General features: G+C 50.4%; 100 protein-coding genes and 1 pseudogene (2 of these 101 only partly in view). 31 read left to right on the forward strand and 70 right to left on the reverse strand.

What is annotated here, in order from left to right:
• The 8 genes from GUA98_RS15295 to GUA98_RS15330 all read right to left on the reverse strand — a co-directional run.
• Positions 1-614, reverse strand: partial view of an HAD family hydrolase gene (locus GUA98_RS15295; RefSeq protein WP_193723622.1) — the 5' portion only. 127 nt of this gene lie to the left of the window's left edge; only the first 614 of its 741 coding nucleotides appear in the window; its start codon is at positions 612-614; its stop codon lies beyond the left edge, outside the window.
• Between the two features lie 493 nt (positions 615-1,107).
• Positions 1,108-2,847 (reverse strand): adenine deaminase, encoded by a 1,740-nt coding sequence (locus GUA98_RS15300; protein WP_193723623.1) that lies wholly within the window; start codon positions 2,845-2,847, stop codon positions 1,108-1,110.
• A gap of 105 nt (positions 2,848-2,952) precedes the next feature.
• Entirely contained in the window at positions 2,953-4,011 is a 1,059-nt protein-coding gene (locus tag GUA98_RS15305; RefSeq protein WP_193723624.1) for an ABC transporter ATP-binding protein, read from the reverse strand.
• An 18-nt stretch (positions 4,012-4,029) separates the two neighbouring features.
• Entirely contained in the window at positions 4,030-4,821 is a 792-nt protein-coding gene (locus GUA98_RS15310) for an ABC transporter permease (protein WP_193723625.1), read from the reverse strand.
• 6 nt (positions 4,822-4,827) lie between these two features.
• Positions 4,828-5,649, reverse strand: a complete 822-nt coding sequence (locus tag GUA98_RS15315; RefSeq protein ID WP_095290986.1) for an ABC transporter permease — start codon at positions 5,647-5,649, stop codon at positions 4,828-4,830.
• 279 nt (positions 5,650-5,928) lie between these two features.
• Entirely contained in the window at positions 5,929-6,867 is a 939-nt protein-coding gene (locus GUA98_RS15320; protein ID WP_153980282.1) for a nucleoside hydrolase, read from the reverse strand.
• Between the two features lie 99 nt (positions 6,868-6,966).
• On the reverse strand, positions 6,967-8,037 hold the full coding sequence (locus tag GUA98_RS15325) for an ABC transporter substrate-binding protein (protein ID WP_153980883.1): 1,071 nt from the start codon (positions 8,035-8,037) through the stop codon (positions 6,967-6,969).
• 236 nt (positions 8,038-8,273) lie between these two features.
• Positions 8,274-8,618, reverse strand: a complete 345-nt coding sequence (locus tag GUA98_RS15330) for a Na-translocating system protein MpsC family protein (RefSeq protein WP_095290982.1) — start codon at positions 8,616-8,618, stop codon at positions 8,274-8,276.
• Between the two features lie 359 nt (positions 8,619-8,977).
• Here GUA98_RS15330 and GUA98_RS15335 point away from each other — a divergent pair, with 359 nt between their 5' ends.
• Positions 8,978-9,886 carry a hypothetical protein gene (locus GUA98_RS15335; protein WP_193723626.1) on the forward strand — a complete coding sequence of 303 codons (909 nt, stop codon included), beginning with the start codon at positions 8,978-8,980 and terminating at the stop codon, positions 9,884-9,886.
• Positions 9,887-10,146: 260 nt separating this feature from the next.
• Positions 10,147-10,890 (forward strand): DUF3105 domain-containing protein, encoded by a 744-nt coding sequence (locus GUA98_RS15340; protein ID WP_193723627.1) that lies wholly within the window; start codon positions 10,147-10,149, stop codon positions 10,888-10,890.
• Between the two features lie 186 nt (positions 10,891-11,076).
• Here the strand turns inward: GUA98_RS15340 and GUA98_RS15345 are convergent, their stop codons facing one another.
• Together GUA98_RS15345 and GUA98_RS15350 are read right to left on the reverse strand one after the other, a co-directional pair.
• Positions 11,077-12,030 (reverse strand): nucleoside hydrolase, encoded by a 954-nt coding sequence (locus GUA98_RS15345; protein ID WP_153980285.1) that lies wholly within the window; start codon positions 12,028-12,030, stop codon positions 11,077-11,079.
• A gap of 232 nt (positions 12,031-12,262) precedes the next feature.
• Positions 12,263-14,497, reverse strand: a complete 2,235-nt coding sequence (locus tag GUA98_RS15350; protein ID WP_193723628.1) for an MMPL family transporter — start codon at positions 14,495-14,497, stop codon at positions 12,263-12,265.
• A gap of 175 nt (positions 14,498-14,672) precedes the next feature.
• Between GUA98_RS15350 and GUA98_RS15355 the strand changes: the two genes are divergently transcribed.
• Complete coding sequence (locus tag GUA98_RS15355; RefSeq protein ID WP_193723629.1) at positions 14,673-15,296, forward strand: TetR/AcrR family transcriptional regulator; 624 nt, start codon at positions 14,673-14,675, stop codon at positions 15,294-15,296.
• A gap of 266 nt (positions 15,297-15,562) precedes the next feature.
• Here the strand turns inward: GUA98_RS15355 and GUA98_RS15360 are convergent, their stop codons facing one another.
• Both GUA98_RS15360 and GUA98_RS15365 read right to left on the reverse strand, forming a co-directional pair.
• Positions 15,563-16,459, reverse strand: coding sequence for a diacylglycerol/lipid kinase family protein (locus tag GUA98_RS15360; RefSeq protein WP_193723630.1), 897 nt, complete (start codon positions 16,457-16,459; stop codon positions 15,563-15,565).
• Positions 16,460-16,554: 95 nt separating this feature from the next.
• Positions 16,555-17,766 (reverse strand): serpin family protein, encoded by a 1,212-nt coding sequence (locus GUA98_RS15365; RefSeq protein WP_193723631.1) that lies wholly within the window; start codon positions 17,764-17,766, stop codon positions 16,555-16,557.
• Between the two features lie 278 nt (positions 17,767-18,044).
• Between GUA98_RS15365 and GUA98_RS15370 the strand changes: the two genes are divergently transcribed.
• Positions 18,045-18,638 (forward strand): hypothetical protein, encoded by a 594-nt coding sequence (locus GUA98_RS15370; RefSeq protein ID WP_193723632.1) that lies wholly within the window; start codon positions 18,045-18,047, stop codon positions 18,636-18,638.
• A gap of 102 nt (positions 18,639-18,740) precedes the next feature.
• Here the strand turns inward: GUA98_RS15370 and GUA98_RS15375 are convergent, their stop codons facing one another.
• The 4 genes from GUA98_RS15375 to uxaC all read right to left on the reverse strand — a co-directional run bounded on the left by GUA98_RS15375 (position 18,741) and on the right by uxaC (position 24,515).
• Complete coding sequence (locus GUA98_RS15375; protein WP_286455894.1) at positions 18,741-20,627, reverse strand: ABC transporter ATP-binding protein; 1,887 nt, start codon at positions 20,625-20,627, stop codon at positions 18,741-18,743.
• On the reverse strand, positions 20,624-22,351 hold the full coding sequence (locus GUA98_RS15380; protein ID WP_193723633.1) for an ABC transporter ATP-binding protein: 1,728 nt from the start codon (positions 22,349-22,351) through the stop codon (positions 20,624-20,626). The genes GUA98_RS15375 and GUA98_RS15380 overlap by 4 nt, the downstream gene beginning before the upstream one ends.
• A complete protein-coding gene (locus tag GUA98_RS15385; protein ID WP_127537375.1) occupies positions 22,348-22,890 on the reverse strand; it encodes a MarR family winged helix-turn-helix transcriptional regulator in 543 nt (180 codons plus the stop codon). The genes GUA98_RS15380 and GUA98_RS15385 overlap by 4 nt, the downstream gene beginning before the upstream one ends.
• Before the next feature lie 182 nt (positions 22,891-23,072).
• Positions 23,073-24,515, reverse strand: coding sequence for a glucuronate isomerase (gene uxaC, locus GUA98_RS15390; RefSeq protein WP_193723634.1), 1,443 nt, complete (start codon positions 24,513-24,515; stop codon positions 23,073-23,075).
• 203 nt (positions 24,516-24,718) lie between these two features.
• On the opposite strand from uxaC, the gene GUA98_RS15395 reads away from it, so the two are divergent.
• Complete coding sequence (locus GUA98_RS15395) at positions 24,719-25,468, forward strand: MBL fold metallo-hydrolase (protein WP_193723635.1); 750 nt, start codon at positions 24,719-24,721, stop codon at positions 25,466-25,468.
• Positions 25,469-25,675: 207 nt separating this feature from the next.
• Here the strand turns inward: GUA98_RS15395 and GUA98_RS15400 are convergent, their stop codons facing one another.
• A complete protein-coding gene (locus tag GUA98_RS15400) occupies positions 25,676-27,148 on the reverse strand; it encodes an alpha-amylase (protein WP_193723636.1) in 1,473 nt (490 codons plus the stop codon).
• A 107-nt stretch (positions 27,149-27,255) separates the two neighbouring features.
• Positions 27,256-29,601, reverse strand: coding sequence for a helicase C-terminal domain-containing protein (locus tag GUA98_RS15405; RefSeq protein ID WP_193723637.1), 2,346 nt, complete (start codon positions 29,599-29,601; stop codon positions 27,256-27,258).
• Positions 29,602-29,736: 135 nt separating this feature from the next.
• Between GUA98_RS15405 and GUA98_RS30165 the strand changes: the two genes are divergently transcribed.
• Complete coding sequence (locus GUA98_RS30165) at positions 29,737-30,234, forward strand: antibiotic biosynthesis monooxygenase family protein (protein WP_127537380.1); 498 nt, start codon at positions 29,737-29,739, stop codon at positions 30,232-30,234.
• Between the two features lie 131 nt (positions 30,235-30,365).
• Positions 30,366-32,381, forward strand: coding sequence for an LTA synthase family protein (locus GUA98_RS15415; protein WP_227779676.1), 2,016 nt, complete (start codon positions 30,366-30,368; stop codon positions 32,379-32,381).
• Between the two features lie 123 nt (positions 32,382-32,504).
• Here GUA98_RS15415 and GUA98_RS15420 read toward each other — a convergent pair whose 3' ends face one another.
• The 4 genes from GUA98_RS15420 to cidR are packed head-to-tail and all read right to left on the reverse strand — an operon-like array spanning position 32,505 to position 35,745.
• Positions 32,505-33,176 (reverse strand): GNAT family N-acetyltransferase, encoded by a 672-nt coding sequence (locus GUA98_RS15420; protein WP_193723638.1) that lies wholly within the window; start codon positions 33,174-33,176, stop codon positions 32,505-32,507.
• Between the two features lie 31 nt (positions 33,177-33,207).
• Positions 33,208-33,885, reverse strand: coding sequence for a GNAT family N-acetyltransferase (locus GUA98_RS15425; protein ID WP_193723639.1), 678 nt, complete (start codon positions 33,883-33,885; stop codon positions 33,208-33,210).
• A 51-nt stretch (positions 33,886-33,936) separates the two neighbouring features.
• On the reverse strand, positions 33,937-34,794 hold the full coding sequence (locus GUA98_RS15430; protein ID WP_153980302.1) for a carbon-nitrogen hydrolase family protein: 858 nt from the start codon (positions 34,792-34,794) through the stop codon (positions 33,937-33,939).
• 57 nt (positions 34,795-34,851) lie between these two features.
• Complete coding sequence (cidR, locus tag GUA98_RS15435) at positions 34,852-35,745, reverse strand: cidABC operon transcriptional activator CidR (protein ID WP_127537384.1); 894 nt, start codon at positions 35,743-35,745, stop codon at positions 34,852-34,854.
• Between the two features lie 163 nt (positions 35,746-35,908).
• On the opposite strand from cidR, the gene GUA98_RS15440 reads away from it, so the two are divergent.
• The 5 genes from GUA98_RS15440 (at position 35,909) to GUA98_RS15460 (ending at position 39,314) form a co-directional block, all read left to right on the forward strand.
• The gene (locus tag GUA98_RS15440; protein ID WP_153980303.1) at positions 35,909-36,280 is read left to right on the forward strand and encodes a CidA/LrgA family protein; all 372 of its coding nucleotides are present in this window, start codon (positions 35,909-35,911) and stop codon (positions 36,278-36,280) included.
• Positions 36,277-36,957 carry a CidB/LrgB family autolysis modulator gene (locus GUA98_RS15445; RefSeq protein WP_095290944.1) on the forward strand — a complete coding sequence of 227 codons (681 nt, stop codon included), beginning with the start codon at positions 36,277-36,279 and terminating at the stop codon, positions 36,955-36,957. Before GUA98_RS15440 ends, GUA98_RS15445 begins: the two co-directional genes overlap by 4 nt.
• Before the next feature lie 105 nt (positions 36,958-37,062).
• Positions 37,063-37,581: an AbrB/MazE/SpoVT family DNA-binding domain-containing protein gene (locus GUA98_RS15450; RefSeq protein ID WP_193723640.1), complete on the forward strand. Its 519-nt coding sequence runs from the start codon at positions 37,063-37,065 to the stop codon at positions 37,579-37,581.
• Positions 37,582-37,707: 126 nt separating this feature from the next.
• Positions 37,708-38,403, forward strand: coding sequence for a Crp/Fnr family transcriptional regulator (locus GUA98_RS15455; protein ID WP_193723641.1), 696 nt, complete (start codon positions 37,708-37,710; stop codon positions 38,401-38,403).
• 74 nt (positions 38,404-38,477) lie between these two features.
• The gene (locus tag GUA98_RS15460; protein WP_227779677.1) at positions 38,478-39,314 is read left to right on the forward strand and encodes a DNA alkylation repair protein; all 837 of its coding nucleotides are present in this window, start codon (positions 38,478-38,480) and stop codon (positions 39,312-39,314) included.
• A gap of 112 nt (positions 39,315-39,426) precedes the next feature.
• Here GUA98_RS15460 and GUA98_RS15465 read toward each other — a convergent pair whose 3' ends face one another.
• Positions 39,427-39,798, reverse strand: a complete 372-nt coding sequence (locus GUA98_RS15465) for a DoxX family protein (protein WP_193723642.1) — start codon at positions 39,796-39,798, stop codon at positions 39,427-39,429.
• Positions 39,799-40,280: 482 nt separating this feature from the next.
• Here GUA98_RS15465 and GUA98_RS15470 point away from each other — a divergent pair, with 482 nt between their 5' ends.
• Positions 40,281-40,553 carry a winged helix-turn-helix transcriptional regulator gene (locus GUA98_RS15470; RefSeq protein WP_227779706.1) on the forward strand — a complete coding sequence of 91 codons (273 nt, stop codon included), beginning with the start codon at positions 40,281-40,283 and terminating at the stop codon, positions 40,551-40,553.
• A 122-nt stretch (positions 40,554-40,675) separates the two neighbouring features.
• Here the strand turns inward: GUA98_RS15470 and GUA98_RS15475 are convergent, their stop codons facing one another.
• The 5 genes from GUA98_RS15475 to GUA98_RS15495 form a co-directional block, all read right to left on the reverse strand.
• Entirely contained in the window at positions 40,676-41,680 is a 1,005-nt protein-coding gene (locus GUA98_RS15475) for a Gfo/Idh/MocA family protein (protein WP_193723644.1), read from the reverse strand.
• Between the two features lie 68 nt (positions 41,681-41,748).
• The gene (locus tag GUA98_RS15480) at positions 41,749-43,407 is read right to left on the reverse strand and encodes a glycerol-3-phosphate dehydrogenase/oxidase (RefSeq protein WP_193723645.1); all 1,659 of its coding nucleotides are present in this window, start codon (positions 43,405-43,407) and stop codon (positions 41,749-41,751) included.
• A 402-nt stretch (positions 43,408-43,809) separates the two neighbouring features.
• Positions 43,810-45,297 (reverse strand): glycerol kinase GlpK, encoded by a 1,488-nt coding sequence (gene glpK / locus GUA98_RS15485; protein ID WP_193723646.1) that lies wholly within the window; start codon positions 45,295-45,297, stop codon positions 43,810-43,812.
• Between the two features lie 82 nt (positions 45,298-45,379).
• On the reverse strand, positions 45,380-45,958 hold the full coding sequence (locus tag GUA98_RS15490) for a glycerol-3-phosphate responsive antiterminator (RefSeq protein WP_312027081.1): 579 nt from the start codon (positions 45,956-45,958) through the stop codon (positions 45,380-45,382).
• A gap of 233 nt (positions 45,959-46,191) precedes the next feature.
• Entirely contained in the window at positions 46,192-46,959 is a 768-nt protein-coding gene (locus tag GUA98_RS15495; RefSeq protein ID WP_110758492.1) for a GTP cyclohydrolase II, read from the reverse strand.
• Between the two features lie 324 nt (positions 46,960-47,283).
• On the opposite strand from GUA98_RS15495, the gene GUA98_RS15505 reads away from it, so the two are divergent.
• The 4 genes from GUA98_RS15505 to gntK all read left to right on the forward strand — a co-directional run bounded on the left by GUA98_RS15505 (position 47,284) and on the right by gntK (position 52,040).
• Positions 47,284-48,558, forward strand: coding sequence for an ABC transporter substrate-binding protein (locus tag GUA98_RS15505; protein WP_193723647.1), 1,275 nt, complete (start codon positions 47,284-47,286; stop codon positions 48,556-48,558).
• A gap of 45 nt (positions 48,559-48,603) precedes the next feature.
• Positions 48,604-49,554 (forward strand): carbohydrate ABC transporter permease, encoded by a 951-nt coding sequence (locus GUA98_RS15510; protein ID WP_227779678.1) that lies wholly within the window; start codon positions 48,604-48,606, stop codon positions 49,552-49,554.
• A 20-nt stretch (positions 49,555-49,574) separates the two neighbouring features.
• Entirely contained in the window at positions 49,575-50,402 is an 828-nt protein-coding gene (locus tag GUA98_RS15515) for a carbohydrate ABC transporter permease (RefSeq protein WP_193723648.1), read from the forward strand.
• Between the two features lie 84 nt (positions 50,403-50,486).
• On the forward strand, positions 50,487-52,040 hold the full coding sequence (gntK, locus tag GUA98_RS15520; protein ID WP_193723649.1) for a gluconokinase: 1,554 nt from the start codon (positions 50,487-50,489) through the stop codon (positions 52,038-52,040).
• A gap of 57 nt (positions 52,041-52,097) precedes the next feature.
• Here the strand turns inward: gntK and GUA98_RS15525 are convergent, their stop codons facing one another.
• Positions 52,098-52,472 (reverse strand): nuclear transport factor 2 family protein, encoded by a 375-nt coding sequence (locus tag GUA98_RS15525; RefSeq protein WP_153980312.1) that lies wholly within the window; start codon positions 52,470-52,472, stop codon positions 52,098-52,100.
• Between the two features lie 159 nt (positions 52,473-52,631).
• Here GUA98_RS15525 and GUA98_RS15530 point away from each other — a divergent pair, with 159 nt between their 5' ends.
• The 3 genes from GUA98_RS15530 (at position 52,632) to GUA98_RS15540 (ending at position 54,843) form a co-directional block, all read left to right on the forward strand.
• Positions 52,632-52,940 carry an ArsR/SmtB family transcription factor gene (locus GUA98_RS15530; protein ID WP_227779679.1) on the forward strand — a complete coding sequence of 103 codons (309 nt, stop codon included), beginning with the start codon at positions 52,632-52,634 and terminating at the stop codon, positions 52,938-52,940.
• Between the two features lie 8 nt (positions 52,941-52,948).
• On the forward strand, positions 52,949-53,755 hold the full coding sequence (locus GUA98_RS15535) for a hypothetical protein (protein ID WP_193723731.1): 807 nt from the start codon (positions 52,949-52,951) through the stop codon (positions 53,753-53,755).
• Between the two features lie 128 nt (positions 53,756-53,883).
• Positions 53,884-54,843, forward strand: coding sequence for an MraY family glycosyltransferase (locus GUA98_RS15540; RefSeq protein WP_095360332.1), 960 nt, complete (start codon positions 53,884-53,886; stop codon positions 54,841-54,843).
• Positions 54,844-55,011: 168 nt separating this feature from the next.
• Here the strand turns inward: GUA98_RS15540 and cydC are convergent, their stop codons facing one another.
• The 4 genes from cydC to GUA98_RS15560 are packed head-to-tail and all read right to left on the reverse strand — an operon-like array spanning position 55,012 to position 61,200.
• Positions 55,012-56,913 carry a thiol reductant ABC exporter subunit CydC gene (gene cydC / locus GUA98_RS15545; RefSeq protein WP_193723650.1) on the reverse strand — a complete coding sequence of 634 codons (1,902 nt, stop codon included), beginning with the start codon at positions 56,911-56,913 and terminating at the stop codon, positions 55,012-55,014.
• A gap of 1 nt (position 56,914) precedes the next feature.
• The gene (gene cydD / locus GUA98_RS15550; protein WP_193723651.1) at positions 56,915-58,783 is read right to left on the reverse strand and encodes a thiol reductant ABC exporter subunit CydD; all 1,869 of its coding nucleotides are present in this window, start codon (positions 58,781-58,783) and stop codon (positions 56,915-56,917) included.
• A gap of 1 nt (position 58,784) precedes the next feature.
• Positions 58,785-59,840 carry a cytochrome d ubiquinol oxidase subunit II gene (gene cydB, locus GUA98_RS15555; RefSeq protein WP_227779680.1) on the reverse strand — a complete coding sequence of 352 codons (1,056 nt, stop codon included), beginning with the start codon at positions 59,838-59,840 and terminating at the stop codon, positions 58,785-58,787.
• Positions 59,785-61,200: a cytochrome ubiquinol oxidase subunit I gene (locus tag GUA98_RS15560; protein ID WP_193723652.1), complete on the reverse strand. Its 1,416-nt coding sequence runs from the start codon at positions 61,198-61,200 to the stop codon at positions 59,785-59,787. The genes cydB and GUA98_RS15560 overlap by 56 nt, the downstream gene beginning before the upstream one ends.
• Positions 61,201-61,586: 386 nt before the next feature.
• Between GUA98_RS15560 and GUA98_RS15565 the strand changes: the two genes are divergently transcribed.
• The 5 genes from GUA98_RS15565 to GUA98_RS15585 are packed head-to-tail and all read left to right on the forward strand — an operon-like array spanning position 61,587 to position 66,116.
• Positions 61,587-62,879, forward strand: a complete 1,293-nt coding sequence (locus GUA98_RS15565; protein WP_193723653.1) for a hypothetical protein — start codon at positions 61,587-61,589, stop codon at positions 62,877-62,879.
• Positions 62,879-63,769 carry a glycosyltransferase gene (locus GUA98_RS15570; protein ID WP_227779681.1) on the forward strand — a complete coding sequence of 297 codons (891 nt, stop codon included), beginning with the start codon at positions 62,879-62,881 and terminating at the stop codon, positions 63,767-63,769. Before GUA98_RS15565 ends, GUA98_RS15570 begins: the two co-directional genes overlap by 1 nt.
• A gap of 1 nt (position 63,770) precedes the next feature.
• On the forward strand, positions 63,771-65,108 hold the full coding sequence (locus GUA98_RS15575; protein ID WP_193723654.1) for a glycosyltransferase family 4 protein: 1,338 nt from the start codon (positions 63,771-63,773) through the stop codon (positions 65,106-65,108).
• Positions 65,105-65,776, forward strand: coding sequence for a class I SAM-dependent methyltransferase (locus tag GUA98_RS15580; protein WP_193723655.1), 672 nt, complete (start codon positions 65,105-65,107; stop codon positions 65,774-65,776). Before GUA98_RS15575 ends, GUA98_RS15580 begins: the two co-directional genes overlap by 4 nt.
• Positions 65,777-65,807: 31 nt before the next feature.
• Entirely contained in the window at positions 65,808-66,116 is a 309-nt protein-coding gene (locus tag GUA98_RS15585) for a hypothetical protein (RefSeq protein WP_193723656.1), read from the forward strand.
• A gap of 47 nt (positions 66,117-66,163) precedes the next feature.
• Here GUA98_RS15585 and GUA98_RS15590 read toward each other — a convergent pair whose 3' ends face one another.
• The 5 genes from GUA98_RS15590 to GUA98_RS15610 form a co-directional block, all read right to left on the reverse strand.
• Positions 66,164-67,906: a glycosyltransferase gene (locus GUA98_RS15590; protein WP_227779682.1), complete on the reverse strand. Its 1,743-nt coding sequence runs from the start codon at positions 67,904-67,906 to the stop codon at positions 66,164-66,166.
• A 100-nt stretch (positions 67,907-68,006) separates the two neighbouring features.
• The gene (locus tag GUA98_RS15595; protein WP_193723658.1) at positions 68,007-69,908 is read right to left on the reverse strand and encodes a glycosyltransferase; all 1,902 of its coding nucleotides are present in this window, start codon (positions 69,906-69,908) and stop codon (positions 68,007-68,009) included.
• Positions 69,871-72,027 (reverse strand): glycosyltransferase, encoded by a 2,157-nt coding sequence (locus tag GUA98_RS15600; RefSeq protein WP_193723659.1) that lies wholly within the window; start codon positions 72,025-72,027, stop codon positions 69,871-69,873. The genes GUA98_RS15595 and GUA98_RS15600 overlap by 38 nt, the downstream gene beginning before the upstream one ends.
• An 80-nt stretch (positions 72,028-72,107) precedes the next feature.
• On the reverse strand, positions 72,108-73,679 hold the full coding sequence (locus GUA98_RS29590) for a DUF6385 domain-containing protein (RefSeq protein WP_227779683.1): 1,572 nt from the start codon (positions 73,677-73,679) through the stop codon (positions 72,108-72,110).
• A 43-nt stretch (positions 73,680-73,722) separates the two neighbouring features.
• Complete coding sequence (locus tag GUA98_RS15610) at positions 73,723-74,217, reverse strand: DUF6385 domain-containing protein (RefSeq protein ID WP_193723660.1); 495 nt, start codon at positions 74,215-74,217, stop codon at positions 73,723-73,725.
• A gap of 194 nt (positions 74,218-74,411) precedes the next feature.
• On the opposite strand from GUA98_RS15610, the gene GUA98_RS15615 reads away from it, so the two are divergent.
• Positions 74,412-74,960: a hypothetical protein gene (locus GUA98_RS15615; protein ID WP_227779684.1), complete on the forward strand. Its 549-nt coding sequence runs from the start codon at positions 74,412-74,414 to the stop codon at positions 74,958-74,960.
• Between the two features lie 33 nt (positions 74,961-74,993).
• Entirely contained in the window at positions 74,994-75,575 is a 582-nt protein-coding gene (locus GUA98_RS15620; protein ID WP_153980325.1) for a hypothetical protein, read from the forward strand.
• 90 nt (positions 75,576-75,665) lie between these two features.
• Here GUA98_RS15620 and GUA98_RS15625 read toward each other — a convergent pair whose 3' ends face one another.
• The 9 genes from GUA98_RS15625 to GUA98_RS15665 all read right to left on the reverse strand — a co-directional run bounded on the left by GUA98_RS15625 (position 75,666) and on the right by GUA98_RS15665 (position 84,829).
• Complete coding sequence (locus GUA98_RS15625; protein ID WP_193723661.1) at positions 75,666-76,985, reverse strand: MFS transporter; 1,320 nt, start codon at positions 76,983-76,985, stop codon at positions 75,666-75,668.
• Positions 76,986-77,064: 79 nt separating this feature from the next.
• Entirely contained in the window at positions 77,065-78,243 is a 1,179-nt protein-coding gene (locus GUA98_RS15630) for a winged helix-turn-helix domain-containing protein (RefSeq protein ID WP_153980327.1), read from the reverse strand.
• A 164-nt stretch (positions 78,244-78,407) separates the two neighbouring features.
• On the reverse strand, positions 78,408-79,202 hold the full coding sequence (locus tag GUA98_RS15635) for an ABC transporter ATP-binding protein (protein ID WP_095290912.1): 795 nt from the start codon (positions 79,200-79,202) through the stop codon (positions 78,408-78,410).
• 2 nt (positions 79,203-79,204) lie between these two features.
• Positions 79,205-80,065 carry an ABC transporter permease gene (locus GUA98_RS15640; protein WP_415753033.1) on the reverse strand — a complete coding sequence of 287 codons (861 nt, stop codon included), beginning with the start codon at positions 80,063-80,065 and terminating at the stop codon, positions 79,205-79,207.
• Positions 80,066-80,214: 149 nt separating this feature from the next.
• Positions 80,215-81,270, reverse strand: coding sequence for an ABC transporter substrate-binding protein (locus GUA98_RS15645; protein ID WP_193723663.1), 1,056 nt, complete (start codon positions 81,268-81,270; stop codon positions 80,215-80,217).
• 326 nt (positions 81,271-81,596) lie between these two features.
• On the reverse strand, positions 81,597-82,403 hold the full coding sequence (locus tag GUA98_RS15650) for an aminoglycoside phosphotransferase family protein (RefSeq protein ID WP_321573883.1): 807 nt from the start codon (positions 82,401-82,403) through the stop codon (positions 81,597-81,599).
• A 70-nt stretch (positions 82,404-82,473) separates the two neighbouring features.
• Positions 82,474-83,046, reverse strand: a complete 573-nt coding sequence (locus tag GUA98_RS15655) for a TetR/AcrR family transcriptional regulator (RefSeq protein ID WP_153980329.1) — start codon at positions 83,044-83,046, stop codon at positions 82,474-82,476.
• A 235-nt stretch (positions 83,047-83,281) separates the two neighbouring features.
• Positions 83,282-83,920, reverse strand: a complete 639-nt coding sequence (locus tag GUA98_RS15660) for a helix-turn-helix transcriptional regulator (protein WP_095291272.1) — start codon at positions 83,918-83,920, stop codon at positions 83,282-83,284.
• Between the two features lie 21 nt (positions 83,921-83,941).
• The gene (locus GUA98_RS15665) at positions 83,942-84,829 is read right to left on the reverse strand and encodes a rhodanese-related sulfurtransferase (protein ID WP_153980330.1); all 888 of its coding nucleotides are present in this window, start codon (positions 84,827-84,829) and stop codon (positions 83,942-83,944) included.
• 431 nt (positions 84,830-85,260) lie between these two features.
• Here GUA98_RS15665 and GUA98_RS15670 point away from each other — a divergent pair, with 431 nt between their 5' ends.
• Both GUA98_RS15670 and GUA98_RS15675 read left to right on the forward strand, forming a co-directional pair.
• Complete coding sequence (locus GUA98_RS15670; RefSeq protein ID WP_227779685.1) at positions 85,261-86,202, forward strand: tail fiber protein; 942 nt, start codon at positions 85,261-85,263, stop codon at positions 86,200-86,202.
• Between the two features lie 11 nt (positions 86,203-86,213).
• Positions 86,214-88,658: an InlB B-repeat-containing protein gene (locus tag GUA98_RS15675; protein ID WP_265333594.1), complete on the forward strand. Its 2,445-nt coding sequence runs from the start codon at positions 86,214-86,216 to the stop codon at positions 88,656-88,658.
• Positions 88,659-88,754: 96 nt separating this feature from the next.
• Here the strand turns inward: GUA98_RS15675 and GUA98_RS15680 are convergent, their stop codons facing one another.
• The 3 genes from GUA98_RS15680 to GUA98_RS15690 all read right to left on the reverse strand — a co-directional run bounded on the left by GUA98_RS15680 (position 88,755) and on the right by GUA98_RS15690 (position 92,661).
• Positions 88,755-90,179, reverse strand: a complete 1,425-nt coding sequence (locus GUA98_RS15680; RefSeq protein ID WP_227779686.1) for a YfcC family protein — start codon at positions 90,177-90,179, stop codon at positions 88,755-88,757.
• Between the two features lie 4 nt (positions 90,180-90,183).
• Positions 90,184-91,377 (reverse strand): M20 family metallopeptidase, encoded by a 1,194-nt coding sequence (locus GUA98_RS15685; protein ID WP_193723668.1) that lies wholly within the window; start codon positions 91,375-91,377, stop codon positions 90,184-90,186.
• Positions 91,378-91,746: 369 nt separating this feature from the next.
• On the reverse strand, positions 91,747-92,661 hold the full coding sequence (locus tag GUA98_RS15690; RefSeq protein WP_193723669.1) for a LysR family transcriptional regulator: 915 nt from the start codon (positions 92,659-92,661) through the stop codon (positions 91,747-91,749).
• 119 nt (positions 92,662-92,780) lie between these two features.
• On the opposite strand from GUA98_RS15690, the pseudogene GUA98_RS15695 reads away from it, so the two are divergent.
• A pseudogene (locus GUA98_RS15695) lies at positions 92,781-92,958 on the forward strand (DUF5360 family protein); the annotation flags it as partial.
• Between the two features lie 44 nt (positions 92,959-93,002).
• Here GUA98_RS15695 and GUA98_RS15700 read toward each other — a convergent pair.
• The 14 genes from GUA98_RS15700 to lspA all read right to left on the reverse strand — a co-directional run bounded on the left by GUA98_RS15700 (position 93,003) and on the right by lspA (position 109,185).
• Positions 93,003-94,109, reverse strand: coding sequence for a DUF5050 domain-containing protein (locus GUA98_RS15700; RefSeq protein WP_193723670.1), 1,107 nt, complete (start codon positions 94,107-94,109; stop codon positions 93,003-93,005).
• A 59-nt stretch (positions 94,110-94,168) separates the two neighbouring features.
• Complete coding sequence (locus tag GUA98_RS15705; RefSeq protein WP_153980332.1) at positions 94,169-95,674, reverse strand: sensor histidine kinase; 1,506 nt, start codon at positions 95,672-95,674, stop codon at positions 94,169-94,171.
• On the reverse strand, positions 95,671-96,381 hold the full coding sequence (locus tag GUA98_RS15710) for a response regulator transcription factor (protein WP_193723671.1): 711 nt from the start codon (positions 96,379-96,381) through the stop codon (positions 95,671-95,673). Before GUA98_RS15710 ends, GUA98_RS15705 begins: the two co-directional genes overlap by 4 nt.
• Before the next feature lie 232 nt (positions 96,382-96,613).
• Positions 96,614-97,510 carry a helix-turn-helix transcriptional regulator gene (locus GUA98_RS15715; RefSeq protein WP_415753028.1) on the reverse strand — a complete coding sequence of 299 codons (897 nt, stop codon included), beginning with the start codon at positions 97,508-97,510 and terminating at the stop codon, positions 96,614-96,616.
• Between the two features lie 161 nt (positions 97,511-97,671).
• A complete protein-coding gene (locus tag GUA98_RS15720; protein WP_095290892.1) occupies positions 97,672-99,081 on the reverse strand; it encodes an MATE family efflux transporter in 1,410 nt (469 codons plus the stop codon).
• Positions 99,082-99,334: 253 nt separating this feature from the next.
• Complete coding sequence (locus tag GUA98_RS15725) at positions 99,335-100,198, reverse strand: carbohydrate ABC transporter permease (protein WP_110758790.1); 864 nt, start codon at positions 100,196-100,198, stop codon at positions 99,335-99,337.
• A 56-nt stretch (positions 100,199-100,254) separates the two neighbouring features.
• The gene (locus tag GUA98_RS15730; protein ID WP_153980334.1) at positions 100,255-101,136 is read right to left on the reverse strand and encodes a carbohydrate ABC transporter permease; all 882 of its coding nucleotides are present in this window, start codon (positions 101,134-101,136) and stop codon (positions 100,255-100,257) included.
• Between the two features lie 56 nt (positions 101,137-101,192).
• Positions 101,193-102,530 (reverse strand): extracellular solute-binding protein, encoded by a 1,338-nt coding sequence (locus GUA98_RS15735; protein ID WP_193723672.1) that lies wholly within the window; start codon positions 102,528-102,530, stop codon positions 101,193-101,195.
• A gap of 125 nt (positions 102,531-102,655) precedes the next feature.
• Positions 102,656-103,444, reverse strand: a complete 789-nt coding sequence (locus tag GUA98_RS15740) for a response regulator (protein WP_095360151.1) — start codon at positions 103,442-103,444, stop codon at positions 102,656-102,658.
• Positions 103,434-105,197 (reverse strand): sensor histidine kinase, encoded by a 1,764-nt coding sequence (locus GUA98_RS15745; RefSeq protein WP_227779687.1) that lies wholly within the window; start codon positions 105,195-105,197, stop codon positions 103,434-103,436. The genes GUA98_RS15740 and GUA98_RS15745 overlap by 11 nt, the downstream gene beginning before the upstream one ends.
• A 274-nt stretch (positions 105,198-105,471) precedes the next feature.
• A complete protein-coding gene (locus GUA98_RS15750) occupies positions 105,472-106,299 on the reverse strand; it encodes a carbohydrate ABC transporter permease (protein ID WP_095290886.1) in 828 nt (275 codons plus the stop codon).
• A complete protein-coding gene (locus GUA98_RS15755) occupies positions 106,299-107,165 on the reverse strand; it encodes a carbohydrate ABC transporter permease (protein WP_095290884.1) in 867 nt (288 codons plus the stop codon). Before GUA98_RS15755 ends, GUA98_RS15750 begins: the two co-directional genes overlap by 1 nt.
• A gap of 24 nt (positions 107,166-107,189) precedes the next feature.
• Positions 107,190-108,377 carry an ABC transporter substrate-binding protein gene (locus GUA98_RS15760; protein ID WP_415753034.1) on the reverse strand — a complete coding sequence of 396 codons (1,188 nt, stop codon included), beginning with the start codon at positions 108,375-108,377 and terminating at the stop codon, positions 107,190-107,192.
• A gap of 316 nt (positions 108,378-108,693) precedes the next feature.
• Entirely contained in the window at positions 108,694-109,185 is a 492-nt protein-coding gene (gene lspA / locus GUA98_RS15765; RefSeq protein WP_127537427.1) for a signal peptidase II, read from the reverse strand.
• A 243-nt stretch (positions 109,186-109,428) separates the two neighbouring features.
• On the opposite strand from lspA, the gene GUA98_RS15770 reads away from it, so the two are divergent.
• Positions 109,429-109,896 carry a heme-degrading domain-containing protein gene (locus GUA98_RS15770; protein ID WP_193723738.1) on the forward strand — a complete coding sequence of 156 codons (468 nt, stop codon included), beginning with the start codon at positions 109,429-109,431 and terminating at the stop codon, positions 109,894-109,896.
• A 75-nt stretch (positions 109,897-109,971) separates the two neighbouring features.
• Here GUA98_RS15770 and GUA98_RS15775 read toward each other — a convergent pair whose 3' ends face one another.
• The 6 genes from GUA98_RS15775 to abc-f all read right to left on the reverse strand — a co-directional run.
• Positions 109,972-110,919 (reverse strand): nucleoside hydrolase, encoded by a 948-nt coding sequence (locus tag GUA98_RS15775; protein WP_095360156.1) that lies wholly within the window; start codon positions 110,917-110,919, stop codon positions 109,972-109,974.
• A gap of 51 nt (positions 110,920-110,970) precedes the next feature.
• Positions 110,971-111,375, reverse strand: a complete 405-nt coding sequence (locus GUA98_RS15780; protein ID WP_193723674.1) for a DUF350 domain-containing protein — start codon at positions 111,373-111,375, stop codon at positions 110,971-110,973.
• A 15-nt stretch (positions 111,376-111,390) separates the two neighbouring features.
• Positions 111,391-112,707, reverse strand: coding sequence for a glutathionylspermidine synthase family protein (locus tag GUA98_RS15785; protein ID WP_193723675.1), 1,317 nt, complete (start codon positions 112,705-112,707; stop codon positions 111,391-111,393).
• 5 nt (positions 112,708-112,712) lie between these two features.
• Complete coding sequence (locus GUA98_RS15790) at positions 112,713-112,997, reverse strand: hypothetical protein (RefSeq protein ID WP_127537430.1); 285 nt, start codon at positions 112,995-112,997, stop codon at positions 112,713-112,715.
• On the reverse strand, positions 112,997-113,464 hold the full coding sequence (locus GUA98_RS15795; protein ID WP_193723739.1) for a hypothetical protein: 468 nt from the start codon (positions 113,462-113,464) through the stop codon (positions 112,997-112,999). The genes GUA98_RS15790 and GUA98_RS15795 overlap by 1 nt, the downstream gene beginning before the upstream one ends.
• Before the next feature lie 249 nt (positions 113,465-113,713).
• Positions 113,714-115,343, reverse strand: partial view of a ribosomal protection-like ABC-F family protein gene (abc-f, locus tag GUA98_RS15800; protein WP_193723676.1) — the 3' portion only. Its footprint extends 296 nt past the window's final position; 1,630 of the gene's 1,926 nt are visible here — the last part of the coding sequence; the start codon falls outside the window, past its right edge; its stop codon occupies positions 113,714-113,716.

The following is a 115,343-nucleotide window of genomic DNA, read 5'->3' on the forward strand; positions in this document are numbered from 1 at the left end:
GCGTTTACCGCACCTACTACATCATTACGCCATGAGTCCCCGACATAATAACTGGAGCGTGCATCCGTGCCTGTCTGTTTATTCACATGTTCAAACAATTGCCGATCCGGCTTGGCATACCCGAGGGTTCCCGAGATGAAGATTCGCTCCTCCGGGACGAGGTCAAACACATTCAGTGCTTCGAGCTTGCGTCTCTGATGTTCCCCCTCACCATTCGTAATAAGTCCTACAAGGTGTCCGTCTGCCATTAGGCTCCTCATCAGATCATAAGCACCATCAAATGGCTGAATCTGAAACTGTCTGCTCAGATACTGCGCTTGCAGTGTTTCAGCCTGTCCTTCAATTAAGGGTACCCCGAACTCCTTCATCGTGAGTTCAAATCTGCGTCTGCGCATCCGTTCCACGGCTTCGGCTTCCGGAACGGCAGAGAGACCCTCCTGATCGGACAACCAGTCGCTGTAGTAGCGGAATCGGTGATAAACCTCGGCATATGGAACATCATCGGCTAGACCAAGAACCTTCTGCAGTGCTCCTCTGAGCGGCTGCAAGTGGTCATACAATGTATCATCCACATCAAAAAATATCGCTTTCTGAGTTTGGTCTTTGGATAACATAATGGTCCTCCTTCTCTATCTTCAATGAGGTGAGTTATATTCCACTCATAAAATTAATAAAAGATTAGAATATTATGGGAACAAACTTTAATAAATGATACAATAACTTTTTAACAAATCGGCAAGGAGGCAGCCAAACTGCATGACATTCTCTACATACCCGAAGGAAAAGAAACAACAAAATATCTATAGCTTAGTCCTAAATCTCATTCTTTTCGTGGTTGCTGCATTGATACTAGTCTACGCCTATTATACCTACGATGCCAAACCCTCTTCCAGCTATCTGTTAATCGTAATCCCCATGACGGGGTGTGCAATAAGGTCAGTGTACCACGCAGTAATGCTCCTAAAAATGAAGAAGCGTAAAAATGAACATTGAACGTGGAAAAGAAAGATTAATATTTATCTCGCCTTAAACCAACAGCAAAAAAGGTAGATATACTGCACTCTTTCTACAGCATACCTACCTATTCATGTTCTTTGAATTAACGATTCACTCTACAACCAACGGTACAACCTTGCCTGCATTCACATCAATCAAACCGTGATCTGTAATTTTCAGCGCAGGGCTCACTGCAAGTGAATGGGTGCTGATCGACATGATCGGGTTATAGTGAACATAACCAAGGGAGAGCATCGCTGTCCGCAATTCCTTCACTTGATGAGACACAACCGCGAGCGGTTCTTCTGTCAAAATGCCGCCTACAGGCAGATCCAGATGAGACAGCACTTTGCCATCCTCTACCACACAGAATCCACCTTGGCTCGAAATGACCGTGTTAGCCGCCAGAATCATATCTTCACGATTGCGACCCACGACCAGAAGGTTGTGGTTATCATGTGAATATGTCGTTGCGATGGCTCCCCGTTTAATCGTATCTCCACCGATCAAGCCATGTGCCCGATTGCCGTTCACACCATATCGTTCAAAGGTAACAATCTGTCCGTATCCACTATCTTCCCACTGAAGTTCGCCACTCGCTGCCTGTACCTCTGCGATGTGTTCTTCCACAAAGGTCGAGCCGTCTTTCACCATCATTACACGGCAGTTGAATGAATCTTGTTCCGCCTGATTAGCAGCATCCCTGACTTTGGGATCGCTCAATGAAATGGTGAAGTCCTCTGCTGTCAGCTTGTCCAATTGTACACTGTTATAGAAATGGGGCGGGAACTGCCCCGTCATCCGTTCCTGCTTATACGGTTCGTAGTCGTCATAAGCTTTTCGGCCATTTTTGTACACTTGATCAATCGCCAATGTTTCCAGATTGGATACCAGAACGTAATCGGCCACCTTGCCTGGGGCGATGCTGCCTCGATCCGTCATTTTCATTCGGGATGCCGGAGTAGACGTTGCTGCGTAAATGGCATCTTCCGGACGCATGCCCATCTGAATGGCCTTACGCACAATATGATCCAGATGACCTCGTTCCACGAGGGAGTCCGGCATAACGTCATCCGTCACGAAGCAGAAATGCTGAGCCACATCATGCTGAATCAGGTAATCCATAACCTCAGGGGTCATCGATTTCTCCTGGATCTCAATGAACATGCCTGCTGAAATCCGCGCCTGCAGTCCTTCTATGCTCTGATGGGTATGATCCGAGTCCACACCTGCATAGATCAGTCGGTGCAGATCCAGCCCAAGCAACTTCGGTGTATGACCTTCGATCACGAGATCCGGATAATTTTGGCGAATGTGCTGGAGAATCTGGTTGGTCTTGCATTCCGGGTCACGGATGACATCCACGTAGTTCATGATTTCACCCAGACAGATGATCTCTCCGGTTGCGAGAAGTACATCCATATCTTCAATCTCAATAGATCCGCCCGTTGTTTCCATTGGGGTTGCCGGAACGGAGCTCGGGATGGCATAGAACATGTTGACCATGGTCTCACGACTTGCAGCCATCATCTCCTGCACACCTTCCAGTCCGAACACATTGGCCATCTCATGCGGTTCCGCTACAATGGACGTTACTCCGCAGCGAATCAGGCCATGGGAAAAGGTAGCCGGCGTCACCATGGTACTCTCAATATGCAGGTGAATATCGATCAGGCCAGGAATCATGTATCTTCCCCGCGCATCGATCACTTCGTCTGCCTGAATCAGCTCAGGACCGCCGGGTCCGACATACATGAATCTGCCGTCAAGTACGGCGACGTTATTCAATTCAAACCGTTTATAATAACTGTTATACACATTTACATTCACAATCAGTTGATCTGCACGCATGGGGCATAATCTCCTTCTATTGAGCATGCTGCATATCCAATCATGCAGCATGCTGCCTTTGCTGCTTCTGTTTCTGCTTCCTGCTGCTATTCACGAATATGGCTGCTATTCAACGAGGACAAGCTTGTCCTGCGGGAAAATCAGGCTGACACGCTGCCCGCTGAGGTACGGTGTCTCCATCTCCTGGTTTGCCGTAAAATCACCGAGTTCGGTCTCAATCACATATTGATAGCTGCGTCCAAGATACGTACTCACCTTCACGATACCTGGCAAAGCGTTGGCCAGATCCGCTGACGTATCCCCACTGACGATCAGATCATCTGGACGAATTGCGCCTTTGCGAGCGCCGGGACGTGCCGTTCCAGGATGGGCTGTCGCTGTAAACAGACGACCTCCTGCTTTCAACGAGATCTGATCTCCTGCATCACTGCGTTCAGCAAACTCAATAAAGTTATGGAATCCAATAAATTGGGCTACAAATTCGGTTGCCGGATATTTGAAAATGGTCTCCGGGCGATCAAGCTGCTCGACAACGCCCTTGTTCATGATGGCTACCTGATCCGAGATCGAGAAGCACTCTTCCTGGTCATGGGATACATACAGCGTTGTAATACCAAGCTCCTGTTGAATCCGGCGAATCTCCACCCGCATGTTCAGTCGCAGGTTGGCATCCAGGTTGCTGAGCGGTTCATCAAACAGCAGCAGATCCGGTTCGATTACGAGTGCACGTGCAATCGCCACCCGCTGCCGCTGTCCACCGGACAGTTCCTGCGGAAAACGCTTCTCGAAGCCGTTCAGGTTCACCACTTCCAGAATGCGCATAACGCGTGCAGAGATATCCTTGTCTTTTACCTTGCGCATCCGCAGGCCGAAGGCCACGTTGTCATAGACAGACAAATGCGGGAACAGCGCATAACTCTGAAATACAAATCCGAAGTTCCGCTTGTTTGCCGGAACCTTCGTATAGTCCTTGCCGCCGAACATAAACTTGCCCTGCGATGCTTCCAGGAATCCGGCGATGAGGCGCAGCGTAGTTGTTTTGCCGCAACCGCTCGGTCCGAGCAGGGAGAGCAGCTTACCTTTTTCCAGCTCCAATTGAAAATCCTTCAGGATCGTCTGGTTATCGTAAGCCACCGATACGCGATCCAATGTCAGCAATGCCATAGCGTTCTGCGCCTCCAATTAACGTTTAGTAAAGTATGAAAATCCGCCCATGATCCGTTCGATCACGAACATTAAAAGTCCAGTCAGTACCATCAGCAGCACGGAAATGGCTGCAATTGTTGGGTCAAAATAGTTCTCTACATACGTCAGCATCTGAATCGGCAGTGTACTTACCCCCGGCCCCGTCATGAACACGGAGATATCCACGTTGTTGAACGACTCCAGGAAGGCAATCAGCACGGCCGCCAGAATCCCCGAACGAATGTTGGGCAGCACGATCTGGAAGAACGTTCTTATCCGCCCTGCGCCGAGACTCAGTGCAGCTTCTTCCACGGCAAAGTCAAAGCTCGAAAGACTGGAAGCAATGACGCGAATGATAAATGGAAGCATGATAATCGTGTGACCGATCAACAGGCCCAGATACATCGGCAGATGATAAATGACGATCAAATATTTCATCAATGTAAAACCAAGCACGATTCCCGGAATGAGTACCGGGGACAGGAACAGTGCGTTCAGCACAGACTTGCCTTTGAAATCGTAACGACTGAGTGCATAGGCAGCCGGTACTCCGAGCAGCAGCGCCAGCAGATTCCCCAGCAGGGAAATGATGATGGACGTCTGGAACGTGCGGAGGAACCCGCCTGTGTTAAAAATATTTTCATACCAGCGGAAGGAGAAGCCTTCCGGCGGAAATTTCAGTACCGTTCCCGGTTCAAACGAAGTGACCGATATGATCAGAAGCGGGCCCAGCAGAAAGATAAAGACCAGCAGACTGAACAGGCCCAGCCCGATATGTTTCTCCCGCATATGTGTCTACCCCTTCGGATTTAAAGTTTTGGCCATTTTGTTCATGACACCGACCACGACAAACGTGATGACAATCATAATTGCGGCAACGACCGAGGCCAGATACCAGTCGTTAAGAGTCATGGCGTTTTGATACAGGAACGTGGCGATCACACGCTGCTTGCCTCCAAGAAGTGCAGGTGTCGTATACGCCGTAAGGCTACCGACAAATACAAGCACAGCTCCGATCACAAGCCCTGGCACAGCCAGCGGGAATACGACCCGGCGGAATGCCGTGATACGGGAAGCTCCCAGACTTTGTGCCGCTTTGAGCAGGTCATTGTCGATGTTCTCAAGCACACCGACCAGAGAGATAATCATGAGCGGCAGGAACAGGTGAGTCAGACCAATCATCATGGCTGCCGGCGTGTACAGAATATCCAGCGGTTTATCCACGATGCCCAGGCCAACCAGTGCATTGTTGATCAGACCTTTGCGTCCAAGAATGATCATCCAGCTGAACGAGCGTACCACCGGGCTTGTCAGCAATGGGAAAATGGCCAGTGCCAGCAGGATACCTTTGCGGCGCGGCGCTTTTTGCGAAATATAATAAGCTGTCGGGAATCCGAGCACCACACAGACAAGGGTGGTGACCACGCTGACCTGCAGCGTCGTAAGCAATATTTTCAAAAAGTAAGGGTCTCTGAAAAAGTGCATGTATCCTTCAAATGTGAAGGAGTTTTCCTGGAAAAACGTTGATCCGATCGTCAGGACAATCGGAATGATCATAAATGCCGCCAAAAACACGAACCCCGGCAGCAATAGCCAGTAGATTACTGATTTCTTCATCGCGGTACTCCTGACTTATAAAATGGTTTGTTTCGAAAGTTTAGATCATTTCAAAAACAAGTACTTACTATCTCTGCTTGGCAACCGTTCCGGTCCGAATCGTTCTTTCGATCGCTGTTATCCCCAGATTTCTTTGATCCTTTAGTAAAGGTTGAAATCCGGGGATAAAGGCGAACACTGCGTTTCTTCAGAATCGATTTCGTCCCTCCACTACAAGCGAATCATATTAAGAACTAATTTTAAGACTGAGCCTAACTTTACTCACTGAATGGAGTAGAACTACGCATTTAATGCGTTAATAAAAAGTTCAAGGAACGCTTCCGCGTCCACCGTTTCGCAGACTAGCGTGTTGGGCTGCTGGCCCAAACGGTTTTGAAAGTCACATACCATCTGGCCATCGCACAGGCGGCTGGCCGTTTCGACATCCACGTAATACGATTTGCGTCCTACCAGTTCGGGTGCAAGGGCAACGCCCACTGCCAGCGGATCATGCAGAGCGCAAGCCCGAATACCGTTCATTTGTTCGTAACGGTTGATGTAGATCTCTGTGCTCTGAGCCACGTACGCACGCAGCGCAGGATCTGTGAGACGTTCAATCGTAGCTTCATTCAGCAGCGTTTGACGCGTAACATCCAGCCCAACCTGCGTAAGCTTCTCAATGCCTGCATGCAGAACAATGCGTGCAGCTTCCGGATCAGCGTACGTATTGTACTCTGCCGTCGGTGTAATATTGCCATGTCCGCGAACAACGCCACCCATGAAGATCACTTCCTTCAATAATGAAGGCAGTTCTGGACACTTCAGCAAGGCAAGTGCCAGGTTGGTTAGTGGCGCAGTCATAATCAGCGTGAGTTCACCCGGATACAGCTTGGCTTGCTCAATAATATAGTCCGGCGCAAAACCCTCTTCCGCTTGCTTGGACACGGCCGGATCAGGCAGTGCTCCGCCTAATCCATCCTGTCCATGTACCCGATGTTCATAATGTGATTGGCGGGTGAGCGGACTGGCCGCTCCAGCCATCACAGGAATATCAGTCGCATCCGCCAGTTCAAGAATCTTGCATGTATTATCCGTTGCCTGCTGGAGCGACACGTTCCCGCAAACTGTGGTAATGCCGAGAATGTCCAGCTTCCGGCTCTTGACGGCCAGCAAAATGGCCAGCGCATCATCAATACCCGTATCTACATCCAGGATGATACGTTGTAACGCCTCACTCATACGTTCTCCACTCCTTACCATTGATCGTGCTTGCTGCAAAGGTTATTCATTTCGATAAGTCGCTATTTGTCGTTCTTATCTAGCTCTATCCCACGTTTCTTATTGTGCAATTTCGCGGTTCCAACGATCCGTCCAAGCTTTCGCTTGTTGGTTCACGAATTCCATATCCAGCTTGTTGAGCTTCTCAACTACGTCAGCGCCATACGTCACGCCTTCTGCTTCTTCTGCAGTCAATTCAACTTTGGTGTTTACCGGTGAATCCACTTTGGCTTTGGCGGACTTCGCTTGTACATCCTGGCTCAGCTGCCAGTTAATGAACTCTTCGGCGAGCTCTTTGTTTTTGCTGCCTTTCACCACGTTGATTGTATTCATAACTGCATATGCGCCTTCGCTAGGTGCAACAAACTTCGCATTAGGCACAGCTGCTTTCAGATCCTTGAAATACATTTCCATGATCGGTCCGCCTGCAATCTCTTCTTGCGAGAACATGTTCACGAACTCGGACGTTTGGCTGTAGAATTTAACCACATTGCCGCTCAATTCTTTCAGTTTCGTAAATGCCGCATCTTCATTAAATGTATCGTTTCCGGCTACGCGGGAAGCAGCATCCACGACCATTGGGCCTGCTGTTGCCGTAATATTCGGGATTGTCAGGTTATTTTCAAATGCCGGATCCCACAGATCACTCCATGAAGTCACTTCTTTGGAGACGAGGTCAGGATTGTAGGCAATCCCGAGCTGTCCAACGGTGTATGCTGGGCCATAATCTTCGCCAAGTGGTGCTTTGGCAATATCGTAAATATCATTTACATTCGGAATTTTGGAACGATCGATTTTCTCAAACAGACCTTCATCGATACCTTGCTGTGCATAGTAGTCGGAGAGGTAAATGACATCCACATTCGATGTACCTTGACGGATTTTGTTCAGACGCTCAGCGTTGTTACCGACTTCAAGCACGATGTCCACATTATGTTCTTTTTCGAATGGACCAAATACTTCTTCATTGAAGAAATCTTCAGAGAAGCCCCAAGTGGAGATCACCAGTTTGTTCGCTGCTGTTCCCTCACTGCCAGATCCACCTGCCGCATCATCCGTGCTGCTGCCGCAACCTGCAAGTAATACCGATGTCATTGCCACTGCTGCCAAACCGCTAACCCACTTTTTCATCATGATCTTGAATTCCTCCTGAAATGTGTGATGTGTTATAAAAAAACAAAAAGAAAAGCATTCTTGTAAGAACAAGAACACTTTTCTTCGTAAACAAAGGAAAGCGACACCCGCTGCCGGTACATCATTGGTTTCTGCTTCAGAATCAATCCGAAGACAAGACGCCATCATATGAAATTGTTGGGACGATATAATCGAAACGCGCGCATGACCCGAATCGAACCAGTCGATTCACGTTATGCCTGTTCCAGAATGATATTCGTGATGGCCCACTGTGTGGACGCATCGTAATCCCTTAATACAGCTTCAATTGGCAAACCCATGTGCTGCTCGAGCTTCTCCCGGAATTTCTTCTTATATAAGACAGACATGCGGAAGTCCACTTCCAGCTTCAAGCCGGGGGCCTCCCCTTCCAGGGCGTCAGAGCGTGGCGAACGTCGGTGCTTGGCAAAGAAGGTCACAATATTCTGATCCACGGTCACTCTCAGGAGAGTGGTTCCGAAGCCGAATAGTTCCTTCGAAATTTCGTTGTAGTACTGGCACATCTTTTTCTTACTTTCATTACTGTCCAGCAGTTCCATGAATTCACCTTCATCATTTACTACCGTACATTCGACGTGTTAACACGTTTGATTATACATAAATATGAGGTAGGAGGCAACCCAAAAGATATACTTAACATGCAAATAACACATAAAAGCGAACGATGACCAAAAAAACACCGAAATTCATATGCCAATTCCACTGTAAACGAAAACCTTCTACCTGATCACTTCCTATAATATTGTTGCTTGGAAAATCATTTTTGATACACCGTTTGTTTCTTTTGGGAAATTACGGTTATTGATTACGCTGTAAACATAGACAAACTTCGGCATCAAACGTTAAAATGAGACAAAATGTCTATATTACTTAATATATGAAATTGGAGGCCCATCTTATGAAATGCCCGGTATGTAATCATGAAAATGGAAATGCGCATTACTGCGAGAGGTGTGGTACAGATCTGACTCAGTCCCCATCTTCTTCTGCCACTCCCCGTGACCACGAATCAGCTGCTGCAGCAGAATCCGAATATACACGTTGGTCCAGTACGCAAGCAGCACCTTCTCAATCCGTTCCATCCCGTACACCTTCTGCTCCAACACCTCATGACCAGACGTATGACAATTCCGGCCCGAATAACCACGCGTCTGCAGGTGACACCAATCAGTGGAACAATGTCATGCAAAATGAGAAGGTGCAGCAAGCCAAAGAAGTCAGCAAACAGTACATATCCTATTTTGTTAGCGTCCTAGCCCGTCCTTACCAAACGATGAAAACCGTCGGTGATCAACATGCGCTGAATGGATTAATTACGATGGCTCTCATTGCAATCCTGTCCTCTACTTACTTTTTACTTACCTTCAGCCGGTTAGATATGGGTGGTTTATTCGTAGCTGGATTCATCCGCCCGCTGCTGTTTACCGCGATCATCCTGCTTGTGGCTGTAGTACTGATCTACGCTGTACTGAAAATCGAGAAAATCACGTTTCGTCCGAAAACGCTGGTAGCACAGTATGGTGCCCTACTTGTTCCGTCTGTTGCAGCACTTGTGCTCGCGAACTTGTTTATCTTTATTTCATATCCGATCGCGATCTTCCTGCTGGTTGTTTCGTATGTCATTGTTTTTGCAGGCATGAATGCGGTGCTGTTCCAACATCCGCTCAATCGTACGAAGTCAGCCATCGACAGCATGTATACTGTCCTTATTGCCAACGTTGTTTTGCTCTACATTTTGTACCGTTTGCTCGCAGGCTCCATTCTTGGAATTCTGGGCATGATGCTGTCACCATTCGGTCGTCTGTAGTCCGATTTTCATTTCAAAACTCCATCTACGAAGAGACTCCTCTGGTTCTAATCAGAAGAGTCTTTTTTCGTTTCCCGATCCAGGATTGCACTGGCATCTTCGATACACTATAATGTGTAGTGCAAACCTTATGTTTGAATTTACGTACCGGGAACTTCACAGTTTCCTTGAAGAAGGGTTCTCGGCGCAGTTAAACACTACATGATGTAGTGATATTAAAGGCAATTTCCATTTTAGAAAAGAAAGAAGAGGATCAATCGATGAATCACGATATGAATCACATGCAAATGAACCACGAGGCAGGAACATCCTATCTGTGGCTCATTGTAGGGGCAGTCCTGCTGCTGCTCTCCATCGCAGCTTATATTCTAGCTTCGCGTACACAGGGCAAAATACTAAGTCATATGAAGAAGGATGAACGAGCCACCATCAAAAAGAAAACCCGCTCCATCCGGCTGGCTGCACACGCATTGCTCGGTGTTTCCGTCATAATCCTTATTCTGTTCTTCACGCAAGGTGCTTTCGACAAATATGACGTGGCTGATCTTAACGCTAATGCCAACATTGAAGTAACAGATGATCCTTACTATGGTGCAGAGCATACGGAAGACCCTATTGATTACGACATGACCATTCCCACTTCGGGGCCTCATAACCCACATGATATCAAGTTTGGCTTTTACACCGATTTTCCGGGATATCCTTATCTTGTTCACAATCTGGAGCATGGCGATATCATCATCTATTATCGTGAGGACGCCAGCGAAGACCTGAAGGAGCACCTGAAATATCTGACCAAGTTCCGTAAGGCGGGCGCCGGCATACTGGCTGTACCAAACAAGGATATTCCAGAAGGCAGTGAAGTCGTCGTGACGGCCTGGACCAAAACGATGAAGCTGGATACCTTCGACGATGCCAAAGTCGGTACATTTATTAACCGGTACATTAACCAGGGACCAGAGAAAATTCCTCCTTCCGTTCGCCAAGGTGGCGGAACGATGTAATGTTGCTGCTCCATTATTCTTCGAATCCTGGATTCACGGAGTACGCTTGGACCTGCAGCAATGTTTGTGTGATTTAAAATAAAAAAAAGCCGCACGGCAGCACCCGGGAAAAATCCCGGCCACTCTGCCTGCGGCTTTTTATGATCTTCTAATAATAGTCAAAGGACAATGCTTTGGTTGTCTGGATTAGTAGCGCTGCGGAGCAGCCTTTTTACCCAGATCGGTCATATAAGTAAAGAATGCATCCGGATCGGTATCGTACACCAGCTGCACAGGACGTCCGTCCGCTTGCTCTACCGTACGGCCTTGGCTAGGACCATCTGGAATTACGATGCAGTTCACAGTTTTCTTTTTCACGATATCTTCGCGACCCACGGAAGCTGTTGTCAGCACGTCCCACAGATAATATGTGGAGTTGGTTTCACTGTACACCAGTGGCGGGCATCCTGCGTAACAGTTTCCAAGGAAGTCCACGCCTTCGTAGCGGCGCTCTGCTGCCCAGCGATTACGCACAGCAGGTGTAAGAGGGACTTTGTTTGTGCTCTCCAGTGCAACCAGGTCGATCTGGATGCCGCTTTCCCATACACGGTAAGCCGCTTCCGGATCCCAGAATACGTTCCATTCGGCTGTGCCATCATGCTCAGGCTCTTCCACGTTTCCTTTTTCGAACGTACCGCCCATCCACACCAGTTTGTCGATTTTCTCTTCAATGTCTGGTGCTTCGTCAAGTGCACGTGCGAGGTCCGTCAGTGGGCCTGTGAACAAAAGAAGTGTTTTGCCTTCTGTGTTACGAACCTTCTCAATCAGGTGCTGGTGAGCCGGAACAGCTGACAAAGGCGCTTCCATTTTGCCAGATTCATTAAGTATAGGCAGTGCATCTACATAGAAGGAGTGCAATCTCCACGCTGCAGGAAATGGATTTTTACCTCTGGAGTTGGATTTCGATACTTCGACGGAATACGTACCGAAGCGATCAATAATTTTACGACTGGCATCCGTCGCTGGCTCCAAATATCCGTCTGCCGGAATAACTGATACACCTGTAACTTTTACATTATCCATCTGCAGAAGCATGAACAGCGATACGAGGTCATCCACGCCGCCATCATGGTTAAAATACACATTAAGTTGGTTCGTCATTACTTACTTTCATCCTTCCCCTGGTTGTCCCATTGATGTACTTTCATCCGTCAGCCCCTGGACCAACGTTCCCTCTATTATGTCCCAAAACCCTGTTATACGTAAACCATCGCCTCAGAGTTGCCATAAAAAAACGGGCAGTGCTGTTGTTCACACTGCCCGCGTCTTCCAGATCCATGCGCTGCTCATCAAGCAGTAACATGAACCGAACTACCGGAATTCCGACTTCAAATTACATAGAGGAGGACGTTTGCTTCTCTCTTGCTTCCTCGGCAACAGGCTTGTATTTACCTGGCCAGAATGCCCATTTGCCCAACAAGGCTGTAATGGCAGGCACCATGAATGGACGGACAAGGAATGTATCGAGCAGCACGCCCGCTGCCGTAATAATTCCGAACTGCACCAGTACCTGAATAGGCAGTGTTGCCAGTACGGCAAACGTTCCTGCGAGAATCAGACCTGCGGAAGTAATAACAGAACCTGTCTCGCCTACCCCTTCCTTGATCGCTTGGCGTAAAGGCATCGTTTTGCGTTTCTGCCAGATACTTGAGATCATGAAGATGTTATAGTCCTCACCGAGCGCGACCAGGAATACGAATGAATACAGCGGAATCGCACCCTGAATGGCATCTGCACCCAAGCCATAATGGATGATAAGCCATCCGAGACCAAGGGCCGAGAAATAGGAGAGAACCACTGTGGCGATCAGATATGCCGTCGCTACTACGGAGCGCAGGTATAACAAAAGCAGCAATGTAATCATGCCGATGACCACAGGGATAATGATGCTCGCATCCCGCTCTCCGGTCACTTCGATGTCATACTGCTCTGCAGTTTGGCCATCAATCCAGACATGACTGTCCACACTGGTAATTCCTGCGTCAGTTAATGCCTGCTCAGCCGTCGCCCGCAAGTCCGGAATATGCTGCATGGCCTCCATGGAGTACGGATTCAGGTTAAACTCGACATCATAGGCGGTAATGTTGGCATTCTCAGCACCCTGCTGAGCTTCACCCACCTTGCTTACATAATCCAAAGCTTCAAGACGCTGCTTCAGATCGGTTTCCTTGCCCTCTGAATCTATAATGACCTTGGCTGGAGCCAATTCGCCTTGCGAAAACTGTTCCCCAATGACCGTAAATCCTTCACGTGAAGGTACGTCTTCCGGGAAGGAAGACAGCAGGTCATACGTAAATTTGATCTGGCTGGAGAAGGCTGCCAGACCACCGAGCAGTACCAGCGTAATGGCCAGTACAGTCCATGGTTTGGTGATGACTGCGCGACCAATCCAGCTTTCCTTGACTTTGCGCGGAGCCGGAGCTGGTTTGCCTTTTTTCTTGGCACGCTCCACTTCCATTTCGTGCGTACGCGGTACGAACGGGTAGAATGATCCCCGCCCGAAGATGGCAAGCAGTGCCGGAACCAGCGTCAAGCTGGCAATAAACATGATGAAAATGGACAAACTGAATGGAACTGCAAAACGGTGATAGGCACCGTACTCCGCCAGCAGCAGCACGAGCAGGGCTGCAACGACTGTGAATCCACTCATGGCGATCGCACCGGATGATCCGGTGATGGCCTGGAACAACGCCTTCTTTTTATCCGGTTCATGATAGAGAATCTGGCGGAATCTGGAGATCATGAACAGGCAGTAGTCCGTACCTGCTCCGAACAATAATACGGTCATGATGGAGATCGACTGGGCATCCACTGTAATCCAGCCCTGATCGGCCATAAATCCAAGTATCGGACTCGTGACCATGTAGGCGAAACCAACCGCAATAATGGGGATGATTGCCAGTACCGGTGAGCGGTAGATCAGCAGCAGAAGCACCAGGACGAGAATCACCGTTGCAATCAACAGGGATACGTCGGCCGATGAGAATAATCCGCTCGCATCAATGGATATTCCTACAGGTCCGGTGACCCGTGCACTTAGTGCATTGGCATCGTCTATAGCGACATCAAACGGATTGGAACCAAAAATGTCCTCCGTTTTCTGCTCAACCGCCTCAATGCCTTCCTTCAATTGTTCAGAGTCTGCGCCTTCATTGAAGAAAAGCGGCATAACCAACGTACTTCCGTCTTCCGACAGCTGGCCTTGAATAGCTTGTGGTGGCAATTGGTAGAACGGCACAACCGCTTGCTGCTGCTCTACCGGATCCTGATCCAGCCGCTCTGTCAGCGCCTGAATCTGTTCGATCTGCTGGTCCGTCAGCCCGCCGGCCTGATGCCATACAATTAATGCAGGGAGGCCTTCACCACCTGGAAACTCCTTTTGAGCAATGGCAGCTGCCTGGACGGACGGCTTGGAATCACTCAGGTCCTGTGCGTTATTCGTCTCGCGCTCGCCTACGGCTGGCCATACTACGCCGAGTACAACCGCAATAATAATCCATACGAACAGTGTAATCCATTTGGTCCGTTTACCCGCAACCCAGCGGCCGTAGCCCGATCCTTCTTGCATCGTTTCTTCATCTCCTGTTCTGTTTCTATGAAACCGTTTTGTATATGAATTGTAGAAATGAACCACGGGTCATAGTATAATCGAGTTAATTATATATACCGTAAGGTTAATTTTGCAATACTAATTTTTTGAACACTTTATGCCAAGATAATTTTTATGTAAAGAGGTATGCCGCATGACTAAAAAGACTACACCTTCCCGGTCACCCGGAAGACCCAAAGCAGGTACCGATCAGACATCAGTCCAGTCGAAGATACTCATGACTGCTTCGCAGTTATTTATGGAATATGGTTATGAACCCGTCTCTCTTCAGCAGATTGCCACACTATGCCATGTGACCAAGGCGTCCATCTATTATCATTTTTCCAGCAAACCGGAGCTCTTCACTGTCGCCATAACGCGTATGATGGCCATGGGCCAGCAGCAGACGGCTCTTCGTTTGGAAGAGCCCGGCTCCTTGCAGCAGCGACTGGAGAATGTTGCTGCAGCCAAAATGCAGCAGTCCCATGTGGACACGGAAACCATGATGCGTGAAGCCGAGACCTATCTCAATGCTGACCAGCTTGCGCAGATCCGTGAAGCCGAGACACAGATCTTCGATGTTCTCGCCACACATTTCAAACGGGAGATGGACAGCGGTTATTTGCGCTCTGCGAGCCCTATGCTGCTCGCCCAAGCATTCACATCCCTGCTCATGCTCGCGAACCGGGAGGATGTGCGCAGCATGCACGGAAGCATTGAAGACTTGGCTCATGAGCTGGTTTCCTTATTCCTGGACGGAGCCGTTCAGCGAAATTAACGTATACTTTATTGAGATATCAGAATTCAACAGTTTATACAGTGGCATTGATATGGATAGACCATTGCCCAAGCGTTATGACTTTCTAGGAGGTATCACGAATGTCCCAACCAACATCATCACCACGTGTTCCCCGTCAACCACCAATATCATGATGCTATTCTCATGAGTATGTTGGAGCATGAATTCCGTGAACGGCATGCCCCAGGTCAGATGACAGGCCCTGCGCGGCAAGGTAATTGATATATAATGAACCGGAGAAGTGCTTAGTACACATCTCCGGTCAAAAAAGTCAGATGGCCCGCCAGCACCGACAGCTCGGCGGGTGTCTTCATGTACAATTCGCCATCCGTATCAACGGGCATGGGCGCATCCGTCTCCAGCAGCAGGGTTGATGCCTTGAAGTAACTGATACTTTTATTCTGTGGCTGCCACTCTCCCTCCGGTTTGTGCGACAGGATCTCTCGCAGCAGCGGAATGCCCGTCTCATGAATAATGAGGATATCCAGTTCACCATCCTGCAGCGCATCTGGGGCAAATGGAAGTGAATTCGTTCCAAGAAACCGTCCGTTCGCCGCGTAGATCATGACGGCTTCCCCTTCCATCGTTTTGCCGTCAGCCTCCATCCGGTAATGAAAAGGCTCGGTGTTACTAATGGTTTGCAATGTGCTGATGAAGTAGCTCAGCTTACCCAGCGTACCCTTCAGGTTGGAGTTAATATTCTGCGATGTATCACTGATTAATCCAATGCCAAAAAAGTTCGTGAATACCCGATCATTGGCCTGCCCAATATCAATCGAAACAGCATGACCCTCAAGCAGCTGACGTGCCGCAACCTCCACATCCGGTGACAATCCGAGAGAACGTGCAAAATCATTACAGGTCCCTCCAGGCAAAATCCCAATCAGCGGCGGGTTCTGCAGACGGGCCAGTCCATTCACGCATTCATGCACCGTACCGTCCCCACCCAAAATAAAAACGACATCGAACTCTTCCCCGCGATCCCGGCACAAGGCTTCCCCCTCTCCGGGTTCGTCGGTACGTACAACAACAAGCTCACGAACAGCAGGCGCAAGTACTCCGGCTGCAGTACCTACAGCATCCGCACGATTCGCTTTTCCGGCATGATTGTGATGAATTAACAGTGCTTTGTTAAATGCCATCGCTCTCTTCCTCCATTCTAATGCTTGTTTACCCTTTAGCCGTCAAGGTTGAAGCAGTAGCGAAAGAGCCTATACTTCTACTTACAGCTCAGACGTCAGTCGGAAGCGACCTGTTCAGGCTGCTGGATGGCTCCGGCGAAAACCCATGCTCCAGTTGAATCATCCACCACAGCAACCATGAATGGACGATTAACCTCCATCTGGACACGATCCGTAGGTGGCGCACTCCCTGCTCTCATATCCAAGAGGGTAGAAGCGGCTGCTACGGTTCCTTGCTCACTCACTTCCATCACAGCTCGGTGGATGATTTGGCCAATATAGGCCTGCCAGTCCGGTCCACGCGGGATCATGTTTGTAAAATCAGCAGCATGTGGATCAAAAGCCTTCTCTATCCCAAGCTGCCGCATGGCTTCTTTTAAATGAACGCCATACTCGGCTCGAAAGCGGGGCAAAGACAAGTCTACCGACCTGAAGTCAGATGGTTCATTCAGCTTTTGGGGATGATCCTCCAGCTGCAGCTGGATTTCTTCCAACGTATGACCCTCCCGGGGCAATACAACCAGCATATACATTTGTTCATCCCCATAGGGAAGCCGAATAGCCTGCCAATCCTCATTCTCCGTGTAATGAAACTGCTTCGATTGATGCATCATCGGCACAGACTTCGTGCTTCCATTTGCGAGCCGGAAATCGCCATCTTTTGTATACTCAGGTTGAAATTCATTCGTCCAGTTGCCGTCAAAGGCTATGGCATTCACCAAAATCATGAGCGTTTCCGCTGCAGGTGATTCCTGCATCAATTGTGGGATCCTGCCACGAGTATGCTCTTCCACCCAACGATTAATTTCATCTTTGGCCTGTTCAGGTTGTGTATGTAATGGCCTGAATTCGGCTTCAAATGTTTGCTGTAATTTAGCCTTATACTCATCTTCTACTGTGACTCCGTTCTTAATCCACACCGCATTGGCAATTTCAATCTCTATTTCAGAGCCAGGATGCATCAATAATTGATACAGTGCTGCTTGCGTAGTGTTTAATTGCTCATCATCCCGTCCTGACCAACCCATCGCTTCTGCCATTTCCCGCCTTGTTTCTCCCTCACTGCCAAGGTACGCCATGCCCATCCCCACTGAGATACTATATGGAGAGATCAGCAGATTCTTCCCGCTCGATGCCTCCTGTGCTCCAAGCTCTCTGATCAGCTGCAGCCCCAATCGGTTCATCGCCTCAATCTGTTTCGGCTCGATTTTCTTCAGAAGTGCATTCCGTTCATCAGCGGATAATTCCTGATTGGTACTGGATTCCACCTTGTCCTTCCCCTCCTGTGCTGAACAGCTTGTAATGAACAGCCAACATACACAACATAATAACAGGTGTACATATAACCGTGTATGCATCGTAATCCCCTCACATCCGTAATAAATAGAAATCGTACATGGTTAATGAGTATTTTCCTTTTTTTACTAAACGCATGGTAGAGGGAAAAGGTTACTTCACACTCCATAATCACCCCCACGGGGGAAACGCCATTCAAAAGGAGCTAAATCGGTTATATCTATACCATATACGAATGGAGGGATTTCCTATGATTCCGGCAACGTTGGAACAATTGGAGCAAGTCCGCAAGGAATGCCGCACGATGGTCCGCAAGAGAGCAACCGCTTCTGCTGGTACTACACTTGTCCCGTTACCCGGTACAGACGTGCTGGCTGATGTGGGGATGCTTATGCAGCTATTGCCTGCCATTAACAATAAATTCGGACTGTCGCAAAAACAGCTCGACGGCATGGACCCCGAGACCAAATCCATGATTTACGGATTCGTCATGTCTATCGGAAGCAAAGTCATCGGACGCATGGTAACGAAGGAGCTTGTCGTTCAGGTACTGAAGCGGGTCGGCGTACGCGTAGCCACCAAATCCGTAGCCAAGTTCGTTCCACTTGCAGGCCAAGGTCTAGCCGCAGCTCTCAGCTTCACAGCCATGCGTTATGTGGGTAACAAACATGTCGATGACTGTTATGAGGTCGTGAAACGTATGCTTGAACAGCGTGAGCAAATTCCGGGCGAACCCGCCCCGTCAGCTCTTCAAGAAGCGAACACGGACGCAAAGCCTGAAGAGAAGGGCGATTCCAGTGATGACGCAGATCGTACAGCCGTGGTGGAATCCAAAGACAAGTAATTCATTTTCAACCAGGCGGCAAAAGGATACGACACAGCAAATAAGCCGGGCTCCCAACAGGGAGTCCGGCTTATTTCTATATCATTGTATGCATCCGTTCAATTAGATGGCCTGGGGCTGCTGCTCAGCAAACTGGCTGTTGTACAGATCCGCGTAGAATCCTTGCTGTGCCATCAATTCATCATGGTTGCCCTGTTCAATCACATTACCGTGATCCATGACAAGGATGAGATCCGCCCCGCGAATGGTAGACAAGCGGTGAGCAATGACGAAGCTCGTGCGATCCTTCATCAGATCATTCATTGCTTTCTGAATAAATACCTCAGTCCGGGTATCCACGCTGCTCGTTGCTTCATCCAGAATAAGAATGGACGGATTCGCCAAGATGGCTCTTGCAATCGTCAGCAGCTGTTTCTGTCCCTGAGAGATATTGGATGCTTCTTCGTTCAGCACGGTATCATAGCCATCCGGCAGCGTACGAATAAAGTGATCGGCATGGGCCGCATCTGCCGCCTTAACCACTTCTGCTTCGGTTGCACCCTCACGTCCATACGCGATGTTGTCCCGAATGGTTCCGTTAAACAGCCATGTATCCTGAAGCACCATTCCGAACAGACTGCGCAGCTTGCCGCGTTCCATGTCCCGGATATCGACACCGTCGATCGTGATTTTCCCATCCTGAATTTCGTAGAAACGCATCAACAGGTTGATCAGTGTTGTCTTACCCGCGCCGGTTGGTCCTACGATGGCCACGGTTTGACCCGGCTTAACATCGATGTTCATATTTTTAATAAGCAGTTCATCCGGTTTATATCCAAAATTAACGCCTTGGAACGCAACCGCTCCTTGAGGCTGCTGTAATTGTACTGGCTTGTTGGACTCTGGTACCTCTTCCTCTTCATCCAGCAGCTCGAACACCCGCTCTGCCGAAGCGATCGTGGACTGAATGATATTGGAGATGTTGGCAATCTGGTTAATCGGTTGTGTGAATTGACGAGAGTACTGCGTGAACGCCAGAATATCCCCGATCGAGATAGCGCCGCGTGTAACAAAGATCCCGCCGACCACACAGATCAGAACATAACCCAGGTTACCGACAAAACTCATAAGCGGCATGATGATCCCTGAGATAAATTGAGCCTTCCAGCCCGATTCATACAGCTCTTCATTGACTTTCTCGAATTGCTGTACCGATTGTTCTTCGCGTCCAAATGCTTTTACGACCTTGTGTCCAGTGTACATTTCCTCGACATGTCCGTTCAGCTCACCCAGTGATTTCTGCTGTCCCGCAAAATGCTTTTGTGAACGGGATGCCACCAGCATCACAACGATTACACTGAGTGGCAGCGTCAAAATGGTGATCAGTGTCATCCATGGACTAATCGTCAGCATCATGATAATTACGCCGACAATGGTTACGACAGAAGTAATAAACTGGGCCAAACTCTGCTGAAGCGTATTACTGATGTTATCCACATCATTGGTTGCCCGGCTGAGCGTCTCCCCGTGGGTACGGGAGTCAAAGTATTTCAGTGGCAGCCGGCCCACTTTGGCGCTGATCTGCTCACGCATGTCATAGACCACTCGCTGAGCAACACCAGCCATCAGGTATTGTTGAATATACATAAATGCTGCACTGAACAGGTACAACCCCAAGAGCAGGTACAACACTTTCATTAATGCAGGAAAATCAATACCTGCACCCTGTATGCCCTGCAGAATAGCAATGGCGCCTTGGCTCAGTATATCGGTTCCTTCAGCCATAACCTTTGGACTGATAATGCTGAACACGGTACTGAGGATTGCAGCTACCAATACACCGAGCAGACGATATCGGTGTGGCTGGAGATACTTGATCAGCCGCCGCAGGGTACCCTTGAAGTCCTTCGGCTTTTCGCCCGGAGGACGCATGCCCATACCGCCACCTGGGTGACCTGGTCCGCCAGAGGGGCGAGGTGCTCTGCTTTTATGTTCGGTACGCTCACTCATGCGATCTCCTCCTCTGTCAGCTGGGATGATACGATCTCGCGATACACTTCATTATTCGCAAGCAGTTCCTTATGGGTACCGGAGCCAACAATGCGTCCTTCATCCATAACCAGAATGCGATCTGCATCCATAACTGTACTTACTCGCTGTGCAACAATCAGCACCGCCGCTTCGGTCGTTTCGGATTTCAGCGCAGCACGAAGTTTGGCATCGGTTTTGAAATCCAAAGCGGAGAAGCTGTCGTCGAAAATATACACTTCCGGGCGACGAACAAGTGCGCGTGCAATGGACAAACGCTGTTTCTGTCCACCAGAAACGTTATTACCACCTTGAGCAATAAGGCTGTCATACCCGTCCTTCATCTCGGAGATGAAGTTCTCGGCCTGAGCGGTCCGGGCTGCATGAACGATTTCCTCCATCGTGGCATCTTCTTTCCCGTGGCGGATATTCTCCGCAATCGTTCCCGTGAAGAGGACGGCCTTTTGTGGCACAAAGCCAATTTTCGCGCGTAAATCTTCCTGACTGATTTCACGTACATCCGTACCGTTCACCCGCACACTGCCTTCTGTTACATCATAGAAACGGGGAATAAGGCTGAGCAGCGTGGATTTCCCTGATCCTGTACCACCAATAATGGCTGTGGTCTCTCCCGGACGGGCCGTAAACGAAATACCCGACAATGCCGCATTCTCTGCTCCCGGATAACGGAAGGTCACATTGTCGAATTCAATGGTGCCCTGCAGGGATTTCATGCCACGAGGCTGCTCTGGATCACTAAGGTCAGGCTGCATATCCAGCACTTCGTTGATCCGTTCTGCGGATGCAGAAGCTCTTGGAATCATGACAAAAATAATGGAAACCATAATCAGTGAGAACATGATCTGCATCGCGTACTGGATAAACGCAATCAGGGAACCAATGTCCATGTTTCCACTGTCTATGCGCTGTCCTCCGAAGTATAGAATGGCGATCATGGAGAAGTTCATGACAAGCATCATAACAGGCATCAATGTCGCCATCAGAACGTTAACTTTGATCGAAGCATCTCTCAGATCCGTATTCGCTCCGTTAAAACGAACGCGTTCATGTTCTCCGCGGTTGAAGGAACGAACGACACGAATACCTGTTAATTGCTCACGCAGAACCAAATTCAGCCGGTCCAGCTTTTTTTGGATTTGTTTAAATAGCGGAAGACCCTTGGCTCCAATCAGTGCAATCGCACCCGCCAGTACAGGCAGCACGACCAGGAAGATCGTGGACAATTTGGCGTCCTGGGATACCGCCATGAAGATACCACCGATACACATCATCGGAGCCATAATCATCATGCGCAGCATCATCGTTAATACGTTCTGAACCTGCGTAATGTCATTCGTCGTACGGGTGATCAGTGATGCGGTGCCTAGCTTATCAAATTCCTGCAGCGAGAAATTCTCCACGTGGCGGAAAACCCGGCTGCGCAGCTGCTTGGCAAATCCGCCCGCTGTACGGGAAGACAGGTAACTGGCCAATACGGAACAGGCCGTACCCCCAATCGCAATGACAAGCATCCAGCCGCCAATTTGCCAAATGTACGGAACATTACCCTTGACGATACCATCATTGACGATATCGGCCATCAAGGTTGGCAGGTACAGCTCGGCGAGTGATTGCAGCAGTACCAGACCCAAAATGAAGATAATGGGGATTTGATAAGGCTTGAGCATGCGAAACAGTTTCATCATGGCGTATCATCTCCTTCGGTTGAATGCTCCTTTTGCTGGGAAGCGAGCGAGTCAAAAAAGCTATATACTTTCGTCAGCAGCTCGGCTAACTGGGTACTGTCTTCCTCTCCCAGATGCTCAACCAATCTGTTGAATATCTGCATGCGCTCGTCATGAGCAGCCCGAATGATATCACGGCCTGCTTCCGTAATCGTAATACGCACGGCACGGCGATCATCAGGGTCCATGGTTCGCTTGACCAGTCCCTCATCCTCAAGCCCACGGATGACTGGGGTAATCGTCGGTGATTTTACTCGCAGCAATGCACTGATCTCCGATACTTTCAGTCCTGGATGATCTTCATTCAATTCGCTGTGAAAATCGGGGGGATTATCTCTCCAATCCAGACGCTCTCCCGGATGTGAACCGTGGAGCAAACAGGCCAATACCATAATTTCATTATGGTTGCGCCCGTGGGGCTTATGCTGTCTCCATTTGCCTTTATTAAACTGCATAATGGAATACAGCAGCTTTTGGGCCACTGGATCCAGACCTGTCATATGGCGTTCCTCCTTTTTGCATTCTCAATGAATTCTCAATTAACATAGGATCACTATTAAATAGTATATCAATTAATTAGGTATCCTAATTATATTTTCGTCAGCGGAGGAAGTCAAATAGGTAAATGACACCACAAAAAAACCGCGGCAAATTGCCACGGTTTCGAAAAGTTCAATGTTAATCAGGACTGCGAAGCAGATACGGTTTTGAGGGAAGGCGAGAAGGGGAAGTACTCCTTGGCATTGTTGTAGGCAATGCCTTGAACCATCTGTCCAAGCAATTCCATATCGTGCGGCGCCTCTCCTTGCTCCACCCATTCCCCGATCAGGTTGCAGACCAGACGGCGGAAATATTCGTGCCTTGTGTAGGAAAGGAAGCTGCGAGAGTCTGTCAGCATCCCCACAAAACGGCTCAGCAAACCAACGTTGGCCAGCGCTCTCATCTGAGCGAGCATGCCATCCTTGGTATCGTTGAACCACCATGCTGCACCCAGCTGAATTTTGCCTGGTATACCGCCGCCCTGGAAACTGCCGACAATGGCAGCCAGCACTTCATTATCCCGCGGATTCAAGGAATATAGAATGGTTTTGGGCAGTGCTTTCTCCTGCTCCAGTGCGTCCAGCAGACCGATCATCGCAGAAGAGAGCGGCGTATCATTCACCGCATCATATCCGGTATCCGGTCCAAGCTGAGCGAACATCCGGCTGTTATTATTACGGGCTGCATTCATATGGAACTGCATCACCCAGCCCCGCTCCGCATATAGCTTGCCCAGGAAGGTCAGTGTAACGGTCTTGTACTTGTCCTCTTCCTCACGGCTTACTTGATGACCTGCGAGTGCTTTGGCAAAAATGGCTGCCGCTTCTTCCCGTGTTGCCTTGCCATATGGCACATAGTCCAGTGCATGGTCGGAAACTCGGCCACCCACGGAATGGAAAAACTCCACCCGGGATTCCAGCGCAGAGAGGAATGAATCATAATCAGAGATTGCTGTACCCGAAGCCTGAGATAGCTTGCTTACCCATTCGATGAAGGTATCCCGGTTCAGTTCAAGCCCCTTATCCGGACGGAAAGAAGGCAGCACAGCTGTATCAAAGCCTTCGATTTCCTGAATTTTCAGATGATATTCCAGTGAATCACAAGGATCATCGGTCGTGCACACAACCGTGACATTGGATTTCGTGATCAGGTCACGTGCACCAAATCCTTCACTGTTCAGCTTGGCATTTACTTTTCCCCAGATTCCTGGAGCACTGCTCTCATTCAACACTTCATATACCCCGAAGTACCGCTGCAATTCCAGGTGGGACCAGGCATATAACGGGTTGCCGATCATCATGGGTACCGTTTTGGCATAAGCCAGGAAACGATCGTAATCGGTCACGCCCTCACCACCAGTGATGTACTGCTCTTCGATACCGTTTGCCCGCATTAACCGCCACTTGTAGTGATCCCCGTACAACCAGGCTTCCGTAATATTGCCAAAGGTCTTGTTCTCGTAGATCTCCTGTGGACTAAGATGGCAGTGGTAGTCAATAATCGGCATGTGCTTGGCGTAATCCTCATATAACTTGACGGCTGTCTCATTGTGCAGCAAAAATTGTTCATCCAAAAAAGACTTCATTCGCTTCGCACGCTCCCTTTGGGTGAGTTTACGTTCATATGGGTACACTTCCCATCTTAACGCTACACTGTTTCCTATCAAAGTTCAATAAAAAATGATAGCGTATTCAAAAAAGGTTGATTTAGGCATATGCCCCCGAACAAGATATACTGGTTTTAATGAACGATATGCTGATCTGAAGATCATACAAGGAGTTGAAATCGTTGAAGATTACATTTCTGGGCACAGGGGACATGTTCAGCGTAGAGCAGCATCACAATAGCATGCTCGCCGAATTTGGAGGCACGCATCTGGTCATTGATTTTCCGGAATCGAATGCCAAAGCGCTCAAAGAGGTTGGGTTCCCCATGACTGATATCCATAATGTATTTATCACACATTTGCATGAAGACCACATTAACGGTGTACAGATGCTCGGATACTATTCGCAAATTGTGGGTGACCGCAAACCGCGCCTGTTTATCCACGAACAGCTGGTCGAGCCGCTATGGAGCATCTTATCTCCAGGCATGCGCTACACCACTGATGGCGAGCGTACAATGAGCGATTATTATGATATCGTTCCACTGCCGGATGGAGGCACATTCGAGCTGGGCGGCGTGACGTTTGAGACATTCCGTACACAGCACGTTCCGGGCATGATCAGCAATGGTATTGCTGCGAAGCCCTACTTCTACTACAGTGCAGATAGTACACTGGATCAGGAACGGGTTGAACAGGCTGCCGCAGATGTGCAGCTGATCTTCCATGAATGCCATATGCATGATTTGGTAATCAAATCTCATACCTCGCTGAAGGACCTTGAACAACTGCCTGCGGAAGTAAGGCAAAAGACCGTCTTAATGCATTATCATGACGAATATGCAGATGCGAGTACCCGGGAACGGTTCAACCGCGAGCATGACCTGCGCATGGTCGGCACACTGGAATCGTTTGAGCTGGATGAGAAATAAGATATGTATGGGATGCTCCGAGTAGCTTCAGGAGCTGTAGCATCGTTTTACTAGAAGACGAGGTAGCCTTCGTCCACGTTCCCAAATGGGGCCGGATAGAGGCTGCCTTCATTAACACAATCATAAAAGCTGGACCCAGCAAAAAACCACCTGCAGGCATTCCATCGCCATTTCAGGTGGTTTCGTTGTCTATATTTATCCTCAAGCTTACGCAGTTGTACTCTCTTCATCAGGCAAAGCCCATACGGATAAACCTCCGCCACACACATGGAACGTAGCCCAACCGTCCTTCTCAATGGTGATGCTATCCTCGCAGCTGTGCGTCAGATCGATCCATACTTCACCGGCACGATGTTCGCCGACAAACATTCGTTTCTCGCCATCATCCCCGTTGGAGACCACCACCGCGCAACCGGAGCCCTCGATTTCTTCCATGCCGCGGCGTACCCATCCAATGGTATTGGGATGATCGAAATAATCCTCCTGCTCGCCATAAGCTTTGTTATAACGGGCAGACAGCAGGATATCCAGAATCTCCTTTTTGCCCTCCACCGGCTCAGGACCGCCAATACCGTAATAATCGCCGTAAAAGACAACCGGATACCCATCACGACGCAGCAGGGTCAATGCATACGCGCTGGGTTTAAACCAGTCGCCAATCCACGATTCCAGTGCTTCATGCGGCTGGGAATCATGATTATCGACAAACGTTACGGCATGCGTTGGGTGTGTCTGAACGAGCGTATCATCGAAAATTTTGGAAAGGTCGAAGTCTCTGCCTGCCAGGGATGCCTCATGCAGCTTGTAGTGAAGGGACACATCGAACAGGTCGATCTGATAATCCACCGTATCCAGGAATTGACGGCAGGCATCCAGATTGGAATTCCAGAACTCTCCTACGATGTAGAAGTCCTGCCCCCGCTTGCGAATCATCTCTGCTGCAAATTCCTTGATGAATTCATGGTTGATATGCTTGATCGCATCCAGGCGGAAACCACTGCATTGCAGCGTATCGATCAGCCATTTTCCCCATTGCAGCATCTCCTTGCGGACCTCCGGGTGATTGTAGTCGATATTGGCGAACATCAGATAATCATAGTTGCCGAACTCGTCATCGACATTTTCACTCCAGTTCTTATTCTCTCCTGCAATACGGAATATGCCGCTGCGCTCTGTCTTGGCATCAAAGTCCGTACCGTTAAAGTGCTCGGAGGTCCACTTGAAAGAGGAGTACTGGTCGCCACGACCCGGAAACGTAAATTTGGTCCAGCCTTCGATCTCAAACGGTTTGGATATCTCCTTCGTCCGGTCGTTAGGGTCCACTTCAATAACTTTAAAAAATTCCTTCTCGTCGGCACCAGCCTTGTGGTTCATCACCAGGTCGACATAGACGGCAACACCGTTTTTCTGACACTCGGCAATGGCATCCACCAATTCCTGTTTGGTACCGTACTTCGTCCGCACACTGCCCTTCTGGTCGAACTCCCCGAGATCGTACAGATCATAGACACCATATCCGGTATCCTCCGGGGTAATGGCTTTGGTCACAGGGGGCACCCATACCGAATCAATGCCTTTGGCTTTCAGCTCCGGAGCCATTTGGGCCAGTCGTTTCCAATGCTTACCGTCTGCAGCCAAATGCCATTCAAAAAACTGCATCATCGTATGATTTCTTTTCATCAAAAACCGACCTCCTTGATTGCTTTCGAAGCGGACGTTGGAACGGATATGTATTCGCCCTTGTTCGTTCGTTTGCTATCCAAGTAATACCCTTTTTGGCCTATGCTTCAATCACCCGCAGAGAAGTTTCCGGTTGAAGGGGAGATGCGCTTGTAGTCCAGCCACTCCTCGGGCAGAAGGGAACGATACGGCTCCTGGGTGAACCGATCATCCACCAATACGAGTACGCCCGTATCCTCTTCCGTCCGAATCAGCCTGCCGCCTGCCTGCAGCACCTTGTTCATCCCCGGAAAAACATAAGCATAATTGAAGCCATTGCGTCCTGAGCGGTCAAAATAGTCACGAAGCACGTTGTTTTCGAGTCCAATCTGGGGAAGCCCTGCACCGACCACAACGACCCCATTGAGACGATCTCCCGGCAGATCCACCCCTTCTGAAAATACGCCGCCCATCACGGCGAATACGAGCCTGGTTCGTTCCGGATGCGGCTGGAATGCATTCAGGAATGCCTCCCTTTCCAGCTCATTCATGCCCTGTTCCTGCATGACCGTATCGGCCTCACCAGGAAGCTGCATGTAGGTCTCGTAGACTTCACGCATATACGGATACGACGGGAAAAAGACAAGCAGGTTGCTCCGCGGCCACTCGGATACGAGCTGATGCAGCATGCTCGCAATCGGCTGCCTGGAACGCTGCCGATCCTTGTAGCGAATGGACAAGGGAAGCAGTCTTACATCCAATTGCTCCCGCTGAAAGGGTGAAGGGATACGCAGCGTGTAGTCCTCTTCCTCTGCACCCAGCATGTCCCGGTAATAACCCAGTGGTGACAAGGTTGCCGAGAAATGAATGATGGAACGGAACCCTTTCGCTGTCTGACGGAGCAGCACGGATGGATCAAGACAGAACAGCTTCACTCTCACTTCGCTTCGCACACATTCGGCATACGTGACGAATCGTTCATCATACAGCTTGGCGATACGCAGGAAGTTCTGGGCTGTGAAGTAGGCATCCAGCAGCAGTTGATCCGTCTCGGCATTTCCCGAACCACCTTCCACAAGATTCTGCTCCGCAACCATGACAAAGGGCTCCAGCAATTCAATCAGTTCCTCCGGAGCCTCCTGCTGCAGCAGCTTACCCTCTTCTCCTCCGTTTTTGCGCAGGGTGATCAGGTACTTATCGATGGCTCCCGCATGGTCTGTAATGGCCTTCGCAGCAGCGACACTGCTGCCCAGCGTCTTAAACTCCCTTTTGACATCCAGAAAAACAGCCTTCTCCAGCTCAGCGGAGAACATCATGCGGCCGCGATCGACCAGATTATGCGCCTCATCGACCAGCAGCACCGTCTTGCGTTTCTGCTCCTCCAGCATGCGTTTGAGGGAAATACGCGGGTCGAAAATGTAGTTATAGTCACAGATGACTGCATCGGCCGCATATGCCGCATCCAGTGAAAATTCGAACGGACACACCCGGTGCTTGCGCGCGTACTGTTCAATGACTGGGCGTGTCATCAATGTTTCATGCTCCAGCATATCCAGCACTGCCCCATTAATGCGATCATAATACCCTTCGCACATGCCGCACTGTCCGGTATCACAAGCTTCCTCATCCTTGAAGCAGATCTTGTCCTTGGCAGTCAGGCTGATCACATGCATATTCAGTCCTTCCGCCTGCATTCTGGCAAAAGCCTCTTCTGCCGCAACACGAGTCGTCGTTCTTGCCGTCAGGTAGAACAATCGACTGGCTTCGCCTTCACCAATGGCCTTCACTGCGGGAAATAAGACGGACATTGTTTTCCCAATTCCGGTTGGTGCCTTGGCCATCAGTCCCTTGCCTTCACGGATAGTCTGATATACTGCGCCTGCCAGCTTGCGCTGCCCTTCCCGATATTTGCGAAAGGGAAACGGCAGTTCTTTAACCGTGACATCGCGCTTCTCTTCATATGCAGCAATCATCTCGGCATAAGGAGCATATCCGGCAATGACCTCAGCAGCAAATTGCTCAAGCTCCTCACGTTCGAGCATGCGCCGATATCTTCTCTCCTGACTATTCACAGTCTGCACATAGGTAAGCTGTACCTGCATTCTTGGCTCATCATGCTGAACGGCATACATATATGCATACATGATGGCCTGCGCCCAGTGGACCGGAAGTCCGTCGCCCAGATCATCCAGGTTGCCGGCTGTTGATTTGATCTCATCCACAGTGAGCTGACCCTCCAGACGAATCAGACCATCACATCGCCCTTCAACTACATAGACCAGGTCTCCATGCCGGATTTCAGCTTCAAGCACAACTTCTTTCAGATCATCTTCCCTATAATCCTTCTGCACCCGCTGATGAATTCGGGTTCCTTCCTGCATGGATGCATTGGAACGGAATCCGGGACGAATACTGCCGCTGCGATATACATATTCAACCAAAGGCCTGACTGATATTCGAATGGTATTTGTCATACGATCACCCGTTCTGTTTTAGTCCTTTTACTTTATCATGAAAAGACCTGGCCAAACCAGCCATTCTGCAGATTGGACTCGTCCCTCCCCATATGCTATGTTGAAGAGGAACGTACATTTAAGGAGGCAGCTTCCATGTATATTTATTTGGTTCCTTCCCCGATTCCGGACGTGCTCGCTGCATATCCGCATCTGACCTTGCGGAGCGAAGAGCAGGTTCGTCTTGCCATCGAAACGTCTGAACGTCTGCTTCATATTGAGTCGGATGATAGCGTAGCCGCATATGAGGCATTTGATGCCGCAGGCTCCTGGACAGGCGGCAGCTTTGCGGTTTTGAATAATATCCCGGTGACGGAAGACGGCCGCGGTGACTTCGAGGATCGGTTCAAAAACCGTGCACGCAAAGTGGAGGACGAGCCAGGTTTTGTCGGTATCCGGGTGCTTCGTCCCCTGAAAGATGATACGTATGTTGTACTTACCCTGTGGGAGTCAGAGGATCACTTCAAAAGCTGGCAGCAGTCTCAGGCCTATAATCATGCCCACCGCAACCGCAGTACAAGTGAAGGGCTGACCGCCCAGAAACCAGCCATGTTTCCAAGAGCCTCTTATGTCACGACATATACAATAGAATAATGGGAACCTGATAGACTCAAGCGCCCATCGAGTTTTACTTAAGCAGCAGATCACAAAGGCCTCTTCCCGAATGGGAGGGGCTTTTTCTATTCCATACTTTTGACACGACATACCATGAGGTATCATAATACTTGTTAAATGAAACTTCGGAAGGGAAGGCGGTTATGTTGTCACGCAGTTCACTCACCCGGTTTCTAAGCGGACCGTTTATATTGTTTACCGTGATTATGATTATCAAAAGCTCCCTGGCCTGGATGGTCATTTTCGATGATATCCCCGTCTGGAAGCCATTGCTTACGGAGCTGCCGTTGATCTGGATCTGCTTTTGTCTGATTGAGTGGTTCGCCGCCAAAAGACGGATGTGGGCCTATCTTGCACTGAACCTGGTGCTGTCAGGCATTTTTTTCGCTGCCATCATGTATTACAAATATTATGGGGTCATCGTCAATTATCATGCGCTCGCGCAGGTGAATCAGGTGACGTCGGTGAAGAGCAGCATGTTCTCCCTGCTGGACCCGTATTACTTGTTTATTTTTGCCGATATTCTGATTATTGGCGGAATCTTGATCCGGCGCCGGATCAAGCTCGGCGTTACCGAACGTCCGGGAAAGATACCTCTGGACCGCAGAAGCACACGCAGAGTCGCCTCCGTTATTCTGATGATTTCCCTGGTAATCTGCATGCTGAACATATACCCGAACCGGGCAAGCATGAGCGAAATTACCCAAGCGGAACAAATGGGAATTCTCGGTTACGAGGCTTATACCATTCTGGCGGATCGGCCTGAAAAACCCGTTCCGATGAATGAGATTGATCAGGATCGCATTGATCAGATCAAACAAACGACAGCGCTGGAGTCTATCGTGGATTCCGGGGCAGCTAAAGGCCGGAATGTGATAATCCTCCAGCTGGAATCATTCCAGAATTTCCTGATTGGTCTGAAGGTGGATGGCCAGGAAGTCACACCACATCTCAACCAGCTTGCACAGGAAAGCCTGTATTTCCCGAACTTCTATCAGCAGGTAGGTCAGGGGAATACATCGGATGCCGAGTTTGTTGTAAACACATCATTCTATACACCGCCAAACGGAGCGGCATCGACGGTCTATGCCGATAAAGCCCTGCCAAGTCTCCCCAAATTATTGTCGTCAAACGGGTATCAGACGGCTACTTTCCATTCAAACGATGTTCGTTTCTGGAATCGGGATCAGCTCTACCAGGCGCTTGGTTTTGACCAATATTATGATATCGATTATTTTGGCACAGCGGACTCCATTGCTTTCTCGGCATCGGATGAGGTGCTGTATTCCAAAACGCTCGATAAATTGGAAGAAATGCAGGCAGAAGGCTCGCCCTTCTATGCACAGATCATCTCCATGTCTGCGCATCACCCGTACCATTTGCCAGAGAGAAAGGTTAGCCTGACGCTGCCGGAGCGGTACGCGGACACCCTGCCTGGCGATTATCTGGTATCCCAGCATTATGCCGATCAGGCGGTGGGACAATTCATCGATGGTTTGAAACAACGCGGACTATGGGAAAACAGCCTGCTGGTGGTATACGGAGACCACCTTGGCCTGCCCATCTATTCGCTGGACAAGGACGACAAAGAGTTAATGAAAGAAATCTATGGCCGGGAGTATACATCTGCGGACATGATTAATATTCCGCTCATCATGACGGCTCCAGGGGTCACGCCTGCAGAGCAGCTGGATCAGATCGGTGGACAGGTGGACATTCTGCCAACGATAGCCGGACTCACAGGCGCATCTCTCCAGGATCAACTGCACTTCGGGCAGGATCTGCTGCGGGAGTCAGGCAATCTGCTGCCGGAACGCTATTATCTGCCTACCGGTTCTGTGCTTAATGATGCCTCATTATTCATTCCGGAGACCGGTTATGGTGACGGAACCCATTACTCGCTAGCTAATGCCGGAAGGCAGGATACCAGTCAGGTGGAGAACCATTCGGAACCGAATAAGGAGTCATCCGAAGAGGCAGCTGTTCCGGCAACGGCCACAACGGATGACGACAACGTGTCCTCCTCAGGGTACATTACCAAGGACGAGTATGAGCGTGCTTTGGATCTTATGCATTTGTCCAACAGTTATTTGATTCAATTGCCTGACCGGAATACAAAAAAGTAGCCTCCGAAGCAATCATTCAATCTATTAAAAGAGCCCATGAAACAGGAATGGAATCCTGCTTCATGGGCTTTATGCATTTCCAGCCGTTCGCAGGCTGTGTCATGCTGTATATTCCATTCGTAATTACAAAGGCAGCAGCGGCACCGAAGTGCGAGCTTTCAGCTGATCCACCATGGCAAGCCATTCCTGCGGTTTATTCGGCAGGACAGCATAATAGCGATTCAGGAAATCGGCCACTAGGCTGGCTGGCAGCTCCCCTTGCTCCTCATTGCCCGGCATGAAGCAGAGGTCAAGTCCACCCACCGCTTCTCCGTCCCCTTGCCAGGAAGGATGAACGTATGGAAAATCCAGTCGTTGATATCCCAGATGGGACAGCACTTCGCGGCGTAAATAAGGATCCATGGGCTTAATGCCGCCAAATTCATGATCCTGGCTAAGATACGGGTTATAGATCTCGGCGAACATGCCGAACAGTTCCTTGCCGTTTGCCGCGGCAAGCTGCTGCAGGTCACGCTTCCGATGGTTGGCAAGGAAACTTCCGATGCTCAAACCTTCGCGGCCGATGATCGTAAAATCCGTCATGGCCACATTCCAGTCTTCGTAGTAGCGGTATTCAGTCGCTCCCACAACGTTTCCTTCATGCACAGCCACAAATACACGAATGCCGGGGTCTTCCAGTGGTTCCTGCCACAGCGGGAAGTCCAGCACTTCCTCAGGCGGGAAAATTTCCTGCATCAGCTTGTGCATTTGGGCAAACAAAGGATCATTTATTGAAGTAATTCGTGTAAATTCCATGGATTCATCTACCTCCAATGTTAAATGTGCATTATGTCTTGAACGGATTGCGCCATTCCATAAGGGCTGCATAGTTGCAGGACTCCTCATCATCCAGATAATCCGTCGCCACACCCACTGGCATACGTCCGCAGCGCAGCAGGAATGAGATCACCGGATCACGTTTCTCGCCGGATACCACCTGCTCCAGATACGATTCAGCCGTCATTTCATCAGCCACCAGATGGTACCCGGGCATTCTCCCGGCACCGAGCAGCCGGTCGAGCCCCTGTGCAATGACCAGGTGATACATGGCCTGCATCATGAGCTGTGCCAGTCCCCACTTGCGAAATTTCGGACGTACACACAGATCAACGATGTAGAGCGTGTTGCCATCCGGCTGATGATTGCGAATATACCCATCATCGGTCACTTCAGCCCACGTGTGGCTTGCCGGATGTGAAGGGTCCCATTGCATGCGCAGCGAGGTCATCGATCCCGCCAGCTCACCATCTACCTCAATGCAGATGGCCCCATCCGGGTAGTTGGCTACGTGACTGGCAAGCTGCTCATGGTTCCAGAGCAGCTCTTCCGGATAAGGCGGAGGAAAGCTCTCGGCCTGGATGCGAATCAGTTCATCGAAGTCAGCCTCCTGATACGCACGAACGATAGCTTTTACGGGCTTACCGTGCTTATCCGGACCGGTAATCAACATCTCTTTTTGATACATGCTGATAATCTCCTCCTCCCAACAGACAATACGGGTATTTCAAGCCTCGGACTACGCCCAGTCTGTATATAGATCGGTGCGGCGGTCACGCCAGGTCGTTACAGATCCGCGCTCACGTACTTCGTAGAGCAAATCCAGATCCAGATCTGCTGTTACGATCATATCATCGTTAATCTCACCTTCGGCCAGAATGCCGCGCGGCGGGAACGGGACATCATTCGGCGTAATGATGGCAGCCTGTCCGTAGTTGGCACGCATGAAGTCCACTGTCGGCAGATTGCCTACTGTTCCGGTCAGTACAACATAAACCTGATTCTCCACTGCGCGCGCATGACTTGTATAGCGCACCCGGTAGAATCCGTGCCGGTCATCCGTGCAGGAAGGACAGAAGATGACGTCAGCTCCTTTGGCTTTTGCCATACGCACAATTTCCGGGAACTCAATATCGTAACAGGTCAGCATTGCAATTCTGCCTTTATCCGTGTCGAATACTTCAAGGCCATCCCCCGGTGCCATATTCCATTCCTGTACTTCGGTCGGTGTAATATGGATCTTGGCCTGGCGTGCAATACGGCCATCCGGATAGAACATGTGGGCGGTATTATACAATTTCCCTTCACGCCGGATGACATGGGTTCCCCCGATCAGATGCATGTTGTACTTCGCTGCCAGGGATGTGAACAGCTGTTCATACTGCTCTGTAAAATCGGGCAAGTCCTCAATGGTCAGCGCGTTGCCCTTACCGTCACCAATGGACATGAGCTGAGTTGTAAAAAATTCAGGGAACAGCACAAATTCAGTTCCGAATTCGTCGGCTGTCCGTATATAATGCTCGGCTTGAGCAGCAAACTGCTCAAAGGAGCTGATGGTTTGCAATCGGTACTGTACCGCGGATACCCGCAATTTCATGTTTCTCCACCTCCATCATTATTCTGCTCTCATTGTAACAACGAAATGAAGTAATTTCTATTTCCTTTCTTCGCTCAACATCGCCTTGGTGAAACCGATCCATTCCCTTGTGGCAAAAGACAGATATCGGTCCTTACGCCAGATCATGCCGAGCTGCCAGGGGATCACGGGTTCCACAACCGGCATAATGCGTACACGCATATGATCCACTTCACGGCAGATGGTCTCGGGAAGTAATGCCACCCCCAGATTGGCCGCAACCATTGCACTGAGCAAATCCCACTGGGAGCTCTCATAGACCACCCTCGGCTGGAATCCTACATGCTGACAGGCAGCAATGATCCGATCATGCAGGGCAAAATCCTCCCTGAACAGCACAAAGGCATCATGCTCCAGTTCACGCAGGGCAACCGATTCTTTGCCCGCCAGCGGATGCGAAGGGTGAACAAGCAGATTCAGCTTTTCTTCCACGAACACAAAATGATCGAGCAGCTCATCCACCGTCGGCAGCACAGCCACACCAATATCCAGTGCACCACTGATGACATCGGCCTCTACCTTTTTGGCACCATCCTCAAACAGTTGAATGCTCACTTGTGGATAGGCCTTATGAAATTCACCAATGATCATGGGGAAAAAGCTCGAGCCCACCATGGGTGGCAATCCGATGCGCAGATGTCCTTTCTTCAGATTCATCAGATCGTCGAGTTCGGAGGACAAGCTGCGAAACGATTTTTCAATTTCCAGTGCCTGCCGGAAGAAAACATGCCCTGCATCGGTCAATTCGACTCTCTTGCCGTACCGATCCAGCAGCGTAACCCCCAGCTCATCCTCCAGACTTTTCACGGTTTTGCTGATGGTTGGCTGGGTGATATATAACACCTCGGCTGCCTTGGTAAAGCTCTGCTGCCTGGCGACCTCCAGAAAATATTGCAAATGGCGGATATCCATCGTTGATTCCAGCCTCTCATAGATAAATGGAATAGAAAACATTCTTAATATGCATTTTACTCATGAAAGAATGCGATGTAAAATTTGTAACAAGAAAGTGTGTTTCCATTCATTTTCATAAAAAAATAAATCAATCACGTTGATGATATAAGGAGGAATTGAAGTGAAGAAATGGGGACTTGGGATATTGCAGGTTGCTCTCCTCATGGTCTTTTCACTGCTCATGGACCAGTTGGCCCGTGCTCTCCATTTGCCTATACCGGGTTCGATACTCGGCATGGTTGTACTGTTTATTTTGCTACAGACTCGGGTCGTGAAGCTGCGCTGGATTGAAGTCGGAGCCGCATGGCTGCTCGGAGAACTGCTGCTTTTCTTCATCCCTTCAGCCGTTGGCATCATGAACTACATGCCCATGCTTGAACATGACGGACTACAGATTCTGTTCATCGTCCTGCTGAGTACATTTCTGGTTATGGTCTGCACCGGGCTGGTTGCCACACGAATCGCCAAACGAAAGGAGCGTCACACCGGATGATTGGATTTCTCTGCTTGTTGTTAACTGTCGGTATTTACTTGATTGCCAAACGCATGTATCGCCAATTGCCCAAGGTTTATCTGTCCCCACTGCTGATCACGCCCCTGCTTGTCGTTGGGGTGCTGCTTGCGACCGGAACGGATTATGCAGATTACAGCAGCGGCGGGAAATGGCTTAGTCTTCTGCTGCAGCCGGCTACGGTAGCCTTTGCTGTACCGCTGTATACCTTTTTCCATGTGCTCAAAAAGCATATATCCGAGATTGTCTTCAGTGTCATGACTGGATCGGTAGTTGCCGTACTCTCGTCTGCCCTGCTCGCCAAGTGGCTTCAGCTGGACTCCGGGCTGATTCACAGCCTGATTCCGCGTTCCATTACAACTCCGATTGCCATGAATGTCTCGGCTACTATTGGGGGTATCCCCGCTGTTACTGCGGTTTTTGTCATCATGACCGGTTTGCTTGGTGCAATTATGGGTCCTTCTATCGTTAAAATGCTCCGCATTGATGGAGAGATTGCCCGCGGAACCCTGCTCGGAACAGGTGCCCACGGCACAGGGACTTCCAAAGCGTTCGAGCTAAGTTCCCTGACAGGAACCATCTCCAGTATCTCCATGGTACTCGCTGCATTGTTCACTTTGGCGGTGGCTCCTATTCTTTCTAAACTTATTTTCCCATAATAGATAGAATTGTCCCTATTATTTGAAATATTATTGTTGTATTAAAGCCCTTTCTTCCTTACAATAAGGACATGTTTTATAAGCGAATATTGCGGGGGAGATGCGATGAAAAGAACCGGAATGAAGAGATCTCTGGACCGCCTTGGACGAATTGTCCTTCCCAAGGAAATGCGGGATACGATGGAAATCCATATCGGCGATCCGCTTGAGTTTTTCATTGAAGGGAAAGAGTTGATTTTGAGAAAGTACAAATCAACGTTGTGTGTGTTTTGCGGTGATATGGATACGGAAATGTATTTCAAAGAGCAATTCATCTGCCGGACGTGTGCTGTTCAATTAAAACACCCGGATGACACTCCCGAATGGTTCGTTCCTCAGAACAAACAGGCTCCTGCAGCCGTGGAGCGTCCTGCTTCCGATTCCGCCAAAGTCTTGTCCCCCACATGGGATGAGGGAACTGTAGCTGCCAGCACTGAGTATCCTGACCTGCGGCCCAAGACGGCACGCATGCTGCAACAGATGAAAGAAATTGTTGAACAGAATCCTGGTTTGGCTCAGCAGCAGATTGCGGAAAAGCTTGGTATTAGCCAAGGACGCGTCTCCCAATTAAAGAAATTGCTATAATACGATTTCATTTTATTATTTATAATCAGGAGATCTTCCCGATGAGGAAGTCCTACTGCAAGAGAACCCTGTGTATGTGTGGGTTCTTCTTTTTTTTATCCGTTTATTGATATGGAGGAGAGTCCCATGAATAACATGCTGTATTTATCCCGGTTTAATCTGATGTCCAGTCTGTCCGAAGCGGATCTTATCGAAATGGACAGCATGACATCCATCACCACCCTGCCCAAAAATACATTGATCCAGACCCCGGATAAATTTGCCGAAGGCTTTTATTTTGTGAAAAGGGGGGCCGTCCGTCTCTATACACTGAGTCCAGAAGGAAAGCAGTTTACACTCGATATTCTGAAAGAAGGCAACGTGTTTGGAGAAATGAATGGGTTCTCGTTTGGTACACGTGCATTGTATATCGAAACGATGGAGGAATCCGACATTTGCCTGATGAACCGCCAGCGTTTTGACCAGTTTCTGCTTGAACACCCCGCATTTATGATGAACCTGATGAAGGTGCTGAGCGAGCGGATCAAGAGCATGAGTGAGCTTACACAGAAGCTGGCCCTCGGGAATCTCCATGATAAAATTATGCATACTCTCTTCCGACTAGCCAGCCAGATGGGATCGACTGAGGAAAAGGATTACTTCCGAATCCATCACGCACTGACCCACCAGGAGATTGCCTGGATGGTTGGGGCAAGCCGGGAATCGGTTACTGTCGCACTGCAGGAGCTCTCAAAAGCCGGGAGAATCCGTACCGGTTTCAAGTCGGCATCCCTGCATCGGGATGAAATGACCTCCATGCACGACCTGTCTGCCCACATGTAAGATGGATTACATCTCCTGCCTGCTGCTCACTGTATCGTGTACGTATAGACACGTATACAAGGAGGAGCTTAGTCATGCAAGCAAAGGCACACGCAACGATCCCCAGTGATATTCTTCTACGAAAAGGTGCTCGCAAAGCGGCAGATATTCCGGAGCATGTCCGCAACCTTCTCCAATCCGGACAGATCGAAACCGTCAACCTGACGGAATGGCTCGCAGTCGATCACATCGTTCTATTCCATCAAGTCACCCATGATTGGGAAATGATCGAGGATACCCGTGAAATCATTCAGCAGTTACAGCAGTTGAATGAGCAGCGGATTATGAAGATCATCCCGGCTATAGCTCTTGCTTGGCTTGCTCTCATGGATCATAGGGATACTGAATATCGGACGGAACTTTTCTATTCCATTGCCCAGCATCATTCCGACAGCGTTCGCTGCTGGGCAGCTTACATGATTGGAATGGATTCGCAGCTGTCCTTAAATGAAAAGCTTGATCGTCTCCGCCCCTTCGCCGCAGACCCCCATTTCGGTGTGCGCGAGATTGCCTGGATGGCTGTACGTGAGCCGATCATAAACGAGTTACCCATTGCCCTGGAGCACCTTCTACCCTGGACAGCTGATCCTGATCCGCGAATCAGACGCTTCGCCATTGAATCCATTAGACCCCGCGGCGTTTGGGCTAAGCATATTCAGCTGCTTAAAGATAACCCGGCCTTAGCTCTTCCCCTGCTGGAATCGGTGAAATCCGATCCGGACAAATATGTACAGGATTCAGTTAGCAACTGGCTGAATGATGCCGGCAAATCGAATCCGGATTGGGCTCGCCAGGTCTGTAGCACCTGGCTGCAGATGTCAGATACGAAGGCTACAAGGCGGATCACCACCCGAGCGCAGAGAAGCCTGTGATCTTTTTTTACAATCTAAAGAAAAATGAATGAAATAAACGCATCATAAAAGAGGGCAACTGTTTTGGCAGCCGCCCTCTTTGGTTATTCAATCTATTCGTTGCTCAATTAAGTTACGCCTGAATGACTTCCAGAACCTCTTCTTCCTCCAGCTTGCGCATACCGATCGCCAGAACAACAATATTGGCAACAAGCAGGATTGCCGGAAGAGCAATAGCCCCGTATTGTCCGTAGATCAGATGACTTCCGAGTGCACCAATCAGAATAAATGTCAGTACACCTGCTGCTACCATGCGGGTACGAGGGATCAATAAGCCCACTGCACTAAGCAATTCTACCGCACCGAGCAGATACATCGTCCACTTAGGATACGAGAAGCTCTCGAAGGTCTGTACCATCATCTCAGCACCCATTACCTTGTTAAGCCCCGTCATTACAAATACACCTGCAAGCACGACCAGAAAAATATATCCAATAATTCTCATTATGTATGTTCCTCCTGTAACTGATCTAAAGGTTAGATGAAAAGAAAAGCGGGAGCATCTTGCCTGCTGCACATGCCAAATTCAATTCAAATCTGCAAGATGCTAAATCTATGTAAAAGCCGTCTTGCGACGACTCGGTTTTCAAGCCAACATGTCAACGATTAATGTGGTCTAAATCTATCTATTAGGTATTATTGGATACTGGCTTACTTTTATGAAGTGAGTATATAATAATAAGATTATTTATTCAAGTAATTTTTTGATAAATAGTGTATAATACATACAAAAGGGTTGTTGCATGGATTTTTGCCGTAACCTATAGGAATGAATGCTTCTTATTTTTCGTCAGAGTGGCGGTAAGCCAGGCACTTTTTTTATATACAAGACAATTAGACTATTCCAACATTGTTATGCGAATTGAGGTGAACACGTTGAAGCTGAGAAAAGCAAAATCACCAAGTCCCTGTTTGATCACACAAGCTATGGACATCATTGGTAAGAAGTGGGTTCTGCTGATCATGTATCAGCTGCTCTCCGGACCCAAGCGCTTCACAGAGCTGGAAGCGGAAATGGCCATTAGCGGCCGTCTGTTATCCGAGCGTTTGAAAGAAATGGAGATGGAAGGCATCGTAACCCGTCATATGTATCCTGAAATTCCGCCACGGGTTGAATACGAGCTGACTCCCAAAGGCAAGGCTATTGAGCCGGTGATCACCCAGATTTATGGCTGGTCCTCCGACTGGCTGAAACGATAGCAATGCAGATCGCTCTAATCTAAAACACCAAAAGCCTGAATAGGTGCTGATCTTCTCCAGATCAGCTTCCCATTCAGGCTTTTTTCTTGAACTGCTTGAACTGCAATTAAACTATAAAATAATTAATGTGAAAGGTTTCTAATAGGCTTCAGCTGCACCGGCAGACCGGAATCGGCAGATGCCAGCGCTGCTGTTGTAATCTCCTGTGTACGGCAGGCATCTGCGTAATCAGACAGAATCCGCGTACGGTCACCCGTCCGAAGAGCATGAATGAACGCCTCGTTCTCCCGCTCATACGGATTATGTCCTGCCGGAATCTCCTGACCTGCCATCGCGTGAGCAGCAGCACTCGGCAGCAGCAGACGGTCCGGTGTCCAGTCCCATACTCCGGCTTCCGTGTAGAATTGAAGTCCTGCACCGCCTTCTCCATCCGGCAGCAGGCATGTATTGGCAATGCTCGCAATGGCACCGCTCTCCAGCTTAAGCGTAACATTCGCTACATCTGCCACGGTAACATGATCGTGCTTCTCATGCATCACACGCTGGGCTGCCGCAGCATACACCTCAGTAACTTCTCCTGCACAGTACCGGAGCAAATCGACAATATGTGTTGTCTGCTCGACAAACTGTCCTCCGGATCCTTCCTGGCGGCGCCACCAGGCTACGCCCGGCATACCGCCCATCCAGCGTCCAAGTGCCATGCCGATCGTCTGATCCTGCATTGCCCCCCGAAGCACCTGAGCTGCTTCCTGATAGCGGAAGTGATAACCTACCGAAGTAAGCAAATCTGTATCCTTCACCTGATCTAAAATCTTGCGCGGAATATCCATTCCTGTACTTAGTGGTTTCTCTACAAGGAAAGGGATGCCCCGACGAATCAGTTCCGATTCAATTGAACCATGTGACATTGGCGGAACGCAGATGTAAACTGCATCCAGCTTCTCCCCATCCAGCATATGTTCAAGCTCGCTGTAGCCGGCTGCGTCATACACGGAAGCCATCGCCTCAGCTTTCTCCAAGGTGGTCCCGAGCACACTTGCCACACGGACGCCTTCCATTCGTGCCAAAATATCTGCATGGACTTTGCTGAACCAGCCTGTTCCAATGATGCCGATCTGTAACGTCATGGATGTAATCCCCTCTCTTTGTTACGCGCTTACATGTTCCATTCGACCCCATCATACAAAATCCTGCATTATATTTTTCCAGATGCCCCCAATATCAGCCGGTCCAGCTCTTGTTCATACCCTGTTCTCTGCTCATCCGTCCAGTACAGCCGATCATTCATGTATTGGATAACTGCCGACTTATACTGACGCACCTCGTCAATTCGGAAAAATAAATCGCCTGTTCGTCGTACCAGGAAGTCTGCCGGGGTTACGGCCATTTCTTCCTCAATTGCATAATTCAGCATGAGCAGCAGTTCCTGCGGCATGCCATGCCGTTCGGCCTTGACCCGTGGATCAGGCAGCCGGTCATACAGGGCATCCACATTGGATCCATAGGTACGAGCCAGCCGCTCTGCAGCTTGCCGATGGAGTCCAAGCGCTACCCCATCCTTAATCTTGCGCTCTACATAGACGGAGTATCCTGCTGAGCCACCAACGTGCCCACCGGAAATCGGCATCTTCTTCGTTATGCATGGCCCAATCGATTTCCCTGTTTCCTGCGTCAGCTCCCGGGCTGCCAGATCAACGACCATTTCAGCCATTTTGCGATACCCGGTCAGCTTGCCTCCCGCAATGGTGATCAGTCCGGAAGGGGAGACCCACACTTCATCCTTGCGTGAGATTTCGGAAGGACTCTTGCCCTCCTCATGGATTAATGGACGTATGCCAGCCCAGCCCGATTCCACATCTTCGGCACGAATCTGGATATCTGGAAACATGCCATTTATCGCATCGATTAGATAATCCCGATCTGCTTCAGAGATCAGAGGCTGCGCCGGGTCATCTCGGAAAACAGTATCCGTGGTACCCACATATGTTTTGCCATCGCGCGGAACTGCGAAAACCATTCGCCCATCGGGGGTGTCAAAATATACTGCTTGCCGTAGTGGAAACCTTGATCCGTCGAACACCAGATGAATGCCTTTGGTCATTTGCAGCGTCTTGCCCTGACGTGAACCATCTACCTCGCGGAGCTCATCCACCCATGGACCCGAAGCATTGATGACCTTGCTTGCCCTTAATTGAACACGCTGGCCTGTGATCTGGTCCGTAGCCTGGATGCCAATGATCTTTCCATTTTCCTTCACAAATCCGTCTGCCTTTACATAATTCACAGCTTGTGCTCCACGCTTTACCGCTTCTTTCATCACTTCGATGGTAAGCCGTGCGTCATCCGTCCGGTATTCCACATATAACCCGCCACCCAGCAGTCCCTCTCGGCGCAGCAAAGGTTCGCTGTCCGAGACAGCTCCAGCGTTCAGCATCGTACGGCGCTCGTTGCGCTTCACACCCGCGAGCCGGTCATACACCATCAAACCAATCGAGGTGCTGAAGCGCCCAAACGTACCTCCCGTATAGATGGGCAGGAGCATCGGCTCCGGTGTCGTCACATGAGGTCCATTTTCATAGACAATTGCCCGTTCGCGTCCTACCTCCGCTACCATTTTTACTTCAAACTGCTTCAGATATCGTAACCCTCCGTGGACCAGTTTGGTTGAACGGCTGGACGTGCCCGCTGCAAAATCCTGCATTTCAACCAGCGCGGTCTTCAGTCCGCGGGACACGGCATCAAGGGCAATGCCTGCCCCCGTGATCCCTCCGCCTATAACCAATATGTCAAAATGTGCATTCGCCATGGATTGAAGATACTCGCCGCGCATCGCTGCCGAGAAAGATGAAGTCATCGGTATGCCTCCCATTCATTGCCTTTATTTTCGCTAACCCATCTTCAAAAAAGAACAAAAAAAGACCACGTCATTCGCTTCAGCAATTGCTGAGCGGTACGTGGTCTCTCCCGATCTCCAGACATCATTTTTTAACTTGTGCCTTAATCCTATCACACATTTTGAGCGGCGTGAAGGCCTGAAATGACACATTATTCAAAAAAATTTCAAAAAATTGTTCTGTCCAAGGACGTAATTTCAAACTGATCCACTAACCTCTTTATTTTCCTAATCATGGATATATGCATTTCGTTCTCCAGGAAAATATCCCCTGTAATTTATGCATCATTTTCCACCAGTAATTATCATCTATTGAATTTGTTTAATGAAAAAGTACAAATAGCTAAATCTTCTTATTTCTACTTATTTGAAGGACATGGCAGCCTTCACTGCTCGCTGCCAACCGGCGTACAGATCATTTCTGGTATCCTCTTCCATCAGCGAATTGAATACGCGCTCCGTGTTCTCATGATTCTTCAGCTCATCCGCACTTTCCCAGTATCCGACAGCAAGACCTGCCAAATAAGCTGCCCCCAGAGCCGTTGTCTCGTTCACCGTTGGACGCTCAACCGGAATGCCCAGAATGTCGCTCTGGAATTGCATCAGAAAGTCATTGGCCGCTGCACCGCCATCGACGCGTAACGAATCGACAGCAATCCCCGAATCGGATTCCATAGCCGCCAGAACATCCTTGGTTTGATACGCCAGCGCTTCAAGCGTCGCTCGAATAAAATGTTCCTTCGTGGTGCCGCGTGTCAGACCGAATACGGCGCCCTTGACCTCGCTGTCCCAATATGGACTACCTAGCCCGACGAAGGCCGGTACCATATACACACCATCTGTGGAGGGTACCCGTGCAGCATAATCCTCACTATCCTTGGAGGAACGCAGCATCCTTAATCCGTCACGAAGCCACTGAATGGCAGAACCCGCCACAAAAATGCTGCCTTCAAGTGCATACTCTACCTTGCCATCAACACCCCAGGCGATCGTTGTGATCAATCCATGGTCCGACTTTACCGGATCTTTCCCTGTATTCATGAGCATGAAGCACCCGGTACCATATGTGTTTTTCATACTGCCCTTGTGATAGCATCCCTGACCGAACAGGGCTGCCTGCTGATCGCCTGCTGCGCCAGCAATGGGAACCCGGTGGCCGAAGAAATGATAATCCATCGTGTGCGCATACACTTCAGAGGAGCCTCGCACTTCTGGCAGCATTGCTTTTGGAATATCGAGAATACGGAGAAGTTCGTCATCCCATTGTAGATCATAGATGTTGTACATCAACGTACGGGAAGCATTGGATACGTCCGTTACATGGGTACCTCCGCTGAGCTTCCAGATCAGCCAGCTGTCGATTGTACCGAATAGCAGTTCTCCCTGCTCCGCGCGTTCACGCGCTCCTGGCACATGGTCCAGAACCCACTTGACTTTCGTACCGGAAAAATAGGGATCAATAAGCAGTCCCGTTTTCTCACGAAACAGGTTAGCCAAGCCCTTCGTCTTCAGCTCATCACAGATATCAGCAGTTTGTCTCGACTGCCAGACTACAGCATTATAGATAGGGCGACCTGTTTCCTTATCCCACACTACAACCGTCTCGCGCTGGTTCGTAATCCCGATTCCGGCAATCTGGGCAGGCTTAATGCCGCTCTCTGCCAAGCAAGAAGCCATAACCGCAAGAATGGAGCTCCAGATTTCATTCGCATTCTGCTCGACCCAGCCCGGCTTGGGGAAGTACTGCGGAAACTCCTGCTGGGCAATATGTACAATCTCCCCATTGTGGTTAAACAGAATAGCCCGTGAACTCGTGGTTCCCTGATCAAGAGCCATAATATACTTTTCCATATCGACAACCTCCTGTACGCATATTGCATCATTCGATATCCCTGGTGCCGGATTGACAGATGCAATAATGTTGAAATTCATGCTATTGTTTCGGTTCTGTAAGCGATTCCCCAAAATGTCGGATCAGGTCAAAATTGGACGTGGTCACCGCTGTTGCACCGGCCTGCAGCGCAAGCTCAACCTCTTGGGCAGACCGGATCAGTCCTCCGGCAATAATGGGAATCCCCGTCCGTTCCGCTACCTCGGTAATAATATGCGGAATAACACCAGGAAGCACTTCAATATAATCCGGTTGTGTCTTCGTCAGCAGTTGATAACTTTTCTCCAAAGCATTTGTATCCAGCAAAAACACCCGCTGAATCGCGGTGATCCCCTTTTGTTTCGCTTTTTGAATGACGGTTGCCCGTGTAGAGATCAAACCCGCAGGACGAATATGCTGACACAAATATTCTGCCGCGTACTCATCGTTCTTCAGCCCTTGGACCAGATCGGCATGCAGCAGGATTTTTTTGCTTCGCCGCCTTGCCTCGTCCAGCAAGCTGTTCAACTGGGCAATGTGGGTATCCAGCAAAACCCCATAGGTGTAAGGGCCATCAATAATCGCTTCGAACTGCTTCATGCTCTTGGCAGCCGGTAACATGCTCTGTCCATCAAATGGCACCATCGTTCCTCCTGCATCATTCAGATTGCCTATATTGTATAATCCGTATGGTAGATCGGCAAGCTGGACCAGGCAGCAGGAAGCATCCCCGTAGTGTTCTTGCTCTTTCGTAAACACCAAAAGGCCGTTGTCATACACCCTTTAAGGAGTGAACAACAACAGCCACTTTTGGTCGGTTGCACAGCAAGATACCTTCACTGGAATCAACGCTAATTTAACACTTAAGGTGAAATTTAAGCCTGCGCATGCGGAAGCAGTACATCAGCCCCGGCCCAGCCATCATTCTCTGCCAAGTGACCCGAACGACTTACTTTCGTTTGCAGGTATTTCTCATTAAACGCCGAACGATCTCCCCACAGCGGAACACGTCCGCCCACATTCAGTCCCGCTTCCTGCAGTGCAGCCAGCTTCCGCGGATTGTTGGTAATCAACGTAACCGGTGCAGAACGCAGTGCACGCAATACAGCGATGGCATCGTCGTAGTTACGAGCATCATCCGTAAAGCCAAGCTGCAGGTTCGCATCTACGGTATCCAGACCTTCCTCTTGCAGGATATACGCCATCGCTTTGCTGAACAGACCGATCCCGCGACCTTCATGGTTCGCCAGGTAGAACAAGGCACCAGCTCCATGGGCTGCGATCATTTTCATGGATTGCTCCAGCTGGAAGCCGCAATCGCAGCGCTTGCTGCCAAAAATATCGCCTGTATGACAGATGCTGTGCATCCGGATCAGCGCTTCCTGCGCTTCGGCAAAATCGCCGTATACGAGCACACTCGACTGCTGACGTTCTGCCAGTTCGGCAGTAGCCAGCGATTCAATCAACTCGCCGCTCTCCATGACCTTATCCGATTTCAGCCAGCTGTACCACTGGAATGTATGCGTCTCTCCATCCAGATTGACCGGGAGCTTAATCGGTCCAACCAGATATATAAATTCTTTTCCACTCGGAAAAGTCTGGATTTTGGGGGCAAGTAATTGAATAATATGTGAATTGATCATAATGTTTGTTTCCTCCTGTTAAGCCGTTTGATATACAGATTGATTCGTATCCAGACCGAAAAAAGATCACTGGACGTTTATAGTACGTATCTATATTATTGTCATCATCATTAGTTACTTTATGTAAGCAAGTTTAAAATAAAAATTATATTGTGTCAAGTAACTTTTGTTTTTAAAGTAACTAATAAAATCAGGATACGAAACCGACACAAATTTGTGTTTCATTTTCGGAATATTGGGTATGAGTTTATAAACTGCTCATAGAATGATGTTGTAGTCCAAAGTACTTCATGCCTCGAACTTAATGATGAGGGGGTTGTGCACATGATCCGCCGGAAAAAAACCTGCTGGACAGCCATCATGATGGTCTGCGTGCTGCTTATAAGCGGATGCTCCATCTGGCCAGGACAAGACGATTCTGCGAACAACAAAAAGGTAGCGCTTACACTATGGTACTGGAACCGTTCCATTGATGATAAGCTGATTGCCAAGGCCAGGGAACAGTTCCCCAATATTGAACTGACTGCCCAGAAGATCGGCGGTGACTTCAAGGCGAAGCTCAAGACAACGCTGGCCGCCAAATCAGGCGAGCCCGATATTGTTGCCCTAAACGACTGGATCATGGAACTGTTCCCCAGTGAAGACCGTTTCTATAACCTGTATGATCTCGGCGCTGGGGACGTCGAAGACCAGTATCTTGAATGGAAATGGAAGCAGGGCGTCACGCCCAGCGGACAGATGATCGGTTTCCCGATGGATACAGGACCGACAGCTCTCTTTTACCGGGCTGACCTCTTCAAGGAGGCTGGACTGCCATCTGAACCCGAGGAAGTAAGCCGTCAGCTGAATAGCTGGGAAGCATACGCCGCAGCAGGCGAACAGATCAAGGAGAAACTTGGAGGCAAGGTATTTCTAACCGATAACATTGGAAGCGTTTACAATCAAGTCCTGTCCCAAGGAGCTGAGCGCTACTTCCGCCCGGATGGTTCGTTTATCGGCATGGATTCTCCTCTGGTACGAACAAGCTGGGATACCGCCATTGATTTCAAGCAAAAGGGATTGCTGGCGAATGCAGACGGCTGGACTCCAGGCTGGAATGCAGCGATGAATAATGGGGAAATTGCCTCCTTCGTGGGTGCGGTCTGGATGAAGCAGGTGCTGCAGGAAGCCGCGCCAGATACATCGGGTAAATGGCGGGTGGCCCGTGCTCCTGGCGGAGATGGCAATAACGGCGGTTCGTTCCTGTCCATTCTGAAGTCCAGTGAGCATCCTCAGGAAGCCTACGAGCTGGTGCGCTGGCTGCAGAGTCCGGAAAATCAGCTGGAGCAATATCAGACGTTGAACCTCTTTCCTTCTGCGCCGGGTGTGTTCGACTCTCCCGCCATGAAAGAAGAGGAGCCCTTCTTCGGCGGACAGGCGACAGGGCCTGTATTTGCCGAATCGGCACAGCATGTTCCAGACGCTTTTTTTGGTGAACGTTACCCATCGGTACACAACATTATTACCCGGCGCCTGAATGATGTCGCGAAGCAAAATGCCGATCCCCAGCAGGTCTGGACCGATACCGTACACCGCGTTGAGCGGGAACTCCAGCGTTGACCTGAAGAACGTGTGTGTTCGATATCCGCATAAGGAGGAATTCATATGGCTGTAACCGAACCCCATCTCACTCCCGAACCCGGAGCCGTGCGTCCGGACCTGGATCGGAAGAAATCTCTCCTGTCCCAAATTTGGGAACATCGTGCCCTGTATGCAGCGATCTCGCCGTTTTATATTCTCTTTGCCGTGTTTGGACTGTTTCCCATCGGTTTCTCATTGTACCTGGCCTTCCATAAGTGGGACGGCATTGGCGTAATGACCTACAATGGGCTGAACAATTTTAAATACATGCTGACGGATGCCGAGTTCTGGCAGGCTGTGGGCAATACATTCATGATCTGGATATACTCAACCATTCCCATGCTGTTCTTCGCCCTGATTGTTGCCTTTTTGCTGCATGCGCCGTTCGTGAAGTTCCGTACACTGTTTCGTGTCGGTTACTTCCTGCCGAACGTCACCTCCATCGTAGCCGTGGCGATCATCTTTGGTGCACTGTTTGCCAACAACTATGGCTTTCTCAACTATCTCCTGCAGTCGGTCGGGCTTCCGGTCGTGGAATGGCTTAATGCGCCTTGGGGTATTAAAGTGGCGATCTCCTCCATGGTCGTCTGGCGCTGGACGGGGTACAATGCTGTCATTTATCTCGCCGGACTTCAGAGTATACCGCAGACCTTGTATGAAGCAGCCAAAATTGACGGCGCATCCGGTATACAGTCCTTCTTCCGAATTACCATTCCGATGTTGCGCCCTGTGATTCTCTTCACGGTGATTACATCAACGATTGGCGGCATGCAGCTGTTCACCGAACCTCAGATTCTTGTGGGCAACGACGGCGGTGCAGGCGCAGCCGGGATGACCATTGTCCTGTACCTTTACCGTGAGTCGTTCATCAACAATTACTTCGGATATGGTGCAGCGGTGGGTTGGGGCATGTTCCTCATTATCGCCCTGTTCTCCATCGTGAACTGGAAGCTTGTTCAAGGCAAGTCATCCTGATGTGACAAGGGGGAGCGCTCATGACGTCCAAATACCTCAAATCGCTCGTATTGTATACCGGTCTTATCGGGGGCATGCTCATTTCCATGTTCCCGTTCTATTGGCTGATTGTAATGTCCACACGGACAACGTCCGACATCTATACATTTCCGCCCCAGCTCTGGTTCGGGGGAGAACTGTGGAATAATATCAGCCGGGTGCTGCAGCAGATCGACTTCTGGGGTGCATTTGTCAATACACTGTTTGTATCCGGCATGGTGACCGTGCTCGTGCTGTTCTTCGATTCATTAGCGGGTTTTGCGTTTGCGAAGTTTGAGTTTCCGGGCAAAAAATGGCTCTTCGTCCTGCTGCTGGCCACCATGATGGTGCCTTCCCAGCTGTCGCTCGTTCCTTCCTTCGTGCTTATGGCGACGTTCGGTTGGGTCGGTTCCTTCAAGGCCCTGATTATCCCGGGCATGGTGAATGCCTTCGGCATCTTCTGGATTCGGCAGTATGCCACGGAGTCCATCCCGAATGACCTGCTCGATGCGGGCCGGATCGACGGCTGTAATTTCTTCCGTCTCTATTGGAATGTGGCGCTGCCCATCCTGCGACCTGCGTTTGCGTTTCTCGGCGCATTTACCTTTATCGGAGTATGGAACGACTACCTGTGGCCGCTCATTGTCCTGACAGATGAACGGAAATATACCCTGCAGATTGCTCTCTCACAGTTAAATGGACTGTACAATACGGATTACGCGATGGTTATCGCCGGTACTCTACTGGCAGTTATTCCGCTCATTATCATGTTCCTGTTCATCAGCCGCCAGTTCATTTCGGACATTGCCGCAGGAGCAGTGAAAGATTAAGACTCGGCATTTTGATCCATCCCTCAAGTCTGATATTCTTATCTAAAGATAAATACCAGATGCTTCAGAGAAAGGGATGACAAAATGGCTTCTTCACCCTATATGATTGGCGTAGATATCGGCACCACATCCACCAAGGCCGTATTGTTCGAACAAAACGGTTCCATTGTAGCTCAGGGTGGTGCCGATTATCCGCTGTATACCCCTACTCCTGCGATTGCTGAGCAGGATGCGGACGATATTTTCCAAGCTGTTGTAGAATCCGTCAAACAGGCGACATCCAAGGCGGGTGTCAAACCGGATGAGATTCTGTTTGTATCGTTCAGCTCGGCGATGCACAGCATCCTGCCTGTTGACGGACAAGGCAAACCGCTCATGCGTGCCATGACGTGGGCAGACAATCGCAGCGCGGAATGGACCGAAGCACTCAAAACTGAAATGAACGGTCACGAAATCTATCTGAGAACAGGAACGCCCATTCATCCGATGTCACCGCTGACCAAGATCATGTGGCTGACCCGGGAACAGCCGGAGCTGTTCAAGCAAACCCACAAATTCATCTCCATGAAAGAATACGTGTTCCTCAAGCTGTTCAATGAGTACGTGATTGATCACTCCATGGCGTCGGCCACCGGAATGATGAATCTGGAGAAGCTGGACTGGGATGAGGAAGCCCTGCATGTGGCAGGAATTACACCAGATCATTTATCCCGGCTTGTGCCGACCACGCATGTGCTCAAGCAAGGTCTGAACCCGGAGTATGCCAAGGAAATGGGCATTGCAGACACGACCCCATTTGTTATCGGGGCCAGTGACGGTGTGCTTTCCAATCTTGGCGTAAATGCAATTGATCCTGGCGTGGTGGCAGTGACCATCGGCACCAGCGGAGCCATTCGTACGGTCGTGGACAAACCGGTTACCGATCCGAAAGGACGTTTCTTTTGTTACGCGCTCACCGAGGATGCGTGGGTGATCGGTGGGCCCGTGAATAATGGCGGAGTCATTTTCCGCTGGATTCGGGACGAGTTTGCAGCTTCTGAGGTAGAGACAGCGAAGCGTCTGGGTATTGATCCTTATGAAGTGCTCACACGGGTTGCGGAAAATGTACCACCAGGATCGGAAGGTCTGCTCTTCCATCCGTATATGACAGGTGAGCGTGCCCCCCTCTGGAATCCGAATGCCCGCGGCTCGTTCTTCGGTCTGACGCTTCATCATAAAAAGGAGCACATGATCCGTGCCGCCCTGGAAGGTGTATTGTTCAATCTGTATACCGTCATGCTGGCTATTGAAGAGAAGATCGGCCGTCCTACCAAAATTCAGGCAACGGGCGGCTTCGCCCGCTCCGAATTATGGCGGCAGATGATGGCCGATATCTTCGACCAGGATGTGATTATTCCCGAAAGCATTGAGAGCTCCTGCCTTGGTGCAGCCGTGCTTGGCTTGTATGCACTTGGCCGAATTGATTCCCTGAGTGCGGTATCCGGCATGATTGGATCCACACATCGCCATCAGCCTGACCCGGATCATGTCCGCATCTACCGGGAATTGCTGCCGATCTTTATTCGGATCTCCCGCAAATTTGAGGAAGAGTATGCGGATATCGCTGCTTTTCAAAATAAAACGATGCATCAGAAATAGTTGCAGAAAAAACAGGTGTCCATTTAAGGGCACCTTTTTTTTACTACTTATAAAGCATTACTGATTATATTTACTGAATGCATCCTTGTCGTCCTGCACATTTTCCAGATACATAATCTGTCCCTCATCATTCACGCGGGCGATATCAATCCCTGTTTTGGCATATACCGTGCCATCAGCAGCTTGCCCACATACGGCCCAGTTCGTCTGATAGCTGCCGTCCGGCTGAAGCACCCACCCGTCCCACATATGTTTGACGTCCATGTTGTACTCGTAGAATGCTTTCATAAAACCTTCAAATCCCCTTCTGCTGGTACCGTTCAGCACAATCTCTGCATCCGCTGTGAACAGGGACAGTAAATCCTCCATTGCACGTGCGTCCGTACGGGAAGCGTCAAATAAGCGAAAATAGTTGTTTAACAAGGTAGTCATGATGTTCCTCCTGATGGTCTTAAACCAATGCGAATTTCAGTTCGAATAATTTCGAACTATTGAATAGCAATGTATCACACGATTCAGTCTCCTTACAACCCTCAGTTCGAAAAAAATCAAACATTGAAAGAGACGTTTCAATATGCTACCGTCATAGATATGAAAAAACCTACGATACCCATGGCTTCGGACATGGAGTTTACCACGGTCTGCAATGCACTCGGTGATCCGGTGCGCATGAAGATTGCTCACTGCCTGGCCAGCTCCGGCGAGAAAAACTGTTCCGCCTTCGAAGTAGACCATATTTCCAAATCCACATTGTCCCATCACATCAAAATTCTTCGTGAAGCGGGCCTGATCCAGCCACGCATTGAAGGCAAACAGCATTTTTACTCTTTGCGAAAGGATGATCTAAACAGTCGTTTCCCCGGTCTTGTAGAATTAATATTGAATACGACAGGAGGTTAATTGCATTGTTGGATAAAAAAGCGGCAAAAATACTGCTGAGCACATTCTGGGGAGGTGGCGGTTGGAAGACAGAACGTGCACCATTCTCCGGAGATGATTTTGAATATGCCAAGAGCAAGCATGTGATGTTCGATCCGCAGACCACCACCCACGATGAGGTTGTCCGGCGTCTGCAAGAAATTCATGAGGACATTACCTTGAAGGACAGGGTTGTATCGGCTTTTCTGCATAGCCTGTCTACCAAAAAAGTATATTTGCGCAGTGCGCTCTCCAGTTGGGCACTCACCTCACGTTTACCTCTGCATACCTATGGGGAACGGCCCGCGCTTCATGCCAACACCAGTGCATGCGGGGATTGCAATTACCTGCGGTTACAGTCGGACAAGCAGTATGTGAACGTCGATCTGAACGTCCTGAATTTTGAGCGGATCAAATGGGGCGGGGTCCGTCATGGATGGTTGCTCTACTGCCTGATGGATCTGGAGCTGCTGCTTCTTGATAACGATTCAAGCTACGAGGTAACCTCGGAAGACAAGGCCATCCTTGAACAGCTTCTCGCAGCCTGCCAGACTGGTGATCTTAAGGATAGTGCCCGCTCGCTTGAAAAGCTGTGGAAAGGTCTGCTCCCTTCGAGCAAACAGGAACGGGATGCGCTGATTGAGATCTGGGCTGCTGCTGGACTGCTGATTCCTGGCGATACGCCGAGAAGAGGCAAAGGTGGTTCCGGCGATTTTATCTTTGCCGCTACCTGGCAAGGAGATGACGGCTATCATGCGGAAACAGCAAACCACTTCTTTGGATCTTATTTTCAATAAATGATCTGAACTTTGGCTTTCTGCCAACATGTACGTTCAAGCAGGTTACAATAATGACATCGACAGATTTCCGCTCCAGCTCGTATAATAGGGGAAAAATGGTAGATGGGAGTGAATCAAGCAATTTTATGGTATACATAATGGCCTTTTTGCTGTCTTTTGTTGTCGTGCTTCTGCTCATTCCTCCGCTTAGCCGCCTGGCACACCGCCTTGATTTTGTGGACAAGCCACGGGAGGACGTAGAGCGCAAGCTGCACAGGCAGCCTATTCCACTGACGGCGAGTTACGCGATATTCACCGGATTCTTCCTGACATACATTGCTTTTACGAAGCAGTTGTCCATGGAGACAGCCGCACTGGTTGCAGGCGGTATGCTTCTGTTAACGATTGGCACCATTGATGACTGGTACAAAACAAAAGGCAAAGACTTTCCCGCCCTGCCCAAAATGATCATTCAGATCTCTGCGGCCGTGCTCGTATTTGCTTCCGGCATTGCATTCACCGGGTTTGTGAACCCGCTGACCTCGGAATACGTCATGCTTCCGTTCTGGCTGCAGTTCATTCTGACGATCCTGTGGATCTTCGGTGTAACCACGGTCATTAACTTCTCGGATGGCATGGACGGGCTTGCTGGCGGATTGTCAGCGATCTCGGCAGTCACGCTGTTTGTCGTTGCCCTGGCCAAAGGCCAAAGCGATTCGGCACTCATGTCCATCGTGCTTGTCGGTGTAACGCTTGGGTATCTGAAATACAACAAACCTCCGGCCAAGGTATTTATGGGTGATGCCGGTGCGACATTCCTCGGTTTCATTCTGGCTGTCATTGCCCTTGATGGGGCATTCAAGCAAGCCACCATGCTGTCCCTATTCATCCCGATTCTGGCCCTTGGTGTACCGATCTTCGACAATATCTTTGTCGTTATCAAACGTTTCATTCAAGGCAAAGCCATCTATCAGGCCGATGCAAGCCAGGCTCATTACCGCCTCCTGCGTGCAGGGCTGAACCATAAGCAGGTGGTTGGCGTTTTGTATCTCATCAGTACCTGCCTCTGTCTCTCTTCCATCATTCTCATGTTGGTCGAAATGTAGGGACGTACCCTATTGCTCCATATCAAGTAAAAAAAGACGAGCCCGTGAAACCACGGGCTCGTCTTTTGGCTGATATAACCCTTTCATCAGCTTTATACCTTGGAGTAAGTCTTCTCTTTTCATCCGATCAACATGATCTCAGCCCTCAACCCTCGAAACCAACCACACTTACCTGGAAGCTGCGGGCGGCAACGGAACCCCTGGCTTCTGCCAGTCTGCCCATCCTGGTCGGTCGAGCTCGACGAGGCGACGATAACGCTCTTCCCGAGCCAGCAGCTGTTCGTGAGAACCCTGCATGGCAATCTGTCCATTTTCCATAAAAATGACCTCATCCATCTGTTCAGCACCAATGAGATGATGAGTAACCCAGATCATCGTTTTGCCCTGCATGCTGTCCAGAATGGTGCGCATCAGTGCGCGTTCCGTCACAGGATCAAGTCCCACTGTAGGTTCATCGAAGATGACGACAGGTGTCTCTCGCAGCAGTACCCTGGCCAGGGCGATCCGCTGCCGTTCGCCGCCCGAAAAGCGCATGCCCGTCTCCAGCATCGGGGTATTGTACCCCTGCGGCAGAGATTCGATAAGGCCGGACAAACCGACCTGGTCAGCCACACGTCTGATCTCCTCATCCGTTGCATGTGGACGGCCAATCCTCAAATTGTTCGCGACCGTTGTATCGAAAAGATGGGGATTCTGATTCAGCACTGCAATGACATCAGGTACATTGTCTCCTAGCGTCTGCACAGGCTGATCATTGATCAGAACTTCCCCTGCTGAAGGGAGCAGAGCACCCTGAATCAGTTTGAGCAGTGTGGATTTGCCTCCGCCACTGCGCCCAAGGATAGCTAGCCGTTTCCCCTGGGGCAGATGAAGAGAGACACCCTGTATCGCATGGGCATTCTCGGAAGCATAGCGGTAACTTACATGATCGATTCGAATATCTGCTCTCAGCTTCGGAGGGATACGCAGACGGATGCGTTGATCCCATGAACGATTCGTCATCTCCGCTGATTCAGAAGGGGCTTCAGTCGCCTGCACCGTTTCACCTCTGCCTGACGTAGCATCTGGAGCGTGTCCCTTACCCTCCAGATGCTGCAATCGATCCAGCGATTCCCGGTACTCGGGGATACGCTCCACCGCATCGGACACAGGCAATAAGGCTTCCGTAAGTGGGAACAGAACTAATACAAATGCCGCGATCATAACAGTGGGCAGCTGTCCTGCTGCAGCCTGGCTTCCTGCCCACAATGTCACGGACACCACCATCAGTCCAATGACACATTGTGCAATCAGATCACGCCAGCGCGTCCATCTTCGCAGGCTGCGCCGAACGGAATCTGCCCGCTCCTCCCCTTCCTCCTGAAGACGAACAAACTCTGCTGCCCGACCACTGGCCAGCCAGTCTCCAAGGCCAAGTACACCGTCAGTAAGGCGCGCATATAGGTGGCTGTTCTCCTTTTTCAATCGTACTTTCTGTTTCCATGTAATCTTTAGCGTGATGGATGGCAGCAACCCAATAAGGAATAACAAGTACAGACCCATCCACAATGCAAAACCCAGATCCACGGTTCCAAAAGAGATAACTGCCGCACCGTACAGGATCAGTGCCGTGATGGCGGGGAAAACCGTACGCAGATAAATATCCTGCAGCCGCTCGACATCCTCTGCAAGTGCACCGAGCACATCCCCCGTTTGCATTCGTGAACGCAGGAACAGGGCTTGAGGCTCCAAAATCCGATACAGCTTCACCCGTTGATCGGCAAGCACACGCAGTACGGCATCATGACCGGCCAGCCGCTCGGCATATCGAAACACCGCACGGAAAATCCCGAACGCACGAACACCCACAATCGGCACATATACCATCAAAATGTTTTCAGGGCGGAGCGCAGACTTGGAGATCAGGAACCCCGAGGTAAAGAGCAGCAGGACGGCACAACATGCAGCACATGTCCCCAGTGCGATAACTCCGGCAAATCTCCAGCGGTACTGTACCACGTAAGTAGAAATCCAGCTGCTCTTCACACGCCCGTTTCGGGCCGTCTCTATCTGCTCATGTTCAGCTTCCATGTTATACCGCCTCCATCTGGGCCCGAATCATCTGGTAATAGACGCCCTGTCTTGCAAGCAACTCTTCATGTGTTCCTGTCTCGGCAACCGTCCCGCCGTCCATCACGATGATGCGATCCATATGCGCCATCCAGTGCAGGCGATGAGTAGCCAAAAATACCAGTTTGTCTTCAAAACACGGGAGCATCGTCTGTTTCAGCTCGTACTCTGTCTCTACATCCAGATGTGCGGTTGGCTCGTCCAGCAGCAGCACCGGCCGTGCACTTAGCAAGGCTCTGGCTAAGGCTATCCGCTGCTCCTGCCCACCGCTGAGCTGTCTACCCCCGGCTCCGATTCGCTCATGCAGTCCGTTTGGCAAGGAAGAGACCAGCTGGTTCAAACCTGCTGCATTAGCTGCCTCTTCGACCTCCGCATCCGATGCTTCCGGCATATAAAAGCGGACGTTATCAGCAAGGGTTCCACTGAATATATAGGGATGCTGCGGAATGGCAGCCGTTTGTGTTCTCCAGAATTCCATCATCTCCAGGGACACGGGCTGACCGTTCACCAATACTCGTCCTGATGTGGGCAGTTGAAAGCCGGCCAGCACGTCAATCAACGTTGATTTCCCTGCACCGCTTGCACCGATGATACCAACCTTGATCATACCGGAAATCTGAAAGGTGACATCCTCCAGCGAGTTGGCCCCGTCCTCTTCATGACGCACTTGGATGTCGGTAAGCGCCAGCCTGCTGCCCTTGTTCCAGATCAGCTTCGATGAAGCTGAAGACACTGGTCTGGCAGTGCGATCATCCTCCAACACAACACGTATGGTCGAGGCATGTTTACGGTCTGAAGAAGACTGCTGTACAGATCTCACTCCGTCCGTCCCTGCCTGTGTCTGAAGAACCGTAGTGGCATATGCTTCCCCCTGCCTCTGCTCGGCTGCCTTCCCCCGCTCAATCATCTGTACGATCGCTTCTCCAGCTTCCTTGCCATCCAATGTGGCATGGTAATCTGCACCCACCATACGCACAGGCAGGAAATACTCCGGTGCCAGAATAAGTACCGTCAGTGCCGGTCCGAGCAGCATCTGTCCTTCCGTTAGCCGCAAGCCAAGGCCAACCGCGACTGAGGCAACCGAGAGCATGGTGAAGAAGTTCAGCGCGAAGGAAGATAAAAAGGCCATGCGCAGCGTAGACATCGTTGCTTTTCGGTAGCGCTGGCTGACTCGAATAATCGTATCGGTATGCTTGCCGCTCTGGCCCAGCGTTTTTAGCGTTTCGAGTCCGCGAAGCGTATCGACAAAGTGATTGGCCAGTGCCTTGTATGACTTGAATTGCCCATCAATCTTACGCTGTGCAGCCAGACCGACCAGAATCAAGAACACAATCAATATGGGAAGGGTCACCGTCAAAATAACACCGGACATGATATCCAGCTTGAACACATACAAGAGTATAACGATTGGGGTAAATCCCATGCCCAGCATGCGGGGGATAAATAGCTCCAGATACGTCTTGTACTGGGCTGTTCCTTCGCGTGCCAACGTGACCAGATGCCCTGTTCCTTCCGTTTTGGCAAAACGCGGGCCAAGCCTGAACCACTGCTCCACCATTTGCCTGCGCAGGTCTGTTCCCGTTTTCTCTGCATATCGCATGGCCACCAGCTGCAACCAGAAGGAAATGGCATACCGGGCAGCAAAAGCAGCCAGGAACAGCAGCAGCACAGGGTACTGCTCTGCGATGGATGACCCTTCGAACAATGCCGTTATGGCCTCGGCAAGCCATTTGGCCTGCATAATGATCGTCATCGCCTGCAGCAGTACCAGCGCTGAAGCCAGCGCCAGTACAGGCCGGATCCCCGGCAGCTTCAGCAATCCCCGTCCCATGTCAGTACTCCAGGTGATGCTGCTCGTTCAGACGTTTGCGGAAAATGTAATAACTCCAGATCTGATATCCGAGGACAAAAGGCAGCAGCGTGCAGGCTACAATCGTCATCACTTTCAGTGAATACGCACCGGAAGCCGCATTATAGACGGTCAGATCGAACGCTGAGCCCAAGGAACTGACCATGACTCTTGGAAACAGGCCAATGAATACAGAGGCAAACGCGATGGCAATCACGGCTCCGGTCATACCAAAAGCCCAGCCCTCACGCTTATGCCGCACGAAGTACGCAGCGAGACCTAATGAAACGGCACCAAGGACCACCATGATCCAGAGTGCCCAGCCACGAACGGCGAACACATCTGTCATGAAATAGGTCATCACCGCATACACCGCCAGAATGGCGGCCAGCGGCAGCATTAATGTATTTGCCATATTCAACGCCCGTTCCCTGAGATCTCCAACGGTCCGCAAGGAAGCAAACAGCAGCCCATGAACGAGACATAACAAGGTTACACTTAGACCGCCAACAACCGTATACGGGTTGACGATGTCCAGGAATCCCGCACGCATCTGCATCTCCCCATCAATGGGCAGGCCCTTCATGAGCGTTGCAAAGACAACCCCGAACAGAAATGGCAGAAGGCTGCTTGAGACGACAATGATGATATCCCATGTTTTGCGCCAGCGCTGCTGCTTCATCTTGCTCCGGAATTCAAAAGCGTCTCCACGGCCGATCAATGCGAGTAACACAACTACAAGCGGCAGGTAAAAACCGCTGAACAAGGTGGCATACCAATGCGGAAAAGCAGCGAACATTGCGCCGCCTGCCGTGATTAGCCAGACCTCGTTTCCATCCCAGAACGGACCGATGGAGTTAATCAGGGTACGACGTTCACGATCTGATCTGGCAATCAGGCCTGTGGACATTCCCACACCAAAATCGAAGCCTTCCAAAAAGAAAAAACCGACAAACAATACAGCGATCAACAGAAACCAAAGCTCACTTAGTGACAACGGAATACCCCCCATCCATGCCGAACGGATCGGCTGATTCATCGTGTTCCTCCGGCTTATCTACGACGTGCGGACCTGCCTTGATCTCACGAACGAACAGATAGACCATGACAATGCCCAGAACCGTGTAAGCCGCCGTAAACGCAATGGTAGAGAACAGAATCTGGCCTGCGCTTACGTTAGGCGATACACTTGCTTCGGTCGTCATATATCCGAATACCGTCCAAGGCTGCCGTCCCACCTCCGTCATAATCCAGCCCGACGTATTGGCGATGAAAGGCAGGGAGATGGCAAAAACCATCAGACGCATAAACCAAGTTCCAGCTACCTCCAGCTTCTTGCGCATCGCCAGGAATGAACCGTACAGGGCGAGTACAATCATTAAACCACCCGCAGCAATCATGATACGGAAGCTCCAGAACGTCGTCCGCACTGGCGGGATGTAGTTCCCTGGCCCATATGTCTGCTGATACTCGGCATTGAGTTCCTTCATGCCTTGAACACTGCCGGAGAATTTGCTGTAGGATAGATAACTGAGCAATCCGGGAATCTTGATCTCACCGGAGTTCTCCTGTTTGTCCGGATCAATTGCTGCGATGACCGTCCACGGCGCAGGATCTTCCGTTGTTGTCCAGGTTCCTTCGCTGGCTGCCATTTTCATCGGCTGTGTCTCCACCAGATATTGCGCCTGGAAGTGTCCCGAGAATGCCACACCGAATGAGGAAACAAGACCAATGATGATGGCGATATTGAACGATTTGCGGAAAATCTCCACATCCTGCTTTTTCATCAATTTGTACGCACTGATGCCGGTTACCACGAAGGCCCCTGTCATTAATGCGCCAAAGATCGTATGCGGGAATTCAACCAGCAGCTGACCATTGGTAAGCAAGGCGAGGAAATCATTCATCTCGGCACGGCCGTTGTTAATCTCGAAACCGACCGGATGCTGCATGAATGAATTGGCTGCCAGAATCCACAGTGCGGACAAGAATGTGCCGACAAATACGAGCCAAATACAGGCCAGATGCACCTTTTTGGATAACCGGTCCCACCCGAAAATCCAGAGCCCGATAAATGTAGACTCCATAAAAAACGCCAGTAAGGCTTCAACCGCCAGTGGCGCCCCGAACACATCCCCGACAAAGCGTGAATACTCGGACCAGTTCATACCGAACTGGAACTCCTGCAGAATACCTGCCACGACCCCGACGGCAAAGTTAATCAGGAACAGCTTGCCCCAGAACTTGGCCATCGTTTTGTAAATCTCCTTGCCCTTGACTACGTACAACGTCTCCATAATGGCTACCAGCAGCACAAGACCGATGGACAGCGGTACAAAAAAGAAATGGAAGATCGTTGTGAGTGCATATTGGATACGCGATAACATAATCGGATCCATCGTTACCCCTTCTTTCTGTTTACATCGCAGTGATTTGCATTTGGCATGGAAGCTGCACCTTCGCTGTCTATCTGTCCGCCAAATACGTGATGAACGTATTGTGCCAGATTGCCTATTTTGTACATGTGACAATTATCACAATCTACGTCAGAATTGCGAAAAAAATGTGACGATGGTCACACATTGGATAAAATTCAGCCGAAATGCGGCTTATCTGCTTCGTCTATTCAGGGAAGTTGCTCATGTTTGGCACAACATGCCCATATGCTAGAGTCAGACATATCATGCGAAGTGCCTTAAGGGCTGTACATATGATGTGGAGAGATGGAACACCTCCGGAAGCGGGGGCCGAACGTTTGAATGCATTCAAAGTGAGGTGAAGACCTATGGATAAGCCCGAATGGGTACCGGAGATCAACGGGAAAACAGCGTCAACTGAGGATGACAGCAAATGTCCTCCCAATCGGTATATTCTTTTTCCCCGTAAAGGGGGATGGTCCACTTTTCCTTATCCGGACATCGCTGCCCTGCTCTCGGCCGAGGGAGAGGTCTTATATGTAAGCAGTCAGGAACGTTCTGAAGAGATGCCCCCGGCCATTTCAGTAATCACCCTGCCAGAAGCTGAGATTCTGCTCCAGCAAAATCACACCGCAGCTGTCATTGCACACCCCTACTGGCTTACAGCAGTTCAATCGATGCAACCGAAGATCAGCATTGTGCTTCTTCCCGAGCCGGCAGGCGATGAAGCAAGCTCTCCGCTGTGGGAGAGCTGCATATCCAGACTGGTTGGTACTGCCGATCTGATCGGCACGTCTTCGGAAACACGGTATATGAAACTTGCCTTTCAGGGCGTCCGCGCGGTCTGGCTGGGCGGTGAAGACAAGGCTCCGGCTGGCTCCATACACAAGGATGATCTCGAAATTCCGCTAAGAGATTATGAGCTTCTTTTTCTTCATGCCCTCAGACAAACCGTGACCGAGGCACCGGACACCATCACGCCGCTCCAGTGCAGCATGCGTGCAGACTATTACCGCCAGCTCCGTTCCAAAACGGGGCCGCATGAGACGATCTCCTTTTTGCTGGCAGCCTACGAATATTTGCTGGACGACTCCCGTGCAGCAGCATCCCTGAAGGAGGCCTTTACACATGCGATCATGAACGGGCGAAGTGACTGTGTACAATCACACTATCGGTTTCTATCGGCCATTCATGTCAAAGCAGGAGAGGTTGAATCTGCGCTGCAAGTCTATGGAATCAGTGCAGGCAGCGAACAGGAACGGCATCACTATGAACAGCTGTGCCGCTGGCTGGAGGCGGGAGAGCATCAGCTTGTGCAGGCAGAGCTGCTGCGGTTAAACGATGATTACGGTGCTGCGCTGGGGATATTGGATGCGCTTGGAGGAGAAACCGCCCGGCATTGGAAGTTCCGGATATATCAGGAGACCGAATGTGTGGAGGATGCTCTGGCTCTGGTCCATGCAGCAGATATTCAGGACCGTTCCAGCCGCAGGGATTATCAGGAGTTATCAGGGACTGCCATGGCCTTGCGGGGAGATCGTCACGGGGCAGTGCGACAGTTTCTCGAAGCTGCGATGGAGAATGAGGAAGCTCTCGCACGGATTGTGGAGATGGAACTGCTGGATCACGCTGTACAGCAGCTGCTCGGGGAGGTGCCGTGATGCTGGACCCGAAGAAGCGCACGCAGCATAATCGGGGGCTGGGCATGCAGTCTGACATTCGGACTGAAGTTCCCCCCTCCTCTTCCGAAACATTGGCAGACCATCAGATGGACTCGAAGAGCAATGAGGTGGAAAGCGAGCGTTCACGCCCCACACCTTCTTCCATCCGCCGTGTCCGCAAAAGTCACGGAAACAAACTGACTGCCATGCTGCAGGTCCGTAACGAACGTGGACGATACCTCGAGGAAGTACTCCATGATCTGAGTGAATTCGTGGATGAGATCGTTATCGTGGATGATGCGAGTACCGATGGAACACCAGACATATGCAGGTCCTATCCAAAAGTGATTCGGCTCGAGATCCTGGAGAAACCTCTATTTGCAGAGGAATGGCGGCTCCGCAATGCGTTATGGCAAGCGGCTGTAAGTACTTCACCGGACTGGCTGCTGTCCGTCGATGCGGATGAACTGTACAGTACGGAGGCCAAGGAAGCGATACGCGATCTGATCAACCAGGACCATGCAGACTGGGTGGCATTCCGATTCTACGATATGTGGGGTGGACGGACTCACTACCGGGATGACGAACTTTGGGGTCTGCACAGACGGCATACGGCATCACTTGTCCGCTATATGCCGGAGTATCCTTACTTTTACCCACAGCAGAACCATCATGTTCCCCGTCTCCCCTTGTCCAGTTCGGTATTGCCTGGCATTCGCACGGAATTAAAAGTACAGCATCTGGGGTGGGCAGGCAGCCTCGAAGACCGGGTTCGCAAGTATCTGCGTTACAAACGCATTGATCCCAGCGGCGAGTGGGGCAGTCTGGAACATTACGAATCCATCCTTGACCCGGAACCTCGACTGGTTCCCTGGAAGGAGGAGCATTGAGATGGGTGTGGTCAGCATTTTGACACACAGCTTCACGGATGGATACAACCGGGAGTTCGGACGGGTATTCGGAGGGGGGCTTGAACGTTATATTCTGGATCTGTGCAGTGTGATCCGCGAGCTGGGGCATAATCCTGAAGTGCATCAGTTGTCTTATTATGAAGCATTTCAGACCCGTACGGAGCAGATTGATGTATTCGGATACGCCTACGATATGGATGATGTGCCTGAAGCCTTTGCCCGGATGGCAGCTGCAGCTCGCGGCCCGGTCATCTATGCCAGCTGTCTCTGGCAGCCCATCAGCTACAAGCCTGGCAGTCTGGGCATCTGCCACGGCATTAACTGGGATCGTCCCGGACTGCCACTGGAGACCAAGCAGCAGGTGGCTGAGCACATCCAATTGGCACTGGATGGACTGGTACGCATCGTATCGGTGGACTCCCATTTTCAGACCTTTTGCCGGGCAGCATGCACGTTTGATGATCCCCAACAGGTTGTCCTTATTCCCAATGCTGTGGATACCTCCTATTTCACTCCTGCTCCCCCCAGACCGAGGTTCGGGCAGGAACAGGAAGCGGAATGGCTGTCTGCATGGAAGGAGGACCTCGCCAGCCAGGAAGAAGCCGGGGTAGCCATCTCCGGATGGAGTGCTAAGGAGCCTGTTCTGCTTGATAACGCTGACAATTCCGATCAGGCAAACGAGATCGCTGATTCTGCTGCCAGCATCCACAGTATGGCTTTGCCATCACAGCTTGCCCGTCCTCTGAGAATTCTGTATCCGCGTCGGATCAGTATGGAACGGGGCATCATCCCCATGATGCTTGCGGCAGATCGGCTGCTGGGTGCCTATCCGGATCTGGAGATTGAATTTGCCGGAGAACTGGTTGAAGGCAGCACGGTGGGCAGGGTGTTTCGGTATTGGCACCGCACTCATCCGCACCAGGATCGCATCTTGCAGCGTACGTACGACTTCAGGGATATCCGCGAGGCCTACCATCAGGCTGATATTGCCGTGATTCCCACGGTGTTCTCGGAGGGAACCTCCTATGCCTGCCTGGAAGCCATGAGCTGCGGCATTCCGGTGGTCGCTTCCAATGTGGGCGGGTTAAACGATCTCATACAGGACGGTTTTAACGGGCTGCTTGTGCCCCCTGGCGATGAAGCACTAACCGCCGCTCTGGTTCGCTTGCTGGAGGACAGGGCGGAGCGGGAGTGCCTCGGCATATACGCCAGGGAGACAGCTGTCGCTTACGATCTGTCCGGATGGCGGCGCAAGTGGCGTTCGGTATTGGAGACGTTCTTGGCAGATGCAGGATTGAGAGAGGGGATACGGGGATGATGGACACACCTAATCAGAATGAGGCACTAGTATCCAGATATGTTCGGCAAAGCGATCCCAAAACAGATACGCTGGTATTTCCACTGCATCCGGCATGGTGGAGCAGACCTTACGAATATGAATGGGCCCGCAAGTTTGCCCAACAAGACGACGTGGTACTGGATGCAGCCTGCGGCATTTCCCATCCATTCAAGTTTTGGCTGGCCGAACACTGCCGGGAAGCTCACGCCTGTGATTGGGATGAACGCATCTTGTCGGAGGAAGCAATTCGGCTGGATATTGCTTCCGACTTCGGCGAAGAGGCTGCGCGTCACTTACCGGAGCACTACTTGACCAGGCTGCATCGCGCTCAGGCGAACCTGGCGCAGCTGCCTTATGCCTCCGGCATGTTTGACCGTATATTCTGCATTTCGGTTCTGGAGCATCTGGATACAGGCACGATGCTGCGTGCCTTTCGCGAATTTGCCCGGGTCATGAAGCCGGATGGACAATTAATTGCAACCTTTGATGTGCCCGAGATGCGGCCCGATCTACTCGAGACCATCATGGCTGTTACCGGTCTCACCATTGATGGAAAGCTCGTGGTGGAAGAGCCTGATGATGCCATCTGGTCCGACATGTATGGAACGCCAATCCGCTGCTTCCGGGCAGTGATTCGGAAAGGGTAGCCATTTTCGTTGGCAAGAATGAAGCTGTCAAATGCCAGCAATGGGGTTAGCTGTTATGCGGGTGAAAGCCCGGTATGTCAGAGATGGACGAATAGCATCTTACAGCGGGATGCAAAACCTTCGGTTGCCGCTGCGCCGGGAGATGTCAGGCGCAGCAGCATGTGCAGCCCCGGCGAACATAGAGTCGTCGCCGGGCGGCCGGAGGCGGCAGGCTGAAGCGCAATATGCTGGGCCCTCACGGCCCATTCCTGCGCTTCGGTCTGCCGCCCGGCGAGCAGCGCGAGCGTGCCTGCCAGCAGTGCCTCTGTGGCACGAGCCGTGGCGGGCATTTCGTCTGTGAAGGGCTGCTGTATTTCCGGCGGCAAGCCGAATAGCTCCAGCAGCCCTTCACGGACGCTTGCGGGTGCGCGCAGCAGCCCGCAGCGTGCCGCAGGCGGAAGCGCCGCGAGCAGCGCCGAGGCTGCGCCTTGCGGCAGGGCCTGCAGCAGGCGCAGCCATGCGGCCCAGGCGCAGCCATGCGGCCCAGGCGCCCACGCGCGCGAGCGCCTGGGCTGCGGCGTGCACGGCCTGCAGCGGAACAGCTGCTGTGGCGCGTGGCGCAGGCGCTACGCAGTGCGGAGCTGTGCCTGGCGCTGCGTTGCCCGGCGCGGAGCCGCGCAGCAGCGCATCCGCAGCAAGTGCCGCTGCAGGCAGCTCGCATGCTGTGCGGCCCTGCAGCGGCTGGTGGGCGCCTGCGCGTGCAAGTGCGCGCCCAGCGCTGCGCTTGCAGCCGAGCGCCCACAGCGCCAGCGACGCCTCGGGCCCGAGCTGCGCATGCGCTGCCCAAGGCTGCAGCGATGCACGCGCTGCCGCATCTTCGCCCAGCTGGGCCAGCGCCAGCCCGGCGGCGAGCGGCTGCTGCCGCAGCACAGCCGCCAGCGGTCCCGCATGGCGCAGCAGCCATTCCGGCCGGTGGGCATCCAGCGCGGCCGGAACGAGCACCTGCCATGCAGCAGGCGGCAGCAGTGCACGCGTTGCCGCATCTGCAATGGCGTTCGGCCGCCCCGTGGCTGCGGCCAGCAGCAGCAGGCGCTGCCATGCAGCCATGTTTCCGGGCTGCGCAGCCAGTGCAGCAATGTAGGCTGCCTCAGCCTCTTCCCAGCGGCCCAGACGTTCAAGGGCAATGCCTTCCAGCGTTAGGCTTCGATACGTTCCGGCACCTGAAACGGAAGTGTACTGCCCCGTTGATTTCGCTGCGGATCGTGCCTTCTTCAACCAAGCCAGCGCTGCCTCTTCTCTGCCGAGGTCCAATTCCAGCACCGCGCCAAGCTCCAGCACATCCGCGAAGTCAGCATATACGGTAGTCCATGCCTGTACCACAGCCAGCGCCCGTTCCGGCCGCCCACTTTCCCTTAAGGCATATGCTGTTTTGAGTACCAGATCCGAATGATAGCCGCAGGATGGCCCAAGCCGGGCAAGCAGCGGTTCCAGCAGCCGCAGTGCCTCATCGTACACCCCTTGCTGAAACCATTCCGCCGCCAGCGCATACAGCAGCTCCGGCTGCTCATCGGCCCCCTCATTCAGAGCGGAACGAATCAGACGCATATTCCGCTCTGTTTTATTTTTGCGTACAATGACCTCTTCCAGATAGCCATAATGCAGGACTTCCAGCTCCGAATGCACCAAGCCTTCAGGAGCAAAAGCCAGGATGGAGGATGCGACCTCTTCGTGAATTCTACCCTTGAATGTGATCTGGCGATCGTTCCTGAACAAGCGGCACACCGCATCCGTCACCCGTTCTTCACCAGACGGTCCCAAGAGACTCGTTACCTTGATCCAGTAACCCCAGACATGATCAGGGCTCCAGGATAATAACTGCGTAAGCTCTGTCTTCATTTGCTCCGTCTGCCCCCATACTTCATCTGCATCCAATACCAGAATCCAGGGCTGGGTTGCAGCGGTAAGAGACTGATTGCGAGCAGCAGCAAAATCCCCGTTCCATTCTGCACGAATGATCTTGGCACCATAGAGGGCGGCAATTCGAAGCGTATCATCTGCCGAACCGGTATCGACTATGATGATCTCATCCGCGATTCCCCTGACAGATTCCAAGCAGCGCCTAAGACCATCCTCCTCGTCCTTTACAATCATGCACAGGCTGATTCCAGGCTCCAAGCTCAGCCCTCCATACTGTCAATGATTCAGATCTCAAAACCATCCGGTCCCGGCAATTCCAGCCGAAGCTGCTGTATCACTGGCCAGCAGCGGTGACGTTCACCATTCGGTTCACCGGCCAACTCCTGTAAATGGAATCTGCGGCACCTACAAGACTCTTCGCCAGCCAGCCCGCTCCTGCAGCGGTATTGAAAGCCCCGGCAAAAGGTTCCTGTGCATATTCCGGAGTTCGGTTCAGCGCTTGCCCATGATGGTGCTCTTCCGACGAGCGGACATCTGCTGCCAAAAATCGCTGGCAGATCTGAACGAGCCCAAGCAGCTCAGCCCATCTACCGGAGTGGATGCATCCCTCCATCAGCAGAGCCAAGGCCTGCCAGCCCTCATAAGCTGCTGCTTCAGTCTTTGCTTCAGCATCACCAGGCCTTCCATTGACTTTGGCATTGGCATTAGTACTGGCAGTGGTATGCAAGACGGCCTTCTCTTGTCCTGCAGACGGTTCTGGTCCCGATTGCACGCAGTGATTCAGCCACATCGTTAATGGATCCGATGCTGCTGTCTCCCGTCCTTCCAGCCAGTTTACACGCTCCAGCCAACTGGCTGCTTGCAGCGCATAATCACCTTTTTTACGCCGAACGGTATCCAGCTTCAGCCTCGCCTTGTTCCATCTCCCCTGTTCGATATGAAGCAGCGACTCAGCCAATGACAGCCGTTCTCTCATCTCCTTCGAAGGTTGCGCATCTGCGCCTGGCAGCATCTCCAGCGCGGCAACATAACAACGACTCTGCTCCAGAATGCCAATGATCTTGTGAGCAGCCTCTTCGGAAGACAGGGCGAAACGGTGGGTAATCAGTGCGGGTATAACCGATTGCTGCCCCGAAACCCGCATGATCCGGAATATTCGGTAGAGGGGTGGCAGTAAGCTGGATTTGGCACGAACGGCTTCCACGTAAGCATCGACTGCACCCTCAAGGTCTGCCCGCCCTTCCAGCAGCCGCCCGAGCGCGTACCAGGTCTGATAGGTGCCCATTCCTTCTTCCGTATGGTACACAGGAGGCGGCGGTCCCAACTGAATGGCTTCACGCAAGGAATGCTCTGCCTGCTCCGTGTGACCCAATGCTTCCTGACACACTCCGCGATTATGCAGCAGATCCGTATAATCCGGGAATAACACCAGTGCTTCCTCAATGTGATCCAATGCTTCCTGCCAGCGATTCAAGTGTTGAAGGCATCGTACCTCATACTTGAATAACAAGTGGGCATAACTGGTCACCAGAGGATCGATGCCTGCTTTGGCCACACGAAAGGTCTGAAGTGCCCGCTCCGCTTCCCCCACACGCAAGTACTCGACGCCCAGATTATAATGATGGAACGATTGCTCCGGCTCTTCCTTCACCGCCTGTTCCAGCAATTTCAGATTCCGATTAACCTTGTCCTTGCGCTCCACAACTGCAGTCTGATAACCATAATGATGGATCACCATGTCTGTCACATGAAAAGCAGCATCCGGATTCTTCCGGCAAATGGCCCCTGCAATCTGTTCATGGATCCGCCCTTCAAACCGATGCTCGGGAGCATTACGGAACAACCGCAGTACCGGATTCACTGTAGCTCCCTGCTGACCTGTACCTGTATAGTTATGAATGTTCAAAAACAATCCGTCGCATGTACTGGCTGCCGTCCAGCTCCGAAGCTGCTCCCGCGCTGCTGCATCCAGTGCTTCGTCCGCATCCAGAAACAGAATCCATTCCCCTGTTGCCTGCTCCAGACCTGCATTACGTGCAGCAGCAAAATCATCACACCACACATAGGGCACGATTCTAGCCCCGTACTGCCGCGCAATATCGTTGCTCCGATCCGAAGAGCCGGTGTCCACGACGATAATTTCATCTACAGCTCCCTGGACACTCTCCAGACATTGCGCGAGCCACTCCTCCTCATCCTTAACGATCATGCATAGCGAAATGCGGTTGCTCGGCAAACTGGTTCCTCCTCTCTTTGGCATGCCAATCTGTACGCCAAGGGATGCCTTGGGCTGTCCTTAACCTTTGAAGGAGGGCATCCTGCTCCGCTATAAGGCCCGGGTTGGAAGGAGAGCGACTCAGCTCCTTTTGAATAACGCCAAGAGCCAAATACAAATAACCTATGGCAGCTCCAGCTCGTGCCTGATACGATCCTGCATCTTGCTCCAGCGCCTGCTGAAATAGAGTCACAGCCTGATCGTAATGCCCTTTGACAAACAATGCTTCCCCGAGGTAAAAGGTACCCTCAGCATCCAGCTTCCCTTCCGTCATACAGCCAATTAGGAGATCAGCGGCTGATCGGGTATATCCTTCGCGATAAAGAATGCCTGCAATCCACCTGCTAAACTCCATGCATTGGTTCTTCTCCGTGCAACCATCCATCCACTTCTCAAACCACTGCTGGGCCACTGTCAGTTGCCCTGTTTGGACAGATCGCTGCACGATGTCCTGAATCAGGTTAAGCGCAGTCGATTGCAGTACTTCAGGCAGCCTTTCCCCACTCTGTCTCACGGTGTTCCACGCCTGCACCTGTTGTTCTCTGAACCACCGGTCCACCGTCCCCCAGACTTCACGATCTTCCTGCTCAGATGACTCCAAAAAAGCAGGAGGAAGGCCTGCTCCACTGGCCCAACAAGCAACTGCCCAATCCAGTCGCTGTTCGGGCAGGAGAGGTTCGACACTCACATCACGGTCACCCCACAGTTGTTCTGCAAATTGTATGGCTTCCGGGCATCGGCCCGCACATAACATCCAGTACAGCTGAACTGCAGGGTCAATCTGAACCTCCTGGGCCAGATCCTGGAGCAGGGACAATGCCTGCCCATAAGCTCCGCAGGATGCAAGCGCGTGAATAATATTCCTGATCTCATCTGCACCTTCTCCTGTATGGTCCTGCTCCCGCAAATTCAACCGTTTCTTCCAGCGAAGCAGTAATGCCTCAGCAATGACCTCATCGGATTCTCCAGATTGCTGCAATACATCTGCGAGCCCCTCCAGCGCAGGGGAATATGCAGACATGTAGTCCAAGGCCAGACCATACAGATGGGCCGACTCCTGCAGGAACCCTCTCTTCTGTGCCAGACGTGCCATGGCTGTGTAGGGTCTGTAGGTGTCTGTGCCTTTTTCATGTACATATTCAGTTTGCCTGCGGACTCCTTCGTATATATCCACTGCTCTTGCATAGGATTGATAAGCTCGTTCCTCGAGACCTTGTTGTTCAAGAAAGTCACCGTATAGAAAGTGAAGGTCAGCGTAGTCCGGGTAACGCTGCGTTTCCACTGCCAGAAGCACGCGGCCTTCATCATAACGTTCCAGGGCTCCAAGAACTTTCGCATAATCGCACACGAGTGTAGACCGATATGGTGCACCAAGCTCTGTCAGGCGCAGTGAATTGGCAAACGAATCAACTGCCTTCCCCATCTCTCCCAGCTGGCAATACGTCACTCCCAGATTGTAGAGATGAAAAGGCTGATTCGGGTGCTCCTTTAACTCCTGCTGCAAAAGCTTCAAATTCCGCAAAGGTTTGCGTCCCTGAGCGATTCGGGAAGCAAGGTACCCATCATGCACGAGCCGAAGCGGAGCCACGGGGTCGGACTCCTGCCGGATGTTCTCCGTATCATCACATACCAGCTGCTCATGAATACGACCTTCATAGCGGTATCCGTAACCCGATCGAAACAGGCGTACCGGCTGAAAGACAACCTGATCTTTCGTTTTTTCATCGATCCGATTCTCTATTGTCACTTTTAACTTCGATACACTCTTATGGACTGTAGGCAGATAATTCATTAACTCTTCCATACCATCTATAGCATACTCATCCGCGTCTACACACAGAATCCACTCGGTACCTGCCAGCGGCAGGCTAATATTGCGTGCCCGTGCAAAGTCATCTTCCCACTCGGCATGAAGTACGGTTGCCCCGAATTGTCTTGCAATCTCTGGCGTGCGGTCACCCGAGCCTGTATCTGTAATGAACCACTCCATACCGGGTTGATAAAAACTATTCAGACAGCGGGGCAAATGTTGTTCCTCATTTTGAACAATCATGTGAATTCCAAGCAGCCTGTTCTGCATATGCTGTCACCTCCAACGCAAAAAAAGTACATGAAGTCCATTAAATGGGACTCCATGTACCTATATGATTGATAACCTGGTTATGTGCCTTGTCCATTGAAGAACACATCGATTGTACTTGGTGCGCCGATGAGACTGGAACGATAAGAAAGGCGTGTATATTTGAGAAAACGCTGGGGAACCAGTACGTCCACGGAGCCTGCCAGAATTCCCGTGACTGTTGCCACATCCGTATACCAGTTCGAGCCGTTGGCGCTGATTTCCACCTGGGCATCCACACGATTGATCCCTGGCCCCCTGTTGTATACAAAGAAGGAATATGTGCCAAATACACTGGTTGTCACTGCTGGTAGAGGCGTGAACGTATTGGCAGTAGGTGTATTGATCAGCTGCGATTCCTGGAAGCTCTTTTGGGAAATCGACGTTACGCTGCTAAGTGTTCCGGCTGTGATGGTCGCGCCGAGTACACTGGTGATCGTTCCGTTCAGCAAATTCGTTAATGTTCCCGCAGTAATTGTGGCTCCAAGCACATTCGTGATTGTACCGTTAAGCAGGTTGGTTAATGTTCCGGCCGTGACCGTTGCTCCAAGTACGCTGGTGATGGTTCCGTTCAGCAAGTTTGTCAACGTGCCCGCCGTAATGGTTGCACCTAGCACACTCGTGAGGGTACCATTCAGCAGATTCGTCAAGGTTCCGGCTGTAAGCGTCGCTCCCAGAATGCCTGTGATTGTACCTGCAGTAATCGTCGCACCAAGCACACTGGTGATGGTTCCGGCTGTGATGGTCGCGCCGAGTACGTTCGTAATTGTACCGTTCAGCAGGTTCGTCAAGGTTCCTGCGGTTACCGTGGCCCCGAGTACACTCGTGATGGTTCCGGCTGTAATGGTTGCTCCAAGCACGCTGGTAATCGTACCATTCAGCAAGTTCGTTAGCGTTCCAGCAGTCACCGTAGCTCCGAGTACACTGGTGATGGTTCCCGCTGTAATGGTGGCTCCAAGCACATTCGAGATTGTACCATTTAACAAATTTGTCAGCGTGCCTGCTGTGATTGTGGCCCCAAGTACACTCGTAATCGTACCATTCAGCAGGTTCGTCAACGTTCCCGCTGTGACCGTAGCTCCAAGCACGCTCGTAATGGTTCCGGCTGTAATGGTTGCTCCGAGCACACTGGTGATCGTACCATTCAGCAAGTTCGTCAGTGTGCCTGCCGTAATGGTCGCGCCTAACACACTTGTGAGGGTACCGTTCAGCAGGTTCGTCAACGTTCCCGCTGTCACTGTAGCTCCAAGCACGCTCGTGATGGTTCCGGCTGTAATGGTTGCTCCGAGTACACTGGTGATCGTACCATTCAGCAAGTTCGTCAAGGTCCCTGCTGTTACCGTAGCTCCAAGCACACTGGTGATCGTACCTGCTGTAATGGTGGCCCCGAGCACACTCGTAAGGGTACCATTCAGCAGGTTGGTGATTGTGCCTGCATTAATGGTGACCGTCGTCAAACCCGAGATGTTACTGATCGTTCCGTCCAAAATGATCCCAACAACATTACCACTCGTATCCGTTCTGACGGGCTGGGCCGTACCGGTAGCATCCTGACCAAAGATCAGGGTCCGCAGATTGTCCGGATTCGTGTTAAACGTTGTGAAGTTAGGCATGAGCCCCGTCCTCCTCCCTGGAAATCAGTCATATTATTTCACCTTAGGGCATGCGCTGTGCCTGAAAGTAAACATCCAGCCTGGTCGGTTGATCCGGCTCCACCGATTGAATCGCAAGCCGGGTATATCGAAGGAACCGTTGCGGAACCAAAGCTTTGGTTTGGCCCCCCGCAATCACCTCCTGGCTGTCCACCGCATAATCCACTGCATTGGGACTAATCTGGATCTGTACAAGAGCCGGATTCTTGCCCCGGTTCACAATGCCATATGTGTACATGCTGAGCGATGATGTATCCTGAGCAGGAAGAGCACTGGTGGAACTGCTTGTTTCGGCCCCGACATACGTATGCTCTGTAAAACAGTGAGTAGCACCAGGGAGTATCGTGCGTGAGGGACGACCCTGCTTGACCCGGGGACGAGTAATCCGGGAACAAGGAGGTTTCAGCAGTTTAGCGCGGCAGGATCGGCGGGGTCGGCGGCGGCTCACATATTTAGCTGGTCTCAATCTCTTCTTGCTTCGCTTCGCTGTTCGGCTCATCTCGATTCCCCTTAAAAAATGTGCTTCCGCATCGTATGCCCGGACTTAAAATACGGGCACGGCATCTGCCGCTATTTTCGATTTTGCCGTTCTTGCCCCAAACGCTTCTCTCATGTCGTACATACACTGTAAGTACAAGGATGAGAGTATATATTTGCATGCCAAAAGGTCAGTTCAGTTTAATCAAATCGGAGGTGGGTAAGATAACGAACTATAACGTGTTCAACCAATCTAATGGTCCCCTGTTTACCCAGCTTACCAATACATTTTCCGCCCCCGGAATTGAGGCTTCGGCAGAGAGCGGGGCTGCTGCTGCTGGCAGTTTCTTTGCATTGACTACCAATAATGCCGGACTTCCTAACAACCAGAATCTTCTTCTGCAAATCATTAATGCCGCTGGCAGTGGCAGAACCTTAAGGATTTCAAGTGTATCTGGAGGAACAACCGCAGCAGCTACGCTGGTCGTATATTCTGGCGGAACTGTTTCTACATCGGGTGGAAGTACACCTGTCCCGGTCAATACACTGCTTGGGAGTACGAATGCCAGTGTGGTCACCACGAGGCAAAATACAGGAACGCTGGGCGGTGCGTTTACAAGCCTGCTAAGTCTTCCGCTGACCGCTGGCATGTTTCGGATGAACTTCAACGGTTCGATTATCGTGCCACCAGGACAGACGTTATCCGTTAGCGTGGGTGTTGGGAATCAGACGGCAGCCATTAATTTGTTCTGGTGGGAATTCTGACAGATAACCATGAAGGAAAAGGTGGTGAATACCTTGCCCAACCATAACGTGTTTAACCCGCAGACTCAGCCAGTGTATACTTCCAATACCAATACCTTTCGGTCTCCGGGCATTATTACCCCACCGGAAAGCGATGCAGGAAACGTGGGAAGACTATTCAATTCCGGTACAACCAACTCCACCACCCTGGGGTTATTGGGCGGCAGCGTTATCGCGACGGTTCAGTTGAGCAACCCTGTGGGAAGTGGGAGAACGCTGTACGTATCGAAGCTCTCCGGTGGAATTACAGTTGCACTCAATCTCCTGTCCTCCTTCAGCGGTTCCATGGTCCTGAGTGCCAATGGAACGCTGGCTTCGCCAAGTACGCTGCCATCCGTGAACAGCAATCTGTCCAGTACCAACACCAGTGTTGCAATCGTGCGATTTTCCAACGCTGCGCCTACCGGAGCAACTACGCTAATGACGATGCCTTTGCAAGCGGGGCCCTTTTCATCCAGCGTATTTGGGAGCTATGTCGTCCCGCCAGGTCAGGCCATTAATCTGACGGTCAGTGGTTCCCTTTCCGTTGGAGGCTTGCTGGCGTCTACAGCCTACTTTGCTTGGTGGGAGGTCTAATGAACACCTCTACCTTTCCAAATGGTCAAAGCCGCCTCCGGCGAACCGGAAGCGGCTTTAGCGTATTTCTTTTCACACCAGAAATAGATGTTATACGTGTTCATTCAGGACAGTGCCATGTGATTCCCGGATTCCCCACAATATACGCTGCAATACGACGCCTGCCACTCCAATAGCGAGCGTAGCAATGCCGATGAATTGAAAGGTAAGGCCGGGTCCCATCATATGAATTAGCGCACCACCTGCCAGCGGGGCAATGACAAGCACAACACTGGACATTGAATTTTGGATGCCGAAGACACGTCCTACATAAGCAGGAGGGGTTTCCTTTTGCAGCAAGTAATTCAGAGTCACCATAGAGAGGCCGTTTCCAAGACCAATGCACAGCCCCCAAACGATAATCCAAGCATCCGGGGTATGGGGGACTACCCAGCCTAGAGCAGCAATACCTGCGCCAATAAGGACAAAACCTCCACCGAGCCCCCATCCATAACTGACTCGCGGCAGCCGGTTCAGCAGCAGAATCATGATAACAGCACCTGCGCCTGCTGATGAGCCCAGCCACCCGATCAAGGTTTCATTCCCCGGCTTGACGTTTCGGAAAAGCGTTACGAACTGATAATCAATCATCAGAATGGCCATTAAGCCCAAACAGCCAAACAACAGCGTGCATAGTATGGCCCGGCTGTTTCGTATAAAGCTCCACCCTTTCGTCCACTGCGTCAGCACCGATTCCGTCTCCGCGTGGTTCTGATGATCTTGTGTCTCATGGTCTATAGAATGTTCCGGCTTCTCTGTTAACCGTCGCAATGGCCATAATACCAACCCGGATATTAGACGGGTGCAGGCATTGATCACAATGCAAATCTGCGGTGAGAATACCGCCAGGATGACGGCACCCAGAAGCGGTCCAGCCACCTTGGAGCACTGTCCGACAAAACCGTTCAGAGACGATGCCTGAAACAGATGCTCCTCGGCCACCACTTGACGCGTCAGCGCCTGCTGGGCCGGAATGTGGAATACGCCCATCATGGCTCGCAGGGCCAGAAGTGGAAGCAGCCATGCCGCGCTTGGCGCGAACAAAATGGCAACCGTAAGCACAACGGTAATTACATCACAGAGCAGCATGATCTTTACTTTGTGCAGACGATCTGCAAGTGTACCCGCGACCGAACCCAGCAGGATGCCCGGAACAGCCATACAGACGGGAATCAATGCGATGATCAGTGGATCGGCACCCCATCGATAGGCCACCAATATCTGAATGGCAAGGGCATCGAACCAATCCCCGAAGGTAGCGAGCGCATACGCGATAAACATGCGCATGAAGCGGAAGTTGGTCCACAAACTTGTGGATGGCCTTTGGGACGATTGTGATGGCTGATGAGATTCATGTGAAACAGTATTCATTCTGGGGGTTTCCTCCTACTCATCTGATTACAGCCTTGTTGTCAGGCTTACATGTTCCTTGGCTGTAATCATACGAGAGTTATATCAGAGGAAGATCAGACGCTGGAGAAAATGGGGATAAATACGCGCGGACTTCATTCGTAATACGCTGCCCATACATAGGAACACCGTATTCTTTGGCAATTTCAGCATAGACTTGACGATATTTATGAACCAGACGTCCCTCAATTCGGTGATGTGCCATGAATAACAAGATCTGATTCGCCGAATTGATGTATAGTGGTGCGTTCAATGTCATTTTGAGAACATCCAGCCCGTCATCCATTCTCGGCTCTGCTTCTCGGGCTCTCCCCTGCCTCAGCAGCCACAGCCCCTCCATAACCTGGAACCGCCCGATCTCACGCAAATATGGGGCATCCTTCAAACTCGAACGTAACATGCTCATCTGTTCTTCTACTCTTTCACCACTGCCGCCCCACAACTCAACGTACAACTCCGACAGGGATACAGGCAGCTTGAAGTTGACCAGATGGTCTGCCTCAATGACGCGATATGTCTCTAGTAGTTGTGCTTTGGCACGCCGATATTGACCAACCTCTGCATAGATCTCGACAATATTCAAGATACGGAGCTCCCGAAGCTGATCCGCAGACAGCGCGGGTGAATTCAATGCCCGCTCATACAGGTGCAAACTCTCCGCTGGTTCGATTAGCGCGTGTACAAAAATCAGCAGCCAGTATAAACGCTCCTCAAAAGGGAATTCCTCGGTGGTTATCAGCCATTCCAGATTCCCCTGGATAAAATGGATATACAGCTGATAGAACGAATCAACCTGGATACCCAAAGCATCCTGCTGATTGAACAAGGTTAACATCGATTTCCCCTGTCCAAACAAATGATATTTGCGGAACAATCCATGGATCACTTCCCGCATCTCCAGATCGTGTTCGGAAGGGTTGGCGGGCAGCGCTGCCATATTCGTCCTTATGGTTAGTCTGTAACCGTAGCCCCGCACCGTATCGAGCGAAACTTCTTCCCAATGCTTCAGCTTCTTGCGCAGCCGATACACATGGTCATCCACGGTTCGTTCAACCGGGTACTCCAGCGGCCATACGCTGTCCAGCAGCTGGCTGCGAGTAAATGCCTTTTCCTTGTTTTCATATAGAAAATGAAAAAGCGCGAATTCCTTCGCGAGCAGCTGGATGGAATCCGTGCGCCGGGTTACGGTATATGTACCTTCATCAAATTGCAATGACATGCCTGCTCCCCCTGTATATGCTTGCTTATCCCTTGTTTGGGTTCATCCATAATGTGATTACACTAAACCTGGTATTCGTTCATGTAGAAAACAACATACCACAAAAAACCTTTTGCGGGTACGCAAAAGGTTTTCTGTATAATACGCCCAGCGTATGGACTGGCTTAGCCAAGTACCACGCGGTCATCTGCCATCTTTTTGCCGCTGATGCGCTCGAATTCGCCCAGCAGCTCAGGTACGGTCAATGTGCGCTTGCGCTCTTCACTGACGTCCAGAATGATTCTGCCCTTATCCATCATGATCAGACGGTTACCGAGACGAATCGCCTGCTCCATATTATGAGTTACCATCAGGGTCGTTAGTTTCATCTCACGGACCAGCGTTTCGGTCAGCTCGGTAATCAATTCGGCACGTGAAGGGTCAAGTGCCGCCGTATGTTCATCAAGCAGCAGAATCTGCGGCTGGGTAAAGGTTGCCATCAGAAGGCTGAGTGCCTGGCGCTCCCCGCCAGAGAGAAGACCCACTTTGGCATTGGGACGCTTATCGAGTCCAATCCCCAGCTTCTGCAGCTGGGCGTTGAAAATCTCCCGTCTTGCCCGGGTAACCCCGAAGCCAAGGCCACGTCCTTTACCGCGTTTATACGCCATCGCCATGTTTTCTTCAATGGACATATGCGGGGCCGTTCCTGCCATCGGATCCTGGAACACCCGGCCGATCCAGCTGCTGCGCTTATGCTCAGGCAGGTTTTTAATGGACCGGTCATTAATCAGCACATCACCCATATCCGGCTTCATTACACCAGATATGATATTCATCAACGTCGATTTTCCTGCACCATTACTGCCGATGACCGTTACAAAATCCCCCGGATTCATCGTCAGATTCACGCCAACCAGTGCGGTCTTCTCGTCTGTCGTTCCCGGATTAAACAGCTTCGTCACATGTGAAATCTCCAGCATGATCACATGCCTCCCTTCGCTTGTTGGCCCGTGGATCGCATGAGCTCTTCCGTTCGTTTGCGAGCAAGGCTCTTCTGCTTCATCGAACGCTGCATGGTTGGGAAGACAAGAGCAATAATGACGATTACCGCGGTAATCAGCTTCAGATCAGAGGTATCGAACCATTCGACCTGAAGTGCAAGCGCAACGACAATCCGGTAAATAATCGAACCGACCACAGCAGCGAGCGTTGCCCAGAATACCGTTCTTGCACCCAGGATGGCTTCTCCGATAATAACGGAGGCCAATCCGATCACGATCATACCAATCCCCATCGTAATGTCTGCGAAGCCTGATTGCTGGGCAATAAATGCCCCGGACAAGGCCACCAGTCCGTTGGACAAGCTGACGCCGACGATGGTCGTTACATCGGTATTGGCACCAAAGCTACGGATCATGCGTTTGTTGTCGCCTGTGGCGCGCAATGCCAGTCCAATATCGGTTTTCATGAACAGGTCCAGCATGATTTTAAATACCAGTACAACAATGATGATCAGCACCATGACATGCTCGCCCGAGAATGGATTATCCATTCCCATAATGGATTTATTCGGCGCACCAAGAATGCGCATATTAATGGAATAGAGGGCGATCATCATCAGAATCCCGGATAACAATCCATTGATTTTGCCTTTGGTATGCAGCAGACCGGTACAGGCTCCAGCTATCATTCCTCCAGCCATTGCCGCCAAACAGGCGAGCCAAGGAGAAAAGTCATTGGAGATCATAACCGCCGCGATTGCGCCTCCTGTTGTAAAACTTCCGTCTACGGTAAGATCGGGAAAATCGAGAATCCGGAACGTAATAAATACACCAAGGGCCATGAGGGCATATAACAGACCGAGCTCGATTGCCCCTTCGATTGAATTCCAACTTATACTCACGCTACTTCCTCCCTGTCTATCGAAAAGAATGAGGCGAACCCACTGCACGTCCGCCTCGCATCCGTACTGCCGGTTGTTATCCGGTCAGATTATTGAATAATGTTGTTATCCTGGTCCTGCACTTCCGCCTTCATCTCGTCGGTAACGGTGATGCCTTGAGCTTCAGCTGCTTTAAGATTCAGGATCAGATCAAGCTTGTCCGGAACGGTTACTTTCATATCGCCAGGCTTCGAACCATTCTTCAGAATATCCGCGGCCATTTCGCCCACTTGATATCCATGGTCATAGTATTTAAAACCTACGGTAGCAAAAGCACCTTTTTCAACCGTATCCCGGTCACTGGAGAAGAACGGAATCTTGTTGCTGTTTGCTGTCTGGATGATCGTATCCACTGCACTGACAACCGAGTTGTCGAGTGTGATGTAGAAGGCATCCACTTTGCCTACCAGAGAGTCTGTTGCCTGTTTAACTTCAGATGTATTCGTAACTGGAGCTTTGACCAGCTTGATTCCGTGTGTTGCCAGCGCTTTTTCGGCATTGTCTGCCATGACAACGGCATTCGGTTCGCCTTCGTTAATGACCAAACCTACCGTTTTTACGTCCGTCATGTATTTCGCGATAAAATCAGCCAGCTGCACAATTGCCTCCGGATTCGTATCCGATGCACCAGTGACATTGCCGCCTGGCTTGTCCAGGTCACCAACCAGCTTGGCACCCAGCGGGTCCGTTACTGCTGCGAAGAGCAATGGCTTTTCTTTGACCTGCTGAGCCAGTGCCAGTGCAGATGGGGTAGCAATCCCGAGCACCAGGTCATTCTTTGAGTCGCCTGCGATTTTTTGGGCAATGGACAGGTTGTTGGTTGAATCGCCTTGTGCATTGTTGTAGTCAATGGTCAGGTTTTTGTTTTCTTCTATTCCCGCTTCCTTCAGTGCCGCAATAAATCCTTCACGTGTTGCATCCAGGGATGGATGTTCCACAATTTGCGAGATGGCAATGCGGTAGGATTTTTCTGCAGTACCTTCGCTTGCTGGAGTACCGGATCCTTCGGATTCCGTACCCGTACCTGTGCTGCTGTTATTTCCGCAACCTGCGGCTACAATCATTGAGGCAACCATCATCAGTGACATCCAGAATTTCTTTTTCATGTGAGAACCCCTCTCCATCTTCTAAATGTGTTGCCCATCTCTCATCCTAGTGACACGATAGGGCGGGACAAAGCGAACGCTTCAACGCATTGTTGCTTTTATCGACAAAAGCAGACAAACATAGACATTCCTCATGCGACTGAAGTCCATGACTCGTATTGGTCATTTTGTGTTTCTCTAATATTAAGGTGCGACTTCTTTCCCGTCAATGGTTGTACCGCTTCCAATTTGGTTTATTCCTTAATCGTGATAGAAAACATTACACAAAATAAAAAAACCATCCGCGATATTGCTGCCGATGGCGCCTTTATCATATTTAAATTTGCCTAACAAATGTGGAGCCTTCTTCTAATCTCGTTGATAAGCAAACGCTTTTCCTCTTCGGAGATACCATCCGCAACCAGCTTGCGTGCTGCCACAGGAAGGATCCAAGGTTCAACATCTGCATAACGGATGCCAGATAACCTCTCGTACTCTTCCATAAACAAGTTAATGCAGGTTTCCCTTGTAGCATCAAGAAGAACACCGGCTTCACTCGGCAAATGTGGGGGTAAGATCGCATATCGGATCATAATTACATATTCAGCCAAATCAGCTTCCGGATTTCCTGTAGAAGCATTGTTCCAGTCAATAATGACTGCGTCGTTATCCCTAACCAGTATATTACCTGGATTTGGGTCTCCGTGACATAGCTGCTGCTTGATGGGTAAGCCATCCAGCTCGGCGATAACGGCTGCCTTCTCCGCATCTGTTAGATATTGTGCTCTATTAATATCATTCTTTATATTTTCTTGCTGACTTGGCATTTTGGCCACTGCATGAGAGTGAATCTGATGAAACAGTTTTGCCGTGATCTTGGCTTCTATATAGTCCTTCATAATATCAATGGGTTGCTGTGTTCTGGATTGCTCTACTGCTCTTTCCACAAATCTCTTTATAATGGGATCGCCATAAATCCGTTCAAATACAATACCCGACCGTCCTTCAACGACCACCAAATCATAGGGGCGCGGAACGGGAAGCCCACAGGCCCAAGCAGTTTGACAGTGGTGCAGTTCAGCCTGTAAAGCAGCCGGAATGGTATTAGGCTTAGCCAATTTGATAATCTTGCTTCCATCTTCCCATTCAAACACTTCAGCGCATCCGCCTTCTCCAATTTTATTACCGATCCCCTGGACCACTTTGCACACTCCCTATTCGGATTTAATAAGTGAGACCTTCTTTATGCAGTAACATCTCATACATTTCCCGGATCATCTCTATGGCTTCATCCATGTCCAACTCTAGGGTGTGAGAGTTCAGTAACGTTCCAATGCCGATTAGATAAATTGTCAGTTTTAGAAAAATACGTTTGAGTTGCTCGTAGGAAATATCCTGCAATCGCTTGCTGTATCGCATATAAGATGTGGTTAGTTCTTCACCCAGAAACTGATCGGTATGTGGATTGTATTGCCGATAACCTGATAAATACAAAGCTCTAAACAGCTGTTTCTCGTTTTGAGCAAAATACAGAAAACCGATGGTTAGGTTCAGAGCAGGAGAATTATCACTATTCTTATAATCCATCATGCAATGGCGAGCAAATTCGGCAGCTTTGTTATACACGCTTGATTTCAGCTCTTCAATGTTGTTGTAGAGGCTATAGATTGGTTGGGTAGAGCATTGAAGCGTCTGAGCGACGTTTCTCGCAGTAACCGCCTCCAATCCTTGCTCCCGCACAAGCTGAAATGCGGCAGATAATACTTTTTCCTGCGTGATCTCGGATCTTGGTGGCATTATTTCTCCCTCCATAATAATAACAACTGTTATATAACGTATGTTATTATCGTGAGTTCGATGTGTCAAGCGTACATGTAGGTTAATATTTCTCCTAAATAAAATCAACTGATAAAACCTAACCGGATGTTAAGTGAATCATAAAGTGTATTCAGTCATCATAGTAACGTTTTTACGTCTTATCTAACAAAAAAGGAGACTGCTTCGAATGATCGAAACAATCTCCATACGTTCATCAATTTCCCGCGGCTTCGCGAATCTGGTATGTGCATTTTTTGCCGCCTTCAGCATAGCATTCCGTGCGCTCGACATCTGCCTGCAGCAAGGAACGGAAAAGATCCAATTCACAGCGGCAAGCCTGACGATATACGCTCGCTACCTGTACAATCGGACAGTTCAGCTCAGTCAGCACATAAGAACCGTCTTCTTCTCTCGACGCGTCGGCCATGTAGCCATTAGCATTCTGTATTCGTGCCAATTCCTCCACACGCCCGGCCAGATCCTGGCCCTCCATCTGTGGCAATTTGCTCCGAAGCAGCTTGTCGCGCCGACTCTCGAACAACGTGTCTACAATGCCTTCACCGGCAGACTCCGTCAGTTCTTCCAACAATTCAAGCGTAAGCGATGGATAGGATTTTGGAAAAAAACCATCTCCGCGTGCGGTCAAATGGTACACCGAAGATGGACGTCCAGCTGTGGCCCGAGCCTCCCGGACTTCAATGAGTCCATCCTGCTCCAGTGCCGTCAGGTGACGGCGAATCGCCATGCCGGTCAGTTCAAGTTCGGCCGTCATTTCTCTTGCGGTCATCGTGCCCTGCCGCTTCAGCATGAACAAAATCCGTTCACGCGTCGTCATTTCGTCTTCACGCTTCACGTGCAGCACCTGCTCTCCTGCTTATGCGTGTACCGGTGCTGCCTCCCGGCAGGCATCCGAGCAAAAGCGGTTATGCGTCTCTTCGCAATCCTCACAGCACACATGCTGCAGGTTGCAGGTTGGACAATTAATATATCGGTCATGTGTCGTTCCACAGTGATAACAGCTGGCAATAACGATATCCTCATCTGTCCGGTTAATCGGTACGGAGATCCGTTCGTCGAATACGTAGCACTTACCATCGAACAGACGACCTTGTACCTCAGGGTCCTTACCGTAGGTTACGATGCCACCTTCCAGCTGCGCCACGTCCTGGAATCCCTCTTTGATCATGAAACCGGTCAGCTTCTCGCAGCGAATGCCGCCAGTACAGTAGGTAATGATCTTTTTGTCCTTCATGTCGCCCAGGTTCTCCCGGATCCACTCCGGAAACTCGCGGAACGACTCAACGTCCGGACGAATGGCTCCGCGGAAATGACCAATTTCGTATTCGTAGTCATTGCGGCCATCGATGACGATAACGTCATCACGCTGCAAATGCTCGTGGAACTCTTTTGGCGAGAGACGTTTGCCGCTAGTCACGTTCGGGTCCAGATCTTCGTCCACACGGAAGGTTACGAGCTCCGCTTTGTGACGAACGAATATTTTTTTGAACGCATGCTCTTCCACGTCATCAATCTTGAACACCATATCGCTGAACAGCGGATTGGCATGCATGTCCTTCATGTATTGCTCCGTCTGCTCCGGCGTGCCGGATACCGTACCATTAATACCTTCCGATGCAATCAGAATACGGCCTTTTACACCCAGGTCCTTGCAGTATTGCAGATGTTCTTGAGTAAATGTCTCGGGGTCTTCAATCTTCACGAACTTATAATATAAAAGCACGCGGTACGCGCTGTTACACATGTGTATCACCTGTTCCTATTCCATGTTGATATTGGCCGGATCATCCGACAAGCCTACAACGTTGCAACCTTGCTCATTAAAAAGAAAATAAACAGCCGCCCGAAACATCGTCTCGAACTGCTGCCCAACATACGACTTTTATTCCTGCACTCTAGTTTATCGGAATCGGAAGGGCTTAGTCAATATAAATGTATAGAAAGGGATGAAAGTTATGGAACATTTCAACCATAATTGAGGTGTCTCTGGAAGATATCAAAATTTATTTCAAATTTGAATTAAAATCATATTCATTTTTGCCTTCGTATCCAGTACACTATGCTCATCATTATATGGCTTACCACTGTAAATCACGAAAGTGCAGTGGATGGGGATAAGCATAACGTGAACTTATTTATGAGGAAAATGGGGATGAGATTGTGAGTTTACCTTTATTGAAGAAAGTAAGTATCATCTGGTTGGTATTCCTGATTGGGCTGAGTGGTCTGTGGAATAACTCCGGTATTTTCGAACGGGCACAGGCAGCGGGAGCAGAGCCTTACCTTGGGGAGATCCGATTATTTCCCTACAGCGCAATACCTCGGGGCTGGATGCCAGCTAGAGGGCAATCAATGTCAGTCACTCAAAATACCGCTCTTTACTCTCTCCTCGGGCTTAATTTTGGCGGAGATGGAAGAACAACCTTTTCCTTACCCAATCTATCAGGCTCTGCACCTGACGGCATGGGCTATTACATAGCCATAAACGGGATATATCCTTCTCGTGATGAGAGCATCTATAGTGCGGTGCCATCCGTTCTCGGAGAGGTTCGCATTTTTCCATACAGGTTTACCCCACCAGGATTTCTAGCTACCAATGGTCAAGAGGTCTCCAATTCCACATACAGCGGTTTATATGAGATGATCGGCACGACGTATGGCGGAGATGGGAGTACCACATTTAAACTTCCTAACATGCCTAAAATGAACGATATCATTTTCTATGCCATTTCTACTGATCCCACGCTAAAGGCCGAGAATGGAACAGGTAACGAGTATATAGGCGAGATCATTCCCATGCTGGTTAGCCTCCCGACAAACCGCTGGATACCGGCAAACGGATTAACACTGCCCATCAACCAAAATCAGGTCTTATTTAGTCTACTCGGCACCAAATTCGGGGGGGATGGTCAGGTTAATTTTAATGTACCTAATCTCAACAGCAGCCAGTCTGCTTTGGTTTATTATGTTGCTAACACAGGTGTTTTCCCGACCTTAGAAGGCGGGGAGCTCCCGGAAGCCATTGAAGACAACTATATTACTAACCAAAACACCCCTTTGATTATTTCAGCACCAGCGTGTTATCCAACGATAGAGCAGCTTCTACCGCTATATTGAGAAGTGGGCCGATGCACGGATTAGTCGTCATGAATTCTAACGGCTCGTTTACGTATACTCCGATGACTGATTATGTTGGAACTGACAGTTTCACTTATAGTGCTTATAACGAATGGGGTGAAAGTATACCTGTGGCAGTTACCCTGACGATTGAGCAAACTACAGCTCCAGTTATTAGCAACGTAACTGAAGGCGGAATGTATAACCAAGCGGTCACACCTAGATTTAACAGTGGAACCGCGCTGCTAAATGGTGCTCCATTTACAAGTGGCACTACAGTCACGGCAGATGGAGATTACACTCTGGAAGTCACCAATAGCATTGGTACAACAACGATTCACTTTACGGTGGATACTCATCCTCCTATTGTTGCAGGCGTTACCCAAAACGGCGTCTATACCATTAGTCCAGTCATCACTTTTAATGAAGGTACAGCGACGTTGAGTGGCTTCCCATTTAATAGTGGAGATACCGTCCAGACCGAAGGAGAACATGTATTGATTGTCACGGATCGTGCAGACAATACAACAACCGTTCGTTTCAGCTTTCATGCGCCGCGGACCATTCATTTTGACAGTAATGGCGGTTCCGAGGTCCCTGAACAAAACGTGAATTACGGAGACAAAACGAATAAACCTGATGATCCAACCAAAGCAGGACACACCTTCGCTGGATGGTTCACCGATTCAGGTTTAAGTCAGGCTTTTGACTTTGACAACACCCCTGTAACTGGCGATCTTACCCTGTATGCAAAATGGTCGATTAACTCCTACACCGTTAACTTCAACTCTAACGGCGGTACGGCGGTCGATGACCAGTCTATTCCATATAATGAATTGGCGGCAGCTCCGGCTGATCCAACCAAAGTGGGACACACTTTTGCTGGATGGTTCACCGACTCAGGTTTGAGCCAGGCTTTTGATTTTGACAACACACCTGTAACCGGGGATATCACCCTATATGCAAAATGGTCGATTAATTCCTACACCGTTAACTTCGACTCTAACGGCGGTACGGCTGTTGATGACCAGTCTATTCCATATAATGAATTGGCGGGAGCTCCGGATGATCCAACCAAAGATGGGCACACTTTTGCTGGATGGTTCACCGATTCAGGTTTGAGTCAGGCTTTTGATTTTGACAACACACCTGTAACTACCGATCTTACCTTGTATGCAAAATGGACTGCTGACAAGTACACCATCTCCTTCGATACTCTTGGTGGATCTGCCGTAGATGATGTATCGGTTGAGCACGGGAGTAAGCTCACAGCTCCGGCTTCACCAAGCCGTTCAGGCTATACGTTTAGTGGATGGTACGTCGATGCTGAGTTGAAGACACCGTTCGACTTTGATCAAACGGAGATGACCGCCGAGCTTACTTTATATGCGAAATGGAACGTGATTCCTTCTCCACCATCAGGCGGCAATGGCAATAACAGCGGTGGTTCCGGCAGCCAGAACAGTAACGGATCGAGCAATAATTCCTCGTCATCCAGCTCGGCGAACTCATCAACAAACGGACGTTTAACGCTGGCACCGGGGCAGGCCGGTCAAGTAAGTTTGGGAAATGGCGTCACATTAACGATCCCTGCCGGGGCAATGAATCAGGAGCTGAAGATCACCATTGACCCGGTTGAAGGTACTTCCGATCTGCTGACCAACCAAACCCAACTGCTCAGCCCGGTATATGAACTACTCAAGAATGTGACTCAGAATTTCGACAAACCCGTAACCTTGAAGATGGCCTTCGACAGATCGAGCTTGCGTAGCAATCAGCGGGCTGAACTATTTTATTTTGATGAACAAGATAAGAAATGGCTTTCTGCTGGAGAATCCTCTATGGATGGGAATCTGATCCAAGTCGACGTAAATCATTTCACCAAATTTGCTGTATTCGCGGTGGATCAGCCTAACGCCCCAGTAGAAGTCACATTACACGATATAAACGGTCACTGGGCGGAAGAGCTCATTCAGCAGGCTGTTAGTGATGGCATCGTGAAGGGATATGTGGATGGATCGTTTAAACCAAATGCATCCGTTACTCGTGCCGAGTTCACAGTGATGCTGATGAATGCACTGCACACCGATTATGCAGAAGCACCTTTATCATTCACCGACCGCTCAAACATAGGCGCCTGGGCACAGTCTGCCGTAGCCCGTGCCGTGCAGGCCGGATTCATTCAGGGGGACTCGAGCGGTTCCTTCCGTCCGAATGATGCCGTAACCCGTGCAGAAATGGCCGTGATGGTAGCGAATGCCCTGCAATTGAAGGCAGAATCCGGAACCAGCTCAACCTTTGCCGATAACGAACAGATTCCTGTATGGGCGAGAGCAGCGGTTGCTGGAATACAGCAGTCCGGGCTGTTGAATGGTAAGGGATTGAACACCTTTGCGCCAAGAGACAACACGACGCGTGCCGAAGCAGTGAAGCTGCTGATGAGTATGCCAAATTAAAGTTCCATAAATAAAGCCTGTGTTCTGGCGGTAGCCCATCTGAACTGTATAAACAGTTGGAGAGGAGCTGCCTCAGAACACAGGCTCTTTATTTTATCAGGAATACTGAATGGCACTCGCGATTAGCATGAAGATGATCCCCAGTGCTATCCACATTACCATGAGAGGCCAGAAAAATTTAACCCACTTTTGATACGGAATACCCGATACGGCGAGGCTGCCCATTAACGCGGAGGATGTTGGCAGTATCATGTTGGTGAAACCATCACCGAACTGGAATGCCAACACGGCAGTCTGACGGGTAATGCCGAGCAGATCGGATAGCGGAACCATGATCGGCATCGTTGTCACCGCCATGCCTGTACCCGATGTAATGAAGACATTCATGATATTTTGGAAGAAGTACATGCCCAGTACTTGAACTGAGGACGGAAGTTCACTCACTGCAGTAGACATTCCGTACACAACCGAATCGATAACATTCCCCTGATCCAGAACAACCATAATACCTCTGGCCAGACCAATGATAAACGCTCCGTACGCAATACCACTTGCCCCTTTAACAAATTCACTCGCAATTCGGCTCGGTCCGAACCCGGAAACCAGTCCGGAAATGACGCCCATGCTCAGGAAAAGGGCCGCAAGCTCCTCCATCCACCAGCCTTCCGTCGATACGCCCCAGATCAACATGGCAAACCCGGCAACAATCGTAATGATCGTAAGGATATGTGTAATGCGAATGGTTGGCAGCTTGTTCAGATCCACGGCTGGTGCATCCGCTGCCTGCTCCATCTCAAGCTCGGGAACCAGCCCTCGAGTCGGGTCAGATTTCACCCGCGAAGCATAGCGCATGATATAGATACTCGTCATAGCAATCAAGCATACCAGGATGATCGCACGGAGCCACATGCCGGAGAAAATCGGAACTTCGGCAATGGCCTGGGCCAGGCCAACATTGAACGGATTCAGCAGTCCAGCGGTGAAACCACATGAGGCTCCCAGCGAGATCATCGCTGTACCGGTAAGTGCGTCATATCCCAGTGCCCGGGCAATAGCGATACCAATAGGTACGAAAACCATGACCTCTGTAGACATGCCCATTGTAAACCCACCAACAGAGAATAAGGTGATAAACACAGGAATGACCCACAATCCCTTGTTGGCAAACGAACGCGCTACCCGGCCTGTCAGCGCCTCAATCGTACCCGTGCTTGTAATGATCTGAAATGCCCCGCCAATAATGAAAATAAAGAATACGACGTCAGCGGAATCAACCAGCCCGCGAACGATAGATTTGGGAATATCCCACAGGCTCGTCGGATTGGCCTCCACATGATGATATGAACCCGGAACGAGCAGAGATTTGCCTGTGGCCTCATCCTTCACCCGGTCGAATTCCCCTGCGGGAATAATGTACGTCAGTACGGTAGCAACCAATACCAGAATAAACAAGATGACGAAGGTATGCGGCATCTTAAACCATTTGCGTGGTTGTTGTGGTGGTTTTGTTATATTTTCCAATTGATCATCCCTCGTCCTTCTGTTGTTTCCACTCTTCAAATTCATTCCGCACCTGCTGCAAAGCAGCTCTGTCCGCATACAGATCGTACGCTGTCAGTGCAAGCGCCTTGGCTGCAAGATTCAGCTCAATCATGCCTTCTTCCGCTCCGGCAAGCCGGGCAAACTCAGGGGTATGGGTCGTGGCATCTCCCAACCGGATGTATGGATGAATCGCTGCGGTTACCTGGCTCACATTGCCAATATCCGATGAACCCACTCCACCTGTCTGCGGCGGATCATGCACCTCAATGCCCATGTCCTCCAGATTCTGTTGAAACAGGCTTGCCAGCGCCTTGTTGTTATTGCGCTCGGCATAGATCAGCCCTTCCGAAATATCCACCGTGGCACCAACTCCCTCGGCAGCATGACGCACGACGCGGTACACTTTATCCATAACCGTCTTCAGTTCCTCAACTGTTTTGGCCCGGATAATGTACACCGCCTCTGCCAGCTCAGGCACAACGTTTGGTGCATCTCCACCCTTGGTGATAATCCCGTTTACCCGGACGTCATCCTTCAAATAGGGGCGAAGCGAGTTAATGCCCGCATAGGCATTTACCAGTGCATCCAGCGCACTGATTCCCTTTTCGGGAGAAGAAGCTGCATGGGCCTGTTTGCCATGAAACGTAAAGGTTGCGTCCACACAAGCCAGCGCTCCCCGAAGTACCATCGTTTTTTGCTGCGGATGGCACATCATGACAGCATCGATCCCGTCAAATACACCATCATTTGCCATGATAATCTTGCCGCCGCCCTCTTCCTCCGCTGGAGTACCAAGAACAATGATTCGCCCAGGCAGTTCAGGAAAAGCCTTCTTAAGAGCCATGGCGGCACCTACTGCCGAAGTGCCGATCAGATTATGTCCGCAGGCATGTCCAATACGAGGCAAAGCATCATATTCGGCCAGCAGAGCGATGGTAGGCCCATCTGCTTGGCCTTCCCATACAGCTCGAAACGAAGTCGGAAGTCCGGAAATCCCCTTTTCTACCTGAAATCCGGCCGCTTCAAGTGGTTCTGTTAACCACTGCTGTGCTTGAACTTCCCCGAAACTAAGCTCAGGATTGGCATGAATACGAAGGGACAGCTCCCGCAGCTGAGGGTCCAGCTGATCCACAATGTCCTTGATGTTCTGCTTCATATGAGCATGGTCATGATTCATGAATGCTTACCACCTTTCTCCGAACAACATATGATATATTCAATTCTACTGAATAAATATACAGTGTGATTTTCATATATTGTATGTGTGGCCATGCCATTAGTAAATTCAAAAAAATTAAGGAAAGACCCATAAAAAATTTTATGGGCCTGGATTATTTACATATGGATATCATGATGTGTAAGCGTAGACGGAATATTTCAACATCCATATGGAGCTGTTTGATGAGCAATCCAGCCGTATCCATATCCCTTTAAAACCAGAACTTACGTAATCCCCATATCATGCCAACCTGCAAGAGACGCCGTTCAACCCCACATCCACCCGAATAATTATGCATATATATATCATGCACTTTCCACCTGAGTTTTAAATATTATCTATACACGTATCAGCCTGAGTCCTATCCGATCTCATCAAACCGATAAAGCGCTCTGCTGTAGCTTGCTGCAGCACACTTTTTTTATAAACCAGCCATGTATTACGTCTCACGCCCTGACCGTCAAGACGAATGAGCTCCTGCTGGTGAAGCCCGTCCGCATCTGTAACGAAGATGCCCGGAATAATTGCATAACCAAGGCCATACCGCACCATTTCCTTGCAGGTCTCATAGCTGTCCACCCGCATCGCCACCGTAGGTGAGCGGTCATAACGTTCATACCACCAGGAGGCTACCGCCTCACGAAACGGAGTTGTAGCCGTTCCACCTGCTTTGGTTACAGGTTCCTGGAAGGCAATCTGCGGAAGCTCGGGGAGTTCATCCAGATGAATGGGATCCCGGGAGACAATACAGACCGCTTCATCGTGCAGCAAATGTTTGCAATCATACCAGGAATGATCTCCCCGGATCACGCCCACTTGAATTTCATCACGTGTCAGCAATTCAATAACCTCAACACTTAGTGCGCAGGTAACGGCAAACTTCACTTCTGGATACTGCTCCTGAAATTGTTTTAATAAAGGCGGGAGCTTATACAAGGAGTAATGATTGGCGATCCCCAGGCGCAGCGTTCCCTTGACTTCATTGCGAATATTCGAGAGCTGCTCTTTGACCAGGTGGAGGTCACGCAGCATTTTCCGGGCATAGATCGCTAGATGTTCACCTTCCGGTGTAAATTTGGCCCCCTTCAACGTCTTGTCGATGAGCGGTACGCCAAACTCTTTTTCCAGCTGCTGCAATCGGTAAGTCAAGGCCGGCTGAGTCATAAACATGCGCTCCGCAGCACGGGTCAGACTGCTCTCTTCAGATACGCTTAGCAGTAAACGGCAGTCCTTTTCATCCATGGCACACTTCCCCCTTCACTTCTCGTCTCTTCAGTATAACTTACCGCAGCATTAAAGAAGTCCTCTTCTTGACACAAAGAAAACCGGGCTCGCAGTACTTATGGGTATTTTTTATCTAATTAGTTTTGAGGTCATGTCGGGCTCCAAGCGATTGCGTTCTGGTCATTTCGTGGAGAGCTCGATTGGGGCTGGTGGGTTCCTAACCTCTACTTGTTGATCTATCCGTTATTTTATATACCGAGGCTTCTCCGTAAGGAACAGCCCACTTCCACCTTTTCAAAAAGTACAATTACATAAGAAAAAGCCTGAATCCCACTGGGGAACAGGCTCTTTGGGTTTAATTACTCCGAAATCGTAATAACCGAAGTGACAAAGTGATACGATTCATTCTGCAAAACTGCTTGAGACAGCAGAATCTTGTTGCCCTCCGGGCTCCAGTCGAGTGGATCGGAGATGTCGTCCATATCGGCCGAGATCTGGAATTGCTCTGCTGATTCCGTATTGGAGACGAACAGCCCCTTCTCATCATCACTCTCCGAGTTAATCGTGTACGCGATCTTGGAATCATCCCCGGACCAACTGGTCCCGAAGATCTGGGTGCCCCTGGCGAGCGTCGCCTTCTCGTTGCCTTCCAGATCGGTAAGCACCAGCGCCCGTTTCGTATCCGCTGTTTTTTTCACAATGGCCAGCCTGGTTCCATCATTGGATGGAATGACCCACTCCACGCTCTTCAATACCTGCTTCACGTCACCTGTAGTTGTATCATAGGCATTCAATTGTCCGTCTTCACCGGTAATATAGTAGATCATACTGCCCGAAACCCTGACGCTGCGCACGTTGAAGTTGCCGGTCTCCACCAACACCTTGGTTGTTCCATCAATACTGGCTGAGACGAGGTCTCCCTTCATATTCGGAAAGACAACATGCTCATTATCCAGCCATGCGCCTTCCTGAACGAAACCATCTTCCTCACCCGCATTCACCGACTCCCCGTTGTGCAAATTCAGAAAGAAACCTTTGCCTGTCGATTCCTCCGGCTCCCGGTAGAACAGGTACTGCCCATCTGGTGAGACAATCGGCGAGCTCAAGCTGACTTCGCTCTCCTTGAGCGGTGTATCAGTTCCTTTCGACAGATCGTACATATATAAGTTATGCGGATATCTCTCCTGGCCCTCAACCGTGACGGGTTTCATCGATGTGTTCTCTTTGTCCGATACGATCCAGTCATCACTTAGCCAGGCCACGCCGCGCATATTGGGCAATTTATCAATTTTCTCGAGTTTGAAGCTCTGATACACCGATGTATTGGTATTGTCTTTTACCGTGATATCCGTGCCCGTTTTCCCACTTTGTGTGTTGCCTCCCGGCTCCGTCGTCCCCCCGCAAGCTGCTGCAGACAACAGAGCTAACGCTCCCAATGTACTGAGTGCCGCCTGTTTCCAATTCATCATGGTCCCCCCTGCTTTCTATGCTATAGACCAAGCATACACATACCATACTTCCAAAGTTATTCAAACTTGTTTCCAACTTGTAAACTTGAATTGGCGAGCGGGAGAACAAGCTGGAACGTTGTTCCTTCCTCATTCTTCAGGTCACCCTGCAGCAGGGTGATCGTTCCGCCCTGTCTCTCTACAAATTGCTTCACGAGTGACAGACCTAGTCCGGTTCCACCCGTCCTTCTCGCCCGGTCCTTGTTGACTGTATAAAAAGGTTCAAATATCTTCTCTCTTGCCTCTTCCGGAATCGGCAGACCCGAGTTGAAAATGCGAATCACCGCTTCACGCGTCTGTGGCCGCTGCTCGCTCTGTACGCGAATGACACCGCCAGGCACATTATACTTGATTGCATTATCGAGCAGATTGATGAAGATATGCATAAGGCTTTCCCGATCGCTACGGATAACGGCAGGCTGAATGTCCAGCTCCATTTGAAGCGCAAACTTTTCAGCTTTGCCTCGCATGCGTCCGCATGCGTCCTCCAGCAGCGCACCAACCTCCACATCCTCCGCCTGGTTCTCAAAATCATATTTCTCCAATGCCGATAAATGCAGCACCTTCTCGACCATCTCATATAACCGTTCCGTTTCCTTGCCAATGTTGCTGGAGGCATCCTCCAGCAGCTGAGGGTCATCCCGATACATATCGAGCAGTTCCACATAGGCCTTGATAGAGGTTAGTGGCGTTTTGAATTCATGGCTGATGTTGCCGATGTATTGTTTCTGCTGCTGCTCCAGTGCCTGCAACTTCTCAATCGCCAGCTGGAGCTTCTGCTGCTCTGCATGCATGTCTGTAATATTTTGCTGAATGGACGTGCTCATGTAATAAATGCCTTGCCCCAGTTCGCCCAGTTCATCTTTGCGTTTAACAGGAGATTCGGTGATATACTCGCCTTCCCGAATGGAATCCGCTGATTTCTTCAGCTTGGTGATCGCAACCGCGAACCGATTATAGAACAGGTACCCGAGAATAAAGCTCAATACCACGACGGCAATTCCCGCCCATAGGAACAACTGTAAAATGCGTGCATAGAACTCATGGTAGCTCTGGACCGAGTACTGCATCCATATCGCACCCATCTGGCCATCCGGACCATCCAGCGGTGCCGCATAGAGCAGCGTGTCCCCCTGTTCACGGTAGGCGATTTTATTTTGCAGAGCATAGTTCAGCGTCTCCTGGATCTCCAGACTCTCACCCGGTGTAATGGACGAGCCTACCTGTGTCCCATTCATGTCATAGAGCGCAATGGGCAGACCTGTCGAGTTCGCCAGTTCCTGGGCCAGCCTGCGTCCATTTTGCTTCAAAAAGGCATCCGTCTCCAGCCGTATGGCTTCCGTATAGTAGGCCTGACGCACATTCAGATTGACCAGACGCGTCTGCTGCGACAGAATGCCCTCGATCTGTGACTGCTGGTTGCGTTCAATCCCTCGCAGGACGAGGGAACTGAGCACCACAACGGTCAAGATGAGCAATGCCGCCAGAAACACGCTGAATTTCAGCTTGATGCTGACCCTCATGCCGAACCGCCCGGTTCAGGAGCTGATGCCTTATAGCCAATACCGTACACCGTCTGCAGCTTTTGCTGATCCGTATCACCGATTTTTTTGCGCAGACGCTGAATATGTATATCCACTGTGCGTGTGCCTCCTGCGTATTCCATGCCCCACACCCGATCCAGCAGATCATCACGGGTGTACACCCGCTCCGGATTGGACATCAGGATCGTGAGCAGGTCGAACTCCTTGGGCGTCAGTTCCAGCTTTTCTTCCTTCACTGTCACCGTCCGGTGAGCCACATGAATGCGCAAGTCTCCATTAACGATGGCCTGATTCTTCTGCTCGTCTGGCGGTGGACTGCTCTTCTCCACCCGGCGCATAAGCGCCTTCACCCGGGCGAGCAGCTCGCGAATCTCGAACGGCTTGGTCATGTAATCATCGGCACCCATCTCCAGGCCAACGATTTTGTCCACGATGTCATTTTTCACGGTCAGCAAAATAATGCCGATATCCTCACGGTCCTCCAGTCTGCGGCATACGCCGTATCCATCGAGCCTTGGCATCATGACATCCAGAATCATGACTTGCGGATGGAATGACGCCACCTTGACCAGTGCCTCCTCGCCATCATTTGCTGTCTCTACTTCATATCCTTCGCGCCGGAGCGCATAAGCAATGGCACTGACGATGCTTGACTCGTCATCGACCACAAGCACTTTTTTAGTCATCGGATTCATCCTCTTTATAGATTCTTAAGTTCTTTATTCCTGGATCTATGTTAACAAGGTCTGGCCGGATAATCCATGGAGGACGATATGATTTATAAAACAAGCCGTATTCTCTAAGCTTGGACTTCGCTCCACTTTTTTTATACCCGTACAAGGCAAAAAGACCTCACCTGGAAACGGATCGGCCTTCGTCTTTTACCATGTTAAGTTTACAAGCATGCGAACGATCAAACTATTCTTCAAACGACAAGTTCATCGGCTCGTCCGACATCTCAACTTCTGTCTCCATATGGGTTAAGGGTGTATTCAGATCCACTTCCTCGAAGCGGAAGCTGTCCACCCAGACCTTGCCCTTACCGTTCAGGATCACGCCAAACGAGATGACTGCGCTCTCTGCGGGAACATCCAGCACAATGCTGTATTGATTCCAGGGCTGTGTTCCCGTAATCGGCCTGTCATGCATATTATCAAACTGCAGCACGTCCTGGACATGATTATCCACTCGCATCCATAATCCGCAGAATGCGTCCACACGATCGGTTTTGACAAAGCCGGACAGCTTCATTCGTTTCCCTACATACTTGTCTGCACGAAATTGCTGCATCATCGTGGCAAACTCATTCGGCTCCATGGGTGTTACAGCCTTCAGATACCCCGAGGCCTTCCCATGATGGACTTCGGCAGGATCAATGCCCATTTCATAATTTTGCGGGTGGCTTCCGGTTAACATCCAGCCTTTGATTGCAGTTGCAGAATTCATCTGTACTTCTCCTCCTCTGGTTTTTCCGGTAAATAGTTTCAGATCAAATACCTTGCGAAAACGACCGGGCGGCATGCCATACATTTTGCGAAAGGCCCGGGTGAATGCTTCCTGACTTTCAAAGCCGCAGGCAAGAGAAATATCCAAAATGCCTGCATCCGTGGAGCGCAGCGCGGTCGAAGCCAAGCTCATCCGGCGATGACGAATGTAATCGATAACGGTCATGCCCACCTCATCCCGGAATACCCGGTGATAGTGATACGGCGATAACAAAGCCTCTGACGCCACCTCTTCCAGTCCGATCTCCTCATGCAAATGTGCCTCAATATAGAACAAGCTGTGCTGAATCATCTCCTGATAACGGCTCAAGTGGAGATTAACCCCCTTCCATATCCTTACTATACGTGTTCGCCAAGCAGCCGTTTTGATCATTTTTGCGGAAAATATAAAAAGAAGAGCCGGATCAGGGACAACGATGTCCTTGACCGACTCTTTTCTTGAGAGCTGTATATCCAATAGTGGAAAACGAATCAGACTGCCGGGACTGGCTCTGCACCAACCTCGTCCTCATCATGCTCCACCAGTTCATGTTTCTCCCACGCCCGGCTCTTCCAGCGGAAGTACATAATGACCGCACGTGTCCATTCGTCTGCTGCAATGGCAAGCCATACACCTGCCAGACCCAGATCAAGCTGGAACACCAGCAGATATCCGAGAGGCAGGCTCATGCATACCATCGAGATCAGCCCCATATATACCGGGAACTTGGCATCCCCTGCCGCACGCAGGGAACCGATAATGACAATATTGCAGGTACGCCCGGTTTCAAGCAACAGACTAAGCAGGAGTACCTGCGCGCCCAGCTTAATAATCTCCGGGTTTTCCGTAAAGATGCTCATTAATGGTACGCGGAAGATAATAATGATCACGTCAATAATAACGGTGGCCAGAAGGGCCCATTTTACACTGTCGAATACCCGTTTGTATGCCTCATCTTTGCGGCGTGCCCCCACGAGACGACCGACAATGATGGATGTTCCCATGCCGATCGCCATGCTGAACAGATAAATATAGCTGGAGATATTGCCTGCATATTGCTTGGTTGCCATGGCTTCCGCACCAAGATAGGTCACGTACAACGTAAATATGAGTTGGCAGGAATGATACACCATGGATTCCATCGCAGACGGAATGCCGATACGCAGAATTTTGCCGATAAAATTCTTGGACAATTTAATGTAATAACCGAATTCGACCCGAACCTCACTCACACGGTACAACAGCCAGAAGAAGATCAGCAGGCAGATGAAACGGCTTCCCACCGTCGAGATCGCTGCCCCTTCCACACCCAGCTTGGGCAGGCCGAAATGTCCAAAGATCAGGGCATAGTTACCAATCACGTGGATGACGTTCATAAACACGGATACGTACATCGTTTCCTTGGTATACCCGTGTGTACGAATGGTTGCAGCCAGCGCATTGATGAGTGCCTGCAGGAAAATCCCGCCTCCGACAATGCTTATATACGAACGGGCGTAATCATAGATTTCGCCTTGAATATTCAGAAGTGTCAGTAAATGTCCACCAAACACCAGAAAAATAACACTCAGGATCAGCCCAACCATAAGGTTCAGCGTAATCGCATTCCCTGTAACCTGTGCTGCTTCACTCAGTTTTTTGGAACCTATATATTGGGCTACGACAATCGCAGCACCATGTCCGATGACTTCGAGTACAAGAATGGCAATCGAGATAATCTGGTTGGCTGCGCCCACCCCGGAGACTGCATTATCCGATACCGAACTAAGCATGAGCGTATCTACGCTCCCCATCAACATAAACAAGAAGAGTTCCAGGAAAATCGGCCAGGTCAGCCGAATCAGCTTCAGATCCTTGGCATCTGAACGGAGGGACTCTTTGGTCGAGGATATTGCTGTCATTTTCTCACCTTTCTAACGTGGGCTTGATTTCATAGGGTATGTTAGCACAGGTAATTTGAAAATGCAGTAGTTTTGCGAAAATAATTGAAAGAATTTTGAAATGTAAGAAATAGGCATTTATTTGTTTCATAAAACCTGTCTTGCAGTCACTGCCACATTGCTCTGTAGACATGCCGAGACATCACAAAACCCTTCTATTAAACGCAGACAATGCGTCTAATAGAAGGGCATTACTGGACCTATTACCGGACCATTATCCTTTGACCGAACCGGCTGCGATCCCTTCAACAATCCGTTCACTTAGCACCAGAAAAGCAATCAGGATCGGCAGGATGCTGATCATCAGCGTAGCCCCAATGGCACCCCAATCGGTGGTATACTGACCAATAAAGTTCTGTACACCAACCGTCAGCGTTTTATACGCATCCGAGCTAATGAAGGTATTGACGAAAATAAATTCGTTCCAGTCATAGATCATGTTAATGATGGCCGTTGTCGCAATTACGGAAGCGGTCATCGGCAGTACAATGCGGAAGAAGATCCGGTTGACGGAGCAACCGTCCATCACCGCGGCCTCCTCGACCTCTCTCGGAAGTGAATAATAGAATCCAAGCAGGATCATAATTGTGATCGGCATATTAAATGCAATGTAAGACAGAATGACCGATAACGGATGGTCTGTGAGATTCAGCTTCAGGAACAGGCTGAACAGTGGGATCAGTGTGGAGTGCACCGGGATCATCAGACCTACCATGAACAGCCCCAGCACCAGTGAACGTCCCTTCCAGCGCATCCGTGTGATGGCAAACGTGACGAGACTGGCAAACAGAACCGTGAACACCACAGAAACCACCGTAATCCATACACTGTTGAAAAAGTATAAGCTGATATTGCCTTCCGTCCATACCTTGACATAGTTCTCCCAACGCGGCGTAGCCGGGAGGGCAAAAGGAGCCATGTCGAATACTTCCTGATTATTCTTGAGCGAGAATAACAGCAGCCAGATCAAGGGCAATATCTGAAGCACAGCCACCAGAGACAAGAGCACATACAGCAGCACATATCCAAACCTTCTTAACCATGCTGAGCCTTGGCCTGTCTCCGGATGTACGGGCAGCCGAACAGCCGTATCCGTCTTCACCAGGATAGACCTCCTTTCATTTTACGTTCACGTCAGGAATACTCGATCGTATCTTTGGAAGCCGTCGCCTTGCGGAGCAGCCATGTGACCACCAGACAGATCAACAGCAGGAAAAACCCTACAGCACTGCCGTACCCAAAGTCGAAGCTTCGGAAAGCCTGACGATACATATAGGAGGCCATAACTTCACTGGAGCCATTAGGGCCCCCATCGGTCATCACATAGATGAGGTCAAAATACTTGAGCGAGCCCACCACGGCGAGCACCACGGTTACCTTGATGACTTCCGTGATGAGTGGCAGCTTGATCCGAAAGGCAATCTGCCACGGATTCGCACCATCAATTCGGGCAGCCTCGACCAGAGATTCCGGGATGTTTTTCAGCGCAGCATAATAGATCAAAATATAGAAGCCTGCATACTGCCACAGAATCGGCACGAACAGTGCATACAGCACGAGCGATGGCTCCGCCAGCCAGGCCGGCGGATTGCTGAATCCGATCGCTTCCAGGAAGGTGTTCAGCACACCGTTGCTGGGATGATAGATTTTCAGCCATAGCTGAGCGATCGCAACGGAAGACAGCAGCATCGGAATCAGATATATTTTGCGAAACAGATTCGCGCCTTTGATCTTGCCTGACAGCACCAGTGCAATCATCAGATAACCAATCAGGCTCAGCGCAGAGAACAAGGCGAGCAAAAACGTATGATTGGCGCTCTGCCAGAACGTACTGTCCTGAAGCAATCTGGTGTAGTTATCCAAACCAATAAACGTCATCGCCCCAATCCCATCCCATTGCATCAAACCGTAATATCCGGTGAGCACAATCGGGATATAGACCAGAACCAGCAGCAGAAGCAGCGCAGGCAGCACATACAGCGCAGCAACCAGACGGTTCGACATGACTTTGTCCAAGACGTGATCCTCCCTTCAAACGTTCTAACCTTCAAATGGTGTAGGTGAGGTGTACATCAGTTGCCTTTATCAATTGCAGCCTGATGATTTTTCACAAAGTCCTCAGGGGTGACCGCTTTGCCAAACAATGCCTGAATCATGTCCAGATGCACCTGAGCAGCAGCCGGTTTCATCTGTACATCTGCAAAGAGTGTCAGGCTGCTTGCCTGATTCAACTCGTTCAGCAGATCGATATAGAGCTGTGGCAGCTGTACTGCCGCCGTATCAACTTTGGTTGCCGGAATGACCCCGGCTTCGGTCACGGAGCTTTCACCCCATTTTTCCACGAAATACTGCACAAACTTCTGCGCTTCTTCCTTCACTTTGGAGTTCTGGGCCACAAACAAGCCTACGCCCGGTCCGCCTACCCAGCTGTTGATGTCTCCTTTGCCGCCGTCAATCGTCGGAAATTTGAAAAATCCAACCTTATCCTTGAATTCCTGCGGAATATCCGGGTTCGTAGTAAAGTTCGGCAGTTCCCACGTTCCCATCAGATACATCGCTGCTTTTTCATTCATGAATTCGGATTTGCCTTCGTCATTGGATAACCCGTTAAAGCCCTTGTTGAATGCGTTCATATCGACAAGCTTCTGCACTTCTGCCGCAGCCTGTGGCAGGGCAGGATCTTCAAACTTGCCTGATCCACTAATCGCTTTCTCCAGCGCATCCCCGCCTACACGATTCGCCAGATACATATACCAGAGTGAACCGGTCCAGCGGTCTTTATTCCCGAGTGCAATTGGCACTTCGCCGTTCTCGGTCAGCGTCTTCAGCACATTCAGGAATTCATCGTATGTGGCTGGCGGCTGCAAATTATATTTGGCAAAGATCGCTTTGTTGTAATAAATGGGGGATATATTCAGCTCAATCGGGAGCGCATAGGTTTTGCTGTCTACCGCGTAAGCCTCGGTCGTTCCGGCGATAAACTTCTCACCAAGGGATCCATTCAGCAGTTCATCGAGCGGCGCAAACAGATTGCCCTTTACATAAGGCTCCAGGAAGCCTGCGGCCCAAGTTACCCCAACATCGGGAAGTTCATTGGATGCGGACAGAATCTTCAGTTTGTTCTTGTATTGCTCATTCTCCAGCACTTCCTGCTTGATCGTCACATTTGGATTGTCCGTCTGATACTGCTGGATAATATCGTTGACCAGCTTGTTCTGCTGTGCAGAACTTCCGGCCGGCCAGAGATGCATAAATTTCAGTGTGACCTTTCCGTCTGTGGTACCGCTCTCTCCACTGCCATTACTGCCGGATTCGCTGCCTCCACCGGAACCCGTGCTGCTGCACCCCGACAAAATGACAGCGAGAACCAGCGTCCATGACAGAAGCATTGCCAGCGTTTTTTTGCTCATAATTCCAGCCCCCAATAGTGGTTTTTCGGTTAATGTAACCGCTTTAACGAAATTGTAGCACGGGCATCATCACACTATAAGGTCAGGACGATTTGGTAAAACTCCACTATTTTAAGGTGGACTTGTTAACTTTTTTCATTTACGGCATGACGGTATTTGCTTGGACTGAGCCCCTCCAGGCTTTTGAAGACTTTGATAAAATATTTATCGGTCTGATACCCAACGCTCTCCGCGATCTCCGAGATGGGCATCGTTGTTTGCACCAGCAATTCCTTGGCCCGCTGTACCCGCTTACGCATGAGGTACTCACTGAAATTCAACCCCACCTGCTCCTTGAACAGCACGCTGAAATAACTGGAGTTCAGATGCAGCGAATCGGCAAGCTCACGCATGGTCATCGGTTCACCCAGATGTGCCTCAATGTATGCCAAAGCCTCGCCAATCGGGGTATTGCCCTGCTGTTCTCTTCGCTCCTTGACCTCGAACAGCTTCGGATCAACCATCTCCTGTATCGTTTGGATGCGCCGCTGCTGTTCATGGACGTGCAGTGCCTTCTGTACCGTTTGCAGCAGCTGCTCTTTGTCAATCGGCTTGAGCAGATAATCGACCACACCGAGCTTGATCGCCTGGTGGACATAATCAAAGTCCGCATACCCCGACATAATCAGGACAGCTGGCTTACTCGGAAAATGCTGAATGGCCTCCACCAGCGACAAACCCGAGAACTCCGGCATGCGAACATCGGTGATCAGCAGATCTGCAGGCTGGCTGGCGAGCCAGTCCCTGGCTTCAACACCGCTTGCTGCAGTCTGAATCCGGTTTCGCCCAGTAGACCAGGCCTCAAGGGTTTTGCGTATGCCTTCTCTTGTACGCGGCTCGTCATCCACAATCAGAATGGTTTTCTCATGAATCATGTGCAGCCCCCGTTTCCCTCGGAATTTCAAAACATATGATGGTGCCTCTCCCTACTTCGCTCTCCACCACAAGTTGGGCTGCTTCGCCCAGTTGGCTGCCAAAGTAGACTTTCAGCCGGCGATGCACATTGATCAGCCCCACTCCCGTTCCCTTGCTGGACGCAGCAGGACCGCCGTCCAGAGCTTGAACAATGGATAGCAGACGTTCCTCATCCATGCCCGGCCCATTATCCTGGACCTTGACGCGTACACGACCTTCAACGGGGGAAGGTTCAACACGAATCTCCACCTTGCCCGGCTTTAACGTATTTTCAATCCCGTGCAGGATCGCGTTTTCCACCAATGGCTGGATTAGCAGCTTGGGGATAGGCACGCTGCGCACTTCCTCGCTCAGCCTGATCTCCCACTGCATTCTCTCGCCCAGCCGCATCTGCATAATGTTTAAATACCGCTCCGCATGCTCCAGTTCGTCCGAGATCGTGACCCATTCATCCTGATGAGGACCCGGGATGATGTAGCGAAATAACCGGGACATGGCAATAACCCTAAGCGCCAGCTCCTCTTCACCCTTTTCCTCCAAAGACCAATAGAATGCCTCCAGGGTGTTAAACAGAAAATGCGGATTAATCTGGGATTGCAGCGCCTTCAGCTCGGCCCGGGACTGCATGACTTCCTTCTCGTGCACCACACGTGTCAATTCGTTCTGCCTGTACACCATCTGGTTATACACCTCATTCAACTCGTTGATCTCCATGGTGGAGCTGACCATCAGATTCGGCCTCATCGCTCCGGGCTGTGCCCCGCGCATGGCCCGCATCAGCCGAATCAACGGACGTGTGATCATGGTGGACAGGAAAAAGGACATCACAAGAAACAGCCCCACACCAATGATTCCCGAAACGAGCAGTGCCGTTCTCAGGATCGATACCCCTTCGGTTGTTTCTCCTAGCGGTGTCAGCACAGCAAGTGTCCATCCCGTCAGCTCGGACTTATGGCGAACAACGATATAGGATTCCTCTCCATTCTGAACGACGGACCCGCTGTCCAAAATGGCCTTGGGATCAAGGTTAATCTGCAGATTGGATGTCACCACTTCACCATCACCGTCCAGCAGCAGGATGGAATCCTGCGAACCCTCTGCCTCATTCGAGTCATTCAGTTGAAAAAAACTGCGCTGCATCCGCACCACAACATAGCCCCCATGTTCAAAGGAATGCTCCAGCAGGTTGATTCGCCGAATGGCGAGAAGTACACCCGGGTCTTCAGGGTCAGAGCCTGCCCACACTAATCTGCCTTTGGCTTCATCCGCTTGGGTGATCCAGCTGCGCTCCACCCGGAGATCCAGGGATCGGTCATCCATCGGGAATATACGGTTGTATCCGGTTGTGTAAATCTCCATACTTTGCGCCCCGTTAATAAAAGATTGATAGCTGCCTGCAATCTGCAATAGTGCTTGACGTTGATTAAAGGTGGCCGGTTTACCATGCTTCTCGTCACTGAGCAGACGCTGCACATACGAATCATCCGCGACCTGGGCCGTCAGGGAGTTCACCTGTGCAATGAGCGCGTCCAACCGACCACTGGCCTGCACTGCGGTCTGATGGATATGTTTCTCGGCATTGCTCTTCAGCAATGCTGCCACCCGGTCATAGGCTGTTACACCTGCGAGCAGCAGAACAATGAGCATCACCATGACGAAACCGACGAAAATCTGATTGCGAAGCGAGTTATAGCGCCCTGATTTCCTCTGCAACTCCGTCCATTCTCCTTTCTGCATGTAAAAAAACCACCATCCTACTCCCTTGCTCTTGAGATTGAGTACACCGATGCTGGTTTCATTCACTTATTCAATTAAAGCGCTTGCAAGATACAACACTCGCTCTCTTTGTTTAACGATTAAACTAACGAATAAAAAATAGCACAGTTTCCCGGGTTAATCAATCCGTTTGAAACGTTCGGAGTGCGTCCTTGGAATAAAAAAAAAGAGAGGAGGACTCTTAGGTCCACCCCTCTATATTCACATCCCTTTATTTTACAGAACCTTGGGTTACCCCATTAATGATCCACTTCTGAGCAAACAGATAGATGATAATCATCGGCAGCAAGGCCAGCAGGTAGGATGCAAACGCCAGGTTGAAGTCGGTATTGAACTGACCCTGGAAGACGTATTGCACCAGCGGCAGTGTGTACTGTGCCGGATCACTGATAATGATGAGCGGCAGCAGGAAGTCATTGTAGGTGGACAGACATGTCAGAATACCAACCGTAGCACTGATTGGTGCCATGAGCGGGAAAATGATTTTCCAGAATGTGCCCCAGGTTGTTGCTCCATCCACAAAAGCGGCCTCCTCCAGTGCCACCGGAATGGACCGGATATATCCGACATACACGAAGACGTTAAAGGCGAGTCCATACACCGTATGTAATAAGGTCAAGCCAAGCAGGTTCGTCATCTCCAGTGAAGATGTCAGTTTGACAATCGGCAGCATGATGATTGGAAACGGAATGAACATCGCACTGACGAAGTAATAGTACAGCCCTTTGAAAAACTTGCGTTTCTCCATATTGCGCGCGATAGCGTATGCCACCATGGAGTTACTAAGGAGCGTCAAAATGACGGTAGATGCAGTAACGACAGCACTGTTACGGAACGATTGGAAGAAGTTCGTCATGTCGATGGCGCTTGCGAAGTTCTCCCAGTGCAATTGGGTCGGGAAGGCAAATACTGACTGAGCCATTTGCTCCGGATTTTTCAACGCGATCGTAACTGTCATATAGAGCGGAAATAGGATGAATAATGTGCCCAGAATAACGAGCAGCATAACGAGCCAGTTTGTACGTGTACGGCTTCTCATTACAGATCCATCTCCCTTCTTTGCAGGAACCGGATTTGCAGAATCGAAATCACCGCAATAACGATGAAGTAAATAACCGAGTTCGCAGATTGATATGCATATTCGCCGCCTTCAAATCCACCTGTATAGATCAGGTGAGAAATGGACTGTGTTGCTCGGCCGGGTCCACCGTTGGTCAAGGCAACGATCTGATCGAAGACCATCAGGGAATTTTTCATAGCCAGTACCATATTGATGGTGAAAAATGGGGCAATGAGCGGGAAGGTAATGCTCCAGAATTCACGCCATTTGCCTGCACCGTCGAGGTTGGATGCCTCGTACAGCGTTGTTGGTATTGTTTGCAGTCCGGCCAGATACAGAATCGTATTGAGTGCTACCGATTGCCATACGGCTACGATAACGATCCCGATCCATGCCAGGCTTTCGCTACCCAGAATGTTGGTCGACAGGGCGTTAATCCCCAGGTTTTGTCCCCAGATTGGAAAAACGTTGGAGAACAGGTAGTTAAATATGTAACCCACGATCAATACACTCAGGATGTTCGGAAGGAAGTAAATGCCGCGGAAAAAGTTGCGGAACTTGATCTTGGCATTCAGCCCGAGTGCGATGAGCAGGCTCAGAATATTGGTCAGAATAGTTACCACGATGGCAAACTTGAATGTAAACCAGTAAGCATTGCCTACATTGTCGTCCTGAAACAGGTTGAAATAGTTTTTGAAACCAACGAAATCATAGCTTTTCCCAAACCCGTTATAGTTCGTAAAGGAATAATAAATCCCCTGGAGAGCCGGCAGCGTCATAAACACGAAGAACAATACCACCGCCGGAACCGTCATCCAGTAATAGGGTGCCATACGTTTGTTCATACTCCATCCTCCTTCGGACAAGGCTTAACGCCGGTTCGCTACCTTGTCCCATTCTTTGTCGAGTGTATCCAGATAGTTGTCGATGTCTTTGTTCTGCAAAAAGGACTGTACGATAGAATTCAGCTGCACCGCAGCCGGAATGTAGTGATCGGCAAAATCAATAACCTTGCCCTGCTCGATATAAGGCGTCAGCTCCTGCACTGCAGGGTCGTCCTGCTCCACACCTTCGACGGCTGCAAATAACGTTTGCTCTTCAATGTATTTCCCGATGTTTTCGGATTCCAGCAGGAATGCGATAAACGTCTCAGCCTGTTCCCGGTTTGGCGTATCCGCCGCGATCGTAAACAGGGAGTCGATGCCGTTCACCAGTTTGATCTCACTTGGATCATTTCCGGTCGGGAACGGGAAGAAGCCGATATCCACATTCGGGTTGGCTTTGCGAATCTCGGAGATCGCCCAGGTTCCCTGGATATACATGAATGCTTCGCCGTTGGCAAAAGCCCGGTTACCGTCGGAATAGGCCTTACCGAAGTTATCGCCATGACCGTAATTCATCAGTTCAAGCTGCTTTTCCGCCACCTCGCGGTATTTCTCCTTGAAGGTCACCTTGTTCTCACGACGCTCGAGATAGAAATCAATACCGACCAGGTTGGGTCCAAGTGCATTGAACGGGAGATTGGTCTGCCAGTCATCCTTATAGGTGAAGTAAAACGGAATCTTGCCCGCATCCTTGATCTTTTTGGCGGTAGCAATCAGCTCGTCCCATGTCTTGGGAACTTCCAGTCCCATTTCCTTAAACAACGTTTTGTTGTACATGATGCCGTTTGCATTAGTTGCGTAAGGAATACCGGTCACTTCCTCCATACCCGTGACATCCTTCAGCATTTGTATGTAATTCGGATCAATCGTCTTGGTCAGCGAGCTGTCCGTCAGATCGGCAAAAATTTCACTTTGGGCCAGTATCGAATATGTATCGGTTGCACCCATGGCCATAATGTCAGGCACATCGTTCTTCACGACGCGGGTCTTCAACACGGTCTCCGCATCCGGCGGATTCACCTGAGTGACCTGTATATCGGAATGCTCCGCATTAAAAGTTTTGATCAGTTCGTCAAACGTTGCTTTGGCTTCGGGTTTGTTCTGGAAAAATTCGACCTGCACTTTGCCGTTTGCGCTCTCCCCACTTGTACAAGAGGATAAGAGCACAGCCATAATTCCACACAGCAGCATTGTCCCGAGTGCCTTGGTAAGCGATGTTCTCATGTTGTACCTCCCTCAGCGTTATATACGTAAAGCTTTACCCATTAAACTGGTGAAATAACCATATGGTTAATCCTTTCACCTGTTCCACCATACAGAATGGCGTTATTCAACCCTTTTCTATTTCTAAAACGGTTTCGGTTAAAATGAATCATGGGTGTATTTTCCAGAATGTATAGCTGTATAACAAAAAGAAGGACATCGGCAACTATCCAATGTCCTTCTTTTTTCCATTTGTGCGTGATTGCAACGCTTGATTATTAACGTATTACCAACGTTCAATTTTGGGCAAGGCATTGCGCGATCGCTTGGCCCGGTAGCTCTTAAATGCACGGATTAACATTCCGATCACCAAGAGGATCACCCCAATGTTAATCGCTACATCAGCCAGGTTGAGAATGCCCCGGCCCGATGGAAATACTAGAAAATCCGTTACTTTTGCAAATACAAAACGGTCGATCGCATTTCCCAAGGCTCCACCGACCATGAAGCCTGCTCCTGCCTGCATCCAGAAACCGCGAATTTCACCTTTTCTCCGATAATACAGAATGCCGGCAATGAACAGAATGGCGACAACGCCGAACAGACGCGCATTTCCCTGGAACATGCTTCCCGCCATCCCGCTATTCTCATAATGCTGCAGCTGCATGCCCGAGTCACCGAGTCTCATCATGTCGCCAACTTCCATATACATTCTCACGGCCAGCTTGGTACCCTGATCCACCAGTGTCACCAGCAGTGCTATAAAATAAAACAGCATATTGTCTCTCCTCCTGCCCAACTCGTTTTGCCCTATCCTATGTAAACCTGTGGAATGTCCAAAGTTACGTTCCCTTCACTTTACCACAGCCGAAGTCGTGTCTCCAAATGGACTGTTGTGGAAATGTAGGGCAGAAAGCCAAACGATAATCCAGCCTGCATCCGGAAGGGACCACCCTACCCTACGTCGAATGTAGACATAAACTACACATGTAAAGGGGCTGCCTGTAAATTGAACCTGACGATGACAGAGAGATTAAAGGAAATGCAGCAGGAAGAAAAGGACTTGGTATTTCGTACATTTGACTCTGAACTGGCCCTACAGCTTGGACTCCATCTGGTCGAGCAGGCAAAAAGCCGTTCACAGGCCGTAACCATCGACATTACCCTCCGTGGACACCGTCTTTTCCTGCATGCCATGGAAGGCACTCATCCGGACAATGAAGACTGGATCCGGCGTAAAAATAATGTGGTTAACCATTTCTCCTCCAGTTCATGGCATACGGCTCTGCGTCTGCGCAGTGAGGATAAAACGCTTGAGCAGGATTTCAGCCTGCCTTCCTCTGACTTTGTACTGGCTGGCGGTGCCTTTCCTTTGATTGTGGAGGGTCAGGGACAGATCGGAACAATTACGGTATCAGGTCTGCCGGATGAGGAAGACCACGACCTGGTCACCACCGGAATCCGTTCATTTTTGCTGCAGCAAGACTAATGAATTGTAACAAGAAAAGCCCACCTGGTCCTTGCGGACCCCGGTGGGCTTGCCGTGTTCAGATCATTCCTTGGTTCATTGAATAGCTGACAAAACATCCAGCAGCATGGATTTAAACTTCGGCCGATCGATGGCTTCACATACGCGCACGTTAGGTTCTTTGCCGAAACGTCCGTTGATATCCACTACGCTGTATCCACGCGTCAGTTCTCCTGCCGCTTCCACATCCACGTAATATTGACCGGACTTCGTCATCAGCGATTCGTCTGCTGCTACAGCCATCAGGAGTGTATCCGGGTGTGTGGTGCCATTCAGCTTATGTACTGACTTGTTGAACTGCATAACCACTTTGTTGATCGCTGTGAAGAAATCGGCCCCGGATGTTCCGAGCGCTGCAATTTCTGCATGGTCATCATCATCCATAACGGAATATTGGGTACACATCTCCCAGCCGACCATCGTGGTTGGAATACCGGCATGCAGTACAATTTTGGCAGCTTCAGGGTCAACGTAGAAGTTGTACTCCGCCGCTGGCGTAATATTGCCCAGTGCATTATTCGTACCGCCCATGATGTAGAGATGAGCAATCTCTGGAATAATCGTCGGGTCCTTTTGAATCGCCATCGCAATGTTGGTCAGGGGTGCAATCGCCAGAAGAGAGATCTCTCCCGGATTGGCATGCACTTTCTCAATGATAAAATCAACCGCGTGGCCGCTTTCGGGACGCTGATCTGCCTTGGGGAAATGCGCGCCGCCCATGCCGTCGTCGCCATGCACATCTTCCACTGTGCGGTGCTGCGCCTGCCCGTAGGCCATAAGCGGTCGTTCGCATCCTTTGTATACAGGCACCTTGCCGCCATGTCCAGCCACCTGCACGGTGTACAGGGCATTTTCAACCTCTTGGTCAAACTGGACGTTACCGCCCGTAATGGTGATGCCTTCCACTTGGAAGTGGTGCAGTGCTGTCAGGATCGCAATTGTATCGTCTCCTGCTGTATCTGTATCAATGATGACTTTTCTCATGATGCCGCGCTCCTTCTTCAGTTTGATATTCATGTATCGCTAGGGTACATTTTACATCAAAAACGTACCGATGACGATGGAAACGCCGATGATAATGGAACGCAGCAGCTGTGCTACCGCCAGATTGCCTCTTGCAATCTCATCGCATACACGCATTTTGGGAATCAGGAAATCAAATATAATATAGACCAGACACAGAATAATGATTCCAAGTGCAGACCATAACAGCATATCCAGCCATGAATGCGTGGAGAAGGACACCATACCAACAATGATGCACAGTCCTAGCAGCTTGCTGCCCATATACATGCCCGCCGCTTCGTTACCTTTGGCAATTTCCTCACTATCGTTATACCGGGTCAGTTTGCTAAAAGCGAAATACCCACATACCAATACCACCAGCAGAATGCCGACACCTACCGCCACATTCAGTAGGTTCATTCCCAAATTATCCATTCTTACTCCTCCTCATCATCCAATACGTTCATTGACCGCAGCCGCACAATAATAGGCCATATCTCCGGTCACTTTCTCCCCGATTCGGGGCAGCACACCGGCGAAACGCCCACCTATGACAAACACGCCTGTCAGCAGATACCCGCTATATTCCCCGTCTTCAGTCACGATGCTTGCCTGTTCCATTGGAACCAGCTGCTGATAAATCTTCGGTTGATTGTTATAGTACGCAGCGATGTCTTCATCTTCGTCCTGGCCTGCTTCTGACGTTTTACTCTCCGTTCCTTCACCCAGCAGCACCGTGCCTCGGCCCTCTCGGCCCCAATAGCTTTTCTCGACATAAGGCGTGGACTCCAGTTCGAAGGGTCCTGCTTCAAAATAAGTGGGCAACAGATACCGCGAAATGGACTCCAGCTCGGCATCCGTAAACAACCGAAAACCGCAGTACTCTGGTGTCTGTTCATTGCGCTCATAGAGTGACCAGATCGCAGCCATGAAGCCTTTGCTCTGCATCAGGACATGCTGTACGGGGTTCATCAGCCCAACCCGCCCTTCCTGTACCAGTGCAAGCAGCGCTGCACCGATGTCCACACCTGTTGTCTCATCCCGATCATCAACGAGATACTCCAGCGGATACAGACGATACAGCAGCTGAATCTCGTGTCCATCATGATACAGTGCCTCTCCGGGAACAATCTCCAGTTCCTCCAGAGGAGCATAACGCACCTCATATCCAGCCTCCTGGCAGCGTCTCATCAGATACTCCGTATTGGTCCGATCCTCCACATGCTCCCCAAATGAGGTAAATGTTACTGGTCCTCGCAGCCCTTGCTCGGCATAAGACTCCAGCCACCCGCGAAAGCATTCACGGATGCAAGCATCCATGTCTGCTGATGGCGCCCTGAAGTCATCACGTTCGGCCATGCCCACCAAAATGCGCTCCAGCACCGCAGCTTCGGGTATGCCCGTAGGCGTGTCGGTATTGTTTTCGATACACTTGAACCCCGCCTCGCCGATGATCCAGTCCTGACGTGTAATACCACCCGTCACCATTTCCATCCTTGCTGTCGCAATGAGCCCTGGATGAATACCCAGCTGCTGCTCCAGAAAGCTATCCGGCATGTACTGCTGGATAAATCGCATGACTTTGCCGTATATTCCATCAACCTGTGCAGCGGCATGCTGTAATTCCTTCATTTCCTGAGGTGTATACAGGGTTAGTGAGGGTACACAATATTGCTTGCCATACATTCGGTGATACGGCACATGCTGCCCCGCCTCGCCCGCAAACACCTCTTCGTGACTATATGGCAATGAGTGAATATGCCTCATATCCTTTAGCCTCCCGAACTGCGGAAGAAGCTGCCAAATCCGCTCGATTTGGACTTCGAGTTACTATAGGAGCTGCTCTTGCTACTACTGCTGCTGCCACCATATGAACCGCCATAATAATAATGCCCACTGCTGGAATCATACTCACATCCGGTGTCATAATCCGGGTCGCATTCGTCATTGCTGCCGCAGCCCGACAATACCGCAGGTACAGCCAGCATCAGGGAAAAGGCAACCAGCTTTGCCTTGGACCCGGGTTTCGATGAATGGTGCCGCTCTTCTTCTGTCATTACAGGTCTACCTCCTTCATAAAAAACAACACTTTCCGGCGATCCGCATCCAGCACCGAATACACGAATTCATACGTCGTTCCGTTACGAACCATATAATGGTCCAGCAGACGCTCGGCGAGTTCCATCGTGTACGAGGACGATTCTGCAAGTTCCAACTCCTCAAATGCCTTTCCATTCCACAGCATGTACTCTGCGCTGTACATGGAGGACATTTTGCACATGGCCAGTGCAGCGTCCGCAATCGCTGTACCGTAATCTGCAGGCATCTGGCTCTCATAGGCAGTCACATAGATCACATGATCCCGCAGATCCTCGCACTCGTTGGACAGATGGGCCCACAATTTGTTTTTCATCAGGGTTGCATCCACCAGTTTGCGCATAAACAGTTCATCCCGGGTAACAGATACGTGCTCCAGCTGCCCGGTCTCGGCCTGCCGATCGTCCGACCAGCTTCGATAAGTCAATGCGTAATAGATAACGATAACCTCCCTTTTGTGTAGCTCTAAGTTGAGCCGCTTCAAATCATACAAACGTATTTAACGCATGAGAAGGGAAAAAGTTACACTATTCCCTATGACATGTAAATAAGGACATTCCCAATGCACCTTTTGAAGCCTATTGCAGGGGAGAATGACTGTATTCAACATCCGGAAAATTAAAAGGCCGGAGACCATTCTCCGACCTTTCATGTTCGTCCTTGCTTTGACGAACGATCATAATTCAGCCCATTGGGCCAATAACTCATTGTATTCACCCGACAGCTGCTCACGCTCATTCCACAGCTGTTCCAGTTCGGCAGAGCTTGCCTGCAATTCAAGCTGGTGGTCAAGCTTCTGAATCTGTGCCTCCAGACGAGCCAGCTTCTGTTCCAGCTGCTCGGCTGACTGTCGTTTCCCCGCTCCATTCTCTCCTTGGCGAGAATTACGTTGTTCCTTAGATTCGGCACGATCACGAGGAAGGGCCGGAATCTGAACGGCATGCTGGGCCGCTTCACCTGCCCGCATTTGCAGTTCAAGCTTTTTCTCCCGATAGGCTTCATAATCCCCGAGATAGGTGGTCATCTCGCCATTCTCCAGCTCCCAGACACGTGAAGCCATACGGTTCACGAAGTAGCGATCGTGAGAGATGGCAAGCACCGTGCCTTCAAAGTCAACCAGGGATTCTTCCAGTGCTTCTCTTGAAGCAATGTCCAGGTGGTTCGTTGGTTCATCCAGCAGCAGTACGTTCGGCTTGCGATGCACCAGCAGGGATAACCGTAGACGGGTCCATTCCCCGCCAGATAACTGCCCAACCGAGCGGAATACATCTGCCCCATAGAACAGATACCTTGCCAGAATGCCACGTGCTTCGCCTTCTTCCACGCCTGCCTCCAGGCGGAAATGTTCAAGCACGCTCAGCTTCGGATTGGAAGGCTCCTCCTGCTGTGCCAGATAGCCAACGTCCACCCTTGCTCCCCATTCAAGCTGACCGGAAGTAGCCTGCTCTTCTCCCAGCAGCAGCTTGAACAATGTGGTCTTGCCTGAGCCATTACGTCCAATCAGGGCCACCTTGTCTCCGAACTCCAGCAGCGCTGAAACGCCGCGCAGGATCGGACGTTCTCCGTAAGCCTTCTCGACCTGATCGATCACCGCCACGCGGCGGCCCGTGCGGTCTGTAGGACGCACATCGAAATCTGCATTGCGCCGCTCCAGCACAGGCCGCTTCACCTGCTCCATCCGCTCCAGTGCCTTCCGCATCGAAGCGGCCCGCCGGAAGAACTTCTCGTTCCCGCCAATGCGTCCCCATTCCTCCAATTGACGGATCGTTTCCTTCATTTTCTTCATGACCTTCTGCTGCTCCTTGAACTCCTCAAATTGTTGCAGCAACCGTTGTTCCTTCACCTTCATGTATTCCGTATAGCCGCCTGTTGACGTTTGCGCTTCGCCATCCTCCAGCTCCAGTGTTCGGGTCACCACCCGGTCCAGAAAATAACGGTCATGGGAGATCAGCACAATCGTGCCTGTGTACTCCCGAAGATAGCTTTCCAGCCATTCCACCCGCTCCAGATCAAGGTGATTGGTCGGCTCATCCAGCAGCAGCAGATCGGGACGGACAATCAGCTGTGAAGCAAGCACGACGCGGGTCTGCTCTCCTCCGGAGAGGGAGCCGAACCTCCAGCCATAGTGTGCTTTGGCAATATCCAGTCCGTCCGCCACCTGATCAATCCGTGCGTCCATCTCATACCCGCCCTCACGTTCAAACTGTTCCTGCAGTGCGGCATATCGTTTCAACAGACGTTCCAATTGGTCTGGATCTGCTGCATAGTCCGGGTCAGACATCTGCTGCTCCATTTCCTTCATGCGG

Origin of the sequence: Paenibacillus sp. P13VS (genome assembly GCF_015143645.1) — a bacterium.
GTDB lineage: Bacteria > Bacillota > Bacilli > Paenibacillales > Paenibacillaceae > Paenibacillus > Paenibacillus xylanilyticus_A.

Coding starts and splice junctions, on each gene's coding strand:
- GUA98_RS15315 (WP_095290986.1), bottom strand. CDS start 5,649: ATGAAGAAATCAGTAATCTACTGGCTATTGCTGCCGGGGTTCGTGTTT.
- GUA98_RS15635 (WP_095290912.1), bottom strand. CDS start 79,202: ATGCTGGAGATTTCACATGTGACGAAGCTGTTTAATCCGGGAACGACA.
- GUA98_RS15325 (WP_153980883.1), bottom strand. CDS start 8,037: ATGAAAAAGTGGGTTAGCGGTTTGGCAGCAGTGGCAATGACATCGGTA.
- cydB (WP_227779680.1), bottom strand. CDS start 59,840: ATGAATCAGCCGATCCGTTCGGCATGGATGGGGGGTATTCCGTTGTCA.
- gntK (WP_193723649.1), top strand. CDS start 50,487: ATGGCTTCTTCACCCTATATGATTGGCGTAGATATCGGCACCACATCC.
- GUA98_RS15310 (WP_193723625.1), bottom strand. CDS start 4,821: ATGCGGGAGAAACATATCGGGCTGGGCCTGTTCAGTCTGCTGGTCTTT.
- GUA98_RS15385 (WP_127537375.1), bottom strand. CDS start 22,890: ATGACAGGTCTGGATCCAGTGGCCCAAAAGCTGCTGTATTCCATTATG.
- GUA98_RS15600 (WP_193723659.1), bottom strand. CDS start 72,027: ATGCAGAACAGGCTGCTTGGAATTCACATGATTGTTCAAAATGAGGAA.
- GUA98_RS15455 (WP_193723641.1), top strand. CDS start 37,708: ATGAATAACATGCTGTATTTATCCCGGTTTAATCTGATGTCCAGTCTG.
- GUA98_RS15460 (WP_227779677.1), top strand. CDS start 38,478: ATGCAAGCAAAGGCACACGCAACGATCCCCAGTGATATTCTTCTACGA.
- GUA98_RS15580 (WP_193723655.1), top strand. CDS start 65,105: ATGATGGACACACCTAATCAGAATGAGGCACTAGTATCCAGATATGTT.
- GUA98_RS15360 (WP_193723630.1), bottom strand. CDS start 16,459: ATGGCATTTAACAAAGCACTGTTAATTCATCACAATCATGCCGGAAAA.
- GUA98_RS15430 (WP_153980302.1), bottom strand. CDS start 34,794: ATGAAATTGCGGGTATCCGCGGTACAGTACCGATTGCAAACCATCAGC.
- GUA98_RS15645 (WP_193723663.1), bottom strand. CDS start 81,270: ATGAAAAAGAAATTCTGGATGTCACTGATGATGGTTGCCTCAATGATT.
- GUA98_RS15685 (WP_193723668.1), bottom strand. CDS start 91,377: ATGAATCATGACCATGCTCATATGAAGCAGAACATCAAGGACATTGTG.
- GUA98_RS15400 (WP_193723636.1), bottom strand. CDS start 27,148: ATGAAAAGAAATCATACGATGATGCAGTTTTTTGAATGGCATTTGGCT.
- GUA98_RS15775 (WP_095360156.1), bottom strand. CDS start 110,919: ATGAGAAAAGTCATCATTGATACAGATACAGCAGGAGACGATACAATT.
- GUA98_RS15750 (WP_095290886.1), bottom strand. CDS start 106,299: ATGAGAAGCCGTACACGTACAAACTGGCTCGTTATGCTGCTCGTTATT.
- GUA98_RS15780 (WP_193723674.1), bottom strand. CDS start 111,375: ATGGATAATTTGGGAATGAACCTACTGAATGTGGCGGTAGGTGTCGGC.
- GUA98_RS15735 (WP_193723672.1), bottom strand. CDS start 102,530: ATGAGCAAAAAAACGCTGGCAATGCTTCTGTCATGGACGCTGGTTCTC.
- GUA98_RS15320 (WP_153980282.1), bottom strand. CDS start 6,867: ATGAGTGAGGCGTTACAACGTATCATCCTGGATGTAGATACGGGTATT.
- GUA98_RS15530 (WP_227779679.1), top strand. CDS start 52,632: ATGAAAAAACCTACGATACCCATGGCTTCGGACATGGAGTTTACCACG.
- GUA98_RS15740 (WP_095360151.1), bottom strand. CDS start 103,444: ATGATTCATGAGAAAACCATTCTGATTGTGGATGACGAGCCGCGTACA.
- GUA98_RS15700 (WP_193723670.1), bottom strand. CDS start 94,109: ATGAATTGGAAACAGGCGGCACTCAGTACATTGGGAGCGTTAGCTCTG.
- GUA98_RS15760 (WP_415753034.1), bottom strand. CDS start 108,377: ATGGCTGTGCTCTTATCCTCTTGTACAAGTGGGGAGAGCGCAAACGGC.
- cydD (WP_193723651.1), bottom strand. CDS start 58,783: ATGGGACGGGGATTGCTGAAGCTGCCGGGGATCCGGCCTGTACTGGCG.
- GUA98_RS15420 (WP_193723638.1), bottom strand. CDS start 33,176: ATGGAATTTACACGAATTACTTCAATAAATGATCCTTTGTTTGCCCAA.
- GUA98_RS15505 (WP_193723647.1), top strand. CDS start 47,284: ATGATCCGCCGGAAAAAAACCTGCTGGACAGCCATCATGATGGTCTGC.
- GUA98_RS15565 (WP_193723653.1), top strand. CDS start 61,587: ATGGATAAGCCCGAATGGGTACCGGAGATCAACGGGAAAACAGCGTCA.
- GUA98_RS15345 (WP_153980285.1), bottom strand. CDS start 12,030: ATGACGAACCAACTTAATGTGTATTTTAACCATGATGGCGGCGTGGAT.
- GUA98_RS15560 (WP_193723652.1), bottom strand. CDS start 61,200: ATGGATCCGATTATGTTATCGCGTATCCAATATGCACTCACAACGATC.
- cydC (WP_193723650.1), bottom strand. CDS start 56,913: ATGGAAGCTGAACATGAGCAGATAGAGACGGCCCGAAACGGGCGTGTG.
- GUA98_RS15480 (WP_193723645.1), bottom strand. CDS start 43,407: ATGACTTCATCTTTCTCGGCAGCGATGCGCGGCGAGTATCTTCAATCC.
- GUA98_RS15470 (WP_227779706.1), top strand. CDS start 40,281: ATGGACATCATTGGTAAGAAGTGGGTTCTGCTGATCATGTATCAGCTG.
- GUA98_RS15630 (WP_153980327.1), bottom strand. CDS start 78,243: ATGTCATTGCAATTTGATGAAGGTACATATACCGTAACCCGGCGCACG.
- GUA98_RS15790 (WP_127537430.1), bottom strand. CDS start 112,997: ATGACAGAAGAAGAGCGGCACCATTCATCGAAACCCGGGTCCAAGGCA.
- GUA98_RS15590 (WP_227779682.1), bottom strand. CDS start 67,906: ATGATTGTAAAGGACGAGGAGGATGGTCTTAGGCGCTGCTTGGAATCT.
- GUA98_RS15300 (WP_193723623.1), bottom strand. CDS start 2,847: ATGCGTGCAGATCAACTGATTGTGAATGTAAATGTGTATAACAGTTAT.
- GUA98_RS15375 (WP_286455894.1), bottom strand. CDS start 20,627: ATGAGTGAGCGTACCGAACATAAAAGCAGAGCACCTCGCCCCTCTGGC.
- GUA98_RS15370 (WP_193723632.1), top strand. CDS start 18,045: ATGATTCCGGCAACGTTGGAACAATTGGAGCAAGTCCGCAAGGAATGC.
- GUA98_RS15355 (WP_193723629.1), top strand. CDS start 14,673: ATGACTAAAAAGACTACACCTTCCCGGTCACCCGGAAGACCCAAAGCA.
- GUA98_RS15525 (WP_153980312.1), bottom strand. CDS start 52,472: ATGACTACCTTGTTAAACAACTATTTTCGCTTATTTGACGCTTCCCGT.
- GUA98_RS15570 (WP_227779681.1), top strand. CDS start 62,879: ATGCTGGACCCGAAGAAGCGCACGCAGCATAATCGGGGGCTGGGCATG.
- GUA98_RS15785 (WP_193723675.1), bottom strand. CDS start 112,707: ATGAGGCATATTCACTCATTGCCATATAGTCACGAAGAGGTGTTTGCG.
- GUA98_RS15445 (WP_095290944.1), top strand. CDS start 36,277: ATGATTGGATTTCTCTGCTTGTTGTTAACTGTCGGTATTTACTTGATT.
- GUA98_RS15465 (WP_193723642.1), bottom strand. CDS start 39,798: ATGAGAATTATTGGATATATTTTTCTGGTCGTGCTTGCAGGTGTATTT.
- GUA98_RS15720 (WP_095290892.1), bottom strand. CDS start 99,081: ATGACAGCAATATCCTCGACCAAAGAGTCCCTCCGTTCAGATGCCAAG.
- GUA98_RS15640 (WP_415753033.1), bottom strand. CDS start 80,065: ATGGCCCTTGGTGTATTTATTACGTTCCGGATTCTCGATTTTCCCGAT.
- GUA98_RS15510 (WP_227779678.1), top strand. CDS start 48,604: ATGGCTGTAACCGAACCCCATCTCACTCCCGAACCCGGAGCCGTGCGT.
- GUA98_RS15450 (WP_193723640.1), top strand. CDS start 37,063: ATGAAAAGAACCGGAATGAAGAGATCTCTGGACCGCCTTGGACGAATT.
- GUA98_RS15405 (WP_193723637.1), bottom strand. CDS start 29,601: ATGACAAATACCATTCGAATATCAGTCAGGCCTTTGGTTGAATATGTA.
- GUA98_RS29590 (WP_227779683.1), bottom strand. CDS start 73,679: ATGCCTAACTTCACAACGTTTAACACGAATCCGGACAATCTGCGGACC.
- glpK (WP_193723646.1), bottom strand. CDS start 45,297: ATGGAAAAGTATATTATGGCTCTTGATCAGGGAACCACGAGTTCACGG.
- GUA98_RS15495 (WP_110758492.1), bottom strand. CDS start 46,959: ATGATCAATTCACATATTATTCAATTACTTGCCCCCAAAATCCAGACT.
- GUA98_RS15425 (WP_193723639.1), bottom strand. CDS start 33,885: ATGTATCAAAAAGAGATGTTGATTACCGGTCCGGATAAGCACGGTAAG.
- GUA98_RS15515 (WP_193723648.1), top strand. CDS start 49,575: ATGACGTCCAAATACCTCAAATCGCTCGTATTGTATACCGGTCTTATC.
- GUA98_RS15610 (WP_193723660.1), bottom strand. CDS start 74,217: ATGAGCCGAACAGCGAAGCGAAGCAAGAAGAGATTGAGACCAGCTAAA.
- GUA98_RS15710 (WP_193723671.1), bottom strand. CDS start 96,381: ATGACTAAAAAAGTGCTTGTGGTCGATGACGAGTCAAGCATCGTCAGT.
- lspA (WP_127537427.1), bottom strand. CDS start 109,185: ATGCTGTTTTATTTTATAGCACTGCTGGTGACACTGGTGGATCAGGGT.
- GUA98_RS15655 (WP_153980329.1), bottom strand. CDS start 83,046: ATGCCACCAAGATCCGAGATCACGCAGGAAAAAGTATTATCTGCCGCA.
- GUA98_RS15690 (WP_193723669.1), bottom strand. CDS start 92,661: ATGGATGAAAAGGACTGCCGTTTACTGCTAAGCGTATCTGAAGAGAGC.
- GUA98_RS15340 (WP_193723627.1), top strand. CDS start 10,147: ATGAATCACGATATGAATCACATGCAAATGAACCACGAGGCAGGAACA.
- GUA98_RS15705 (WP_153980332.1), bottom strand. CDS start 95,674: ATGAGGGTCAGCATCAAGCTGAAATTCAGCGTGTTTCTGGCGGCATTG.
- GUA98_RS15755 (WP_095290884.1), bottom strand. CDS start 107,165: ATGAACAAACGTATGGCACCCTATTACTGGATGACGGTTCCGGCGGTG.
- GUA98_RS15330 (WP_095290982.1), bottom strand. CDS start 8,618: ATGGAACTGCTGGACAGTAATGAAAGTAAGAAAAAGATGTGCCAGTAC.
- GUA98_RS15575 (WP_193723654.1), top strand. CDS start 63,771: ATGGGTGTGGTCAGCATTTTGACACACAGCTTCACGGATGGATACAAC.
- GUA98_RS15585 (WP_193723656.1), top strand. CDS start 65,808: ATGCCAGCAATGGGGTTAGCTGTTATGCGGGTGAAAGCCCGGTATGTC.
- GUA98_RS15335 (WP_193723626.1), top strand. CDS start 8,978: ATGAAATGCCCGGTATGTAATCATGAAAATGGAAATGCGCATTACTGC.
- GUA98_RS15305 (WP_193723624.1), bottom strand. CDS start 4,011: ATGGCATTGCTGACATTGGATCGCGTATCGGTGGCTTACGATAACCAG.
- uxaC (WP_193723634.1), bottom strand. CDS start 24,515: ATGAAGTCTTTTTTGGATGAACAATTTTTGCTGCACAATGAGACAGCC.
- cidR (WP_127537384.1), bottom strand. CDS start 35,745: ATGGATATCCGCCATTTGCAATATTTTCTGGAGGTCGCCAGGCAGCAG.
- GUA98_RS15540 (WP_095360332.1), top strand. CDS start 53,884: ATGGTATACATAATGGCCTTTTTGCTGTCTTTTGTTGTCGTGCTTCTG.
- GUA98_RS15770 (WP_193723738.1), top strand. CDS start 109,429: ATGACAGAGAGATTAAAGGAAATGCAGCAGGAAGAAAAGGACTTGGTA.
- GUA98_RS15350 (WP_193723628.1), bottom strand. CDS start 14,497: ATGCAAGAAGGATCGGGCTACGGCCGCTGGGTTGCGGGTAAACGGACC.
- GUA98_RS15665 (WP_153980330.1), bottom strand. CDS start 84,829: ATGTGTAACAGCGCGTACCGCGTGCTTTTATATTATAAGTTCGTGAAG.
- GUA98_RS30165 (WP_127537380.1), top strand. CDS start 29,737: ATGTATATTTATTTGGTTCCTTCCCCGATTCCGGACGTGCTCGCTGCA.
- GUA98_RS15380 (WP_193723633.1), bottom strand. CDS start 22,351: ATGATGAAACTGTTTCGCATGCTCAAGCCTTATCAAATCCCCATTATC.
- GUA98_RS15675 (WP_265333594.1), top strand. CDS start 86,214: ATGCACGGATTAGTCGTCATGAATTCTAACGGCTCGTTTACGTATACT.
- GUA98_RS15475 (WP_193723644.1), bottom strand. CDS start 41,680: ATGACGTTACAGATCGGCATCATTGGAACAGGCTGGTTCAGCAAAGTC.
- GUA98_RS15625 (WP_193723661.1), bottom strand. CDS start 76,985: ATGAATACTGTTTCACATGAATCTCATCAGCCATCACAATCGTCCCAA.